The organism is Nitrospirillum goiasense, assembly GCF_034427435.1.
Taxonomy (GTDB): Bacteria; Pseudomonadota; Alphaproteobacteria; order Azospirillales; family Azospirillaceae; genus Nitrospirillum.
This window is the reverse complement of sequence record NZ_JAXQNP010000004.1, coordinates 1,025,228-1,140,570: the sequence shown is the minus strand read 5'-3', so window position 1 is coordinate 1,140,570 and position 115,343 is coordinate 1,025,228. Positions and strand designations below refer to the sequence as shown.

Genomic DNA, 115,343 nt, shown 5'->3' with positions numbered 1-115,343 from the left:
GAAGGGATTCCTGAGTTTCCCCTCTCCCCAGATGCTTTTCGCCAAGATGGAGCCGGTGCAAAAGGAAGCGCTGCGCACCCTGGTCGGCAAGGGTTTCGTGGCCCTTGAGGCGTTAAGAGCCGGTAAGGTCGTCGCTGACGAAAAACTCGCCCAAGTTGGTGATACGGTCGTCATGAGCTCGGACGAACGCCGCGTTGTCGGCTTCCTGACGAACGCCTTCGCGGGAATCGGCGCAGGCGTGCCTGGAGAGCTTCGCCTTGCCACTAGCTTGCGGAGACCAGGCACATGAGCTTCAGCCTTCTCACTCTCAAACGCCTGTGCATCTTTTCGCACGCCCGTCCGGTGTACGACCAGCAATTCCATCAGGGCGTGAACATCATCCGCGGCGATAATGGCTCTGGCAAGTCAACAATTGCTGATTTCATCTTTTACGTGCTCGGCGGCGAATTCGACGAGTGGAAGGAAAAGGCCAGTCTCTGCACCGAAGTTCGTGCGGAAGTCGCGACTACCTCAGGGCCCTTGACGCTGCGCCGGTTAATCGGAACCAAGCAGGAACCGATAACCGTATTTTTCGGCCCGATGGCAAACGCAATCAACAGCCCGATCGAAGGCTGGGAGCGTTATCCAATCCGACGCAATACCGACAAGCAACTCGGCTTCTCACAGGTGCTGTTCCGGGCCTGCGGCATTCCTGAGGCACCGACAATCGAAGGCGGCAACGTCACGGCGCATCAGATCCTGCGCTTGCTATATTCTGACCAGCGCACGCCCGCGCCCCGACTGTTCCGCTTCGAACGCTTCGACACAAGCAACATGCGGACCGCTGTCGGCGATTTGCTTTTGGGTGCTAATACCTATGACCTCTATGTTGCCCAGCTTGAGCTTCGCAACGCCAAAAAGGTTCTTGAAGACCGCCAAGCGAAGCTCACTTCGCTGCTCGCTGCCATCCCAGGTCAATATGGCTCGATGAACGCGGTTGAACTCGCCGGCCGCATCACCGCGCTCGAGCAAGAGCGTGATCGCGTCATCGAGCAGATCGCAGCAGTTGACGAAGCCGCTCCCGGCGATGTCGATAAGGAATTCGAAGATCGCCGCAACCAAGCCCTTCGAGACATTCGTCGTGCCCGAAGCGAAGTCCGGCAGCTCGAAGAAAGCGTCGAAAAGCTCGAACTCGAAATTTCCGATCTGAATACGTTTTTGGACTATCTTGAGCAGACTATGGAGAAGGTCAACGCCTCCTCGTCGATTGCCGGCGTCCTAGGATCAATCGACTTTGCATACTGCCCCGCGTGCCTGGAGCCACTCGAGGGTCATACCGGAACGTCGCAGTGCGTGTTGTGTTCGAAGCCTGTCGACCCCGAGCGCGAGGGCGCGCGCTACCTGGAGATCAAGCTCGACATCTCGATGCAGCTGCGCGAGTCCCGTCAAATTCTCGAAGCAAAAGAGGCGGAGCGCCAGAAAGACGGCGCGGAGCTAAAGAGCGCGCGACATGAACTGCGTAGGCGGAACCTCGAGTTCCGCTCCGCCTTCGAACTTGCCGGATCGCCAAGAGACGCCAAGCTCGCGGAGCTCAACAATCGAATTGGTCAAATCGGGCAGGAGATCACCTATCTAGGCTCCATCCGCGAACTTGCCGAGCGCGTCGCCAAGCTGATTGCGGAACGAGATGCGGCCAATAATGAAGTCGATCGTCTGAATACAGTGATTACGCGCCTCAGTTCTGCTAGCTACGGACGCATCAGCGAAGCGATGAGCATGGTTAGCGCCCGGGCCAAGTCACTTCTCAAGCAGGACCTGAAGCGGCAGGAGGAATTCACTGATCCAGGGATGGTGACGGTCGATTTTGCCGATGATGCGGTTCTGGTCGATGGCAAGATGAACTTCGCCGAGAGCAGCAATGTCGTCCTAAAGAATGCCGCGATTCTCGCACTGCTCGGCGCGGCTGCGGAGGACGAGAACTTCTGGCACCCACGCCTCGTGCTAATGGACAATGTCGAAGACAAAGGTATGGAACAGCAGCGCAGTCACAATTTTCAAAAGATCATCGTCAACCTATCCCAGAAAGCTCGGCTTCCCCATCAAATCATCTTCACTACTTCCATGCCAAATCCTGATCTTGATATGGAGAAATTCACAATTGGGCCGCGTTACACCGAACAGAATCGCACTCTTAATTTCGGGATCTAAATCTCGCTCAATTTTAATATCGGATATCATATAATTTCTGGTTTAGCGCCAGCAATGCGCTTTGGCCGTGGTGAACAGCGGCTTACCCCCACCCAACGCCCCTTCCCAACCCTCCGTCCGCCCGCTATAAGAGTTGCGAGTGATTTGCAATAGCGGGCGGTGGGACGTCGCCCGGGGGACGTGACCGTGACCAGCGTGACCAGAGACCAGGCCGGCGGCGATGCCGGGGCCAGCCAGAGCAGCCGCGCGGCCATCGAGGTGGGGCGATTGTTCGGCGGGGGCGCCAACCGGGCGGGCGGGATCACCGGGCGGTGGGTGGTCTATCAACTGCACTGGCTGCTGGGCATCACGCTGGGCTTCGTCCTGGCGCTCATGGGCATCACCGGCGCCACCATGAGCTTCGAGGACCAGATCATGCGGGCCTTGAGCCCCGGCGTGGTCACGGTGGCGCCGCGCGCGGCGCCGGTGCTGACGCCCGACGCGCTGCTGGCCCAGGTGCGGGCGCAGCGGCCGGAGACGCGGGTGGAGGCGGTGTTCCTGTCCGCCCGCACGGATGAGGCGGCGCGCGTGCTGTTCGCCGGCGGGATGGGTGGCAACCGGGGGGAGCGCGCCTATGTCGACCCCTATGACGGCACGGTGCTGGGCCGCGCCACGGGGGAGGAGTTCTTCGCCTTCGTCCGGCGGCTGCACCGCTGGCTGGCCCTGCCCGGCAACGGCGACGGCATGGGCCGGCAGATCACGGGGGCAGCGGTCATGGCCCTGCTGTTCTTCTGCGCCTCGGGCCTGTACCTGCGCTGGCCCCGCCGGCCGCTGGACGCGCGGGCCTGGCTGGCGCTGGACACGGGGGCCAAGGGCCGCGCCTTCCTGTGGTCACTGCATGCCGTCATCGGCACCTGGGTGCTGCTGGTCTATCTGGTCATCGGCCTGACCGGGCTGTGGTGGTCCTATGACTGGTATCGCGACGGCGCCACCCGCCTGCTGACCGGGCAGCCGCTGCCGGCGCGGGAGGAAGGCCCCCGGGGGGAAAAGGGCGGGGGCAAGCGGGGGGGTGGCGGCGCCATGGGGGGCACCGGCGAGGTGGCACCCGTTTCCATCGACACCGCCTGGGCCGCCTTCCTGGCGCGGGAGGGGGACCGGTACGCCACGGCGCTGGTGAGCGTGCCGGGCAAGCCGGGTGCCCCGGTGCGCGTGCGCTATCGCCCCGTGGGCGCGCCGGCGGACCAGCCGTTCGATGAAATGGCGCTGGACGGCGCCACCGGGGCGGTGACCTCGGAAAGCCATTTCGCCGACAAGGCGCTGGGCGCCCGGCTGCTGGCCGGGGTGCTGACCCTGCACCGGGGCACCTATTTCGGCACCGGGGGCGCCGTGGTGTTCATGGCGGCGGCGGCGGCCATGCCCCTGTTCGCCATCACCGGCCTGCTGATGTACCTGGACCGCCGCCGCAAGAAGAAGGCGGCGCGGGTAGCGCGCACCGGGATGCAGGTTGGGGCCCTGGATGGGACCGCAGGTCCGCTGGCGTTCGCCGCCGCCGACACCACCCTGACCATCGCCTATGCCAGCCAGACAGGCACGGCGGAGCAATTGGCCTGGCACACCGCCGGCGTGCTGCGCGATGGCGGCCGGACGCCCCAGGTGCTGCCCCTGGCCAAGCTGGACCTGACGGCCCTGCGCGGCCGCCTGCTGGTGGTGGCCAGCACCTATGGCGAGGGGGAGCCGCCGGACGACGCCCGCGCCTTCGCCAGGAAGCGCATGGCGGCCCCCGCCGATCTGGCCGGGGTGGACTTCGCCGTGCTGGCCCTGGGCGACCGGCAGTATGAGACCTTCTGCGGCTTTGGCCGCGCGGTGGACCGCTGGCTGGGCGAGAGCGGCGCCACCCGCCTGTTCGCCCCGGTGCTGGTGGACGACACCGACGCGGACGCCCTGCGCCAGTGGCAGGAGCAGCTGCGCGGCATTGGCGCCAGCATGGCACCCGACTGGACGCCGGAAGCCTATGGCCGCTGGCGCCTGGCGGAGCGCCGCCTGCTGAACCCCGGCAGCCCGGGCGGCCCCGCCTATCACCTGTCGCTGGAACCGCTGGACCATCCCATGCCCGTCTGGGCCGCCGGCGACATCGCGCAAATCCTGCCCGGCAACGACACCGGCGCCCACCACCGCGACTATTCCATCGCCAGCCTGCCGGCGGAGGGCCGCGTGGAATTGCTGGTGCGCCAGCAGACGCGCCCCGACGGCACGCTGGGCCTGGGTTCCGGCTGGCTGACGGCCGGCGCGGCGCTGGGGGGCGAGGTGCGGATGCGCCTGCGCGCCAACCCCGGCTTCCACGCCCCGGCCGGCCCGGTGCCCCATTCGGCGCCCCATTCGGCGCCCCATCCGACGCCAATGATCCTGATCGGCGCGGGCACCGGCCTGGCCGGCCTGCGCGGCCACCTGAAGCACCGCCGGGCCCTGGGCCTGGGCGACGCCTGGCTGCTGTTCGGGGAGCGGCATGCCGCCACCGACGCCTGGCATGCCGAAGAGATCGCGGCCTGGCAGGCGGACGGCACCCTGGCCCGCGTCGACCTGGTTTATTCCCGCGACGGCCAGGGTTATGTCCAGGATCGCCTGGCGGCCCAGGGCGACACGGTGCGGGCATGGGTGGACCGGGGCGCCGCCATCTATGTCTGCGGCAGCCTGGAAGGCATGGCGCCGGGCGTGGACCGCGCGCTGGAAGCCATCCTGGGCCGCGACCGCCTGGACGCCCTGGGGGCCGAGGGGCGGTATCGGCGGGATGTTTATTGAGGTCCTACGGTTCCCAAATAACGTTCCACAGGCGATGAACCACTCATCGCCTGTTAGGCCCCGACCGGGGCCGCCGGAGGTTTCCGGGGAGCGTCAGCGGACTGGAAACCGAGGACAGCCAATGGCGCGGACGCGCCTGCCGGCGCCTGAGGAACACGCGTCACGTCGCCCTGACCACCAGCCGCGTCGGCAGGATCAGCGACCCCGGCCGCTCCCCGTTGATGAGCGCCAGCACGCTCTGCGCCAGGCGCACCCCGCCCTCCGTCCAGTTCTGGTGGACCGAGGTCAGGGCCGGGGTGTTGAAGGCGGCCATGGGGGTGTCGTCATAGCCGATGACGGACACGTCGTCCGGCACGGTCAGCTTCGCCTCCGTCAGGGCACGCATGGCGCCCAGCGCGATGGCGTCGCTGCAGGCGAAGATGCCGTCGAAACCGCCCGGGGTAGTGGCCAGCAGGCCCCGCACCGCCGCCACGCCGGCGTTGAAGGTGAAGTCGCAGGGCGCCAGCGCCACCAGCGCCGCCCCGGCGGCGGCCAACGTCTGGGTGAAGCCGTGCAGGCGTTCCGCGTTCTCGCGGTGGTGGGTGTCACCCAGGAAGACCAGGCGGCGGCGTCCCGTCTCAAGCAAGCGGGCGGCGGCCAGCGCCCCGCCCTGGTGGTTGTCGCTGCCCACGAAGACGGGCGCCGTGGCCCCTGAACCCATGTCGGGCTGCGGCGCACCCCACACCACCAGCGGCACGCCCATAGGCAGCAGTTGGCGCACGGCGGTATCGTCCGCCCCCTGGCCCAGCAGGATGGCGCCATCGGCCGCCTGCACCGCCGCCGCCGGCTGTGACGGCCCGGTGGTCAGCAGCACGTTGTACCCCGCGACCGTCAGTTCCTGGCAGATGCCGCCCAGCAGGTCCAAGGGGAAGGGGCCGGACATGGGGCGCTCGGGCGACGGCGTCATGTCCACCACCACGGCGATGGTGTGGCTGCGCTGCAGGCGCAGGTTCCGCGCCGTGGCGTTGAAGCGATAGCCCATCTCACGCGCCAGTTCCTGGATGCGGCGGCGCGTATCCTCGCGCACGGCGGGGCTGTCGCGCAGGGCCCGCGACACGGTGATGATGGACACCTGCGCCTTGGCCGCCAGGTCGGCCATGGTCAGCCGACCGGCGTCCGCCTGCAGGCCACCGTCCGCGGCGTCCCCATCCGGCAGGGTTGGGGCCGGTGCCGGGGCCGGGGCCGGGGATGGGGATGGCGGCGCCGGGCGGGCTGATTTGGCGGGGCGCGGGCTCATAAGCGGTTCCGAAACCAGGAAAGACGGGAGGCCGGTGGAGGGGCACACCTGCGGAAGACTGTTCCATAGCCGGGCACCGCTTGCCAAGCCGGGGCTGCTGCGCGGGAACCCGAGTCGCGCCATCCCTTCCCCTGGGATGGACGTTCCAGCCCATAGAATCCCCTATACCGGGAAAGGGTTCTGGGACGCCGCACCGCACCAGTCGGCTGTGTCGCCACCGCTGTAGGCGTAGCAGGGAATGACATCGATAACAACACCAGCGGCGCATCTACCGCCCGATGTCCGGGTGCGAGGGCCTGAAATGCCAAGGATTTAAGATAGGGGTCGCCGTTCTCGGCCAGCTTGCTGCGCTTGCGAAGCGCAATCGCAGCAACGGATACAGACGTGCGGGACGGGTCCACACCCCCTTCCCGGCCGTCACCGGCAAAATGATATCGATGTCTTGTTATCGATGTCATCCGATGTTATCGAAGCGTCATTCAAGCAAGGGTGGCAGGCGATCCCTCAAGGACGCGCCATCCCGATAAGAAGCCTTGGGTCAGGGCGCGACGGGGCGAGCCAGTCCAAGTCACGGGTCACACCAAGACATAAGGGGAGGGAAGAATGTCATATCCTCACAGGATAGGTGCGTTGTTGGGCGGCGTCGCGTTGGCCGCCCTGCTGATGCCGGCCGTGGGCCTGGCGCAAACGGCGACCACCACAGCCGCGAACACCACACCGGCGCCGCAGGCGGCGGGCAACGGCGCCGTGGAGGAACTGCAGGAAATCATCGTCACCGGCACCGCGCGCAGCGACGGCATGAAAAAGCTGGACGCCAGCTTCGCCATCAGCACCATCAAGGCCGAGGACATCGTCGCCCAGCAGCCCAACGGCACCGCCGACCTGCTGAAGCTGACGCCCGGCCTGTGGGTGGAATCGACCAGCGGCACGGCCGGCCCCAACATCGACGTGCGCGGGTTCCCCGGCGGCGGCGACGCGCCCTTCATCACCATGCAGATCGACGGGTCGCCCATCTATCCGGCCCCCACCCTGTCCTTCATGGACAACTCCACCCTGATCCGCCTGGATGACACGGTGGAGCGGGTGGAGGTGCTGCGCGGCGGCCCGGCCACCGTCTTTTCCAACGCCCAGCCGGGCGCCACGGTGAACTTCATCCAGCGCAAGGGCACGGACACGCCGGAAGGCAGCATCCGCCTGACCGTGGGGGATGAGGGGCTGTACCGCGTCGACACCTATTACGGCGGCCCCATCACCAAGGACCTGAACTTCATGGTCGGCGGCTTCTACCGCTATAACGAGGGCATCCGCAGCACCCAGTTCCCCGCCGACGACGGCGGCCAGGTGGTGGCCAACATCACCAAGAAGTTCGACAATGGCGAGTTCACGTTCTACGGCCGCCGCACGGACGACAAGAACGCCTTCTACACCGCCATCCCGCTGGTCAGCAGCAACGGCGGCAAGGACATCTCCGCCTTCCCCGGCACCGATCCGGGCACCTTCAGCCTGTACAGCAACGACGTCCGCAACGTCACCATCGAGACCGGCCCCGGCCAGTCCAAGAACCTGGACATCGGCGACGGCCGCGGCATCCAGCTGACCACCCTGGGCAACACCCTGGATCTGGACCTGAAGGGCTGGCAGCTCAGCAACAAGATGAATTTCGTCACCGGCCGGGCCTTCACCCAGTCGGAATTCACAGGCTCGAACCCCGAGACGCTGGGCCAGTTCATCAGCGACACCGTGACCTCGGCCAACGCCAACGCCGCCGTGGTGGCGGCGGCCGGCGGCATCGCCACCGGCGGCTCGGCCAAGATCGTCGGGTCGGGTGCTGCCCTGACCAACATGAACCAGCAGGTCATCGCCGTGGGCATGTGGTCGGTGGACAAGCGCATCCAGTCCTTCACCGACGACGCGCGCCTCAGCCATGAGCTGTTCCCCGGCAACACCCTGACGGTGGGCGCCTATTTCGCCCAGTATTCGTCCAAGGACCAGTGGTACCTGGGCAACAACTACCTGCTGACCATGACCAACCACCCGCAGGCGGTGGACGTGGTGCTGAACAACGGCGCCAAGGCCTCACGCGGGGGGCTGACCTCCGGTTCCTTCTACGCGCTGGACGCCAGCTACGACGGCACCGCCGTGGCCGGCTTCATCTCCGACGAATGGAAGATCACGCCGGACCTGCGCCTGGACGCCGGTTTCCGCATGGAACACCAGAGCATCAACGGCACGATCAGCAACGACAGCACCGGCGATTTGGATAACAACCCGCTGACGCTGTACGACAACGCCGCCAGCTACACCAACGGAACCTATTACGGCGTCAGCTCGCACCGGACGGAGCCGTCGTGGACCGTGGGCGCCAACTATTACCTGACCGACGACCTCAGCGTGTACGCCCGCGTCAACAGCGGGCATGAGTTCCCGCAGTTCGACGCCCTGCGCGGCGGCGATTACCAGATGGTCAACATCCAGCAGCAGGAAGTGGGCCTGAAGACCTCGTCGCACTACTACAGCGCCTACGTCACCGGCTTCCACAACACCTTCTCCGGCCTGCTGTACCAGGCGGAGGTGGTGAATCCCGACGGCAGCGGCAGCCTGATCAACGAGATCTATGGGTCGGAAGCCTGGGGTGCGGAGTTTGAACTGGCGGTGCGGCCCGTCACCAACCTGACGGTCAGCTTCCGTGGCACCTATCTGGATGCCAAGTACCAGGACAACCCCAGCTTCAACGGCAACCAGGTGCTGCGCCAGCCCAAGTTCCAGTTCTCCATCGCGCCGTCGTACGAGATCCCGCTGGATTGGGCCAGCCTGCGCCTGTTCGGCACCTACACCCATGTGGGCGATCGCTATGGCGACCCGAACAACCAGCAGCCGCTGCCGGCCTACGACACCCTGGACCTGGGCGTCTCGGCCGAGTTCGACCGCTATACCGTGCAGTTGACCGGCACCAACCTGACGAACGAACTGGGCATCACCGAGGGCAACGCCCGCGTGGTCGGGTCCGGCACCAGCAGCGGCGGCGTCTTCCTGGGCCGCCCGCTGTTCGGCCGGTCCATCCACCTGAGCGCCGCGGCCAAATTCTGACCCCGTGACCAGCATGGGGCCGTCGCCCCGAAGACGGCCCCTGGGGATGGGCGGGCTTGGCCCCGATCCTCGCCCGTCCATCCTCCCTTTTCCTTCGGCCTGTAGTGAAGGTGACCTGCCCGTGTCCAACACCGCCGCCATCGCCACATCGTCCCCCGCCCTGACGGAAACCGACATCCCGGCCCGCCTGGACCGCCTGCCCTGGGGGCGGTTCCACAGCCTGGTGGTGGCCGCCCTGGGCATCACCTGGGTGCTGGACGGGCTGGAGGTGACGCTGGCCGGCGCCGTGGCCGGCGCCATGAAGGAAAGCCCGTCGCTGGCCCTGAACAACGCCCAGGTTTCGGCCGCCAGCAGCGCCTATCTCATCGGCTGCGTGCTGGGCGGCCTCTTCTTCGGCTGGCTGACCGACAAGCTGGGTCGCAAGAAGCTGTTCAGCATCACGCTGCTGGTCTACCTGACCGCCACCGCCGCCACCGCCTTCAGCTGGGATTTCACCAGCCTGCTGCTGTTCCGCTTCATCACCGGGGCCGGCATCGGCGGCGAATACGTGGCCATCAATTCCACCATCCAGGAGCTGATCCCCGCCCGCGCCCGCGGCTGGGTCACCCTGGTGATCAACGGCAGCTATTGGCTGGGCGCCGCCTTGGGCGCCGTCGGGTCCGTGGTGCTGCTGGACCCGCATCTGCTGGGGCCGGACATGGGCTGGCGCGCCAGCTTCTTCACCGGCGCCGTGCTGGGCCTGTTCATCCTGCTGCTGCGCCGCGCCATCCCGGAAAGCCCGCGCTGGCTGATGACCCATGGCCGCGTGCAGGAGGGGGAGGCGATCGTCGCCCGCATCGAGGCCGGCATCCGGGCGCGGGGCCACACCCTGCCCCCCGCCGGCCCGCCCGTGTGCCTGCGCGAGCTGCGCACCGTGTCGACCGCCGCCGTGGCCCGGTCGCTGCTGCGCGACTATGGCCGGCGCACGGTGCTGGGCCTGGCGCTGATGACGGCCCAGGCCTTCTTCTACAACGCCATCTTCTTCACCGAGGCCCTGGTCCTGACCTCATTCTTCGGCGTGCCGTCCAACGATGTCGGCTGGTACATCCTGCCCTTCGCGGCCGGCAACTTCCTGGGGCCCCTGATCATCGGCCGCTTCTTCGACACCATCGGCCGCGTGCCCATGATCGCCGGCACCTATGCCCTATCGGGCGTGCTGCTGATCGGCACCGGCATCCTGTTCCAGCAGGGCCTGCTGACCGCCACCACCATCACCCTGGCGTGGAGCGTCATCTTCTTCTTCGCCTCGGCCGCCGCCAGCTCAGCCTATCTGACGGTCAGCGAGTGCTTCCCGCTGGAAATCCGCGCCGTGGCCATCTCGCTGTTCTTCGCCTTCGGTACCGGCTTGGGCGGCGTCTGCGGCCCGCTGGTGTTCGGCGCCCTGATCGACACCGGTTCGCGCACCAACGTGCTGTGGGGCTACGTCCTGGGTGCCGGCCTGATGATCGCCGCCGCCATCACCGAACTAGTGCTGGGCGTCAAGGCGGAGGGCCGGTCGCTGGAAGACGTGGCCGCCCCGCTGTCCTCCACCCCCACCTCTTGAGCCGCCGACGGAACCAAAGGGCCAATGCCCGAGTTAACTCCATCCCCCGGCCGACCCAAACATCCCGACCCGAACTTCCCGATCAAAACCACGTGGATCAGCCCGTGACAGCCTCCCTCCCCCTCGTCCCCGTCGCCCCGTCCGCCACCGACCCCTGGGTGGTCATCGCCCGGGGCGACAGCCCGGCGGCGCTGAAATGCACCGAATCCCTGTTCACGCTGGGCAACGGCTTCATCGGCGTGCGCGGCGGCGTGGAGGAGGATGCGCGCTCCACCGCCCCGGTCGTGCATCTGAACGGCGTCTATGAAGTCACGCCCATCACCTATCATGAGAAGGCGCCGGGCTTCGCCGAAGCCAGCGACACCCGCATCCCGGTTCCGGATGGCACCCTGATCGGCCTGACCATCGAGGGCGAGCCGCTGGACCTGTCCACCGGCACCGTGCTGGCGCACCACCGCTGGCTGGATCTCCGCACCGGCGTCCTGCACCGCAGCTTACGCTGGCGCTCCCCCGCCGGCCGCACCGTGCGCCTGGCGACCGAGCGCCTGGTGGTGGAGGACCATCCCGGCCCCGTCGTCATCCAGTACCAGGTAACGGCGGAGGACTTCACGGCGGAGGTGGTGGTGGATTCCTGCCTGGCCCCGCACCAGCCGCCGGCGGCGGACGCGGGTGGCGTGCATGACCCCCGCGTCGGCCCGCAACTGGCGGCCTTGGCCTTCCGCCGCTGGATCATGGAGGACGGCGTCGACGGCATGGTGCTGCGCACCGGCCGCAGCCGCCAGGGGGTGGCCGTGGTCATGTCCCATGACGTGACCCTCACCGGCGACGGCCCCGTTCTGGTGAACAGCCTGCGCGACCAAGGCATCGTCAGCCATACCGTGCGCGCCACCCTGGCGCCCGGCTCTGTCCTGACATTGGTGAAGAGTGTCGCCTATGCCGCCGATAAGGGCGTGGACGGTAGCCCCGCCGATGACGACGCGCTGGCCGCCACCGCCGCCGCGGCGTTGCGCCAGGCGACCGCCATCGGCCTGCCCGGCCTGCGCCAAGCCCGGGCCCAGGCCCTGCAGGACTTCTGGCTGTCCTCCGACATCGCCATCGACGGCGCGCCGCAGCTTGAGCGCGCGGTGCGCTTCAACCTGTTCCAATTGCTGCAGGGCGCGGGGCGCGACGGCCTGACCTCCGTCGGCGCCAAGGGGCAGAGCGGCGAAGGCTATGAAGGCCATTACTTCTGGGACGCCGAGATCTTCGCCCTGCCGGTGCTGATCTACACCCGGCCGGCCGTGGCCCGCGCCATCCTGGAATACCGCCACCGCACCCTGGATGGCGCCCGCGCCCATGCGCGCGCCATGGGCCACCGCAGGGGCGCCCTGTACCCCTGGCGCACCATCGGCGGGGCGGAATGCTCAGCCTATTTCCCCGCCGGATCGGCGCAGTACCACATCAACGCCGACATCGCCCATGCCGTGCGCCAGTACATGGACGCCAGCGGCGACGACGATTTCCTGGTACGGCACGGCGCCGAAATCCTGTTCGAGACGGCGCGCCTGTGGCTGGACATGGGACACTACAATCCCCGCCGCGGCGGCCGGTTCTGCATCCATGAGGTGACGGGGCCGGACGAATACACGGCCATGGTGGACAACAACCTGTACACCAACGCCATGGCCCAGGCGCACCTGGAGTACGCGGCCGATGTGGCCGCACGCCTGGGCCGGGAGAAGCCGGAGGCGTTCGCCCGCATCGCCGCCGCCATCGGCCTGGGTGCCGAGGAGGCGGAGGGCTGGGGCCAAGCGGCGGCGGCCATGTACCTGCCTTATGACGAGGCCAGCGGCCTCTACCCCCAGGACGACAGCTTCCTGGACAAGAAGCCCTGGGATTTCGCCGGCACGCCCGCCAACCACCACCCGCTGCTGATGCACTATCACCCCCTGGTGCTGTATCGCCACCAGGTGTGCAAGCAGGCGGACGCCGTGCTGGCCTTCTGCCTGCTGCCCCATCGCTTCGAGCCGGAGGCCGTGCGCCGGTCCTTCGCCTTCTATGAGGCGGTGACGGTGCATGACAGCACCCTGTCGGCGGGGGTGTTCGCCCTGCTGGCGGCGCGGCTGGGCCAGATGGACAAGGCCCTGGCCTATTTCAAGGACACCGCCCTGGTCGACCTGGACGACCTGCACCACAACACCGGCCACGGCCTGCACATGGCGGCCATGGCCGGCAGCTGGATGGCCCTGGTCCAGGGCTTCGCCGGGCTGCACGCCCTGGGCGGCACCCTGCGCTTCACCCCCACCCTGCCCCCGGGCTGGACCGGCTATCGCTTCCGCCTGGAATTCCGGGGCAACCGCATCGAGGTCGCCGTCGGTTGCGACGCCGCAACCAGCTATCGCCTGCTCGCCGGCCCCGGCCTGGCGCTGAGCCACCATGGCCAGGTGGCCCACCTGACGCCGGCGGCCCCGGAACAGACCTTGCCGACGGAGGGCGCCCGCCATGCCACGCTTTGACGCCGTGCTGTTCGACCTGGACGGGGTTCTGGCCGACACCGCCCACATCCACTTCGCCGCCTGGCGCCGCCTGGGGGAGGAGCTGGGTATCCACCTGGAACCCGCGTTCGAGGAGAAGCTGAAGGGCGTCGACCGCATGGGGTCGCTTGAGCTGATTCTGGCCCACGGCGGCGTCAAGCGGACGGCGGAGGAGAAGCGGGTGCTGGCCGACCGCAAGAATGGCTATTACACTGCCGCCATCGCCGAGCAGACGCCCGACGACCTCCTGCCCGGCGCCCGCCGGGTGCTGGAGGAGGCGCGCGACGCCGGGCTGAAGATCGCGCTGGCCTCCGCCAGCCGCAACGCCCCGCCCCTGCTGGAACAGTTGGGCATCGCCCCCCTGTTCGACGCCATCGCCGACCCGGCGGCGGTCAAGGCGCCCAAGCCCGCGCCGGACCTGTTCCTGGAGGCGGCCCGCCTGGTGGGGGTGGCGCCGGAGCGCTGCCTGGGCATCGAGGATTCGGTGGCCGGCATCATCAGCATCAAGGATGCCGGCATGGTGGCGGTGGGCATCGGCGACCCCACCGTCCTGACCCGGGCCGATTACGTGGTGCCCACGACCGCGCAGCTCCACATCGGCGATTTCCTGTAGCGGGCCACCCTATCCTTACCGCGTGGGGGCACCACCTTGGGGGCGATCAGGCCACCGGCTCCGGCACGCGCGCCGCCGCCTGCTGGGCATGGTGGAAATAGGACCGCCCCCAGGAGGTGCGGATCTCCTCATGCCGGGGGGCGCGGGCGAAGCCCGGCTGGCGCAGCGGCAGGGCCAACAGCTCATCACCCTCGCGCAGCAGCAGGTCCAGCCGCTCCAGCCCGGCCACCGCCGCCGTGACGGCCTCCGCGCCGAAGCGGGGCGCCAGCAAGGTCAGCAGGGGCCCCGCCCCCTGGATTTCCGCGCAGGCCGCCAGCACCGCCGTGGCCACGGCATCCAGCTCATGGCGGCGGGGCGGGCCGGCGCGCCCATCCTCCACCACCGCCATTACACCGGGCGCCCCTCCATCGGACACCGGGGTCAGGGTCAGCGTCGCCTCCCCCGTGCGCCAGAGATCCAGTTGGGCCGCCAGGGCGGCGTGCGCCGCCGCCAGGTCTTCGTCCGGCCGCTCCGGCACCATGTCGAAATGATAGGCCAGGCGCGCCAAGCTGTCGGCGTCATGCGGGTAGATGTGGGCGTAGCCCGGCACCGGCTGGATGGTGACGCCGAAGGCCGCGGGATCGTTGAAGTACGGGCTGAACCGGTCGGCACGCACCCGGTGGAAACCGCCGGGCGGGTGCAGGTGGGTGATCTTGGGCACCACCGCGGCCGCCGCGCGATAGTGGTCCGCCGTCTCGCCCGGGAAGCCGTACAGGTGGGACCAGTCCACCAGCACGCCGGCCTCCGCCGCCAGGCGCAGGGTCTGGACGTTGCGCAGCAGGGTGGTGCCCTTGCGCATCAGGGCCAGCACGGGGGTGCTGAGGGATTCAACGCCCGGCTGGATCTTGCGCACGCCGGCCTGGCCCAGCAGGGCCAGTTGGCCCGCCCGCAGGTTGGCCTTGACCTCGTAATGCAGCAGCAGCGGCCGGTCCAGCGCCGCCAGGCGCGGCAGGAAGTCGCCGAAGTAGCGGCTGTCCAGGATGTTGTCGACCACCATGATCTCGCGCCCGAAGCGGTCGGCCACGGCGGTCAATTCGGCATAGGCGCGGTCCTGGCTTTTGCTGCGGTAGGCCATGCCCAGGCCGTTCAGGCCACAGAAGGTGCAATGGTGCTTCTGCCCCCACCAGCAGCCGCGCGCGCTCTCGAACAACGGGAAGGCGGGGAAGCGTTCCGCCACCGCCGGCAGGCGGGCGCGGTCGGCATAGAAATCGGCGTAGTCCAGGGCCGGCAGGCTGTCCATGTCGGTGATCATGCCGGCGGGCACGGTGGCGGGGACGGTGGCGCCGTCCGGCCCGCGCACCGTGGTGCCCGGCAAACCGTCCAGGGCCAGCCCAGCGGCGTGGCGCCGCAGCAGCTCGGGCAGCACCTCCTCCGCCTCACCCCCGACGACGACGTCGATGGAGGGATAGCGGCGGTGCAGTTCCACCCCCATCTCATCGCTGCAATTGGCGCCGCCGAAGACGATGAGGATATGGGGATACGCCGCCTTGATGCGCCGGGCCAGGGCCAGGGACGCCATGGTCTGCTGGAAGGAGGTGGAGAAGCCGACGACGGCATAGCGTGACCAGTCGACCAGGCCGAAGCAATGGTCGATGAAGCCGGGCGCCTTGGTGCGGGCCGTCAGGATGCCCATCAGGCGCGGCGCGCTGAAATAGCGGCCGTAATCCCCTGTCATGAGGCCGTTCAGGAAGGTGAAGGGCTCCGCCTGCGGCGTGTCATGGGCGGCCCCGGCAAACACCCAATCCCCCACCATGGCCAGGAAATAGCGGGCGTCCTCGACCGCGGCGTAGGCGTCGAACCCGATGTAGTCCGCGAAATCCAGATAGAAATGCCGGATATCCGCCGCCATGCCCTGCCGGGCCAGCGCGCCCTTCAACAGGGACAGGCCGATGACGGGATAATGCAGGGCGGCAACAGGCATGGCCACCAGCAAGGTGCGGCCGACACCGCGTTCAGTCGCCGCCGACGCAAACTTCATATTTGTCGGTTCCGGATAAAGCGGAAAACGCGCCCTTTCGGCTTTGGCGAAAGGGCGCGCTGACCTTAAATCTCACTGGTAACGTCCCATCGGACATCACAACTCTAGAGATATTTCAGAAATGGATACTTCTGATCAGTAATTAATACCAGACGTCCGGCAGCGGATTCGAGGCAATATGAGCGGCCAGATCATCAGCGGCATTGCCAAATGCTTGATCTCCAAGCTTGGCAAAAAACGCCAGAGCCTCTGCAGAGGCCTTGTAGCCCAGAATGGCCAGCGTCCCCTTGGGATCAGCCAACAATTGCTTACGGAAGCCCGGCTCCAGCAGGGCACGCCCCAGAACCTTCTGCACATCCTCGGGCGTCATTTCGGTCAGAAATTGAGTCATAAATCCCCCATTTTCTCGGTGTGAATACTAAACCTGCCGCGCCCAGGCGCTTAGCCTATTCCTGTGATGCGCAAATTTATAAGCGGAAAATATTATAAGTTTTATAGAATATCAACTATCGAGAGATGGGATGCGCAAGGTCACCCGTGTCCCTTGCCCCTGGGTACTTTCAACCACCAGGGAGCCATTCAGCCGCTGCGTCACTTGATTGAACGCCACATGCAGGCCCAAACCGGGATGTCCACTGCCCCGGGCGGTCGTGAAAAACGGGTCGCAAATATGCGGCAAAGCATCGGCAGGAATACCGACGCCATTATCCGCGATGGTGATGACCGCACCACCATCACTGGCGGCGGTGGCGGATAAAATGACGTGACCGCCCTGATCCGACGCGAAGGCGTGATCAATGGTGTTCGCCATGACGCGGGTCAGGGCGTCCGTCAGCGACTCCCCCACCGTCCTGACAACCAAGGCATCCGCCACCACGAAGTCCAAGCGTATCGCGGCCCTGTCCAGAGCCGGGCGGAATAGCGTCACCACATCGGAAAGCAAAACGGAAAGGTCCGTTTCCAGCGCCCGGCTGTCCACCTGGTCAACGGCGACGGCGGAAAAGCTTTTGACGAGCGCCGCTGTTCTCACGGCATTGCGCTCCACCACGGTGGCGAGGTCCGCCCATTCGGCGATTCCCTGTTCCAGGGCCGCCCGCGTCAGCCGCCCGCCCGCGATGGCATCGCGCAGATCCGTGACCCCACCGTACAGGCTGCCGGCTGCTGTCAACACCACCCCGAGGGGGGTGTTGATCTCATGGGCAACCCCGGCGACCAATCGGCCCAGGGACGCCATTTTTTCCTGCTGAACCAGCTTGTCCTGCGCGGTCCGCAGTTCAGATAAGGTGGCCTCCAAGTCACGGTATGATCGCGCATTGGCTATGGCTATGGCGGCGTAGGCGCACGCGGAGCGCAGGATTTCAAGTGTGCGCGGACCATAGGCGTCGACATCATGGCTTTGCACGGTGATCAGGCCCAGCACCTTGCCGGAAACCACCAGCGGGCGCCATACCGCCGCCCGCATCTGGGTACCATCGATGGTACCCACCACATCCGTTATCCAGGCCGCCACATCATCGCCGACCGTGACTACCTCAGTCGCCAGCTTCATGGCGCGGACCGCCGGTTCGGTGCCCCCCCGGGCGGACCGGGAAAAGGCAGGCAGCGCACGTCCGTTCAGGACAAAATGCTCGAACACGATGTCGCGACCATCGCCCGAAAGCCGCGCAACACCAAACGCATCCATGGGAATGAGACCGCATAGATGCTGATGTAGGGCCTCGTGCACCTCGGCCAGATCCAACGACGCGGTGAGCGCCAAGCCCGCGTCGCCCAATTGACGCAAGACATCGGCCGATGCCGCGAGGTCGTCGTTGGCTTGGCGCAGTTCCGCCGTACGCGCCTCAACCTGTTGACGCAACATTTCGGAACTGATGCGCAAATGCTGCTGATAACGACCGATCAACCACGCCAGCAAAGCGATGCCCAGCATCACCGCCACGGCGGAGTAAAGAAAGGTCCGGATCGTCCTTTCCGCTTGGCGCGTCGCCTCCGCCGCCTGGCCTTGGGCATCCTTGCTGGTTTCAGCGACGATGCTGGTCAATTCCCCTTGGACGCGGTTAAAAACTTCGCCGAAGGGTTCGATGAAACTGACCGTGCTGGCGAAATCAATCCCGAGCATGGACCCCACCCAGGCCACCGCGCTCTTGTAATCGGCAAGGTTGCGCAGAATTTCATCCAGGCGATCCCGTTGCGCGGGCGTGGCATAAACGTCCCGGTAAGACCTCAGATCACTGGTTAGATTGTCGACCTGTGCTGTAATTGCCGCTAATTCCGCGTCGACATCCACCCCTTGTCGTCCGGCAGACTTCACGGCAAGGAGGCGATTGAAGCGGGCATTGACGCTTTGGACGCGTGTGTTGATATCGGCCAGCTTGACGCTGCCGGCCAAGTTCCGATCAACAATCTGGTCAATGGCGCCGGTTAGACGGTGAAGTGTGCGCTCCCCGGTTCCGAACAGGGATATCATCAGAAGCCCAGCCGCCAGCACAGGCGCCAGAATCCTTAGCCCACTGCGTAAATATTCAATCAACCGCGGAGAGGACGCGACGGCAGCGTTACGCCCCCACCCCTTTATCCCGTCGTTCCGCACCAATTCTCCCAACCCGCCACCCGTAAGAAATGTATGACGTGCCCATTCCTAGCCAAGCAATGGTGATAACACCCGCAGGGGATGCATCACAGGGCAAATCGAGGCTACGGCCGTAGTCGCCAGTCTTCGACCGGTGCGGCGGAAAAAGTTCGTGGATTCACGGTGCCCTCAAGACGGTGGTCGGAAAGCGTGATCACGGTGCCGAACCACAGGGGCAGGGCTGGCAACCCTTCGGCGTAAGCTTTCTGCAAATCAACCAGTGCCTCACGGCGACGCTCAACCGCACAGCCCGCAGTGAGCAGGCGATCCATGGCCGCATCGAAGGCTGGCACCTTGATTCCGAAATAGTTGCTGCCCTGCCATCCATTGTCCGCGGTCGGAATCATCCCGGAATGGTACCAATAGCGCGCGACCTCGACGCCCCCAAGCAGCCATTCCGAAAATCCAACCAGGCCCGGGTAGCGCTGCCGGGAATCGACAGCCTCGCCCGTTAGCGAAGGATCCTCGACCAGATCCACCTGCGCGCCCAGGCTATTCCAAGCTTTGGCCAGTTGCGGGGCCAAGTCGATCCATGGCTGGGTCCGCCGGTACCGTATCTCGAACTTGAGGGGTTTGCCGGCAGAGTTGTGGCGATGGCCGTCTTTGCCCTTGATCCAGCCCGCTTCATCCAACAGGCCAGACGCCTTCTGTGGATTGTACGTGTAGCGATCGACGACGGCATAGCCAGGCATGAAGGGGCTAAGAAGACTTTGCGCCACCGTCCCCTTGTTGTCCAACAGCGCGGCGACAAGCGCCTCACGGTCAAGGCCGTACATCAGCGCTTTGCGGACACGCAGGTCGGACAGGATGGGATTGTCGAAATTCGGGCGCAGATGGACCAGGAAATCGCTGGGCGTATAGAAGGCCGTGTATTTGTCAGCCATGTCCTGCGCCAAGCGACGCCCAACATCAAATTCGAGGGTCGTGAAGGTGTCGATCTTGCGGCCACGAACCAAGCTCTCAAGATCAGACTTGTTGGCCGCCACCGTCACAATCACCCCGTCAAAGGCGGGCGACCGCCCGGCCCAGTAGGCGTTTCGGACCAGTCTCAAGGCTTTACCGGACATCCTGCTCAACCGGAAGGGGCCCGAGTAGAGCCCCGGGGTTTCTGGTTTCGTCCGATACAAGGAATGCTCGAAATAGCTCTTCGGATCGGCCTCCCAGATCGCCCCCTCCAGGTGGCTGGGCACGATGGGAGGGACTGTCAAGCGGGTGGCGCAGAGCATGCCGCTATAGACCACCTCAAATGTCCGCACGTCGACGATGCGAACGTCCTTTATATCGGTCGAGCGAGAATCAAGGGCCGCCAAAGCCTGCCCCGCATGATTGATGATTTTCCAAGTAAGGGCGATGTCAGCCGTGGTGATGGCAACGCCATCCGCCCACCTCGCATTCGGGCGAATGACATAGCGGGCGACCGTTTCGACTTTGCCATCAGCCGCCGGCTTGAAGCGCAAGGACCCGTCGACCTCGGTTGGAACGGATACGCAGTACAAGCAGACCGGTCCGCTGGAGCCCTGCTCCAATACCGGGCGATTTAGAAACCGCTTCACCGTGACGTGACCCAACTCGTCACTGGTGAGGGGATGCAGATCGACAGGCCAGCTGCCTATCACAGCGGTTGTTACGACATGCTCCACGTTTTCCGCCGCGTTGATCGGCGAAATGGCCCCGGCCCATGCCATTAAAAATAACAGCGGCGCGATGGCAAGGAGGAGGGGGCGATTCAGCCGCATCCGAAAAAAGCCGGTGTCGAACAATGAAGCGCCCCTGATCTGCGTTTAGGCCAATTTCGGCCACTATGATCCAATTCCCCGCCCGATTGCAAAGGTCCATTAACGTGCCATTGACATTGGACCATTGGCACCGTCGGGGGCCGTTAAACGTGCCGCGCGACACATTGGATCTACCCCATCGGACGGCAGACTGTTAGCTTATCTGCCCGCGTACAAACTCAACCGATGGGGGTATTGATGCCGGACACCAGAATTGCGGATGCACACGCGATCCTGTCTGAAACGAAAGCGAAACAATCCAGTGGCAGCCTGGCTATCGTAGGCACCGGCATTCAGGCGTTGGGGCACCTGACCCGGGAAGCCGAGGGCCATATCCGCCACGCGGACGTCGTGTTCCATTGCATCCGCGATCCGCTGACGCTGGCCGATCTTCATGCCCTGAATCCCAACGTCGTCGACCTCACCACCCTGTACGGCGCCGACAAGCGCCGCAGCCTGACCTATGTGCAAATGGCCGAGGTGATGGTGGCCGAGGTGCGGTCGGGCCGCCGGGTCACGGGCGTGTTCTATGGCCACCCCGGTTTCTACGTCGCGCCCGCCCGCCTGGCGCTGACCTCGGCCAAGGCCGAGGGCTATGACACCTGGCTGCTGCCGGGCGTGTCGTCGCTGGACTATCTGTTCGCCGACCTGCGCGTGGACCCCAGCCAGTCCGGCTACCAGGCCCTGGAGGCCACCGACTTCCTGCTGCGCAACCGGCCGCTGGTGACCAGCGGGCATGTGGTGCTGATGCAGGTGGGCCCCGTGGGCGACCTGTTCCGGCCGGTGACCGACAACCTGGAGCGCCGCGCCATCCTGTTCGAGCGCCTGATCGAGATTTACGGCGCGGATCACCCCTGCGTCGACTATGTCGGGGCCACCCGCCCCGGCCAGAAGCCGGTGCTGCGCCGCCTGAAGCTGGGCGCCTACCGGGACCCGGCCAACCTGAAGCGGCTGAGCAAGGCCAGCACGCTGTACATTCCGCCCAAGGACAGCCTGGACAACGACATGGCCATGGCGGACCGCCTGGGCATCGGTTCCGTGGTGGGCAAGCCCCTGCCCGCCCCGACCGAACCGCAGGCCCCCATCACCCTGGTGCCCTCCACGCCGCCCGCCATGTCCGCGGCCTATTTCAAGGCCATGCAGCAGATCGCCCTGGACCCGAAATCGGCCCAGGCCTTCCGCGCCGACCCAGTGCAGTATGTCACCAGCTTTGGCGCGCTGAACGCGGATGAACAGAGCTGGGTAGCAGCCCTGGCGAAGCCCACCGTGCCGGTCGTTCCCGTTGTGAAGCTCGCCGCCACGGTTGAGGACGTTCAGGAGCAGAACGTCTCTGTCGAGGACGTCCAGGAACAGAACGTCTCCGTCGAGGACGTCCAGGAGCAGAACGTCTCCGTCGAGGACGTCCAGGAGCAGAACGTCTCCGTCGAGGATGTCCAGGAGCAGAACGTCTCCGTCGAGGATGTCCAGGAGCAGAATGTCTCTGTCGAGGACGTCCAGGAGCAGAATGTCTCCGTCGAGGACGTCCAGGAGCAGAACGTCTCCGTCGAGGACGTCCAGGAGCAGAACGTCTCCGTCGAGGACGTCCAGGAGCAGAACGTCTCCGTCGAGGACGTCCAGGAGCAAAACGTCTCCGTCGAGGACGTCCAGGAGCAAAACGTCTCCGTCGAGGATGTCCAGGAGCAGAACGTCTCCGTCGAGGACGTCCAGGAGCAAAACGTCTCCGTCGAGGATGTCCAGGAGCAGAACGTTTCGGCTGAATAAAAGCTGGTGAAATTGCTGCGGGGTCTTGGCAAAAAGTCTGGATACGGCATCGTATCGGTCTAGCCAGCCAAGGCCCCGTCTTCACCGGGAGGCGCTCATCGCGATGAATGGATCAATGGTCACGCTGACACCATGGTTCGACGTGTAAGTGAGCCCCATGTACGACTTGTCAGGGAAAATTCGCCAAACACTCCGCAAAATCAGGCGCCTGGGCGCCCTGGTCCCTGCATGCTTGTCCGTGATCATCCCATCTTCGACCCACGCTGCGGAGACGTGGCATAATTCGATCATCGATCTGTTCACCCGGTACAACGAGGACAGGGGCAGCAGCATCGAATACATCACCGCTATCGAGCAGGACCGGGAAGGCTACCTCTGGATCGGCACCGCCAATAACTTGGCCAGGTTCGATGGATATCATTTCAAATCGTACGGCGGTGGGGCGACGGGGCCCTATGGCTTGCCCGACAGCAACATCCGCACATTGCATACCGACACCCAAGGGCGGCTGTGGGTAGGCACCAGCGCAGCGGGGCTGGTGCGCTATGACCCGGCGATCGACCGCTTCGTGCGGGTGCCGCTGGAAATCATGGGCCATATCGACGTCCGCAGCATCGAGGATGACGGCGAGGGCGGCCTGTGGGTGGGAACGGAAAGCGGCCTGGATCATCTACCCGCCAACCAGGCGACGGCCGATCACCTGCACGGCGTTGACAACCCGGCCGGGGGCGTCGTGGGCGACAAGGTCCAGGCGATGAAGCGCGACCACCGGGGCTATTTGTGGGTGGGTACGGCCAATGGCTTGGCCTACCTGCGACCCGGTCAAACGGACTTCCGCAGCATACCCCTGCCCCGGGCGGCCGCCATGGATAGCGTCACCGCCCTGTATGAGGATGGGCATGGTCGGCTGTGGGTGGGCACCAGCCGGCATGGCGTCCTTCTGGTGCAACTCGACAAGGACGGCGTGGCCGAGTTCCAACCCCTGCCGGCCCCTTTCACCAGCGTGGCGGGAGATTGGGTCAAGGCCATCCTGGAGGTGGCGCCGGACATCTTCTGGGTCGGCACCATGGGCAACGGTATCCTGGAAGTCGATCTGGCAGCCGGGACAGCCAAGACCATCAAGCGCAACCGCACCGTTCCCGACAGCCTGCTGAACGACAACATCCTGTCGCTGTACAAGGACAAGTCGGGGCTCATCTGGGTCGGCACCTATCCGGGGCTGTGCCGTTTCGACCCAACGGCGCAGGCCTTCCGCTTCCTGACGCCGATCTCGACCAATCCCCAGACGGAGGATCGCAGCGCCCATTCCCTGATGGTCACCCCCGATGGCAAGCTGTGGCTGGGCCGGGGCCGGGGCGGGGTCGACGTCCTGGATGCCACCGGCCAGCTTTTAGCCCATTTGGCTTCGGACCCTAACGACCCGAACCATGCCTTACCATCGAAGTCGGTCCGATCCTTCGCGGTCCAACAGAACGGCACTGTCTGGATCGGCACCCGCGATGGCCTGTACCGCACCGATCTGAACGCCAGTGCCGTACGGCTGGTGCATGTCCCTGGCCTGGATACCAGCCTTAACATCTCCAGCCTGCTGTGGGATGGCAGCCAGTTGTGGATTGGTGATGCCAACATCGGCGTCTGGTCTTACAACCCGTCCGCTGGAACCGTCCGCCCCCTGGGCCAGGGGGACGGCGGCCTGCGCGACCAGCGCATCACCGTGCTGGAACCGGCGGAAGACCACAGCCTTTGGATCGGCACCTACAGCGGCCTGTATCTGGCCCGCACCGATACCGGCCGGGTGCAGAAGATCGACCTGGACAGCGGCAATCCCACCACGCTGACCAGCCACAACATCGCCTCGCTGGCGACCGACCGCCAGGGCCGGTTGTGGGCCACCCTCTACGGCCAAGGTGTCGCCATGGTGGGCCGGCCGGACGCCAACGGTCGGCGGCCGGTGAAGTTCCTGGCCAGCGACGTCGAGCCCCTGCTGGCCACCGCCAACGCCGTGGCGCAGGACGAGGACGGGTTCATCTGGGTGTCCACCGACACCGGCGTGGTTCGCATCGACCCCATCACCATGGCCATACGGGCCTTTCAACGGTCCGATGGCGTTTGGCTGACCACGCATTGGTCCACCTCCGTCGCCACCGGACCCAACGGCGAGATCCTGTTCGGGGCGGAGGACGGCGTCACCCTGATCCATCCCCGCCTGCTGGCGGACTGGACCTATGTGCCGCCGGTGGTGGTGACCCAGGCCTATATCGGACGCCGACAGGTTCCGGGCTGGCAGGTGGCGCACACCACCACCCCCCTGACGGTGAATCCGGACGAACACGGCTTCCGCCTGGAGGTCGCGTCGCTGGACTTCTCCGCCCCGGAGCGCAACCGCTATGCCTATAAGCTGGAGGGCCTGGACCGGGACTGGCAGGAGATCGACGGCAACTGGCGGCAGATCGCCTACACCAACCTGCCGCCCGGCAATTACACCTTGCGGGCGCGGGGCAGCAACCGCAGCGGCCAATGGTCCAGCGCGGAAGTCACGGTGCCCCTGGCTATCCTGCCCGCCTGGTACCAGACGTGGTGGGCGCAAATCCTGGGCATCGCGGGCCTGGCCGGGGTCGTGGGCCTGGTGGTGCGCGGCCGCACCGCCATCCTGCGCCGCCGCCAGCGCGAGCTGGAGGCGGTGGTGGCCCAGCGCACGACGGAACTGACGGAGGCGAACGCGGCCTTGACCCAGTCCGCCGCCATCCTGCGGCGCCTGGGCGATGCCGGCCAGGACATCACCGCGACCCTGATCCTGGACGCCGTGCTGAGCACGCTGAAGCGCTATGTCGGTGAATTGCTGACCGGCCACCGCCTGGTGCTATATCGCCTGCAGGGATCCTACCTGGAGCCGGCGACGGCCGATGGCAGCGTGGTGGAGCCCGTCTACCTGGACGACCCACAGTCCCTGCCCGCCCGCGCCGCGCAAAGCCGGCAGGAGCTGACGGAGACGGTGGAGGACGGGGTGGCGCTGGCCTACCCGCTGGTGGTGGAGAACCGCGTGCTGGGCGTGCTGGTGGTGGTCGCCGACCATGCCTACGGCGACCGCGAGCAGATGATCTTCCGCACCTTGTGCGCCTACAGCGCCATCGCGCTGGAGAACGCCGAATCCTACCGCCGCGCCGAAACCGCCTGGATGGAGACGGCTCAGGCCCTGGCCGACCTGCGCACCACCCAGTCGAAGTTGGTCCAGCAGGAGAAGATGGCCTCCCTGGGCCGGCTGGTGGCCGGCGTGGCGCATGAGGTCAACACGCCCCTGGGCGTCGTGCTCACCGCCGCCGGCAGCCTGCGCGGCAGCCTGGAGGACGTGCGCGACAACATCGCCCAGGGTAAGCTGACCCGCAGCGCGCTGGAAACCGGGCTGGAGGAATGGTCCGACCTGGCCGACCTGGTCGAGCGCAACACCAAGCGCACGGCGGCCCTGGTCAAGAGCTTCACCGCCATCGCCGCCGAGGATGGCGAAAGCAAGGTGACGGAGGTCGACCTGTCCACCTTGCTGCCCGACGTCGCCGACGTGGCGCGCACCGCCCTGGCCCAGGGCGCCATCGAACTGACGGTGGACGTGCCGTATGGCCTGGTCGTTTCCACGGTGCCGGAATCCCTGGTCAACGCCCTGACACACATCCTGGCGAATACCGCCGATCACGCCTTCGACCCCGGGTCCCACGGTCATGTGACGGTGACGGCCTCGGCCGAAGGCGGCGTGGTCATGATCTCCATCGCGGACAATGGCCGGGGTATCCCGGCCGACGTGCTGCCCCACATCCTGGACCCCTTCTTCACCACCGCCCGCGGCCGCGGCCATCCCGGCCTGGGCCTGCATGTGGCCTACAACCACGTCACCCAGCGGCTGAAGGGCAATTTGACGGTGGATAGCGTGCCCGGGCAGGGGACCACGGTCACCCTGGTCATCCCGTCGATGATCGCCGCCAACCAGAGCGCCACGGCGGCTGACCGCCTGCGCGCCTTTCGTGCCTGAGCCCTGACACCCGGATTCCGCCTGGCGCACCGGCCGTCCGTTTCCACCGTCACCGCTTGCGACGTCGCAAACGGCAACGCCGCTCCTTGGCTGGCAGCGGGGGCGGCAAGAGCGGGAAGGGGAAGAGCGGCGGGCGTAAGATCGCCCGCGAGATCTATTGCGTCCATAATAGTTATCTTCTATAAGTTAATCGTCGTCCGGACATGAGGGCCCAGCGTCCGCGCACCGCCCGCCCGGAACGGCCGCCGGAGGAAATGCAGCCAAGGAGCCTAGAGGCCCATGTCCCAGTCTAAGTATGCGGATCGCTGGAAGACCGTCCTGGTCGATGTCGTGGATGGTATCGCCTGGGTCACCCTGAACCGTCCCGACAAGCGCAACGCCATGAGCCCCACCCTGAACCGGGACATGGTCAGCGTGCTGGAGACGCTGGAGCTGGACGCCGACGCGCAGGTTCTGGTGCTGACCGGCGCCGGTGACGCCTGGACCGCCGGCATGGACCTGAAGGAATATTTCCGTGAGACCGACGCCGGCCCGGAAATCCTGCAGGAAAAGGTGCGCCGCGACGCCTCGACCTGGCAGTGGCGGCTGCTGCGCATGTATTCCAAGCCGACCATCGCCATGGTCAACGGATGGTGCTTCGGCGGCGCGTTCTCGCCCCTGGTGGCGTGCGACCTGGCCATCTGCGCCGACGAGGCGGTGTTCGGCCTGTCGGAGATCAACTGGGGCATCCCGCCGGGCAATCTGGTGAGCAAGGCCCTGGCGGACACCATCGGCCACCGCGCCGCCCTGCACCTGATCATGACCGGTGAAACCTTCACCGGCCCGCAGGCGGCCCAGATGGGCCTGGTGAACAAGAGCGTGCCGCGCGACCAACTGCGTGACGAGGTCACCAAGCTGGCCCAGGTGCTGCTGGCCAAGAACCCCGTGGTGCTGCGCGCCGCCAAGCATGGCTTCAAGCGCTGCCGCGAACTGACCTGGGAGCAGAACGAGGATTACCTGTACGCCAAGCTGGATCAGGCCCAGTTGCGTGATCCGGAAAAGGGCCGGGAGCAGGGCCTGAAGCAGTTCCTGGACGACAAGGCCATCAAGCCGGGCCTGCAGACCTACAAGCGCGGTTGATCGACCGGTGGGGGCGGGAACGCCCCCAGGCGGTAAGGATATGAACCGCCACGCTTACGCCCCGGGGGCGCATCCTTACGCCCTGGGGGCAAGGATGCGCACGGGCGGCCGGAACGACGAATCCCCAAAACAATAAACCCAGGGAGGGTTGCCATGAGCACGACGACAGGCCTGCTGATCGGGGGGCGCGACGTACCCGCCGCCGACGGCGCCACCTTCACCCGGACCAACCCCGTCAGCGGCGAGGCGGTGACCATCGCCGCCGCCGCCACCCTGGCCGACGCCGACGCCGCCGTGGCTGCCGCCCAGGCCGCTTTCCCGGCCTGGTCCGCGCTGAGCCCGGGTGAGCGCCGCCAGCGCCTGATGAAGGCGGCGGACCTGATGGACGCCCGCACCAAGGACTTCATCGCCATCGGCGCGGCCGAGATCGGCGGCATGCCCAACTGGTACGGCTTCAACGCCATGCTGGCGGCCAACATGCTGCGCGAAGCGGCGGCCATGACCACGCAGATCAATGGCGAGGTCATCCCGACCAACGTGCCTGGCAACATGGCCCTGGCCCTGCGCCAGCCCTGCGGCGTGGTGCTGGGAATCGCCCCCTGGAACGCCCCCGTCATCCTGGGCACCCGCGCCATCGCGACCCCGCTGGCCTGCGGCAACACCGTGGTGCTGAAGGCCAGTGAGCAGTGCCCCGCCACCCACCGCCTGATCGGCCAGATCCTGCACGAGGCGGGCCTGGGCGATGGCGTGGTCAACGTCATCACCAACGCCCCCGCCGACGCGGCGGCCATCGTGGAACGCCTGATCGCCAACCCCGCCGTGCGCCGGGTGAACTTCACCGGTTCCACCGGCGTGGGCCGCATCGTCGCCCAGTTGGCGGCCAAGCACCTGAAGCCCGCCCTGCTGGAACTGGGCGGCAAGGCGCCGCTGCTGGTGCTGCACGACGCCGACCTGGACGCGGCGGTGGATGCCGCCGCCTTCGGCGGTTTCTTCAACCAGGGCCAGATCTGCATGTCGACCGAACGTCTGGTGGTGGATGCGCGCGTCGCCGACGCCTTCGTGGACAAGCTGGCAGCCAAGGCGCGCACCTTGACGGCCGGCGATCCCTCCGCCCCCGGCTCGATCCTGGGCGCGCTGGTCAACGTCCAGGCCGGCCAGCGCATCAAGACCCTGCTGGACGATGCCGTGGCCAAGGGCGCCCGCATCGCCGCCGGTGGCGGGATCGAGGGCGCCATCATGCAGGCGACGGTGGTGGACGGCGTGACGCCGGAAATGAAGCTGTACGCCGAGGAATCCTTCGGGCCCGTCGTCGCCGTCATGCGCGTGGACGGGGACGAGGACGCCATCCGCGTGGCCAATGACAGCGAGTACGGCCTGTCAGCCGCCGTGTTCAGCCGGGACGTCGCCCGTGCCCTGACCCTGGCCCAACGCATCGAGTCCGGTATTTGCCATATCAACGGCCCTACCGTGCACGATGAGGCGCAAATGCCTTTCGGCGGCGTGAAAAGCAGTGGCTATGGCCGCTTCGGCGGCAAATGGGGCGTGGCCGAATTCACCGAGCTGCGCTGGGTCACCATCCAGACGGGCCCGCGCCACTACCCCATCTGACCTTCAACCGGCCATCCTTACCGCTTGGGGGATGGCCGGCCCCGTATCGCTTGCGTCCTTCCCCTCCCCATCTCTTCATCGGAGATCAGGCAAAGTGACCCGTGCGGCCTCCCCTTCTTCCGCCGATGCGCGCTACCGGGCGGTATCGGTGAACCCCCTGCCGGTAAGGCTGCGTCCGGAACCCGGCGGCGTCTGGCACCTGCTTTGCGCCGAGGACCTAGCCCCCTACCCCCGGCATCTGCTGGAGCGGCTGGAAGCCGTGGCGGCCACCGATCCCGACCGCACCCTGGTGGCCCAACGGGGGCCGGACGGCGACTGGTGGCGCATCAGCTACGCCGGCATGCTGGCTGACGCCCGCGCCATCGGCCAAGCCCTGCTGGATCGCGGCCTGACGGCGGACCGGCCGGTGGTCATCCTGTCCGGCAACAGCGTCGACCATCTGCGCGTCGCCGCCGGGGCGCTGTACGCCGGCGTGCCCCATTGCCCCGTCTCCACCGGCTATTCCCTACTGTCCCGCGACTTCCAGAAGCTGCGGCTGGTCATGGAAACGGTGACGCCGGGCTTGGTTTTCGTCGACAAGGCCCCGGCGTACGCCGCCGCCATCGCCGCGGTCGTCCCGGCGGATGTGGAGATCGTGGCCTCATCCGGGTCCCTGCCCGACCGGGCCGTCACGCCGCTGGCGGACCTGCTGGCGACCACGCCCACCACCGTGGATGCCATCTATCAGGCCCTGACGCCGGACACGGTGGCGAAATTCCTGTTCACCTCCGGCTCCGCCAGCACCCCCAAGGCCGTCACCACCACCCAGCGCATGCTGTGCGCCAACCAGCAGATGCTGCTGCAAAGCTTCCCCGTCTTCGGGGAAGAGCCGCCGGTGATCGTGGATTGGCTGCCGTGGAACCACACCTATGGCGGCAGCCACAATGTCGGCATCGCCCTTTACAACGGCGGCAGCTACTACATCGACGACGGCAAGCCGACGCAGCAGCACTTCGCCGAAACCCTGCGCAACCTGCGTGACATCTCGCCCACGGTCCATTTCAACGTGCCCAAGGGCTGGGAGGATCTGACGGCGGCGCTGGAGGAGGACGCGGAACTGCGCCACTCCTTCTATGCCCGCATGCGCATGTTCTTCTTCGGCGGCGCTGGCCTGTCCCAAGCGGCCTGGGACAGGCTGGACCGGGTGACGGAGGCGCACTGCGGCGCCCGCATTCCCGTCTTCGCCGGCCTGGGCATGACGGAAACCTCCCCCTCTTGCCTGTTCACCACCAGCGGCTTTTCCCTGGGCGGTAGCGCCGGCGCCTTGCTGCAGGCGGGCTATGTCGGCCTGCCCGCCCCCGGCTGCGCCGTTAAGCTGGTGCCCGTTGGGGACAAGCTCGAGGCGCGCTTCGCCGGGCCCCACGTCATGCCCGGCTATTGGCGGGCGGCGGATCGCACGGCGGCAGCGTTCGATGAGGATGGCTATTACCGCACCGGTGACGGCGTGCGCTGGCTGGACCCGGCGCGGCCGGAGTTGGGCCTGGTGTTCGACGGCCGCCTGACGGAGGACTTCAAGCTGTCTTCCGGCACCTTCGTCAATGTCGGCCCCCTGCGCGCCCGGGTGATCACGGAGGGCGCCCCCTATGTCCAGGACGTGGTGATCGCCGCGCCCGAACGCGACGACCTGGGCTTCCTGATCTTCCCCAACGTGGAGGCCTGCGCCGATTTGGCCGCCCTGCCTGCCGGCGCGCCCATTGGCGATATCCTCGCCGCCCCCCCGGTCCGCCGGCAGTTCCAGGCCTTGGTCGACCGCTTGGCGGCCACCGCCACCGGCAGCGCCAACCGCGTGGCCCGCGCTGTGGTCCTCGCCGACCCGCCTTCACTGGACAAGGGTGAGGTTACGGACAAGCGGTCCATCAACCAGCGCATGGTGCTGACCCAACGCACGGCCCTGGTGGAGGCCTTGTACCAAGGCACCGCGCCCGGAATGTACCGCCCGGCCCCACGCTCATGACGTACCTCGCGGACGGCACGACGAATGGTGGTTTCTCTGGACGGCAACGACAATTAACAGGATAGTTTAACCAATACTATCGGCTGCGCCGTCGCGGCTGATATAAGGGCCTGGAACCGATCATCCGCGCCACGCCGCGACGCCCGCACCGCTTTTTGAGACCGCACCCATGCCGGCCCTTAAGAACCATAAACCCGCCTCCGATGACCTGACCCTTGACGCCTCCGCGGTGGCCGAGGATGGCCTGGACGAGGTCTCGCCCGCCGGGGGCAAGGCCGAAACGACGCTGGATTGCTCCAAGCTGGAGCGGTTCGTGGGGTTCAACCTGTCACGGGCGGAAACCCTGGTCCGGCGCCTGGTGCTGGAGCATCTGGCCCCCTGCCAGCTCACCCTGGCGGAATTCTCGCTGCTGAGCCTGGTCAGCGTGAACAAGGGCGTCAATCAACGTCAGGCGGGCGACGTGCTGGAAATCGCCCCACCCAACATGGCGCACCTGGTGGACCGCTTGGCCAACCGCGGCCTGCTCAAGCGCGTGCGTGGCCGCCAGGACCGCCGCGTGCAGATGCTGAGCCTGTCAGAGGCTGGGCAGGAGTTGCTGGCCCATGCCGAAAGCCTGGTGGAAGAGCAGGAGGCCAAGGTGTCCTCCGTGCTGACGGCGGAGGAACAGAGCCAATTGCTGGCGCTGCTGAACAAGGTGCGCCTGCTGTAAGGACCAGAGACTCGGGCAGTGACGCAAGTTAAGGCTCGTTTAGTTTTCGCCTCAAGCTGAAAATATCAGCGAATCGGGTGGGGACGGCCGATTCGATACCGCCTGAGCATAAGCGAATCGGAACACCCCCGCCCCATCATCGCGGTTGACAGGCGACACCGCTGCCCGTAATAGCTGGCATCGGCAATGGATTTCTGCCTGGCCACGTCCCGTGGCCGAACCGCCCCGCCCCGGGGCTGATGATTCCTACCTTCGGTGTTTGTCACCTGACGGTCGGAGTCCATCTGCAGTGTCCACGCCCCATCCTTACATCACCAAATCCCGGGTTTCCTCGATGCTTCCCCGCCGCCTGTTGGCTTCGTGGGCCGCGCAAACGCGCGCCTTGATGAAATGGCTCTGCCTGATCGGCCCGATCGCCGCCGCGATCGGCAGCGCCTGCGCCCTTTTCCTGTGGAGCCTGGACCGGGCGACGCGGCTGCGTTTCGATCATCCCGCCTTGCTCTACGCCCTGCCCCTGGCCGGCGTCGCCATCGTCTGGGTTTATGGCCGCTTCGGCGGGCGGGCCGATGGCGGCAACAACCTCATCGTCGACCAGATCCACCAGCCCGGGGCCGGCGTGCCGTTGCGCATGGCGCCGCTGATCCTGGTCGCCACCGTGGTCACCCATCTGTTCGGCGGCTCCGCCGGGCGCGAAGGCACGGCGGTGCAACTGGGCGGCAGCCTGGCCAGTGGCTTCAGCCGGTTGATGCGGCTCTCCGCGACAGAAGGCCGGTTGGTCCTGATGGCCGGCGTGGCCGCGGGTTTTGGCGCGGTCTTTGGCACACCCATCGCCGGCGCCATCTTCGCGCTGGAGGTGCTGAGCCTGGGTCAGGTCCGGTATGAGGCGCTGCTGCCCTGTCTCATCGCCGCCCTGGTGGGCGACTGGACCTGCCACGCGTGGGGCATCGAACACACCTCCTACGCCATCGCCGCCGGCGACGCCGGCTTTCACATCCAGGGCTGGCTTCTGGCCAAGGTGACGGCGGCGGCGGTGATTTTCGGATTGGCCGGCCTGGCCTTCTCCGAAACCCTGCACGCTGCCGCCGCCCTGGTCCGGCGCCTTTGCCCGCACCCGCTGCTGCGCCCGGTGCTGGGCGGCCTGCTGCTGATCGCCTTGGTCCAGGTGCTGGGCACCCGGGACTATCTGGGCCTGGGCGTGTGGTCCGCCGATCCGGGCGCGGTCACCCTGCCCGGCCTGTTCCAGCCGCCTTATCATCCCTTCAGTTGGCTGTGGAAGGCCTTGTTCACCATCATCACCCTGGCGACCGGCTTCAAAGGGGGTGAAGTGACACCGCTGTTCTTCATCGGCGCGGCCCTGGGCCATGCGCTGGCCGGCGTGCTGAATGCCCCGTTGGACCTGATGGCCGGCCTGGGCTTCGTCGGCCTGTTCGCGGCCGCGGCCAACACGCCGCTGGCCTGCACCCTGATGGGGATAGAGCTGTTCGGCGCGGCCCACACCCCCTATATCGCCGTTGCCTGCTTCGTGGCCTACGCCTTCAGCGGCCATTCCGGCATCTATCTCTCGCAGCGCGTGGCCGTCCCCAAGGTCGGCTTGGCGGCATCCTTACCGCTTGGGGGCACGCTGCGGCAGGCGCGGGAATTGTCCCCGGCCCCGACCACCTTGGGCCGGCGCCTTCGCGTTCTGCTGAAGCGGCAATTGCGACGTCGCAATCATGGGAAGGCGGGGTCCGGGATCATGACCTGACCGCACTCCGGCTTAGAGCGAGATGCGATCATGTCTGATCGCATCTCGCTCTTAACCTGTTCATGATAGAGCGGATTTACACGATCAGGTGACTACACCTGATCGCGTTCCGCTCTAACGGAGGAGTTCGTCCAAGCGAAGGCGCAACCGCTCCAGCCGCTGACGATCCTCCGGCGCCAACCCGGATGGCCCGACCGCCATCTGCGCCAAATCCCGCTCCATGCGTGTGATGAGCCGGCCCGCCGGCGGCACCGCCTTGGGGGATACCGCCTGCGGCTCGGTCGGCTTGTTGGCGGCGCGCAAGGCCTTGATGGTGGCGCCGCCCTTGATCAGCGCCCACAGCCGGTGGCGCGCAGCGTCATCCTCGGCATCCGCCAGGATGAACAGGTGGCTCTTGGTCACCTGGTCGCGATACTCGGGATATTCGGCCAGAATATCCTCCGGCAGGCGCATCAGGGCCAACAGGCGCGACACCTCGGACTTGCTCAGGCCGACGGCGCCGGCCAACTGGTCCTGGGTGTAGCGGTGCGTCTCACCCAGCCGACTCAGGCCACGCGCCACCTCCAGCGTGTCCAGATCCTGGCGCTGGAGATTCTCGATCAGGGCGATCTCGTCCACCCCGCCTTGGGTGACGATGGCGAATATGGTGGCCTTGCCCAACAGGCGATGGGCCCGCCACCGGCGCTCACCCGCGGCGATGAGATAGCCGCCTTCCGCCCGCTTGCGCACGACGATGGGCTGGATCAGGCCCTGGACGGCGATGCTGTCCGCCAGCTCGCGCAAGGCGGTCTCATCAAAGTGACGGCGCGGCTGGTCCGGATTGGGGAACACCTGGTCCAGGTCCAGTTCCACCAACTCCGGAAAATCTTCCGACGTGCCGTACAGCTTGTTCAGCGGCTTGGCCGTGGCGGGCAATAGGCTGGCCGCCGTCGCCGCCAGGGCGGGATTGCTGCGGGCCAGTTTACGCGACATGGGCAACGTCCTCTCCATCCGCCTCAAGCAAGGCTTGGGCAACCTCGCGGAAAGGTGCCACGGTTGCGGGGTCGGATGCCACATCGATGGTGGGCTGCCCGGCGGCCACGGATTGGGGGAAAATGGTGGCGCGCGGCACAGGCGTGAAGATGCGGATGGCGCCGCCGAACCGTGCCTCCAGATCGGCCAGCGTGGCGCGGTCCTGGGTGTGGCGGGCGGTGTACATGGTGGGCAGGATACCGATGACACTGAGGTCGGGATTGCCGCGGCGGCGCACCTTGCTGATGGTGTCCAGCAGCAGGGGCACGCCCATCAGGGCCAGCATCTCCGTCTGCACGGGGATCAGCACGCCGTCGGCCGCCGCCAGGGCGTTCAGCGTCAGCATGCCCAGATGGGGCGGGCAGTCGATCAGAATATAGTCATAGGCCCGCCGCACCATGGCCAGCCGTTCCCGCAGCACCAGCGTGCCCATGGGCTCGGCGATCAGCTCCGTCTCCGCCGCCGACAACAGGATGGTGCTGGGCAGCAGGTGGAAACGGCCATCGCACACCGGTACGGCCGCCTGGCCCGTGGCCTGGTCCTTCAGCATGACGTGATAGGTGGTCTTGCCCGCCTCCGACATGTCGGCCTGGCTGATGCCCAGGTGCACCGTGGCGCTGGCCTGGGGATCGGCATCCACCAGCAACACGCGTTGGCCCATGGCGGCCAGGGCGGCACAGATGTTGACCGAGGCGCTGGTCTTGCCCACGCCGCCCTTCTGGTTGGATAGGGCGATGATGGTGGCCGTCTGGCGGGCGCGGCGGCGGGGGGTCAACAGGTCGATGACGGCCTGGGGGATCTTCTCCCCACCGGTTTCCCAACGGCTGATGCGGCCTTTGTCATACTTCCGGCCCAGGCTGGCGTTAAGCCAATCGGCGAAGGTCTGCTGGGTTTCGCCCCGCGCTTCCCGCGCGCTGCGCAATGCGGCGCCATCCATGGCATATCCTTCCCGTGTCGAGGCCAATTCAGGTGCCGCAGCATACGAAGGTCGGCCAAATCATGTCAACATAGGGCGTTGTGTTACGTCAACGTCACGACACAGGTTGCGACGTCGCAACTCCCTCACCCTTACGCCATGGGGGCGGGGTCGGCGGCTTTGTCCTTACGGCGTGGGGGCGCCTTTATGTCGACGCCGTTGATGGTGCCGGATGTCAGCGATATCAGCACACTGCGGATACTGGCCTCATGGTTCATGCGCGCGGTCTGCGCCGTGGCGGGGTGACCGGCCAGCAGCACCAGGCGGCGCTCGCCCCGCGCGGTCTCCTCGATACGCTCCACCTCCAGGTCGCGCAGCAGGGGCGCCGGGACGTTCTTGGCCAAGAGGGCGTGCCGTGCCGCGGCCCACAGGGCGTTGGCGTCGTCAGCGTCGGGCAGGGGGGAGGCGCCTCGATCGCCGCCGGCTCCAGCTTCTCCACCTTGCCGGTGCGCCGGGCGCGGCGGCCCACGCTGTGACGTTCGCGTTCCAGGAAGGTGTCGGCCACCTCATCCTCATCCTTGGCGAAGAAGTCGAGCGTGACCTCCTCCACCTTGCGGCCGCGGCGCACCATCTTGGCTTCCGGCATTTCCACGCGGAAGGGGGCCAACTGGTTCACCTCGGCGATGGCGCGGTCGATGGTGCGGGTGCGCAGGATGCCGAAATCCTTGTAGGCGCCCTCGGGCACGTTCAGCAGGCGCCGCAGCGTGTCGATATCCAGCGCCAGGGACGGGAAATCCATCTGATAGCGCTGCATCCCGATCTCATAGAGCTTCAGGGCGTAGGTGCTGGTGACCTTCACCATGGCCGGGCCCGACAGCCGCGCCCACAGCTTGGAGGCGCGCTGCAGTTCCAGGAAGGCGTCGGTGAACTGGAAGTGGATGTCCGCGCTATCGCTCTCGATCTCCTCCTCCGGTCGGACATAGCTGCTGAGGATGCGCAGCTCGGCACGGGACCGACGCCCCCGGAAGGGACCGATGACCACCAGGCTGAACTCGTAGATTTCCTTCACGGCATCGAAAATGCGCTCGTTGCCCTTGTGGTTGCCGCGCACCACCTTCTTGGGCAGGCGATAGAGCTTGTTGGCGAAGTTCTGGCTGCCGGCCAGGTGGATCATGAAGTTCAGCATCTTCTGCGCCGGCAGGGACAGCCGCGACCCATTGGCGGGGTAGGAATAGACCGCCTCCGCCGCCTTGATCAGATGCTTGTAGCCGTCCCGCTCGAACGTGGTCGCCGCCACCTTGGCCGTCAGGCCCAGCGCGTTCTCCTCCGCCAGCGCCGGCACAGAGGTATCCAGCCCACCATCGGGGTCCATGTCGATGACGATGCCCGGTCCCGCGACATCCTGGGGCCGATAGGGCATAAGGGCATCCCTGGTCCCGACCGTTGCGGGCGACACCAAGCGGTCAGCCATCGGTACTGACGGCCTCAAGACCGGTTTATCGCTTTTGCGCGGCATGCCATCATCCCGTGAACGAATGGCCGCACTTTAGGAGCTTCCTTACATGGGCCGCAAGTAAGGAAAGGGTGGAAACGCCTTATTTCCCAGATCCTTACTTCCCGGGGGCACTATCAACGCCGCCCCTTACGCCCTGGGGCGGCAGGCGACTCGCCCCCGCCGGTAGGGATGGCGCCCCCGGCTGGTAAGCATAAGGTCGCAAAACCCCAGGGTTTGCCAGGGCTTGGGCGCCCTAGAATCTTTTTTGAAAAGGAACACCCTTAAAAGCAGGGCCTTTTGGGGGATAACAAGGCAGGATCAAGCCTCATCCGGACAGCAAAAACCACCGCCACGGCGACTCGCGATATGAGTGCCAACCGTCACCATTCCCCGAATCATGGGCTGCCGGGACGGGTGGGGCATGACATACGCCCAGCGGACAGTGGATAGGGTGGATGGATTTCGTCCTTACCCCGCGGGGCAATCCTTACCGCTCGGGGGCAAGGGGCTTGGTCAACCTTACTGGCGGGGGGAACAGAGGTGCCATCCTTACCGCTTGGGGGCGGAGTTTGTTCGCGTCCGTCGTGATATGGTTCCTTAACTCTCTGGAATCGTTCACAGGATTCACCACACGGCATCCATCTTGGGGCGATAGGGCGTTTCCAAGGGGGACATCGCCCCCAAGCGGTAAGGGTGTGGTTCACAATCTCGACAAATCCAGGGAGTCGCATGCCCCCGGCCGGTAAGGGAACGCATCCGTGACACCGGGGTGTCACTGAAACCCGGGCCAAGTCGCAACTCACCCCCAAGCGGTGAGGACATGGGGCGGATCCCCAAGTCTCTTATTCCCCCAAACAGTAAGGATGCGCCCCCAAGCTGTAAGGAAAGGGTCTGCTCGTGACTGTCCACGGTGCTTTCCCAGCCGGGTGGCAACGCCGGCCCCATGGCCTTACGGTGGTTCGGAGAGGGGGGAAGCCATTCAGCGGGGATAATCCCGGTAGCCCCGCGCCTTGAACTTTGGGGCCGCGTGTTGGATAACTTGGCGGCATTAACCGATTTAGACCGGACGGGATTAATATGTCAGTTGGAATGGGCGGCCTACGCAAAAGATATTCCACTGGAATAATAAGTATTGAGTCTATTTCTCGGATTCTTATTGTCGCATCTCTTTTGGTTTTGAGTGTTTTGGTCGTTTCGACGACGGTTGTCGCATTGCTGCGTTTCGGCAGCTCCGCGCCTCTTTCGGACCAGTGGACGGACTTGGATTACACCCGTCGGCTGGCTGAAGGCGGCCTGCGGTTCGGCGACCTGTTCGACCAGCACAATGAGCATCGCATATTCTTCCCCGGCTGATTTTCTTCCTCGACTATCTCGCCGCGAATAGCACGAACGCCGTTGATTTGGCCTGCAACGTACTGATCGTGGCCATCACGTTGTTTTCCATTTTGGCGCTCTTCCGGAAACTGGAAAAAGATCGGGGTGTTTATCTAGGCCTTGCGGCCATAGGCGCCGCCATTTTGTTCTCGCTGTCACAGCGTGAGAATTTCCTTTGGGGTTTCCAGGTCCAATTCTTCGGCGCGGTGGCGGCCGCGGCCGCCGCCTTCCTGGCGTTCACCATTTCCATCGAGCGGACGCGGCGGGGTGAGCGCGCGATCGGCCACCTCTGCTTGGCTTACGTCCTTGTCCTGGTTGGTACTTATACGCTGTCCAACGGTATCCTGGCGTCCTTCCTTCTTATTCCCATGGCTTTGGCGCTGCGGGCGGGACGCGCGACCGTGTTTGCGACCGTTGGGTGGGCGCTATTGCTGACGGCGACCTATTTCTTCGACTTCCATCCGGTACAGGGACATTCACCTTACCTTTATTCGTTGACGCACCCTCTCCCCTATCTCGGCTACGTCAGCGCTTACCTGGGGAATCTGGTGACATGCCTGGGGTTGGCTGAGCCGGTCCGCACCCAGGCCGCTATATTCTTCGGTGCGATCGGACTGCTGCTGACCCTAGCCGCCCTGGCGCGTTCATGCCGGACTTGGGATGAGGCGCCGGCTCGGATCGCCCTGCTGGCCTTGATCCTTTTCGTGTTGGGCACGGCCATGCTGACGGCATTGGGCCGCGTGACCTTCGGGCTGGACCAAGCCTTCTCTGGCCGCTATGTGACCCCGGTGTCGGCCTTCTGGGTGGCACACATCTGTTATTGGGCTCCCTTGCGACGACTGCGGGACGGTGTGGGGGTGGGCTTGACCCTGGTCGGTTCGGCGATGGTGGCCGGCCTGCTGTTCTGCGCCATGAAAGGCCATCTCCAGGGCTGGCAGGAAGCGGCCAACCAGGCGCTGACCAACGCCCGGGCACGTGACGCCCTGCTCAGCGGTGTTCATGATGACGCGGCATATCGGGCCTTGTTCCCGGTGGCGGAAGTCATCGATCGGCATGTGCCGTTCCTGCGGGATCATCATTTGTCGGTTTTCGCCGACCCGGACAGTCGGCTTCTGGGGCAAAAGCCGAACTGGCTCGGCGGCACATTGGCCAACCGGTGCATCGGCAACTTCGACGCCGTCGGCATGCTGTCTTCGAGCGCCGGGGAGCTAAGCCTCGCGGCGACGGGTTGGGCGTGGGATCAGGGGAGCAGGAAGCCGGTGACGCGCCTGCTTTTCACCGACGCGGAGGGCACGGTCGTCGGCTATGCGGGTGGCGGATGGCCCCGCCCGGATGTGCGTTTGACCGTACAAGCGGTACGCAGCAGAGTTGTGGGATGGAACGGGTTTCTGAAGGCGTCGCCGTCGACGCTGGTCCGAGCCTATGGGCTGCTTCCGGGCCATCACACCTGTGTCGTCGGGGAAAAGATCACCCCGTCAAACAACGCCCGCCTGGTTCCTCTATCATCTCTAGGCGCCGCCATTCCTGTCACCTCAGCGCCTGTTTTATCGGGCGGTTGGTCTAAAGACGGGCAGAACGCCGCCGCCGGGCCGCTGCCCTTGGATGAAAGTGCGTACGGTTCGTGGAGTGGTGCTGATGGCAATGTCGGTGAGATGCGGGTTGGTCCTTTCATCGCCAGCCAGTCGCGCATTGCGTTCCCCCTGGTCACCGGCCCGCACGCGGAGAACCAGGTCGCCGTGTTGCTGGACGCGGAGACCGGTGTTGAATTGGGACGCTACCCTCTGATTAATTCGCCCACCTGGACCGGGCTCGAGATCCAGGTGCCTGAAGCGGTGGTGGGCAAGGCGATGGTCCTGGTATTCCGGGACCAGGGCGCCGGTTGGGGTGAGTGGTTCGCTGTGGGGGGGCTGCATGAGGTCGCCCCCAACAAGCCAATCCAATAGAAGAGCATAGGTAAGGGTGCAGCTATAAATCGCTGCCATTACCTTGCGGATCTATGACATATTCATTCGAAGTGATGGGCGGTTAATATGGATGATATGCATAACGGCTTTATCTTATTCTTTATAGTATTCTTCACGCCCCTGGTTTTTATTTTAACGTATCTCCCCGTAACGGTGGTCCTCACAGACTTTAGCGTCAGGTGGTTCAGGGCGCCCGCTGAACGGATCATTCTAGCCGGCGTCGGCTACGGCCTGGTGGGGTATATCGCCTTTGGCGCCTATTTCCTGTCCAGTCAGATTGGGCGCGTCGTCACGCTGACGGTGGCTTTGGCCTTACTGGTCACCAGTTGGCGAAGCGGTTGGTGGAAGGGGGGCGCGGCGCGCAGGGACCCCTTGGTCAGCGTGTTACTGTTGATGGTCACCTTTACCATCGCTCTCGCCGCCACAGGACTGGCCTATGGCGGTTTCGTCGATGTCCTGGCCGAAGCGGCTGTCCGTTTCACCCATCATTTGCCGATCGATAACGAATTGCCCCGTATGTTCGGCGATGGCCTTTACGGAAACCACGTTCCCCGGCCTTTGGCCGGTGACTGGCTGAGCAGTGACCGCCCTCCCTTGCAAACGGGGCTGGAACTGGAGGTGGCGCTGCTTGCGCCCAAGCTCGGATGGCGGCACAACCTGATCTATCAATTGGCATCGATGGGTGGGCAGTCATTGTTTTTGGCTGGACTGGCGGCCTACCTATCCGCATGGCGTCTCAAAGGTGGGGCCATTGCCGTGGCCCTGGTCGCCTGCGGCTTTTCCGCCATCGCCGTCATTCACGGCTACTTCGTCTGGCCGAAGCTGATGGCCGCCGGTTTCATCCTGATGACGGCGGCGCTGCTGCTGTCCCCCAAATACCATGAGATACGGGAAAGCGCCCCCCATGGCGGTCTGGTGGGAGCCACGGCCGCGCTGGCCATGTTGAGCCACGGTGGCGCGGCTTTCCTGCTCATCGCCCTTACACTCACTTTCCTGGCGCTGGGCCGCCTGCCGCATTGGCGCTTCATCCTGGCGGGCTTGGCTTGTTTTGTGGCCCTGATGCTGCCCTGGTCGCTTTACCAAGCCCTGATCGATCCACCGGGTAATCGCCTGCTGAAGTTCCAATTGGCCGATGTGGTCCCGGTTGACCCCCGGGGAACTTGGACGACGCTTCGGGACGCCTACGGCGCCTTGTCCTGGCAGGAGATCATCCAGACCAAATGGTCTAATTTTCTTCAGATTTTCAGCGCGGGGCTGGAGATGCCGCGATGGCTCTGGTCCGCGGGCGCGGCCCTTCTGTCCGGTGACACCGCCCGCTATCAGGCCCTTTCGGAATCGCTGCGCGGCCAGCTGTTCTTCCTCACTTCCGCCCCCATCAGCGCCTTTTACCTCGGCTTGCCGGCGGTCCTGCTGGTCGTCCGGCGCGAAGCGGCCGCCGCCCGGTTCGTGCTGGTCACCGGGGCGGCTTTCCTGATGACCGCGGTGGTGTGGAGCTTGGCGATGTTCAAGGCGGGCTCCACTATCACCCACCAGGGCACGCTGGCCATGCCACTCATGGCCATAGCGGCCGGTGCGGTGGGGCTGTATGCCCTGTCGCCGTGGCTGGCCATCGCTGTGACGGCAGTTGAGGTCCTGATCAGCGTGTTGCTCTACGGGGTCGGGCTGCCCGGCGACTTTGTGCAAGTGATCCAGCACCCCACGCTGAATCCGGGATTGGCGTTGATCGCCATCCTGGGGGCCGCCGGTGTGATCCTGGGATGCCGGCGGGTGGGGATGCAATTGGGCGGCTGAGCAGGCTGCGTGGGCCGCCGTGGTTACTTGCGAAACGAGAAGTGCCGGTGGCCGAAATAGCTGGTCACGACCGGCGACAGCACGCCGATGACATGGGCGATGTCCTCGGCGTGCCAGGTCAAGCCGGCCGCTGGGAAGGCCACGCGGGCCAGACCTTCGCTGACCAGCCAGACTTGCGCCGCCGCCACGGCGTTGACCAGGCAGAAACGGATGAATTCCTCATGCGCCTTGCGCCCCGACGCCTCGAACACGAAGCGGCGGGACAGCAGGTAGGCGGTGACCATGCCGAACAGGTAGGCCACCAGCACCGCGACCTCGAACGGCATGACCCGGTTCAGCAGATAGCGGGAGACGACATTGACGCCGGCGGAAAAGCCACCGACCAGCAGGAAGCGGGCGAACTCGCTGGCCAGCAGGCGGTCCAGCGGCGATTGGGGCTTGGTCACGGCCTTGTCCATCACAATGCGTCGACCATGCGCTTGGCGAAGCGGATGCTTTCCGCGATGCCCCGATCCTCCGGATAGTAGTAGCAGGTGTCCGCCACCTGCAGGCCGGCGATCTCGGTCTTGACCGGCGGCAGCTTGTCCAGGAAATCGGGCTCGCACACCGGCTGGGCGTAGCGCAGGCGCCCGACGTGGGTGTCGATCAGGTCCGCGTCGGTGATGGCCGGATTCAGGCGGCGCATGCAGGCCATGGTTTCCGCCACGAAGTCGGCGTCCGTCCAACCCCACTTGGGATGGCTATGGGGCATGTAGTAGGGGATGTAGACCACGGTATCGGGCAGGGGCCGCAGGTTGGAGAACTCGATGATGCCGGGGATCTCCATGGTCGGGTCGTTCACGTTCAGCCAGAAGTGCCGGGTGACCGGGCGCTTCAGCTTCAGCATGACGCAGACCACGCCGATGTTCTTGATGGCGTCGTACTTGTCCTTGGTGGACTGGGTGAAGGCAGGGACCAGACCCGCCACGTAGGGCGTGGGCACGGTGCAGATGACGGCGTCGGCGGGGAAGACGCCTTGCGCCGTGCGTACGGCCGTCACCCGGCCGCCCTCGGCCACGATCTCCTCCACCTTGGCGCCCAGATGCAGGGCGCCGCCGCGTCGCGTGATGTCGGCGGCCAGGGCCTGGACCAGGGTTTCGGATCCGCCCTCCAGATACCCCAGTTGTTCCTTCATCAGGGACTGGCGGGAATTGCCGATGCGGCGGATGCGGGTGGCGATCCAACTGGCGGAGACGTTGTCGGCGTATTCGAAGAACTTCAGGTCCAGCAACCGCTTCCACAGCACATTGAACGGCTTCTCGCCGGCACCGCGCTTGAACCAGGTGGCGGCGTCCAGGTGCTCGATCGATTGGAAGTCGCGGGCCTTGGTGGTCAGGAACATCTGCAGGCCCAGGCGCAGCTTGTCGATCAGTCCCAGCAGGGGGAAGGACAGCAGGGCCAGTGGGTCGCCCCAGCGGTAGTGCTTGCCATCGATGAAATAGCCCATGGAGGTGGTGCGCCATTTCAGCGTGTCGGCGATGCCCAACTCCGCCAGCAGGTCGAAGGTCGGCTGGTCCGACTTGCAGATGAAATGGTAATAGCGCTCGATGCTGAGGCCGCCGAAATCGAAGTGCGCCGCCATGCCGCCGGGCTGGGTGTCGACCTCGTAGACCGCCACCTCGTGGCCGGCCTTCAGGGCATAATAAGCGGCGGCCAGGCCCATGGCGCCGGCGCCGATGACGGCAAGTTTAGCCATTGCGGGAAAACCCTTCGAAAATCAGAAGTCGAGGACGACGCCGGCGTAGCGCGGGTCGTTGAAGGTGACGGACAGGGCCTCGTCCAGCGGGGTGGAGCGCACGCCGAAGATGCCGGGCCAGTCGATGACGATGAATTCGTCGGGCGTCACCAAGGCCTTCAGCTGCTTGGTGGTGAAGGGCGGGTTGCGATCGACCAGGGCGTAGATCGACAGCAGCGCGTGAAACAGGCCATAGGGGATGCGCAGCAAGGGCGTCTTGGCGCCCACCGCCTTGCGCAGGGCGCGGATCAGCTCGATGTAGGTGATCTTTTGCTGGCCCGAAATGTCATAGGTGCCGGTGCGGCGACCTTCTAGGCAGGCGATGATGATGGCGCTGAAATCCCCCACATACAGCGGCTGGCGGATGTAGCGGCCGGAACCGGGGATGGGGAAGACCGGCACCTTCTGCATGAAGCGGGCAAGCCAGCCCAGATGCTTGCGGTCGAACCAGCCGAACATCAGGGTGGGGCGCAGGGTGACGTGGGGGATGGGACAGGCATCCACCAGCTTTTCCTGGGCCTTCTTGCTCTCGGTGTAGAAATCCACCGCCATGGAATTCACGACGGAGGAACTGGCGTGGACCAGGTAGGGGACCTCGGCCGCCTGCATGGCGGCCAGCACCCGCTCCGTCGCCGTGATGTTGTTGTCCTGGAACTCCGCCCAATCCAGGCCGCCGATTTGGGCGTGCATCTGGATCAGGGCGGCGGCCCCCTTCAAACTGTCCTGCCAGCCGTCGTCATGGGCCAAGTCGGCCTGGATGACGGTCAGATCCGGGTGCATGCGGGCCAGCGCCGGGGTGTTCGCCGGATGCTTGTCGATGCAGACGATGTTGGTGTAGCCAGCGTCTTTCAAGCGGACCACCAGGTTCTGGCCCACCAGGCCGGCGGCGCCGGTGATGACGATCTTACCCGTGAGCTTGTCGGTGCGGCTGGGCATCAAATTTTCATCCGCCATTAGATTTTCATCCGGTTGAAGATGGCACCGGGCAGGTTGCGGATGATCATCATGATGCCCATCCAAAACCAAGGGGTGTAGAGGGTGGTGGCGCCTTTGGTGGCCGCCTTGTCGATGTCGGCCGCGACCTTCTCCGGCGTGGCCCACAGCGGTCCGCCCTTGGCTAGGCCATCGGTCATGGGCGTGTCGATGAAGCCGGGCTTCACCGTCAGCACCGTCACCTTCGTGCCGGCGAAACGGTGGGCCATGCCTTGCGCGAACAGGGCCAAACCGCCCTTGGCGGCCCCATAGACATAGTTGGATTGGCGGCCACGATCACCGGCGACGGACGCTATGGCGATCAGCGTACCCTGGCCCTGACGCTCCAGCTGGTTGGCCGCCACCGTCAGCCAGGCGCAGGCGCTGGTCATGTTGGTGGTCAGTTGGCGGGTCATCTCGGCGGTGTCCGCCTCGGCCGCCTTCTGCTCGCCCAGGATGCCATAGGCCAGCAGAACGGTATCCACCCGGCCGTCCAGTTTGGCGGCCATCTCGGTCCAGGCGGCGTCGAAGCCAGCCGCCGGTGCCGCCAAATCCACCACGGCCACCTCGGCACCCGCGGCGCCGCGTGCCATCAGATCGGCGGCGATGGCCTCAAGCCGCTTGGCGTCGCGGCCGGCCAGCACCAGGCGGGCGCCCCGCGCGGCTTGCAGCCGGGCATAGCGCTCGGCCACGGCGGAGGTCGCCCCCAGGATCACCACGTTCTGTCCGGTCATCTCATTCACGCCTGTTCGCTCATTGGGTTCGGGAGCCCTGGTCCATCCGCCGCCAGAAGTCGGACATGAAGGCCGGATCGAGGTGTCGCTTGAATTCCGCCAAGTCGGGATATCCTGACGCGAACAGGCTCGCCGGCATGCGGGCGTCCTTGGCCGGATAAAGGCGGCCGCCGGCGGATGCCACGATGCGATCCAGGTCGGCCATCAGCGCCAGGGTGCGCGCGCCCTGGTTGGGGAAGTCCAGGGCCAGCGTGGTGCCGGCCATGGGGAAGGACATCAGGCCGGCTGGGGCGATGTCGCCGAAATTCTTCAGCACCACCAGGCAGGACCCCGTGCCAGACGCGGCGATGCGGGCCAGCAGTTCCGTCACGGCCTCGCGCGCCACGGCTGGCGGCACCACGCACTGGTATTGATAAAAGCCCTTGGGGCCATAGACCCTATTCCAGTGATGCACGCCATCCAGGGGATAGAAGAACCCGTCGAAATGGCAACGGCCGGCGAAGGTGGCGCCCGACCGGTTGTAATAGGCGGCGTTGAAGGCCCGCAAGCTAAGCCCATTGATCAGGCTGAGGGGTGGGGTCAGGGGAACCGCCAGCTTGGCGCGGGCCGGCTGGGCCAGGCGCGGGCCGTCCGCCGCGTGGCGCCCGCGTGAGAAAATGCCCCGCCCCAGGGTCGCACCTTGGCTCAGGCAATCGACCCAGGCCACGCTGTAGGGCCAGTCCAGGCTGTCCGCCGCCAACTCGAAGAACCGGTCGACATGGTCGAAGCGGATGTTCTCCACCTCCATGTCCGAGGAGGCGACGGCCTGCAACTGGATTTCCACCCACTCGATCAGGCCCGTCAGGCCCAGACCGCCGATGGTGGCGCGAAACAGATCGGCATTCCGGTCGGGTCCGCATTCGACCAACCCGCCATCGGAGCGCCGCAGGCCCAGGGCGCGGACATGGTGGCCGAAGCTCCCCGCCACATGGTGGTTCTTGCCATGCACGTCGTTGGCGACCGCGCCGCCCAAGGTCACGAACTTGGTGCCCGGTGTCACGGCCACGAACCAGCCACGCGGTATGGTGATGGTGTGCAGGTCTGCCAGGCTCAGCCCTGCGTCCGCGCGCAGGACCCCGCTGCTTGCATCGAAGGAATGGCACCGGTCCATGCGGCGGGTGACCAGCAGGCCACCTCCGCCGTTCAGCGGGCTATCCCCGTAGGACCGTCCCAGACCGTGCGCCAGGACGCTATCCGTCTTTTCCAGGAGCCAGGAAAGGACGGACCCCGCCTCCTCGCGGAAGGCGGGCGTCGCCACCTCATGCTCGACAGCGGCCAGATTGCCCCAGGATGTGATCGACTGGCGCATGGGTCACACCGCCGCCAGGACGATGGCGAGCATGATGGCGCCCGTGATCAGGCTGGTCCGGTCGGTGGCGGCAAAGACCACCGGGTCATCGTGCAATTCGCCGCGATGGGCCAGCAGCAGAAGACGGCTGATCCAGTAGAGCAGGGGCGCGCAGGCCAACCAGAGCAGCGAGGGGTTGCTGTACAGGGCATGGACCTCAGGGCTATTGAAATAGAGGGCCAGCACCAGGACGGAGCAATAGCCGCTGGCGCTGGCCAGGCCGGATAGGATGCTGAGATCCTCAAGCCGATAACCGCGGCCCTTGGGATTGCCCTTGTTGGCCTTCAGGCTGCCGACCAGCTCGATATAGCGTTTGATCAGCGCCAGGCAGAGGAAGACGAAAACGGAAAAGCCGAGCAGCCAGGCGGACGAAGGCCGTTCGATGGCGGCGCTGCCCGCCAGAATGCGGAGTGTATAGAGTCCCGCCAGCGTCAGCACATCGATCAACATGTGTCGCTTCAGATACAACGAGTAGGCGAGGGTGATCACATAATAGGTGGCCAGCACCGCCAGAAAATTGACGGACACCATCAGACCGCACAGGGCCGATGCGGCCAGCAACAAGGGCACCAGGGCCGCGCCTTGGATCAGTGGTAACCGGCCGCTGGCCAGTGGCCGGTTACGTTTGGTGGGATGGGCCCGGTCATTGGGCAGGTCCAGCAGGTCGTTCAGCAGATAGGCGCTGCTGGCGGCCAAGCTGTAGGCCAGGGCGGCCAGCAGGCTGTCGATGATGGTCACGCCGGTCAAGTCATGACTGGCCAGAAGCGGCACGAACACCAGCAGATTTTTCAGCCACTGATGGACCCGGATCGCCTTCAGGTAGACTTTGATTCCGGCTTGGGGCACCGGCAGTTCCACCGCGTCATGGCGCTCCGCCTTCAGCTTTCGCACCAGGCGGGCGGGGGCGTTGGTGACGATGGCCACGCGGCAGTGACGCCACACCGGCATATCGACCCAGTCGTTGCCGATGTAATCGAATCCCCTGTCGCCAAACTCCCGGCACAGCAGTTCCGCCTTGGCCGAGCCCGAGAGGTTGATATTCTCGTCGGAGCCGAACACCCCGTCCACGAACCCCAGGTGCTGGGCGAGCGCCTTCACCAGCTTGTGGTTCGAGGCGGAGGCCAAGTAGATTCGCCGGCCTTTGGCCTTCTCGGATAAGAGATAATCAATAACCTGCTGGTTAAGTGGCACCGTCGTCACATCAAGATGGCTTTTATTAGATAAATAGTCCTTCAGCCATGCTTTGCTGCGTAGCGCTAGACGCCAAAGACCCAGTGCTCCGAGAGGGCTGCTGGAGAGCAAGGTAAAGAAATTCTCAAGCAGAAGGTCAGAGCGTATAAGCGTGCCGTCGATGTCGACCACCAAAGGCGCCATTGTGATTTGCGCCGCAGGTTGGTTCTCCGCACCGTTCATTGAATGCCTGGCCTCTATAATTCAAGGATCAATATGTTGAATATATTATGGAGCCCTATCTTTCCGGTGATAAAGCTATGAAGGGGTTCGTCGGACAAGAGCCATAGGCTCGCTTTGTGCGTCAATCCTTAAATGGCCCGCCCTCGGTTCAGTTGCGCTAGAAGGCGACCGGGCAGGTCCGTTAACCTTCTGGCGGTGCCGCGTTCCGCGAGAGCCGAACGCGAATCGCTGCACTCGCGAAGGCGAAGAATAAGCGGCCAAGCCCAGTCGCGCACCATCTAGAGGCCACTTTCCACGAAGGTAATAGGCCTAACGATATAAGAACATGGGCGATTTGCCATGCCCCCTACCGTCAAGCAGGCGTCGAGCGCTTAAACCTAAAATTAAAGCGACAGTTTTCCTGAATCCGACTTGTGTGGCGCGAGCCGCGTGAATTATACCTACATCCACGCGGGGCTGGCGGAACGCGTTAATAAATTCGCCACGGGGTTTTAACGTATACGTCAGCGCCGCAGTGGGCTGCGGTTCAATAGCGATCGAAGTGACGTTTTAGCGGGGATATAACCATGGCAGTCACTCTCACCGGTGGTGTAAGCGTCACGACGGCGCCAACCATTTCTCAGGCCAGTCAGACGGCTTTGGCCAACGCCCTGAACAGCGTCATTGCGACCAGCGGGACGCTGAGCATCACGAGCACCACGCCGACGGCGTCCACCACGCCGACCGCGACGCTTTCCTCTGCCATCACGTTTGGCACGACCAGCGTCTCGTCGGTGAGCAGTGTGGTTGTCAGTGGTGGGTCGTCCACCACCCCGACGCTGGCCGCTGTGGACCTGTCCCAGACGGCCGCCGGGTCGAGCACTGGCTCCACCGTCGTGACCAACGTTTCCGTCGACCCCACCTTGACCTCCGTGGTTCTGACGGGCACCGCCGCCGGCAACACGACGGCCCTGTTCCTGGATGGCAACAGCGGCGGCAAGGTCGTGGTCGGCGACGCCGGCAACAACTTCCTGGTGCTGAGCGGCGGTTCCAGCATCGTTGGCTCCAGCACGAACACCATCATCACCGGCACCGGTAACGACAGCGTCATCGGGTCCTCCACCAACGACGTGATCACGTCCAGCGCCGGCAACGACATCATCAACGGTGGCGCCGGCAACGACGTGATCGATGGTCGCACCAGCAACGGCGCCGACACGTTGGGCGGTGGCTCGGGCAACGACACCATTTACGCCAGTGGTGGTGGCAGCTACATCATCGGTGGTGCGGGCAACGACTCCCTGGTTGGCAACGCGGGTGGCAAAGATGTCTTCATCTTCAGCCCGGGCGATGGCAACGACACGGTGTCCGGCTTCAACCCGTCGCAGGATACGCTGGCCTTTGCCTCGACCAGCTATACGGGCGGCACGCTGAACTTGGCGTCGCTCATCAGCAATGCGACCGTGAGCAATGGCAACACCGTCCTGACCCTGCCGGATGGTTCGACCATCACTGTCCAGGGCGCGACGGGTGTGAACCTCAACTGGTTCACCGTCAAGTAATTGGTGGTTTATAGAGTGATATTAAGCTATGGCGGGCCATTGGTCCGCCATAGTCTTTCTTGCATTACGGGCTCTTAGCGGGCAGGCTTCGGCAACTCTCCACCTTATCAATTGGTAGACGATGCAGCCAAACACTCTGGCGCCAGCCGAAACATCGGCGGTCGTGACGTCATCCCCCGACAGTGATCCGGTTCGGGCCACGCCTAAGGTCATGGCCCTGCCAGAAGGTACTTATTACATAACCGCCCGTTTGAGTGAGGCGGGGCGGCAGCAGATCAAGGGGGTCAACTTCCCCTCGGTTCAGGTTTCCTCGCTCTCCCAGGCCGGTTGTGCGCCGCTGCAGTTCCTGACCGCCGGCGGGCTCAACACCTCAGCGTGGCTCAGCGGCTCGGAAGGGGTGGCGGTTGTTGTCACCGCGCAGTCTGCGCCCCTGTTGCTGACCACCTTCACCCTGAACGGTCAGCTTTCTTCATCCATATCCGTCGGTGTTCAGCGCTTGGGGGACGAGACGATCCCCGCGACCCTGGATGTCCGTCTGGTTGCGCATATTCAGCGGATGGGGGATCGCGCCTTCGCTGGTGGCGAATGGGCATCAGCGGGGGACCATCTGTTTTGGATCGAAGCCTTCACGGTCGGTGGTTCACCAGAGTTGGCTGAAGGCCTGGAGTATTGCGCCGCCAATCCGGTCGATCCAGGTGGTACTTGGGTCAAGGCTGGCACCCAGGCGGGAATTCCCGCCCGTGGCCTGCCATTGCTGGGTGCCGGTTTCCGCTTGGTCGGGCGGCTGGCAAAGACCCACCGGGTGGACTATGCCGTGCGGTTCCTGCGCCAGGGTGACGTGGCGGGTCAGGACGGCGTCTTATGCCGCTCGCAGCAGCCGCAAGATCCGCTTATGGCCCTGAAGGTCGCGGTCCTGCCCCGTTAAGGCGATTCGCCAGATGTCCGACACTGTGCTTGCGCGCCAGCGCCAAATACTGGCGGACATCGACGCGGCATTAGCCCGCCAGGCTTATGAAGCGGCAACCGCGTTGAGCCTGGAAGCCTTGTTGTGGCCAGACGCAAGGCTTGAGGGATTGCGCCACCTGGTTCAGGCGGCCCTCGGCGCGGGACGCCTGGATGACGCGGCGCGGCACGCGGCCCAATTGGTCAAGTCCAGCGACGTTGCCGCTGATATCGTTCTTGAAGGGGTTGTCGCCTTAGGCCGTGGACGTGCGGAACAAGCCGTCTTTTGCTTTGGACGTGCCCTCGACATGGACGCGACCCATCCCCTGGCGGCGGTGGGCCTGTATCAGGCGGCATCCCTTTTCTCGCCGGCCCTCATCGATATTCTCGACCGCGTCATACCCGCGCTTTGCTGGAACGCGGAAACGAACGAAACCTGTTTGGGTGTGCTGCGTGGCTTAGTGGCATCCGGTGCCATTCCCGCCGTGGCTTACCCCTGTGGCGGCCGGATCGACGGCATCGCCGGGGCTTCGGCTCAACGGGCTGAACTGCGCTGGAACGATCTGGTGGTGGCGCAGATGCCTCTGTCCGCGACACTGGCTGATGCGCGCCTGTGTCCGTTCAGCTTTACCGTACCGACGGACCTCGCCGGACGAGCCAGATTCGACATCATCGTTGACGGCGGGCGGGTACTGGGAGCGCCCTTGGAGCCCGCCGCCACCCAGCCTCCTCGCCTCATGGCGCGCGCTATGCGGATTGCTGAGGGGGAGGGGGGGCTGATCGTACGGGCTTGGGACGCCGCCTGCCCAGCGCGGCCCGTTGCCCTAGACCTGCTGGGGCCTGACGGCCAAGCGCATCGTTTGGTATTCCGGCCCGAGCCGGGCGCCAAGCTGGCGGACGCACAAACCGTGCCTATATTGGCCCCAGAAGAAGGTGTGCGGGGGATTTTCCCGTCAACACAGGAGCCCGTGTATTGGCCTGCAAGCGCCCCCCGGCACCGTCCGGGTAGCGGAGTCCTGAGTCGTGACCAGGCGCCGCCGCGGCCTATCGATGTCATCGTTCCGATCTATGGCGACGAGGCTGTAACGCGAGCCTGTTTATCGGCGTTGCGAGACAGCCTGGTCGGCGCCTACGCCCGTCCCTGGGTCCATGTCATTCTGATCGCTGACGCCCCTGCGGATGCGGCCGTGGTGGCGCTGGTGGCCGAGGTTGAGGCTCAGGGCTGGGCCACCGTGTTGCGCAATGCCTGCAACCTCGGCTTCGTGCGGACGGTCAATCGGGGCATGGCCCTGCATTCCGATCGGGATGTGGTTCTGCTGAATGCCGATGCCATGGTTCACGGCGATTGGTTGCACCGGCTGACCGTGGCCGCTTATCAGGACGCCGCCATTGGCACGGTGACCCCGTTGTCCAATGACGCCACCATCCTCAGTTATCCTGACATCGGTGGCACGCCCTTGGCCAACACCCCGATACCGTTTCTGGATGACCTGGCCGCGGCGACACTGGCCGGCCAAATCGCCGATGTCCCCACTGGCGTGGGCTTCTGTTTTTATATACGGCGGGATTGCCTGGACGACGTTGGTTATTTCGACGCCGAAATGTTCGGCCAGGGCTATGGTGAGGAGAATGATTTCTGCTGGCGGGCGCGGGCGCGGGGCTGGCGCAATGTCGCCGCCTTGGACATCGTCGTCGGCCATGTCGGGGGCTCGTCCTTCGGGGCGGAGAAATTGGACCGCATCGCCACGGCCATGGGGACTCTGAACCGGCTTCATCCCGATTACGAGCCTGCGGTGCATGCGTTCATCGCTGCGGATCCGCTATTGCCGGCGCGGCGCGCCTTGGACCTGGCTTGGGCTCAAAGCCAGGGTCCCCGCAATTGCCTAGTGGTTTGCCCGGTCTTGGGCGGCGGAACGGATCGCTTTGTCGATGACCAAGTGGCGACCTTGACCGCGGAGGGAGTCGGCGTCGTTTTGCTGCGCGCTGAGGGCTGGCAGCAGCCAGCCCCTGAGGGGGAGGAGAGAAGGCCGGCCAAGCCGCCTCGGGTGTTCCTGGAAATCCCGGGCATGCCGCAACTCCGATCTTTGGTTTACGAAGGCACGGCCGGGCTGCCACAGCTGATGCTCGATTTGCGCGCCCTGGGGGTGGAGCGCATGGTTGTGCACCACGTCATGGGCGTTCCATCCATATTGTTGGACATGCTGGCCGCCCAGTGGCCTTACGAGGTCCATGCGCATGACTATGTATGGATCTGCCCCCGCATCAATCTTGTCGATGGCAGTGACCGCTATTGCCGCGAGCCGTCGGTGTCCGTGTGCGAGACCTGCGTTCTGGGCAACGGGCATAGGCTCCACCCATCGGATTTGTCCGTCACGACGTGGCGCCGGTCCATGGCGGCTTTTCTGGTCAAGGCGCGACGGGTCATCTGTCCGACGCAGGATACCGCGCGCCGTTTGGCGGCCCATCTGGCCCCTCTTGTCATGGCGCAATCGCCGGGGACGGCCCTTCCCTTGGTGGTGCGGCCCCACCCCGATCTGGAGATGCCCGCGACCCCGCTGCTGACCGTCCCCGCCCATCCGTCCATGGTCAGGGTGGCCGTCGTCGGCGCCATCGGTGTGGTCAAGGGCTATGACGTGCTGCTGGACTGCGCCCGGGATGCCCAGGCGCGGAACCTGCCCCTGGAATTCCTGGTGGTGGGCTATACTAAGAATGACACGCTCTTGTTCGAAACCGGCCGGGTTCGGGTCACAGGGGCCTATACCCGGGACGAGACGCTGGATCTGTTACGCGCCGGTCAATCCCATCTGGGTTTCCTGCCCTCGATATGGCCGGAAACCTGGTCTTACACCCTGACCGAGATGCTGGCCGCCGGCCTGACCGTTGCCGCATTCGATCTTGGCGCCCAGGCGGAGCGCCTGCGCCACCATGGGCGTGGCATGCTGATGCCGCTGGGTGCGACGTCGCCGCGCATCAATGATGCCCTGTTGGAATTGGCGCGTCGCCAGGGGATAGTACCGGCAGGCAGCGGGGGCTCGGCTTCCCCGTGAGTTCGGAAGTGAGCATGACATTGGAATCCGGCGTTTCCCGCACCGTCCTGCACGTCGGATCCGGCGTTTACAGGCCGGATAAGCTGCACAGTCTGTTTTCAAGCAGCGAATGGCGCGAGGTGCGGGTCGATATCGATCCCGCGGTGCGGCCCGACATCGTCACGTCGATCACCGATATGTCGATGGTGGCCGATGCCAGCGTGGACGCCATCTGGTCATCCCACAACATTGAGCATCTGCACGCCCACGAGGTATCGGTGGCGCTGGCCGAGTTTCGGCGGGTGCTGAAAGCGGATGGGTTTGCCTTGATAACCTTGCCGGACCTGCAGGCCATCGCCCGCCTGGTGCTCGAGGACAAGCTGGACGAACCCGCCTATATGTCCCCGGCCGGCCCGGTAGCCCCGCTCGACATGCTGTTCGGATTGCGCACTTCCATCGCGCACGGCAATCACTACATGGCGCACCACACCGGCTTTACCGCGCGCACCCTGGGCAAGGCGCTGCTGGGCGCCGGGTTCGGCCATGTTAAGGTCACCCGGGATGAGGCCAGCTTCAATCTCTGGGCCATTGCTTACATCACCCCGCCGGCGGGTGTTGACACCGCATCATGAAGCTGTTGTTCGTTCACCAGAATTTCCCCGGTCAATATCGCCACCTTGCTGTTCACATGGCGGCGGCCGGGCATGAGGTCGTTTGTATGGGCGACCAGGCGAATTGTTCCGACCAGCCCCTGCCGCATGGCATGGTCATGGTTCGCTACCCATCGCCGGCCGGCGCCACCCAAGGCGTCCACCATTATGTCGCGTCCTTCGAAGCGGCGGTGCGGCGGGGACAAGCCGTCCTGCGGGCCTGCCTGCAGTTGGCCCAACAAGGCTTCGTTCCCGATGTCATCTGCGCCCACCCCGGCTGGGGGAGGCCCTGTTTCTGAAGGATGTGTTTCCAAAGGCCAAGCTGCTGGCCTACTTGGAATTCTTCTACAATGCCCACGGCGCGGATGTCGGCTTCGATCCCGAGTTTCCGCCGGTCTTGGATGATGTCTTCCGCATCCGCATCAAGAACAGTGTGCTGTTGCACGGACTGCAGGCCATGGACGCGGGCATCACGCCCACGCGGTGGCAGGCGAAGTGCCTACCACCCGACTTCAGACGCCGCGTCGCCATCGTGCATGATGGCGTGGATACCCACCTGGTTTGTCCTGATCCGGCGGCGACACTGACGGTCACGCCGGAAGGAGCCTCCACCCCCTTGGTCTTGCGGGCGGGGGATGAGGTGATCACCTTCGTCAATCGCAACCTGGAACCCTATCGCGGCTTCCATACCTTCCTGCGCGCCCTGCCGGAATTGATGCGGCGGCGGCCCAATGCCCAGGTGGTGATCGTGGGGGGGACGACGTCAGCTATGGCACGCGGCCGCAAGACCACCCCCATTATCGTGCCCAGTACATGGCGGAGGTGGGGGACCAACTCGACCTCGCGCGCATCCACTTCCTGGGCAAGGTGCCCTACGACACCTTCCTGTCGGTGCTGCGCGTGTCGGCCGTCCATGTGTACCTGACCTATCCCTTCGTGCTGTCGTGGTCCTTGATGGAGGCCCTGGCCAGCGCCTGTCTGGTGGTCGCGTCGGACACGGCGCCGGTGCGTGAGGTCATCAAGCATGGTCAAAATGGCCTGCTGGTCGATTTCTTCTCCCCCAGGAGTTGGCGCGGACCGTCGCTGCCGCCTTGGCGGATCGCGAACGGCTGGGTCGCCTGCGCCGCCGCGCGCGGGAGATGATCGTGCAGCGATATGACCTGGAAGCGGTATGCTTGCCGGCGCAAATGCGCCTGATCGACGACTTGGCGGCGGGGCGCTGGCCGGTGCAGCGGGGGCCGCGGCGCCCCGGCCTGCCGGAGGGTCCCGCCCCCAGCGCGTAAGCAAAGCGTTTTATCGACAGGTTCCTGTCAGGAAAGGCGTGGAAACTGGGGTGGTCCGCGCCATATTGGAAACGGGCACCCGTCCAGACAGGATCGGGGTGGCGCGTTCCCGGCGCCGTTCCTGGAGTTGATATACATGCCTGCCGCCTCGTCGTCGAAATTCCCGGCCAGATCCTTGGCATCCGCCTTGGCCTTGGTCGTGGCTTGTATCGCCGTGGGCGCCCGCGCCCAAACCCAGGCGGAGGCGACACCCGCCGGTGCGGCCAGCGCCCCGGTTAATGCCGCCCCAGTCAATGCCATTGACGAGGGGCCCACGCGGCCGCCGGTCCTTGACGGTCCCGGTGTCGCCACCGCCGATGGACGGGACGATGGTGTCGTGGCCGCCCGGCCGCCGGAGGATGATGGCTGGAAATCCAAGGACACCAACTGCCGTGCCGGGGGCAGTGTCACCATGGGCATCGGCTTCGGCGGTGGGATGATCGAGCGCGGGGCCGGCGCCACGTTGAACTACGGCGAAGATGGCAATCCGCTGCGCCCCTGCCAGGATACGGGCATTGCTTTCTCCCTGTCGGTATCCCAAGGCAACGTCACCGGCCACCCGCGCAATGGCGCCTGGGGTGGGCCATGGGGTGGCCCCTGGGGTGGGGTGCCCGGTGGATGGGCGGATGGTGGCCTGGACGGCGCCTATCCTTACTATGGATCACCCTATTCTTACGGCGGCGCCTATGCGGCCCCCTACGCCTACGGCCGATGGCTGGACCGCGGCAGCATGGACAGCTGGTTTCCAAGCCGCATCCACCCCTGACGGCCACCCTTGAGGGGCAGCGCTCAGCATGGGCAGCGCTCAGCGGCGCGTGTCGTACAACGCGTCCAGCCGGTCCATCAGGGCCTTTACCGACAGGGGCTTGATGAAAAACGCGTCGGCCCCGCCGGCGCGTGCGGCGGCCTCGTCCACGTTGGCGCTATAGCCGGTGCATAGCACGCAAATCAGCCCGGGATGGCGACCCTTGGCGGCGTGGATCAGGCTCATGCCCGTCATGCCGGGCATAACCTGGTCGGTGATCAAGGCGTTGAAGCCTGGTGTCTTGTCAGACAGCAACTCCAGCGCCGCCCGGGGGTCGCCGCACACGGTGACCTCGTGGCCCCGACGGCTCAGCCCCTCCCGCAGCAGTTCGCCCATGGCTTCGGTATCGTCCACCACCAGGACCCGCAGAATGGCGGGGGAACGGGATGGGCCGTTTCGCGCTGTCCGTCATTGGACTCAGTCGCCCCGGCGATCGCCGCCGGTCCGGAGAAGCAGGGCAGGGTGATACGAATGACGGTGCCGGCGCCCAGCTTGCTGGCCACGGCCAGGCCGCCGCCGTGCGCTTTCACGATGCTGAGGACGTTGGCCAGGCCCAGCCCGGTGCCCTTGTCCTGCCCCTTGGTGGTGAAGAAGGGCTCGAACATGCGGGCCAAGTGGTCCGGGGGCAGGCCGCTGCCCTGGTCGGCGACCTCCAGCACCACGTGCGGCACCCCTGCCGGTGCCGGGACGATTTCCGCCGTCGCCCAATCCGATGGGAAAGCGAAGGGAAGGGGCCCGCGGCTCAGGCGGATGGTGATGTCGCCGGCGTCGCCCCGGCGGGCGTCGTGCGCGTTGATCACCAGGTTCATCAGAACCTGCATCATTTGGGTCGGGTTGGCGCGCAGGGGGGGCAGGCCCTCCTCCGACGTGCAGGTCAGGCGGGTGGTGGCCGGCACGGTCGACCGCAGCACCACCTGCGCGTCCTCTATGATGGTTCGGGCTGGCACCACCTCCTGCACCCCGGCGTCGGTGCGGGCGAAGCCCAGGATTTGCCGCACCAGATCCTTGGCGCGGGCGCCGACCTCCAGGATGCGCTCGGCATAGCCCCACGCCGCCGACCCCGCCGCCAGGTCGGTGGACAGGAAGCCGGCGTAGCCCAGGATGGCGCCCAGCAGGTTGTTGAAGTCATGGGCAACGCCGCTTGCCAGTTGGCCGACCGTTTCCAGCTTGTCCTGCTGCAGGATTTGCCGTTGCAGCACTTGGCGCTCCCGTTCCACACGGTCACGTTCCGAAACGTCGCGAACCACCACCAGGATGTCGCCGCTGGGGTCTATGCTGGCCGTGAACTCCAACGCGTCCACCGTGTAGCCCGTCAGGCTGGCCCAGTTGTCGACGCGCCCCGTCCACACGCCCCTGTGGGCCAGGCTGACGCCAATCTGCTGGCGCAAGGCCGCCAGCGCCGCTGCCGTTTCCGGCGTGACGAACTGCGAAATACGCCGGCCCAGCAGATCCTTCGCGTCGGTGACGCCCACCAGGGTCAGCGCCTGGTCGTTGGCATAGAGCACGTCATAATCCCGGCTCATCATATAGATGGCGTCATGCGCCACGGCGATGCAGGCCGCCACCCGTTGCAGGTCGCGACGCAGGTCATCGCGCTCCACCAATGTGCGGCGGAAATCCTCCAGGCCGCGGGCCAGGTCGCCGATGACGTCGGGGCGGTCCTGGTCGGGCAGCGTCCGGTCGTAATCCCCCCGGCTCAGGCCGTCCACCCCGGCCTGCAGACGCTTCAAGGGTCTGGCCACGATTAGGCGCACGGCCGCCACCATCAGGCCGGTCAGCAGCAGGGCGCACAGCACGCCCGCCACCAGGATGGCGGTGCGGATGCCGGCGAACGGCCCCACCAGCCGGTCCAGCGGCACGTCCATGACCAGCAAACGCCGCCCTTCCCCCGGGAAGAGGTCCACGGGCCAGGTGAAGCGCCGCTCGCGCGTCCCATCGGCCAGGCGGCGTTCCAGGCTATAAGGTTGCGCCTGGTCGACGAACACCTGCTCCCCAACTGAAAACGGGTCACCCGGCCCGTTGCCGAAGGTGACGGTGCTGCCCACCAGGGCGTGGTCGGAGTGATAGACCCAAACCTCCGAGGTGTTGATGATGGCGACGGGCGCGCCAAAGGGGCGGTGGCCATCATAAATGCGGGCGCGGGCCTTCTGGTCCAGGTCGATGCCGGCCACGCCGATGACCCGGTCGCCCATCATGACCGGATAGGCATGCGACACCACGATGGTCGGCACACCCAGGATGGGGAATTCATGGGGGGCAGGACGGCCAGGCGGTGGCGCCGTGCGGCGCGGGCATAATAATCCTGGCCATCGAAATCCGCCGGCGGCGGGACCAGGCGCACCGTGCCTTCCTGGCTGCTGGCGTGCAGGGCGTAGCGGCCGGTGCCTGGCATCCCCACCTGGGCGTCATTGGCCGCCAGTGCCGCGGCGTCGGGGCCCAACGCGTCCGGCTCGGCATAGAACCAGATGCCCGCGACCTCGGGGTGCAGGGCGGCGGCCTGGCGCAGATATTCCGTCACCTGCCGGCGGTCAGCCACCGTCAGGCGCCCGCCTTCCATTTCGCGCGCCGCCGCCAGCGCGGAAACCATGCGGGCGGCCCCCTCCGCCAGGGTCATCGCCTCCTTCACGCTGGCGCTGATGGCCAGGGCTTCGCGCTGGGCGGTGTCACGGCCATAATCGTTGACGAAGCGCTCCACCACCTGCTGGCTCAGGTGCACCGTCACCAGGATCATCCCCCCCAGCATGATGCCGGCGGCTGGCAGGATGGCCAGCAACAGGCGCATGGGGAGGGAGAGGCGGATCATCCGCAGTTCCATGGTTTGCGCCGCCGCCGGCAGGCGATCACGCGGGGGCGCTCGCGTGGCGGACGGCAAGGGGAGCTGAAGGCACGGAAAAAGCGTAACGCAATCAAAGCCGATTTACGCCTTACCAAGAAGGTCAGGGTTGCTGGGCACCCGTCAGGTCGACGGGGGCCAGGTCCATCACCATCATGTCCGGCACCATCATGTCCGGCGCCAGGACGTCGGGCAGGACAAGGTCCGCGCCGGCCCCCACCGCCGGCAGCGCCACCCCCCGCGCCAGCCGGCGACGCAGCCGGATCACCGGGCTCACCGCGTACGGCGCCGGGGGCATCGCCGCGGCCTCTTGCGCGCTGTCCACTTGGCGCAGGCGCCGGTCGATGGCCAGGGCGAAGACGGGCACCAGCCACACCAGGCGGTTCTGGTATCGGTCGTGTGGGTTGGACAGGGCCCCGCAGATGAGGGCGTTGCCGGCCAGCGCCGCCCACAGGAAGACCAGCGCCCCCAGTGCCACGCCATCCCGACGCCTTACCGCTTGGGGGACCAGCGCGGCCAGCGCCGCCAGGGCCAGAAAGGCCAACGGCACCGTCAGATAATTGGAAAGGTCGGCCATGCCGGGGGCCGGCCCCTCGCTCTGCTGGTCGGCCTTGAGGAAGGTGGCTTCGGACGCCGGAAGCACGCGATGCATGACGGCCCGGGTGCTGTCATGAAACTCACCCAGCCCATCCCCTGATTGGACGCGGAAGAACTGCTCCACCCCAGCCTGAAGGGATGACAGGGCCAGGGCCAGGGGGTAGGTCCGCACCACCGCCATGTTGACCCGGCCGGCCTCCGCCGCCATCCCTTGCCAGCCGCCCAGCGTCGCCAGGGGTGAGTCCTCGCCCCACAGGAATTCGTCCGCCGTGGCGGGCAGGCGGTGGCGATACCGGCACAGGGTGTAGGCGTGCGGGTCTTCGGCGCACCGCTCGTCCAGCAGGCGGCGCACCTGGCCCTGTTGCAGCAGGCTGCCGAACAGGAACAGGGGACCCCCAGGGGTCAGGCGGGCCTGGCCGGTGACGGCGCCATTCAACAGCGGCAGGGCCAGCATGCTGCCCACCACCATGGCCGCGGCGGGCAGCAGGCGCAGGCTTCGCCAGGACTGTGGAACCCGTGTCAGCATGCCGACAGCCTTCATCGCGGCCAGCACCACGATCAGGCCCCCGCCAAGGGCCATGCCGGACATGTGCGACATGAGCCCGACCACGCCCACCAGGGCGATGCCCATCCGTTGGCCCCAGGACAGCCAGGCCCAGCGGAAGGCCAGCAGCCACAGGCTGCCCACCACCAGGGGAATGGCCAGGTCCGGCATCAGCTGGGCGGTGTACCAGGCCATGCCGGTGCCCAGCGACAGCACCGCCACCAGGCCCAGCAGGGCGGCGCCGTCGCGCGCCGCGTCCGTCCGTCCCCCATTCGGTATCAGGCCGGCGCGCAGGTGGCCCACCATCCATAAGGTCAGCAGACTTTGCGCCAGCACGGGCCCCCACAGGGTGCGCCAGTTCAGGGACGTCGCTTGCAGGAACAGGCCATAAACCAGGGACCGCCCCTCGACCAGCTTGTGGTCCGCCGCCGCTTCGATGTAGCCGCCGGTATCGAAAAAAACGATGGGGAAGCCGTTGAGCAGCGCCGGCCATAGCATCAACGCCAGCGCGCCGGCCATGGCCAGCACGGACATGAAGGACGGCGGCGCCCGGTTCGGGCGGGCACGCGCAAGCAAGCGCGCACACAGGTGACGCACAAAAGACGACCCAGGCATGGCGGATGGGTCCCCCAAACCGAAAATTCCCCGGAATTCTTATGGTTAACGCCCTAATAGCGCCGCTGGCGCCCGGGACTGTCAAGGACAAAGGGGGCTATGATTGCAAATCTGCGGACGGGGTGGCTTTGTCGCCACGGGCGCGGCTTACAGCCCGCCACCGATCCAGGCCGCGTTGGCCTGGCAGGGGGCTGTCGGGCGGTTGGCGAATTCCGCCGCCAGGGCGTCGATGAAGCCGCGCACCGCGGGAACCAACCCCCGGCGGGACGGGAACACGGCATGCACCACCCCCGCCGGCAGGGTCCAGCCCGGCAGCAACGCCTCCAGCGCGCCTTGGGCCAGATAGGACTCGACGACGAAATGGGGCAGTTGGGCCACGGCGATGCCCGCCAGCGCGGCGTCGCGCAGAAGGCCCATATCCTCGGTGATCAGGCGCGGCTGGTGGGGGATGACGCGCAGGATGCCGTCCGGCCCGTATAGCCGCCAGACATACTCGCCACCGGTGCGCGGCATGTCCGCGGCCGGCAGGGCCGACAGTTCCTCCGGGGTGGCGGGCCGGCCGTGACGGTCCAGGAAGGCCGGGCTGGCCACCAGGGCCGATCCATGGCTTTCCAGCACCTTGACGATCAGGTCGCTGTCCTCCAGCGGCGGCATGCGCACACGGATCGCCAGATCATAGCCTTCCTCGATCACGTCGACCCGGCGGTTGCTGGCCTCCAACCGGATGGTCACGCGCGGGTGCTGGGCCATATACCGGGTGACGACGGCGCCGACCCGGCTGGGCACCAGCGCCGTGGGACAACTGACGCGGATCGTGCCTTGTGGTTCCGCCCGGGTGCGGTCCACCGCCTCCTGGGCCGCCTCCGCCTCCGCGATCATGGCCAGGCAGTGGGCGTGATAGGTGCGGCCCACATCGGTGATGGCGAAGCGGCGGGTGGACCGCTGCAACAGCCGCACGCCCAACTGTTCCTCCAGCATCGACACGCGACGGCTGAGGGTGGACTTGGGCACGCCCAAGGCCCGCTCCGCGGCGGCGAAACCGCCATGATCCACCACCTGGGCGAAGTAATAGAGGTCATTCAGGTCGCGCATCGTCGGCCCCATCATCCCGCCGGACTGGCGGGATTTATTGTTCCAGTCGTGGAACATAGAGTGCGAAATCCGCCCCCTGATGGCAAGGGCGTTCCAGTGGCATTCTTATCGGGTCTTTGGCGGCCGGTGATCCCCGGCGCCCCAATCGGAAAGCCAGCTGCCAGAACGTCGGCTGCCAGAACGAAAGCATTGATCATGAAGCTCCTGCACATCGATTCCAGCCCCTTGGCCCAGGCCTCCGTTTCGCGCGAGCTGACCGCCGCCGTGGTCCAGGCCTGGCAGCAGGCCAACCCGTCGGGTGAGGTGGTGTATCGTGACGTTGCCGCCGACGCCCCCGCCCATCTGGACGGTGAGTTGCTGGCCGTCGCCAAGTTCGGCGCGGAGCAGAACCTGACCCCCGCCCAGCAGGCGGAGCGCGCCCTGGTCGACACCCTGGTGGATGAGCTGCTGTCGGCCGATGTCGTGGTCATCGGCGCGCCCATGTACAATTTCTCCGTCCCCAGCCAGTTGAAGGCCTATCTGGACCGCCTGGCCCAGCCCGGCCGCACCTTCCGCTACACCGAGGCCGGCCCGCAGGGCTTGGCCGGTGGCCGCAAGGTCATCGTCGTCTCCACCCGGGGGGCAAGTATGCCGGCACGCCGTATGAGGTGGCGCTGGACCACCAGGAAGCTTATCTGAAGGGCTTCCTGGGCTTCCTGGGCATCACGGACGTCACCATCGTCCGCGCCGAGGGCGTGTCCATGGGCCCCGATGCCAAGGCTGGCGCGCTGGCGGCCGCGAACACCCAGATCGGCGGCCTGTTCCTGGCTGACGCGGCGTAAGGCGTCGGCGGTTTCTGAACAGAACCCTTCTCGATGATGGATGGCCGGCGCCCCTATACCCAAGGGGCGCCGGTTTTCTTTTGGGCGTTGGGATAGGCTGTCCCGTCCGTCCGCAAGGGCTCCGTCACATCACGGGAAGGAAACCATGGACCATCACCAACCCCCCGACCTGCAGCGCTTCGTCGATGCCCAGAATCCCCAGCTGGATACGGTGATCCAGGAACTGACGACCGGGCATAAGCGCAGCCACTGGATGTGGTATTTCTTCCCGCAGTTGGCCGGCCTGGGACGAAGTGCGACGTCGCAACATTACGCCCTGGCCTCCCTCGATGAGGCGCGGGCCTATCTGGAGCACACCATCCTGGGCGGTCGGTTGCGCCAGTTGACCGCCATGGTCAACGACTTGCCCGGCCAGGACCCGGTGGCGGTGTTCGGTCCGGTGGACGCGCTCAAGTTCCACTCCTGCATGACCCTGTTCCACTTGGCGGCGGGTGATTACGACAGCCTGTTCCAGGACGCGCTGGACAAGTATTTCGCCGGGGTGCCGGACCAAAGGACGCTAGCGCTGGCGCACCACCCGGCCAGCCTGGATGCATGAGTGGCCAATACGGCTTCGGTGAGACGGGGCGGAAGGCGGCACGGGTAGCCGCAGCCGGATACCCGACGCCCAATAAAGCCATACGGCTTCTTTCAGGGCGCGCCCGCGATGTTGGCATCCTCCTGTGACGAGGGGCCAGCCAGCCACTCGTATCCTCTCAGCAGCCAATCGGCCAGTTCTTCCGGCTTTTGCTGAAGGGTTGCCGGCTGGCGGATGACGGTGTCGATAAAGGCCTGGAACAGGCTGCGCAAACGCAGGCGGTCAAGGGGGGGCGGCGTCGCCGGCATGGGCGATGATGTCCCCTCCAGCAGGGGCAGCCGCATTTCCCCCGTCCCCGATATCAGCCAATCCAGGGAAACACCATAGACCTCCCGCATGGCGATCAGGACCTCCACGGTCGGCAGGGCGACGCCACGCTCGTAAGAGCCCAGGGTGACGGGATGGGTCTTCAGCCGTGACGCGGCTTCGTTCCGCCCCATGGCGCCCCGGGCGCGGATCAGCCGTTCGGCGAAAGGGGTCTTCGGTTTCAGCGGACGGGCCATGGCATCTGCACCGGCTCATATCCGATGGGGCGGCATCACGCCGCCACGCGGCGGCCGACTCCCGCAGGCTAGGCTTGTTTGAAGCCATATAATTCCATTAGACCGATAAAACGGCTTGCAATGCAGCATAAACGCTGTAAACGTGGCAGGCATTAAAGCTTTCTCCAAGGTCGGTGGCCTGTCACGGCGGCACCTCGCCGTGGCCAGAAACGGACAAACATGTGACCTGCCTGACAATGCCGGCTGTGACATGCGAGGAAACAGCAGCCGGACTGATGCCGCTGGCGCCATCGTGCCAAGCATCGGCTTCAGCTTGATTGTTCAGGATAAAGAAAAAACTAAATACGGTCGGCGTTGGAAACGGCAGTCATCAAAAATAATCTCCGTTCACGCCCATTCAGTTGTGTGTGGCCCGCGATCTGATCCGGCTGCTCACGAATATGCGTGAGGCTGTCTTATGGAACCTTCTGTGCCTGTCGTTTCCCATCCCAAGCTTCCACCCGGCGGCGCGATTGCCCAGGCCGCATCCCACGGCCCCGCCCCGCCCCCGGGTCTGTACCCGACGCCAGCGCGACGACTGGAAAGTATAGCGCGACCTTCCGGCGATCAGGCAAGCGAAGTGCCCTGACATCGCCACCTACACGGAAGAACCGGCCGCGCCCATCACCATCGTGGCGCCGCACCTCGATTTGCGAACCTCTGCGATTCACGGGAAGGTGGCTTACCCATGCTTCGAAATATGCGTTTGGTATATAAAATCCTGATGTTGGTCGGCGCGCTGGCGCTGGTTGTCGGGGGCCTGGGCTATACCGGCTACAGCAATGTCCGGCGTCTGGGCGTCGCGGGCACGGAAATCGACGCCGCGGATGGGCTGGCGTTGCGCGCCGCCCGGGTCAACCAGGCGCTGGTCGCCCTCAGCCGCTCGGAATATCGGGTGGGCATGAATGCCAGCCCGGCCAACGTCGCCGAGGCCCAGAGACTGGTGGATGCCAACCGCGCCGCGTTCGAAAAGGGCCTGGACGACCTGCGGCGCAGCGTGGACAGCGACCGTGAACGCCGCCTGGTGGCGGAAATCGAGGATCACTACCGCACGTATCTCAAAGGCATGGACCAGACCTTCGCCCGGGCGCGGGAGCGGGGGCGCGACATCACCCTGGGCGACGCCCAGAAGGACGTCATGCAGGCGGTTGAGGAAAACCGGCCCGTCGCCGATCGCCTGCAAGCCGCGGTCAAGGCGGCGGCGGACTATTTCGACGAGCAGGGCACGCGGACCGCGGAGGCTGGTGTGCGCACGGCGACGACCGCGCAGACCGTCATGCTGGTCGGCTCCGCCCTGGGCATCATCATCGGCCTGGGGCTGGGCCTGCTCATCGGCCATACCGGCATCGCCCAGCCCATCGGCCGCATGGTCGTCTGCCTGCGGCGCCTGGCCGAGGGCGACGTGAACCTGGCGATCTATGGCATCGGCCGGCGGGATGAGTTGGGCGAGGTCGCCGAGGCCATGCAGGTCTTCAAGGACAACATCATCCGCAACCGGGAGATGGAGGCGGAGGCCAAGGCCATGGAACAGCGCGCCGCGGAGGAAAAGCGGCGGGCGATGAACGAATTAGCCGACCTGTTCACCGCCAGCGTCGGCGGGGTGGTCGATTCCGTTTCCTCCGCCGCGGTGGAACTGACATCCACCGCCGCCGCCATGTCCTCCATCTCCGAGGAAACCAGCCGTCAGGCCACGGCCGTGGCCGCCGCCGCCGACCAGACGACGGCGAACGTGCAGACCGTTTCCACAGCGGCCGAACAGCTTTCCGCCTCGGTGGGGGAGATCAGCGGCCAGGTCAACCAATCGGCGCGCATCTCCACGGCGGCGGTTGATCGCGCGCGTGCGGCCAATGAACAGATCAAGGGCCTGGCCGGCGCCGCCGACCGCATCGGCCAGGTGATCGGCCTGATCAACGACATCGCCAGCCAGACGAACCTGCTGGCTTTGAACGCCACCATCGAAGCCGCGCGCGCCGGCGAGGCGGGGCGTGGTTTCGCCGTCGTCGCCGGGGAGGTGAAGTCGCTGGCCAACCAGACGGCGCGGGCCACCGACGACATCGCCGCCCAGGTCGTCGCGGTCCAAACCTCCACCCGCCAGGCGGTGGACGCCATCGAAGGCATCGCCGGGGTGATCGACGATCTGAACCAGATCGCCGCCGGCATCTCCTCGGCGGTGGAGGAGCAGAGTGCGGCGACGCGTGAGATCGCGCGGAACGTGGATGAGGCGGCCAAGGGCACCCAGGATGTCTCACGCAGCATCTCGGGCGTGACCGTGGCGTCGGAGGAGGCGGGCCAGTCGGCCACGCAGGTGCTGGAGGCGGCCAACGCCCTCAGCCGCGATTCCGAAACCCTGCGCACCCAGGTCAACGACTTCATCGCCAAGATCCGGGCGGCATGAGGACAGGGCCGGTGCCGCACCGGCCCTGTTGAACCCCGGCCGACGTCACCCAGCGCCGTCTTACTTCATCTCCCACACGTCGTTGGCCCGGTTGGTGTCGGGCAGGGCGTGGTCGGGGTCGATGGTGACGCGGGTGATGGCGGGGCCGCCGTCCAGGCGCACCGTGGCCTCCGCCGCGCCGCGCCAGGTTTCCACCGGAATGCGCAGGGTGCGCTGGCTGCCGTCGGCGTAGTCCACCCGCAGGGTCGCCGGCAGGACCAGGCGGTCCAGGGCCGCCAGCCTCACCAGGGCGCCCTTGTCCGGGCCGCCATCGGCATAGGCCACCTTGCGCACGGCGAAATCCACCGCCCAGTTGTTGAGGTACCAGCCGCGCCAGAACCACGTCAGATCCTCGCCCGCCCCGGATTCCATGGCGCGGAAGAAATCGGATGGCGACGGGTGCTTGTACGCCCAGGCGCGGATGTAGCGGCGCAGGGCGGCGTCGAACCGCTCCGGCCCCAGGATCTGTTCCCGCAGCAGCACCAGGCCCAGGGCCGGTTTGAAATAGCTGACGGGGTGGCGGTACTTCTCCGACACGCCATCGGGGGCGTTGATAATGTTGGGGGCGGCGGCGTCGGTCAGAAGCGGCAGGATCTCGTCCACCGGGTTGCCGCCGCCGGGCGCATATTCGCCATCGCGCTTGGGCGCGTATTCGCCGTGGTTGAAAGCGTCCTGGGCATAGATGTCGATGAAGGTGTTGGACCCCTCATCCATCCAGGCGTCGCGCCGCTCGTTCGATCCCACGATCATGGGGAACCATGTGTGGCCGATCTCGTGCGTGGTGATCCAGTACAGCTTCTTGCCCTCATCCTGGAAGCCGTCGAACACCATGCCCGGATATTCCATGCCGGCGCCATGGCCGCCCAGGTTCACCGCCACCGGCCAGGGATAGGGGAACCATTGGCTGGAGAAATGCTCGATGGAGGCCTTCAGGTATTCCGTCGACCGGTTCCACTTGTCCGGCCCCACGCCCTCCACCGGATAGACCGACATGGCCAGGGCGTGCTTGCCCTCCGGCAGGTTCACGCGCGCCGCATCCCACACGAAGGCGTTGGAGGCGGCGAACACCACGTCGCGGGTGTTCTTCATCCGGAAATGCCAGGTCATCTCCCCGGTGGTGCGGGGACGGCTTTGCGGGTCCGTCACCTCCTCCGGCGTGCGGATCAGGACCGTGGCGTCGCTGGCGCGGGCCTGGTCCAGGCGCTTCACTTGCGTCGGCGTCAGCACCTCCGCCCCGTTCACCAGTTCACCCGAGCCTGCCACCAGCATGGTGGCCGGGACGGTGACGGTGTAGTCGAAGTCGCCATACTCCAGGTAAAACTCCGCCCCGAGATAGGGCAGGGTGTCCCAGCCGCGCAGGTCGTCATAAACGGCCATGCGCGGATACCACTGGGCGATCTCATAGATCTCGCCGTTCTTGGTCGGCGTGTGGGCGGTGCGCCCGCCCCAGGTGCCCGGGATGGTGTAGGCGTAGTCGATGTGCAGCGCCAGCTTGCCGCCCTTGGCCGCCAGCGGCTTGGGCAGGTCCACCCACAGGCGCGTGTCGTCGACATGGAAGGGCAGGGCGATCACCGGGCCGTCGCCAAAGGAAACGGCGACCGCCTTGATGAGGAAGCCGTCGGTGTTGCCCCGGCTGGGCCGGCCGCCGCTGGCCACCGCCGCGCGCGCGTCCTTGCGGTAGATGTTCTGGTCCAGTTGCAGCCACAACCGGTCCAGCGCGTCGGGGCTGTTGTTGGTGTATCGGATGACGGCGTTGCCGCTGATGGACGGCGCCTCGGGCTTGGACAGATCCAGTCGGGCATGCAGTTCGTAATCAGCCCGGTTTTGCCAGTAGGCGGGGCCCGGCAGCCCGCTGCCCGAGCGGTATTGGTTCACCGCCTGCGGCAGGGTCAGGGGGGCGAAGGCATCGAAGGGGCGATAGGCGGTGACCAGGGGCGGCTCTGTTTCCGGCGGCTTTTCCAGTTGTTTCGTGGCCTGCGATGGCCCCGGGCCCGCGTGTCCCCCCTGGCCGTCCTGTCCCAGGCTTGGAACCGGCGCCGCCAAAACCGGGAGGAGGGCAAGCGTCGCGGCACGACGGATCCAAGGTTTGGTCATGGGTGATGCGGCCTTTACTCATGGGTTTCGGGGCGGGTTTGGTTAACCGCACGGGCGACCGTCCCCTGCCAAGAACGGTCATGATCATTAAGTGCCTGGCATCATGATGTATTTTGGTGATTGGTGGAAGCCCGGCCTGACGGTGTCTTGATGCTGGTGTATACGCCGCCAGGCTTGGCCAAGCTAACCGAATGGATAATATGCACTTAGTTATATAAAGAAACGCGACTGGACATAGCCCAGTATTCACAGTACGTTCACGGCAACCAGATCCGAAAATAATTCTCTAATTCAGCCGCTTGTCTTTTGGCGCGGATATCGATGATTTTAGAGATTTGAGGATTTAACCAATTTTAGTGGCAGGAGTTTAACCATTTTTTAAATGGTTGGTCCTGGCGTGTGGAGTTGCTTGATGTTCTGGTCATTCCTGACACGGCGCGCCGATGAGACGAAGGCGACGCTGGCGGCGCTTGCCAAGTCCCAAGCCGTGATCGAGTTCGCGCTGGACGGCACCATTCTCGACGCCAATGAGAAATTCCTGAAAACCATGGGCTACACCCTGGCGGAGGTGAAGGGCCGGCATCACAGCCTGTTCCTGGAACCGTGCCAGAAGGACAGCGCGGAGTACCGCCAGTTCTGGGAATCGCTGCGCCGGGGCGAATATCAGGCCGCCCAGTTCAAACGCCGGGGCAAGGGTGGGCGCGAGGTGTGGATCGAGGCCAGCTACAATCCCGTGCTAGGCCGTGACGGCCGGCCCTACAAGGTGGTGAAGTACGCCACCGACGTGACGGCGGCGAAGCGGGAGCAGGCCGACCTGCTGGGCCAGGTGACCGCCATCAACAAATCCCAGGCGGTGATCGAATTCACCCTGGACGGCATCATCCTGCGCGCCAACGACAACTTCCTGAACGCCATGGGATATACCCTGGCGGAGGTCGAGGGCCGGCACCACAGCCTGTTCGTTGAGACGGGCCAGAAGGACAGCGCGGAATACCGCCAGTTCTGGGAGGCCCTGCGCCGCGGCGATTATCAGGCGGCGCAGTTCAAGCGCGTGGGCAAGGGCGGGCGCGAGGTGTGGATCGAGGCCACCTACAACCCCATCCTGGACCCCGATGGAAAGCCCTACAAGGTGGTCAAGTACGCCACCGACATCACCCGCCAGGTGCGCATGCTGGGCGACCTCAAGCGCCTGATCGACAGCAACTTCACAGAGATCGACGCCGCCGTCGAGCAATCGGTCAGCCGGTCCGAGGGTGCCGTGGCGGCGGCCGACCAGACCGCCGGCGCCGTCCAGGGCATTTCCGCCGGTGCCGAGCAGTTGGCCGCCTCCACCCATGAGTTGACGGCCAACATGACCCAATCGCAGCGGGCGGTGGACAGCGTGGCGGCGGAGGCGGCGTCCGCGGGTGCCGCGACCCAGCGCCTCAACGCCGTCGCCCAGGCCATGGAACGGGTGGTGGATGTGATCCGGGCCATCGCCGGCCAGATCAACCTGCTGGCCCTGAACGCCACCATCGAGGCGGCCCGGGCAGGCGAGGCCGGAAAGGGCTTCGCCGTCGTGGCGACGGAGGTGAAGAACCTAGCTAACCAGGCGGCGTCCGCGACCTTGGAAATCTCTGGTGAGATCGCGGGCATGCAGTCCGTGGCCAGCGAGGTGGTGGGCGCGTTGGACAGCATCCGCGGCTCCATCGACACCGTCCGGGAACTCGTCACCACCGCGGCCTCCGCCGCCGCGGAGCAGGGGGCCGTCACGCTGGAAATGTCGCGGTCCATGCAGCGGACCGCCAGTGTCGCGGAGACCATGACCCAGGACATCACCGCCATCGGGCGCGCCATCCGCCAGGTGGAAAGCATGGTGGACAAGACCCGCGAGGCGGCGCGCGTCCTGGTCCAATAACCTGGCTTACCGGCAGCCGCGGCACAGACCCGGCCAAGGCATGAAACGGCGTAGGTGATCCGGCGGGCGCTCCTTCCCCGTAGAACAGCCGCCGGGTCTTGTGCCGGCCCGGTGGGAAAGGGGGAAGGGTGCCATGACCTACAGCGTCGTCTGGTTCAAACGCGACCTGCGCTTGGAGGATCATGCCGCCCTGCATCAGGCGGTGCGGCGGGGGCCGGTGCTGTGCCTCTATGTGATCGAGCCCAGCCTCTGGCGGCAGCCCGACGCCGCCAACCTGCACTATCAGTTCATCCTGGAATGCCTGGCCGACCTGGCGGAAGACCTGCGCCAGCGGGGTGGCGCCCTGCATGTGGCGACGGGCGAGGTGGTGGAGGTGCTGGGGCGCCTCTACCGTCAAGCCCCCTTCACGGCCCTGCATTCGCATGAGGAAACCGGCAACGACCTGAGCTATCGGCGGGACCGGGCCGTGGCCCGCTGGTGCCGTGAGCAGGGCGTCGCCTGGCACGAGGTGCCGCAGTTCGGCGTCGTCCGCCGCCTGGCCGACCGGGATGGATGGCAGGCCGCGTGGGAAAAGCGCATGGCGGCGCCCCGCCTGCCGCTGCCGGCGGCCCATTTCCTGCCGCCACCCTGGGCGGAAGGCCCTCCGCCCCCGCCATCGGCCCTGGGGCTGGAGGCGGTGGACGCTCCGCTGCGCCAGGCTGGCGGCCGACGCCGGGGCCTGGCCGTCCTGGACAGTTTCCTGGACGATCGCAGCGGCCGCTATCGCGGCGGCCTGTCCTCCCCGCTGTCGGCGCCCACCGCCTGCTCCCGCCTGTCGCCTTACCTGGCCCAGGGCGCGCTGAGCGTGCGCGAGGTGGTCCAGGCCACCCGTGACCGCCTGGCCGGCCTGCCCGATGGGCCCGATCCCCGGCGGCAGGGCCTGGCCGCCTTCCTCAGCCGTCTGCACTGGCACTGCCATTTCATCCAGAAGCTGGAAAGCGAACCGCCGCTGGAATGGCGCAACCTGCACCCCGGCTATGACGGCCTGCGCGAAGGGGAATGGAACGAGGCCCATTTCCAGGCGCTGGTGGCGGGACGCACCGGCTGGCCCCTGGTCGATGCCTGCGTCGCCATGCTGCGCGAGACCGGCTGGATCAACTTCCGCATGCGGGCGATGCTGGTGTCCGTCGCCGCCTATCCCCTGTGGCTGCACTGGCGCCCCGTGGGCCTGTGGTTGGCCCGCCAATTCCTGGATTACGAACCCGGCATCCACTGGAGCCAGATGCAGATGCAATCGGGCACCACGGGCATGAACACCACCCGCGTCTACAACCCCTTGAAGCAGGCCCGCGACCACGATCCCCAAGGCCGCTTCGTGCGCCGCTGGCTGCCCGCCCTGCGCCGCGTGCCGGACAGCTGGTTGTTCGAGCCATGGCGCATGCCGGCCGATGTGCAGGCCCGTTGTGGGGTGCGGGTGGGGCGGGACATTCCCATCCCCCTGGTGGACTTGGAGGGGGCGACCCGGGCGGCGAAGGCGCGCGTACATGGCCTGCGGGCCCAGCCGGCGGTGAGGGCCGTGGTCCCGGCGCTGGTCGACCGCCATGGCTCGCGCAAGCCCGCGCCGTCCCGGCCCCGGCCGCGCCCCGCCCCGCGCGGGCAACTCAGTCTCGACCTGTGATCGCGGGACCCCTGATTGCGGGAAACAACACCATGCGCATGCGGCGGAAATCCGACCTGCCCACCAAGATCTGCGTCCAGTGCGGCCGCCCCTTCGCCTGGCGGCGCAAATGGTCGCGGGTGTGGGAGGAGGTGAAATATTGTTCCGACCGCTGCCGCCGCGCGGCGCGGGGCCAGCCATGACGACCTTGCGCCTGATCCTGGGGGATCAGCTCAACCCCCGCCACCGCTGGTTCGACCAGGTGGACGACGGCGTGGTGTACGCCTTGATGGAGGTGCGGCAGGAAACGGACTACGTCCGCCATCACGCGCAGAAGATCCTGGCCATCTTCGCCGCCATGCGGGACTTCGCCCGCCACCTGCGGGCGGCCGGGCACCGGGTCCACTACCTGGCCATCGACGATCCGGCCAACCGCCAGGGTCTGCCCGCCAACCTGGACCTGCTGCGCGAGCGGCACGGCGCCACGGCCTTCGAATACCAGGCGCCGGACGAATGGCGGCTGGACCGCCAGTTGGCGGACTACGCCCAGCGCCTGGGCCCCTCGGCCCGCATGGTGGACACCGACCATTTCCTCAGCGCCCGGGACACCGCTGCCGGTCTGTTCCAGGGGCGGCGGCGGTGGCTGATGGAGCATTTCTACCGCCATATGCGCCGCGTCCACGGCGTGCTGCTGGAACCGGATAGCGGACAACCGGTGGGCGGGCAGTGGAATTTCGACCACGACAATCGCAAGCCTTGGCCGGGCCTGCCGGCCGAGCCCGAAGACAGCCGCCCGCGCCACGACCACGCCGCCCTGTGGCGCGCCATCACCGCCGCCGGGGTGGACAGCTTCGGCGATCCGATGGCGGATCGGCTGCCCTGGCCGCTGAATAGGGCCGAGGCGCTGGCCCAGCTCGACGCCTTCCTGGCGCGGGGACTGCCGCACTTCGGCGATTATCAGGACGCCATGAGCACGCGCGGCTGGCGCCTGTTCCATTCCCTGCTGTCCTTCGCCCTCAACACCAAGATGCTGTCGCCGGCCGAGGTGGTGGCCGGGGCGGAACAGGCGTGGCGGCGCGGGGCCGCCCCCCTGGCGGCGGTGGAAGGGTTCATCCGCCAGATCCTGGGGTGGCGGGAATATGTGCGCGGCGTCTACTGGGCCCACATGCCGGGGTACGACCAGCGCAACGCCCTGGGTCATGACCTGCCCCTGCCATCCTGGTTCTGGACCGGCGATGTGTCCATGCGCTGCCTGGCGCACGCGGTGGGGCAATCGCTGCGCCACGCCTATGCCCACCACATCCAGCGCCTGATGGTCATCGGCAACTTCGCCCTGCTGGCCGGCCTGGACCCGGCGGCGGTGCATCGCTGGTACCTGGGCGTCTACATCGACGCCTTCGAATGGGTGGAACTGCCCAACACCCTGGGCATGAGCCAGTTCGCCGATGGTGGGCTGATGGCCACCAAACCTTACGTCTCGGGGGCGGCCTATATTGACCGCATGGGCGACTATTGCCGGGGCTGCCGCTATGACCGCAAGGCGCGGGTGGGGCCGCGCGCCTGCCCCTTCAACGCCCTGTACTGGGATTTCATGGACCGCCATGCGGCGACGCTGTCCGCCAACCCCCGCCTGGCCTTGCCCTACCGCCAGTTGGCGCGCATGGATCCCGCCGACCGGTCGGCGCTGCGCTCCCAGGCGGCGGAGACGCGCCGCCGCCTGGAAACGCTGTGACCTTTACGCCGGGAAGTCGGTGCCCAGGGTGACCGTCCGCCACTCCGCCAGATTGGCGGCGAAGGCCTGCTGCCGGGCCTGTACCCGGTTCCAGGCGTCGGTGCCCAGCACCAGGTGCCGGGGCGGGTTGGGGGACAGCACCGCGGCCACGATGGCCTGCGCGCCCCGCGCGGGATCGCCCGGCTGCTGGCCGTTCTGCGCCTGCAGGCGGGCCACCGCCGCGCCGGCCGTCGCGGCATAGTCCGCGATGGGGGCGCCGGTCAGGCGCAGCGATTGTTCGGTCAGGAAGTCGGTACGGAAGGCGCCCGGCTCCACCAGTGTGACGCCGATGCCCAGGGGCGCCACCTCCTGCGCCAGGCTGAGCGACACGCCCTCCAGCGCGAACTTGGAGGCGGCGTAAAGGCCGGACCCCACGCCCGGCGCCAGGCCGGCGATGGAGGTGATGTTGACGATGTGGCCGGATCGCCGGGCGCGCATCAGCGGCAGGGCCGCCTGCATCACCGCCAACGCGCCGAAGAAGTTGACCTCGAACATCTGCCGCGTGGCGGTGGTGTCGGCATCCTCCACCGCGCCCAGCAGGCCATAGCCGGCGTTGTTCACCACCACGTCCAGCCGCCCGTGCAGGGCATGCGCCCGGGTCACCGCGTCCCGGACCTGCGCCGCCTCGGTCACGTCCAGCGGCAGGACGTGCAGGCGTTCGTGGGGCGGCAGATCGCTCTGGCCGTCCCGGGTGGTGCCGATGACCACCTGCCCCTGGTCCAGCACGGCCCGCGCCAGTTCCCGGCCGAAGCCGCGCGAGATGCCGGTGATGAACCAAACCTTGGGCGCATCGGTCGTCGGGGTATCGCTTGCCATGATCCGCATCCTTCCTGAAAGCCGGCCCGCCAAGGGGGCGGGGCCGGGGATGCGCCTGAAGATGGGAACCCGCCGCCCTGCGCGGAATGCATCACAATCGAAACGGCCTATGAAGCGGTGATGATATAATCAGCCGCCGTAGGTGGCGCGGATGAAGTCGGTGAAGACGCGCAGCGGCAGGGGCGTATGCCGCTGCTTGGGATAGCACAGGAAGAATCCGGGGAAGGTGCCGGACCATTCCTCCAGCAGGGGGACCAGGCTGCCCTCCTGGATATAGGGCTGGATGCGGTCCTCCAGCCACAGCGCGATGCCCATGCCCTGCAGGGCCGCCGCCAGCACCAGGCTCTTGTCGGTGACGATGATGGGGCCCTTCACGGCGACGGAAAACCAATCCCCCTCCGGTTCCTGGAATTCCCAGTGGTAGATGCGGCCCGTCTCCGCCCAGCGCCAGTTGATGCAGGCATGGTCCAGCAGGTCGCGCGGGTGGCCCGGCACGCCATGGCGGGCCAGATAGTCCGGCGCGGCGATGGCCACCTGGCGCAGGCTGCCGCCCAGCTTGATGGCCACCATGTCGTCGGAGATCATTTCGCCCAGGCGGATGCCGGCGTCATAGCCCTCGGCCACGATGTCGTGCACCACGTCGTCCACCGTGACGTCCAGGATGATGTCGGGATAGGCCTGGTGGAACTGGCCCAGGATGGGGGCCAGGAACCGCTCCGCCCCCACGCGGGAAGAGGTCAGGCGCAGGGTCCCGGCCGGCCGTTCACGCAGGTCGTTCACATCGGCGACCGCGGCCTGCAACTCCTCCAGCACCGGCTTCAGGCGGGCATAGAGACGCGAGCCCGCGTCGGTGACGGACACGCTGCGGGTGGTGCGGTTCAACAGGCGCACCCCCAGCCGCGCCTCCAACCCCCGGATGGTCTGGCTGAGGGCGGAGGGGGAAACGTGCAGCTCCGTCGCCGCGCGGGCGAAGTTGCCCTGCGCCACGATGGTGGCGAAGGCGCGCAAATCGGCGAACTCACTGCCCCGCATTCTTCCATTCCCGACAGGATGATCCCCTTGTGGGGTAACACGGGCGGCCCGCCACGGGCTGTGTCAGCCGACACTCCCCATTTTGGGGCCCCTTCGGCGGCCGCTTGATGGAAATCATGGCATACGGCGATTGCAGGGCTTCCTAATACGAATGTCCGCATACATATAATCCATGCAATCCATTTTGGGGCACATCATGTCGGGCGCATTCAGGGGCAGGGGCAACGCGATGACGGAAGATGAGGTATGGTTACCCCGCTTGAGCGGCCGGGGCGGGCCGGTCTACCTGGCCATCGCCGACGCCATGGCGGCCGACATCGGCGCCGGCCGGCTGGTGCCGGGCGAGCGCCTACCCACCCAGCGCGCCCTGGCGGAGGCGCTGGGCATCGACCTCACCACCGTCACCCGCGCCTATGCCGAGGCGCGGCACCGCGGCCTGTTGTCGGGCGTGGTGGGGCGGGGCACGTTCATTTCCGACCGCGCGGCGGCGGACATGGCGCCCCTGGCCCAGGGCGACATCGACATGTCCATGAACGTGCCGCCGCAGCCCCTGCCCCTGCTGCGTGGCCATCTGGCGCAGGGGATGGAACGCTTGGCGCGGGCGCCGGACCTGGGGCGCCGCCTGGGCTATCGCGCCGCCGGTGGCGGGGCGCAGGAACGCACCGCCGGTGCCGCCTGGCTGCGCCGCCGCTACACCGCCGGCGGGGCGGCGGCCGGCGCCAGCCCCCACGCCGACCGCGTGCTGGTGGCGCCGGGCGCCCAGGCGACGCTGCACGCGCTGCTGTCCCTGTTGGCGCAGCGGGCCGACGTGGTGCTGGCGGAAACGCTCAGCTATCCCGGCTTCACCGCCATCGCGGCGCGCCTGGGCCTGCGCGTGGTGGCGGTGGACTGCGATGACGAAGGGCTGTTGCCCGACGCGGTGGCGGCCGCGTGCCGTGGCATGGGCGCCCGCCTGCTGTACTGCACCCCCACCCACCACAACCCCACCACCGCGACCATGTCGGCGGACCGGCGCCGGGCCCTGGCGGCCGTCATCCAGGCCCAGGGCCTGACGGTGATCGAGGATGACGCCTACGGCGCCCTGGCGGGCGATCCCGGCACGCCCCTGTCGGCACTGGCACCCGACCAGGCCTGGCATGTGTCCACCCTGTCCAAATGCCTGACGCCGGCCCTGCGCACCGCCTATGTCGCGGCCCCGGACGCGATCCAGGCCGAACGGCTTGAGGCGGTGCTGCGCACGCAGATGCAGATGTCCTCCCCCCTGGCCGGGGGCCTGGCGGCGGATTGGGTGCTGAACGGCACCGCCGCCACCCTGGCCGATGCCGTTCGGGCCGAGGCCGCCGCCCGCCAGCGTCTGGCGGCGGAGCTGCTGCCCCCGGGCAGCTACCGGGCCCAGCCGGACAGCCTGCACCTGTGGCTCAGCCTGCCGCCCGACTGGACGCCCCACGCCTTCGTCCAGCGCGCCGCCCGCACCGGCCTGACCCTGGTGCCGGGCGACGCCTTCCTGTCATCCGACACCCCCGTGCCCAAGGCCGTGCGCCTGGCCCTGGGTGCCGCCCCCGACGCGGCCGCGCTAAAGGGCGCGCTGATCCGCGTGGCCGGCCTGCTGGAGGGGCCGAAGGGCGGCGCCATGGGGGTAGTGTAGCCGACATAAATGGGCGGCTTTGGATTGGAGATATCCAAATTGCGACGTATCATAAAATATCTGGAAATAACGCGTCAAATAGTAATATATAATTATATACTGTATAAGAACCTTATCTATTCTGCCAGTACTGGGCTATCAGCTCCATATTTCAGCCATAGAACAGTGCGGGACTCGAAAAAATTCGGTTCGTCGTACCTCCCCCGGAAAGACGCGATGAATCCTAATTTTACCCGCAGGGCCTCAAGGACCCTGCGGGATGTCGCCGTGGACAGCGATACTTCTAGCCAAGCGAGACAACGCCGGTGGTGACTGGCAGCGTGTTGAAAATCAGCCCAAAATAGGCCGAGACATGCTGATAGAGGATCTGCTCTTCCCAGTTCAGGAACCCGGCGAAATTGGGGGCAGTGCTAGTGAGGGAAAAGCCCAATTCCGTGGCCTGAGTGCCATTTAGCACGGGAATACGGCCGATCAGAGCTGCATAGCCGGGATTACCCCAGCCGAAGGCATTTTTCGCCGTCACACCATTGTTCAGCATGCCAGAACCATTAGCCGCAAGCAGGTGGCCGAACGGACCGTTGGCCTTGACAAAGTTGCTTCCCAACGTTGCTGCGGCGCCAACCGCCGTTGTGACGGCTAGGACATCGCTGGCGGAATAGCCAGCCAACGTGAAGTCGACCGGAAACAGCGACAGGTTTGGGGGCGCAGCTGTTACGTACTGCACGGTCCAGGCGTTCGGGACGACGTCGTACTTGTTCCAGACGACGGCATTCCAGACCTGCCACGGCTGCGCATTGGAGGTGGGCGTATTCGGAACCAGGATGCTCAAGTAATAATTGGCAAGGGCCTGGTTGCCCGGCGTCGGGCCCGCCGTAGGATAGCTAATGGTGTTGCTGGCTGTCCATTGGGTCTGGAGAGGATTCGTCGAGTCAACCAGGGCCAGGGCCAGGGTTGGTGCCAAGGCTCCCCCCAAGGAGTGCCCGGTCACGGTCAGGGATTGCTTGTTTGTTGCATTGTTGGCGACGACAGAGGTTGGGAGAGAGCTCAGGAAGTCCACCAAGCCCTGACTGGTGCTGCCAACCTGCGCTTTCATGCCCAGCAAGATGTTCAAACCGGTGAACGTGCCATCGGTCAGCACCGGGACCGAACTGGAGCCGGCCTCGTTGCTACCGGCCAGGAAGCTCTCCCAGGCCACGCCGTTGCCGGGATCAAAATCCTCCTGCAGCCAGTCGAACAGCGACGTGCCGTTGGTGCCCGCAATGGCAACGACATAGCGACCCGTGAAAGTGGTGCTGCCCACGGTCTGCGTTGCTGTGGGGCTGTAGGCGACATACATGGCGTTTGTTGCCGTGAACTGCTCTGTCGTACCTGTTTCCGGTGCAGCGACATAAACGCTCGGGCCCCAGACTACGCTCCAGTCCGTGCCAATCAATTGCTGGACCGCCTGGTCGGCGAATGCCGCGTTCACGGCCGTACTCAGGTTGGTCGACAGGATCTGCTCAGCCTGGGCCGCGCTGCTAGCGGTGATAGTCGTTGATGAAACGGCATTCGACAGCACTGACAGGAAGAAGGTGGTTTGCCAGGCGTCAAGGGTCTGTGCCATTTGAAATTCTCCCAATCCTACAGGTTTGGTTACATGTTCGTTGGTTCGGTATTGATCGCTCATACGTGGCGCACCGATCTCTACCGACCAGGGCCCGAAAGCACGGGCCGTGCCAACATGAAAGTCCTTGTTTTGTTTTGAATTTTGTCGGCACCGCGATGAAATGACCTGTGCCCGGACATGTCGGACACGGGCGGACACAAAGGTCACGGCCGTTGGAGAATTATGCGGAGTACGTTACTCGACCCGGGTCCGCGCTTTCCGGCCATTCACTTTGCCCCTGCCGGGACGTGCCACCATCAATCCGCGCGTCGGAAAAAGGGGGAAATACGCCACGGGCACGCTTAGGACCATCTTCATCAGATATAATCGCTAGGCCGAGGCCGCCGCCCGCCAGCGTCTGGCGGCGGAGCTGCTGCCCCCCGGCAGCTACCGGGCCCAGCCGGACAGCCTGCACCTGTGGCTCACCCTGCCGCCCGACTGGACGCCCCACGCCTTCGTCCAGCGCGCCGCCCGCACCGGCCTGACACTGGTGGCGGGCGACGCCTTCTTGTCATCCGACACCCCCGTGCCCAAGGCCGTGCGCCTGGCCCTGGGTGCCGCCCCCGACGCGGCGTCGCTGAAGGGCGCGCTGATCAGGGTGGCCGGCCTGCTGGAGGGGCCGAAGGGCGGGGCCATGGGGGTGGTCTGACGCCGGCGCCCCTAGCTGAAGCTCCGCCCCCCATCCACCACCAGCGACTGCCCCGTCATCATGGCCGATGCGCGGGAGGCCAGGAACAGCACCGCGCTGGCGATGTCCTCGCCCGACAGGGCGCGTTTCAGGCATTGGGCGGCCAGGGTTTCGGCCAGGGCTTCCGGAGTCACCCATAGGCGCTGCTGCCGCTCCGTCATGACCCAGCCGGGCACCACGGTGTTGACGCGGATGCCATCGGGGCCGAATTCGCGGGCCAGGGCCCGGGTCAGGCCGGTGATGCCGGCCTTGGCCGCGACGTAGGCCGGATAACCGGCCAAACCCAGGTTATGGGCGGTGGAGCCTAGGTTGACGATGGCGCCGCCGCCGGCGGCCTTCATGCCCGGCGCCACCGCCTGGGCCAGGAAGAACTGCGGGCGCAGGTTGATGGACAGATTGTCGTCCCACTCCGCCACCGTCATGTCGGCGGTGGCGTGGCGGTCGTCGCGGGCGGCGTTGTTGACCAGCACGTCGAAGGCGCCCATCTGCGCCTCCGCCTCGCGCACCTTGCCCTGCAAGGTTTCCACGTCGCGCAGGTCGCAGCGCAGGAACAGGGGGCGCTGGCCGGTCGCCGCCTCCACCGCCTGCACCAGGGCCATCGCCGATTCCTCGCGCAGCGCGATGAAGGCGACGCGGCAGCCCTGGGCGGCGAAGGCGTGGGTGAGATAGGCGCCGATTCCCGATCCGCCACCGCTGATCAGCACGGCCTTGCCCGCCAGGTCGCCATACACCGGGTACAGGTGCTGGGTGATGCCCTCCGGGGTGGCGGGTGGCGGCTCCGCCGGCGTCTCGATGGGGCCGGTGGCGGGCGGGTTGCTGTCGGGCATGGCGGCCCCCTTTTCCAGGATGGGCCCGTGGGGCCCGGATGATGAAGGATAGTTAGGACGCGGCCGCCGGTGCCGCAATCGCCCCCAAGCGCCAAAGTCACCAAATCCCCTTTACAGGCGGCGTTTTTGTCCGATAAATCATATTAAGAACCGGAGGGTGAACGCCGGGTCGTCGGTCCATGGCGTCGCCATTTTGGGCGCCATGATGCCGAAGGCCGGGCGCCAGACCTCCTATCATAACGGCATTGGGGTAGGAAAACGGCGGGGGTGCGGGCGGTTGTGTTCCGTCCCACATCGGAAACGCCACGGGCGACCGGTCACAGGCCATCCAGGCCTGCGCCAGGCCTTGGGCGCTGGCCCAGGCCCGTGGGCGTTCCGGCCCCTCTTCCTACCCTGGCAAGCGACGCGGGCCGGCGGCCCCGAGGTGGACGGTAGACGATGACCGACGACGGCAAGCGGAAGTTACGCAGCGCGCACAGCTATGGGAAACTGGACCGCGACGGGTTCATCCACCGCAGCTGGATGAAGAACCAGGGCCTGCCCGGCGACGTGTTCGACGGCCGCCCCGTCATCGGCATCTGCAACACCTGGTCGGAACTGACCCCCTGCAATTCCCACCTGCGCGAGGTGGCGGAGCATGTGAAGCGCGGCGTGTGGGAAGCCGGCGGCCTGCCGGTGGAATTCCCCGCCATGTCGCTGGGCGAGACGCAGATGCGCCCCACCGCCATGCTGTTCCGCAACCTGCTGGCCATGGAGGTCGAGGAATCGATCCGCGGCAACCCCATCGACGGCGTGGTGCTGCTGGGCGGCTGCGACAAGACCACTCCGGGCCAGATCATGGGGGCGGCAAGCGTCGATCTGCCCACCATGGTCATCTCCTCCGGTCCCATGCTGAACGGCAAGTATCGCGGCAAGGACATCGGCTCCGGCACCGACGTGTGGAAGTTCAGCGAGGCGGTGCGCGCCGGCGAGATGACGCTGAAGGACTTCATGGGGGCCGAGGCCGGCATGTCGCGCTCGCCCGGCACCTGCATGACCATGGGCACCGCCTCCACCATGGCCTGCCTGATCGAGGCCATGGGCCTGTCGCTGCCCTTCAACGGCACGCTGCCGGCCATGGACGCCCGCCGCCGCGCCATGGCGCATGAGACGGGCCGCCGCATCGTCGCCATGGTGAAGGACGATGTGAAGCCGTCGCACATCCTGACCCGCGCCGCGTTCGAGAACGCCATCCGCGTGCACGCCGCCATCGGCGGTTCCACCAACGCCGTGATCCACCTGCTGGCCCTGGCCGGCCGGCTGGGCGTGGCATTGTCGCTGGAGGACTTCGACGCCTTGAGCGCCGACATCCCCCTGCTGGTGGACCTGCAACCGTCGGGCCAATATCTGATGGAGGATTTCCACTACGCCGGCGCGCTGCCGGGCCTGATGACCAAGATCAAGGACAAGCTGAACCTGGACGCGGTCACCGTCGGCGGCATGACCATCGGCGATATCGTGGCCGAGGGCGAGGTCTACAACGACGAGGTCATCCGCCCCATGACCAACCCGGTGAAGCCCGTGTCCGGCATCTGGGTGCTGCGCGGCAACCTGGCGCCCGATGGCGCGGTGATGAAGCCCAACGCCGCCTCGCCCGAGCTGCTGACCCATCGCGGCCGTGCCGTGGTGTTCGACACCATCGAGGACTTCAAGGCCCGCATCGACGATCCGGCGCTGGAGGTGGACGAAACCTCCATGCTGGTGTTGCGCGGCTGTGGTCCGAAGGGGTATCCCGGCATGCCGGAAGTGGGCAACATGCCCCTGCCGCCCAAGCTGCTGGCCAAGGGGGTCAAGGACATGGTGCGCATCTCCGACGCCCGCATGAGCGGCACGGCCTTCGGCACCGTGGTGCTGCACGTCGCCCCCGAATCCACCGCCGGTGGCCCGCTGGCCCTGGTGCGCACGGGCGATGAGATCGAGCTGAACGGCCCCGGTCGCAGCCTATCCCTGCTGGTGGATGAGGCCGAACTGGCCCGCCGCCGGGCCGAGCTGGCGGCCCAGCCCGCCGCCCCCATCCCGGCGCGCGGCTACTACCGCCTGCATGTCGAGCATGTGATGCAGGCCGACAAGGGCTGCGACCTGGACTTCCTGGTGGGCGCCAGCGGCGACCGCGTCACGCGGGAATCGCATTGATGAGCCGGCCCGTCTTCATCGCCGGCGATTGGGGCACCAGCAACCTGCGCCTGTCGCTGGTTGATGCGGACGGCGCCGTGCTGGACACGCGCACCGGCCCCGGCGCCGCCGCCGTGCCGGCGGGCGGCTTCCCCGACACGGTGCGGGGCCTGTTGGCCGACTGGGACGCCGCGTATGGCCGCCTGCCCCTGCTGCTCTGTGGTATGGTGGGTTCCACCCTCGGCTGGGTGGAGGTGCCCTACGCCGCCGCCCCGGCGGGGGCGGCGGAGATCGCGGACCATCTCCATGAGATCGACCTGGACGGCCGCGCGGTCTACATCGCGCCGGGCGTGAAGGGCACCAACCTGCAAGGGGCCCCCGACGTCATGCGGGGGGAGGAGACCCAGGTGCTGGGCGCCCTCATCACCCATCCGGATCTCGCCACGGGGAACCACCTGCTGTGCCTGCCCGGCACCCATTCCAAGTGGGTGGACCTGAGGGACGGCCGCATCACCGGCTTCACCACCGCCATGTCGGGCGAGATCTACGCCCTGCTGTCCAAGCACAGCACCCTGGCGCGCGGCGCGGCCGACTGGGACGGCACCCCGGACGCCGGCTTCCGCCTGGGCCTGGCCCGGGTGGCGGAGGCGGGCGCCGACGTCCTGCACCTGCTGTTCGAAACCCGCGCCCGGCAGATGGCGGGCGTGCTGTCGGCCAAGGATGCCTTGGGCTTCCTGTCCGGCCTGGTCATCGGCGGCGATGTCGCCGCCACCCTGGCCCGGCACCGGGCGCTGGGCAGGCCGGCGCCCGCGCGGGCCGTGCTGGTCGGCGCCCCGGCGCTGAACACCCTATATACCCTGGCATTGGCCAGCCACGGCGTGGCCGCTCTGGCGCTGAACGGCGCCGAGCAGTCCACCGCCGGCCTGCTGGCCTATTTCCGCCGCCTGTGAAGGGCCGCCTGTGAAGGAAAGCGTCATGACCGAAGCCTGGTTGAAGCATATGCCCGTGGTCGCCATCCTGCGCGGGGTGACGCCCGATGAGGTGGTGGCCGTGGCCCGCACCCTGCACGACGCGGGCATCCGCGCCATCGAGGTGCCGCTGAACTCGCCAGAGCCGCTGCGCAGCATCGAACTGCTGGTGAAGACCTTCGGTGACGACTGCCTGGTGGGGGCCGGCACCGTGCTGTCGCCGGACAAGGTGGACGCGGTGCGCGCCGTGGGTGGTCAGCTGATCGTCTCGCCCAACGTCGACGTCTCCGTCATCGCCCGCACCGTGTCGCTGGACATGGTGTCCATGCCCGGCTTCTCCACCGGGACCGAGGCTTTCGCCGCCATTGGCGCCGGGGCCCGGTATCTGAAGCTGTTCCCGGCCAGCAGCCATGCGCCCGGCCATGTGAAGGCGCTGAAGGCCGTGCTGCCGGCCGACGTCGCCGTCTACGCCGTGGGTGGCGTCACGGCCGCCAACCTGCAGCCCTGGGTGGACGCCGGCGTCACCGGCTTCGGGTCCGGCGGCGACCTGTACAAGCCGGGCGTGGATTTGGGCCAGATGGCGGAGCGCGCCGCCGGCCTGGTGGCGGCGGTCCGCGCCGCGCTGAAGCTTTCGTAAAGTCTGGTACAAGGACCCGCCACCAGGGACCCGCCCCAGGGCGTTTCCCGGTGGCGGCTGAGTGCGTCCAATATAAACAGGGGGGTACGCCGATGGGTTTGGCGACGATCGATATCGCGGTGCTGGGCGTCTACGCCGTGTTCATCTTTTTCCTGGCCCAGTGGGTGTCGCGGGAAAAGGCCGGGCATGAGAAGAACGCCAAGGACTATTTCCTGGCCGGCCGCTCGCTGCCCTGGTGGGCCATCGGCGCCTCGCTCATCGCCGCCAACATCTCCGCCGAACAGATCATCGGCATGGCCGGTTCCGGCTACAAGGTCGGCTTGGCCATCGCCTGCTATGAATGGATGGCGGCGCTGACCCTGATCCTGGTGGGCAAGTTCTTTCTGCCCATCTTCCTGGAAAACCAGATCTACACCATGCCCCAGTTCCTGGAGCAGCGGTACGGTTCCAGCGTGCGCCTGACGCTGGCGGTGTTCTGGCTGGGCGTCTACGTCTTCGTCAACCTGGCCTCCATCCTGTGGCTGGGTTCCATCGCCGTGAACGCGGTGGCGGGCGTGGACCAGATGACGGCGCTGGTGGTGCTGGGCCTGTTCTCCTGCGCCTATTCCCTGTTCGGCGGGCTGAAGGCCGTGGCGCTGACCGACATCGTGCAGGTCACCCTGCTGGTGCTGGGCGGCCTGATCATCGGCTACCTGGCGCTGAACCAGATCTCCGGCGGGCAGGGTGTGCTGGCGGGCTTCCATCAGCTGACGCTGGCGGTGCCGGAAAAGTTCCAGCTGATCCTGACGCGCGACAACCCGAACTATAAGGACCTGCCCGGCATCTCCGTCCTGGTGGGCGGCTTGTGGGTCATGAACGTGTCCTACTGGGGCTTCAACCAGTACATCATCCAGCGGGCGCTGGCCGCCAAGTCGGTGCGTGAGGCACAGAAGGGCGTGGTGTTCGCCGCCTTCCTGAAGCTGCTGATGCCGGTCATCATCGTGCTGCCGGGCTTGGCCGCCCTGCTGCTGGTCCCCAACCTGGCGACCCCGGACCAGGCCTATCCGGAGGTGATGAAGATGCTGCCGGCGGGCCTGAAGGGCCTGGTGTTCGCGGCCCTGGTCGCGGCCATCGTCGCGTCGCTGGCGTCCAAGATCAACAGCGTCGCCACCATCTTCACCCTGGACCTCTATGCCCATGTGAAGAAGGAGGCGAGCCAGCATCACCTGGTGGCCGTGGGCCGCATCGTCAGCGTGGTGGCCGTGATCATCGGCATCGTGGTGGCCAAGCCCCTGCTGGGCAACTTCGACCAGGCCTTCCAGTACATCCAGGAATTCACCGGCTTCTTCACGCCGGGCATCTGCGTCATCTTCCTGTTGGGCATGTTCTGGCCGCGCGCCAATGCCGCCGGTGCCCTGACGGCCGCCATCGGCTCCGCCGTGCTGTCGCTGGCCCTGAAGGTCTGGCTGCCCGAACTGCCGTTCATCGACCGTGTCGGCGTCACCTTCCTGGCCTGCCTGGCCGCGGCGGTGGTGGTGTCCCTGGTCGCCCCCGCCCAGCAGGTAAGCCAGATCAAGGTCAAGCTGAAGGGCATCGACTATTCCACCAGCACAAGCTTCAACCTTGCGGCCCTGGTGGTTCTGGTGATCGTCTCCGCGCTCTACATCACCTGGTGGTAACATGACGAAGGCCAGTCCTCAGCTTCATGCACCGCTGATCGCCAGCTTCGCCCTGGGCAACACCCTGGGCGAAGGGGTCACCTGGGATGAGCGCGATCAATCGCTGTGGTGGACGGACATCCACGAGCGGCGCCTGCACCGGCTGGACTGGGCCAGCCGCGCGGTGGAAACCTTCACGGTACCGGAACGCGTCTGCTCCTTCGGCCTGGTCGAGGGCGATTCTGACCGCCTGGTGGTGGCGTTCGAAAGCGGTTTCGCCTTCTTCACGCCACGCAGCGGGGCGGTCGAGTGGCTGGCGCGGCAGGACCTGCCCGCCGGCGTCCGCTTCAACGACGGCCGGGTGGACCGCCAGGGCCGCTTCTGGGCCGGCACGATGGTGGAGGATGAGCATGCGCGGGCGGCGGGCACGCTGGCCGGCGCGCTCTACCGCCTGGACGGGCGGGACCGGGCGACGCCCCTGGTGCACGGCGCCCTCATCTCCAACAGCCTGTGCTGGAGCCCGGACGGCACGCGCATGTACTACACCGACGGTCCCACCCGCCGCATCCGCGCCTTCGACTACGACCCGGCCACGGGCACGCCGTCGAATGAAAGCGTTTTCGTCACGACGGAAGAGGGGGCCTACCCCGACGGCGCCAATGTCGACGCCGCCGGCCACCTGTGGAGCGCCCAGTGGGGGGCGTCGCAGGTGGTGCGCTATGCCCCGGATGGAAGCGTTTCCGGCGTCATTCCCGTGCCCACGGCCCGCGTCAGCTGCGTGGCGTTCGGCGGGCCGGACCTTTCCCTGCTGTTCGTCACCACGGCGCGGGAAGGCATGACCGGTGCCGAGATCGCGGCCGATCCCAATGCCGGCACCCTGTTCGTGTATGATATCGCTAACATCGGCGTGCGCGGTCTGGTGGATAGTGGGTTCAAATTGGCTTCGGCAGGGATATAAGCTGTTGTGTGAAATCATGTGGGGGAAGGGATGATTGCCAAGTTTCGCGGCCAAAACCTGACATTCGCCATCGTCCAGGACCTGGGGGCCGCGATCGTTACCGGGACCTACAGTTCCGATAAGCCCTTCCCCATCGAGGCCGACCTCTGCAAGCATTACGGCGCCAGCCGTAGCGTGCTGCGGGAGGCGGTGAAGATGCTGACGGCCAAGGGGCTGCTGCGCGCCCGCCCCCGCCAGGGCACCTGGGTCGAGCCCGAGGAAAGCTGGAGCCTGCTTGACCCCGACGTGCTGCGCTGGATCCTGGAACGCAAGTTCTCCCTGCCGCTGCTGGCCGAGTTCACCGAGATCCGCTTGGCCGTGGAACCGCTTGCGGCCCAGTTGGCCGCCGCCCGCGCCACCCCGGCGGAGAAGGCGGCCATCAAGGTCGCCATCGAGCGCATGTACGCGGCGGAACGGGGGAGGATGACCCCCTGATCACCGACATCAATTTTCACGTCGCCATCCTGAAGGCCAGCGGCAACCGCTTTTACCTGCAGTTGCGGGAACTGATCGACACGGCCCTGCGGTTCAGCATCCGGCGCACCAACCAGTACAAGGGCGTGCGCCTGGCCAGCGTCGCCGACCACAACGCCGTGGCCGAGGCCATCCTGGCCGGCGATCCCCCCCGGGCCGAGGCGGCCATGCGCTACCTGATGCAAGAGGCGCTGGACCTGCTGGCCCGTGGGGAGGAGGCCGAGGGCCAGGCCGTCGCCTCCTGACCCCGCCGTCTTTCACAGCCGCCCTTCATCTTTCCGGAGACTGGACCCATGCGTGAGGACGGACGCCGCGCCATCGGCCTGATCGCCCATGACGGCAAGAAGCAGGCCATGGTGGACTGGGCCCTGGCCCATGCCGACTTCCTGCGGGGGGCCAAGATTTACGCCACCTCCTCCACCGGCACCCGCGTGGCGGAGGCCATCGACGGCCTGGACATGACCCGCCTGCGCAGCGGTCCCCTGGGTGGCGACCAGCAGATCGGCGCCATGATCGTCGAGGGCAAGCTGGACATCATGATCTTCTTCGTCGATCCGCTGGGCACCCTGCCGCACGACGTGGATGTGAAGGCCCTGATCCGCCTGGCCACCCTGGCCGACCTGCCCTTCGCTTGCAACCCGGCCACCGCCAGCCTGCTGGTGGCCGGGTTGGCGCGCCCGGCCGTCTAACGACGCCCGAAGAAAAAGGGCGGCCGCGATGGGCCGCCCTTTCACGCGCCGTTGCGGGCCGCCCTTACTTCGTCTTGTCCAGCGTTTTGGCCATTTCCAGGTGGTGGGCGATGGCGGGTTCGGTCTTGGCGGCCCAGTCCTTCAGGGCCGGGTTGTCGCCGCCCTTGGCATAGCGCTGGAAGGCCGAGTCCGCGTCCTTGTGGGCGCTCACCTGGTCCTCGCGGTATTGCTTAACGAAGTCGGCACCGCTCAGGCCCTTCAGCTTGTCCAGCTTCTTCTGGTGGGTGTTGTCCAGGGCGGTGGGGACGGTCGCCTGCACCGTTTCGCCGGTGACGATGGCCTTCAGTTCGGTCGATGTCTTCTGGTGCGCCTGGATCATCTGGTTGGCGAAGGACTTGGTGGCCTCGTCCCCCTTCTGCAGCGCCAGTTCGCTGGACTGGATTTCGAACATGTCGCTGATGGCGACCTCCTTCACGAAGTCCTCAGTGCGCGGGGTGACGCCCAGCACGGAATTGGCGCCGGTCTTTTCACCCATGGACTTGGCCTTGTCGCCCACGGAGTCCTGCGCCGCCGCCGGGGTGGCGAGGGCGGGCGCGAACAGCATCAGGCATAGGGCGGAGGCGGCGGCCGCCTTGCCGGTCAGGGTCCTCATGGTGGCAACTCCTCAGGATGGGGATACGCGGGATGGAGATGACGGCCCGGCTGGGCCGCCCGTGACCCGACCACAAGCGCCGACCGGGTCATCTGGTTCCGCCTCGCCCCTGTTGCGCGGGCACGGGCCACCCCCCTATGGTGGCCATCCGCCGGGGTCTGCGGCGGTATCAACGCGATGGTCGGGGGTGGATTTGGCCCAGGTGGTCATTCTTACGGGCGACGGGGACTTCCCCGCCTTGGCGGATGTGAACGGCACGGCCCTGCTGGGCCGGCAGTTGGCGATGATCGCGCGGTCCACCCTGCGGGACGTGGTGGTGGTCACCCCCTCCGCCGCCATCGCCCACCAGTGCGGTGACGGCGCCCACTGGGGCCTGGCGCTGCGGGCCGTCGCGCCCGACCAGCTGGGGGCCCTGCTGGCCGACACCGTCGTGGTCCTGCCCGGTGACGCCCTGATGGAGGTCGACCTGGACCGTTTCCTGGATCACCACCGTCGGCACGTCGCCGACGCCACCCTGTTGGTCCAGCCCAGCGACCATCCCCACCAAGCCGACCTGGTGGTGGGGGCGGAAGATGGTCGGATCCTGGGTTTCAGCCCCCCGCCGCAGGTTGGCGACTTCCATAATCTGGTCTGGCCCGGCCCCGCCGTGGTCGCGCGGCGGGCGCTGGACGGCGGCCTGTTCATCCGGGCCGAGGTGGAGCGGCTGCTTTCGGCCAGCCGGCCGGTGCAGGGGTATCGCAGCCCCGAATATGTCCACCGCGTCGTGTCGACCGATGACCTGGCGCGTGTCCGGGCGGATGTGGCCAGCGGCCTGGTCGATCGCCTGTCATTGCGCCGGCCGCAGCCGGCCGTCTTCCTGGACCGTGACGGCGTGCTGAACGTCGAACGGAGTCACATCCGGACGGTGGAGGCGCTTGAGCTGATCCCCACCGCCGGGCCGGCGCTGGCCCGGCTGAACCGGGTGGGCTTCCGCACGCCGGTGGTCACCAACCAGGCGGCGGTGGCCCGGGGGCTGTGCAGCCTGGAAACGCTGGACGCCATCCACGCCCGGCTGGAAACGGGGCTGGCCGCCCAGCATGCCCATGTCGACCGGATTTACTTCTGCCCACACCATCCCGATCCCACCCTGCCCGGCGGGGTGCCGTCGCTGCTGATCCGGTGCGAGTGCCGCAAGCCCAAGCCGGGCATGGTCCACGCCGCGACGGCGGACCTGAACATCGATCTAGCCCGCTCCTGGGTGGTGGGCGACAGTTCCAGTGACATGGGCCTGGCGCGCGCCTGTGGCATGGGCGGCATCCTGGTGCGTGACGGCCATGGCGGGCGAGACGGCAAAAGCCCGGCCCACCCCCATGTCGTCGTCGATGACCTGGCCGACGCCGTACGCTTCATCCTGGATGTCTGGCCGGGCCTGTCGGCCGAACTCGACCGCCTGGCGGCCGGCATCAAGGCGGGGGACGTGGTGCTGATCGGCGGTCTGGCGCGGGCGGGCAAGAGCCTGCTGGCGCAGTGCCTGTCGTTGCGGCTGGGCCAATCGGGCCGCGCCAGCGTGGTCGTCGGGCTGGACAGCTGGCTGAAATCCCGCGACCAGCGCGGTGTGGGCGTCCTGGGCCGGTATGACATGGACGCCGCGCACCAGGCGCTGATGGCGCTGGCCCGGCGCGCGGCGCCGGTGACCCCGCCGCGCTATGACGTCTGGACCCAGACCAGCCATCCCGGCCGTGAGGCGGTGACGCTGGCGCCGGACGACATCCTGATCGTCGAGGGCGTGCCGGCGCTGACCCAGCCGGCGTGGCGCGCCCTGGCCACCCGCCGCCTCTACGTCGCCACGGACGAGGCGGGGCGGCGCCGGCGCTTCCATGCCGAATACCGGCGCCGGGGCTGGTCGGAGGAGGCCATCGAGTCGACCTACGAGGACCGGTTGCGGGATGAGCGGCCCCTCGTCCTGGCCAGCCGGGCCCACGCCGACGCTGAGATCACCCTGGACGGGCTCTTGGGGTGAGGCAAGCCCCGTTCCCTGCGGCGGGCGAAGCGGATCAAAAATTCCGCCATTCAAATTATTAAGGAAACAAGACAAGATTTTTACACATGATTTGAAGGACTAAGCTAACATTTGGTCCATGCCAACATGCCTGCGCGGGGCGGGCCTACAAGATGGGGTTTTAAGTCCGTGAAGTCTGCCGTCCTGTCCCTGGCCGCCGTGTTGGCGGCCGGTACCGCCCTGATGAGCCCGCTGTCGGCCGTGCCGGTCCGGGCCGATGAGGTCCTGCCGCAGCCCTATCCCGCCGCGGCCCCCATTCCCGAACCGCAGGACGTGGCCTATCCCGGCACCATCCGTCTGCAGGTCGACGCCACCGATACCGAACGGCGCATTTTCTGGGTGAAGGAAACGGTGCCAGTGGCGGGCCCTGGCCCGATGACCCTGCTGTATCCCAAGTGGCTGCCCGGCAACCATTCCCCGACCGGCGCCATCGACAAGCTGGCCGGCCTGATCATCCATGCCAAGGGCGGTGCCGCCGACGGGCAGCGGGTGGAATGGCAGCGCGACCCGGTGGAGGTCTTCGGCTTCCACGTCGACGTGCCCAAGGGCGCCACGGCGCTGGAGATGGAGTTCCAGTTCGTGTCCCCCACGGCGGACAACCAGGGCCGCATCGTCATGACGCCCGACATGACGAACGTGCAGTGGAACGCGGTGGCGCTCTATCCCGCCGGCTATTTCACCCGCCGCATTCCCGTCGAGGCCAGCATCAAGCTGCCGGACGGCTGGGGCTTCGGCACGGCGCTGGACGTGGCCAAGCCGGCGGGCAAGGACGGCGTGACCACCTTCAAGACCGTCCCGTTCGAAACCCTGGTGGACAGCCCCATGTTCGCCGGCCGCTACTACCGCCGGCTGGACCTGGACCCGGGTGGGCGCTCGCCCATGCACCTGAACATCGTGGCCGACCGGCCGGAACTGCTGGACGCGACGCCCGACCAGATCGCCGCCCATCGGGCCCTGGTGGTCCAGGCGGACAAGCTGTTCGGCGCCCGCCACTATGACCATTATGAGATGCTGCTGGCCCTCAGCGACAAGCTGGGCCACATCGGGCTGGAGCATCACCGCTCCAGCGAGAACGGCACCACGCCGACATACTTCACCGACTGGAACAAGTCGGCGGGGCATGAACTGCTGTCCCATGAATACACCCATTCCTGGAACGGCAAGTTCCGCCGCCCGGCCGATCTGTGGACGCCCAACTTCAACGTGCCCATGCGCGACAGCGGCCTGTGGGTCTATGAGGGGCAGACCCAGTTCTGGGGCTGGGTGCTGGCCGCCCGCGCCGGGCTGACCACCAAGCAGCAGGCGCTGGACAATCTGGCCGGCGTCGCCGCCACGCTGGACACCCGCGTCGGCCGCGCCTGGCGCGACCTGGCCGACACCACCAATGGCCCCATTGTGGCCATGCGGCGTCCGGCCCCGTGGATCAGCTGGCAGCGTGCCGAGGATTACTACATCGAAGGCCAGATGGTGTGGCTGGACGCCGACAGCCTGATCCGCGAACGGTCTGGCGGCAAGCGCTCGCTGGATGATTTCGCCAAGGCCTTTTTCGGCATCAACGACGGCAGCTACGTGCCGGTGACCTACACCTTCGACGATGTGGTCAAGACGCTGAACCAAGTGGAACCCTATGACTGGGCGACCTTCCTGCGCACGCGCCTGGAAACCCACCAGTCGGCCCCGCTGGATGGCCTGGCCCGTGGCGGCTACAAGCTGGTCTACACCGACCAGCCCCTGTCCGAGGCCAGCCGCGCCAATGAGGCGCCGGGTTCCCTGAACCTGACCTATTCGCTGGGCCTGGCCCTGGACAAGGGCGGCGTGCTCACCTCGGTGCAATGGAACGGTCCCGCCTTCAAGGCTGGCCTGATCATCGGCACGCAGGTGGTGGCGGTCAACGGCACCGCCTATGACGCGGAGCGTATGAAGGCGGCGGTGACCGCGGCCAAGGGCCAAGGGCCGGCGGTGGAGCTGATCGTCAAGAACGGTGACCGCTACCGCATCGTGCGCATCGATTATCACGACGGCCTGCGCTACCCGCACCTGGAGCGGGTGGAGGGCACGCCGGCGCGTCTGGATGACTTGCTGACCCCCAAGGCCTGATGACGGCGTTCACCCCCGGCCAGGTATGGGTCGGGGGTGAACGACATAAAATGTCGCCAACACTGACTTTCGCGCAATGCAGGTCCCAGGTTCCGGGGGTGGACACGGAAGAAAATTATCATATGGTGTCGGCGCTAAATTCTTTACGTCAAATATTTTGACCCCCCACACCTGTTTGGTGTCGGGGCGGATGAATGAAAAACAGGACCGGGGCCGAGCCAACGGCCTTGGGCAGGGGCCTGAGCGTTTCAGATGGGGGTGGGCTGGCCGGGGCGTCCCGGCATCGGCCCGTTGAGGAAGGTCGAGGATTCCCGATGCAGATTTTAAGTGCCCGGGCGAAAAAGCCGTCGATGCCCATAGGGGAGCAAATCCGCAAGCGCCGCAAGGACATGGGCCTGACGCTGCAGCAGTTGGCCGACCGCTCCGGCCTGTCGGCGCCGTTCATCAGCCAGGCCGAGCGTAACCTCAGCGTCCCGTCGCTGGTGTCCCTGCTGGCGCTGGCCGAGGCGCTGGAGGTCGATATCTCCTTCTTCATGCAGGTTCCCAACACCGGCACCATCGTCCACCGCGCGGCCAAGCCCAACATCATCGAGGTGGACAGCCCCGTCCAGTACATCGACATGGCCTCGGACCTGGATGACCGGAAGCTGGACATCATCATGATGAAAATCCCGCCGGGCCATGCCTTTCCGGTGGATACCCGCAATGGCGAGCATTTCCGCTACGTCCTGTCGGGGGAGCTGTACGCCACCGCAGGCAACACCCGCACCACCTTGAAGGCCGGCGACAGCATGCATTTCGATGCGCGCATGAAGCATACGGTGGAAAACCGCACCGAGGAGGAGGCCGTGTTGCTGTACGTCGGCACGCCCAGCGTCTTCAAGAAGGCGCAGCGCGCCAAGTAAGGGGTGGGCGGACGAAGCGGAAAATTCCGTTCTTTCCGCCACCGTCAGAATTTTCGGAACGATGGCGGCGCTCTTTCGGTTATTTTCACTAACGATCCCGCCTTGGTTCCGAACCGGAGCGCGGGGTAGGGTGGGCCCGTCAGCATCAGGCGTCCCACGGGGTGACAACACTTCCCCGCGGTACAAGAAGAAAGACGGGACATGGCGTCAGGGCATCCGGAAGCGGGCGGATCGGGCTGGGAATTTTGGGTTGATCGCGGCGGCACCTTCACGGACATCGTCGCCCGCCGGCCGGATGGCCGGTTGCTGACCGCCAAGCTGCTCTCGGAAAATCCTGAACAATATCAGGACGCCGCCGTGGCCGGCATCCGGTCCCTGCTGGCCGCCCACGCCGATTTCCCCGCCACCATCGACGCAGTGAAGATCGGCACCACCGTCGCCACCAATGCGCTGTTGGAACGCAAGGGCGAGCCGCTGGTGCTGGCCATCACCCGGGGCCATGCCGATGCCTTGCGCATCGGCTATCAGGCGCGGCCCCGCCTGTTCGACCGCCATATCCGGCTGGCCGACAGCCTCTACACCCGCGTGGTCGAGGTGGCGGAGCGGGTGGACGCGGACGGCGCCGTCCTGACGCCCCTGGATGAGGCGGCGACCCGTCGTGACCTTCAGGCCGCGTATGACGCCGGTTATCGCGCCGTGGCCGTGGTGCTGATGCACGGCTACCGCTTCGACGCCCATGAGGGGCGGGTGGCCGCCATCGCACGGGACATCGGCTATACCCAGGTGTCGGTCAGCCATGAGACCAGCCGCCTGATCAAGCTGGTGCGGCGGGGCGACACCACGGTGGTGGACGCCTATCTGTCACCGGTGCTGCGCCGTTATGTCGATCAGGTGTCGGGCGCCTTGCAGGATGGCGGGGCCGCCGAAGGGGACGGGGCCGAAGGGAACGGGGCCCGCCTGCTGTTCATGCAGTCGAACGGCGGCCTGGTCAATGCCCGCGCTTTCCAGGGCCGCGACGCGGTCCTGTCCGGCCCTGCCGGCGGCATCGTCGGCATGGTCGCCACGGCGGTGGAGGCCGGGTTCGACAAGGTCATCGGCTTCGACATGGGCGGCACCTCCACCGATGTCTCGCACTACGCCGGCACGTATGAGCGCACCTACGAGACCATGGTGGCCGGCGTGCGCCTGTGCGCCCCCATGATGAACATCCACACCGTGGCCGCCGGTGGGGGCAGCGTCTGTTCCTTCGACGGCTCGCGCTTCCGCGTCGGCCCGGAATCGGCGGGGGCGGTGCCCGGCCCCGTCTGCTACCGCCGGGGTGGGCCCCTGGCGGTCACCGACTGCAACCTGATGCTGGGCAAGATCCAGCCGGCCTTCTTTCCCCAGGTTTTCGGGGTGGGGGCCGACCAGCCGCTGGACCTCGCCGCCGTCGAGGCCCGCTTCCAGGCCCTGGCCGCAGAGGTCCAGGCGGCGACGGGCGAGGAACGCACGCCGCACCAGTTGGCGGAGGGTTTCATCACCATCGCGGTGGAGAAGATGGCCAAGGCCATCAAGGAAATCTCCGTCCAGCGCGGCTATGACGTGGCCCAGTACACCCTGGCCTGCTTTGGCGGCGCCGGGGGGCAGCACGCCTGCCTGGTGGCCGATGCCCTGGGCATGACGCGGGTGATGATCCATCCCTTCGCCGGGGTTCTGTCGGCCTATGGCATGGGCCTGGCCGATTTGCGCGTCATCCGCGACCGGACCATCGAACAGCCGCTGTCGCCCGACCTGGACCTTTCCACCCCGGCCCAGGCCTTGGCGCGGGAGGCGAGGGCCGATCTGGCCGCCCAGGACGTGCCAGTGGCGGATGTCGAGGTGGAACTGACCGCCCGCCTGAAATACGCCGGCACGGACACCGGCCTGACCGTGCCGTTCGGCGATGCCGGCGCCCTGGCCGATGCCTTCGCCGAGGCGCACCGCCGCCGCTTCGGCTTCGTCGCCCCCGGCAAGACCGTGGTGGTGGAGGCCCTGGCGGCCGAGGCCATCGGTCACCCCGGCCGGGGGCGCATCGCCGCCCCGCCGGTCGCCGCCGACGGTGACCTGGCGCCCCTGGCCACCGTCCGCACCTATATGGCGGGAGCCGAGGCCGACACCCCCGTCTATGATCGCGCCCACCTGGCGCCCGGCAATCAGGTCGACGGCCCCGCCCTGATCCGCGAGGCCACGGCCACCACGGTGATCGAGCCCGGCTGGCGCGCCCGGGTGGACGACCATGCCAACCTGATCCTGGAACGGGTGGTGGCCCTGGCGCCCCGCACCGCCATCGGCACCACCGTCGACCCGGTGATGCTGGAGGTGTTCAACAACCTGTTCATGGCGGTGGCGGAGCAGATGGGCTACGCCCTGCAGAACACCGCCTATTCGGTCAACATCAAGGAGCGGCTGGATTTTTCCTGCGCGCTGTTCGACCGCGGCGGCGGGCTGATCGCCAACGCGCCGCACATGCCGGTGCACCTGGGGTCCATGGGTGACAGCGTGCGCGCCATCGTCGAGGCGCGGTCCCGGGACGGCCGGGGCCTGCGGCCCGGCGACGTCTACATGCTGAACGCGCCCTATAACGGCGGCACCCACCTGCCCGACGTCACCGTGGTCATGCCGGTGTTCGATGCCGACGGCCGCCTGCTGGTATTCGTGGCGGCGCGCGGCCACCAGGGCGACATCGGCGGCATCACCCCCGGCTCCATGCCACCCAACAGCCGCACCGTGGAAGACGAGGGCGTGCTGATCGACAACTTCCTGCTGGTGGAAGGCGGCCGCTTCCGGGAGGAGGAGACGCGGGCGCTGCTGGCCGGCGGCCGCTATCCCGCCCGCAATCCCGACCAGAACATCGGTGACCTGCGCGCCCAGGTGGCGGCCTGCGCCAAGGGGGCGGAGGAAATGGCCGCCATGGTGGCGCAGTTCGGCCGCGACGTGGTCGAGGCCTACATGGCGCACATGCAGGACAATGCGGAGGAGGCGGTGCGCCGTGTCATCGGCGTGCTGAAGGACGGCACCTTCCGCTACGAAATGGACAATGGCGCCGTCATCCAGGTGGCCGTCACCGTGGATCGCCAGGCACGCCAGGCGGTGGTGGATTTCACCGGCACCAGTGCCCAGCTTGAAACCAACTTCAACGCGCCGCTCAGCGTCTGCCGCGCCGCCGTGCTCTACGTCTTCCGTACCCTGGTGGATGACGAGATCCCCATGAACGAGGGGTGCCTGAAGCCCATCGTGCTGAAGGTGCCGGCCGGTTGCCTGTTGAACCCCGCCTATCCGGCGGCGGTGGTGGCCGGGAACGTGGAAACCAGCCAAGTGGTGGTGGACGCGCTCTACGGCGCCCTGGGTGTCATGGCCGGGGCCCAGGGCACCATGAACAACTTCACCTTCGGTGACGATGCCCGCCAGTATTACGAAACCATCTGCGGCGGCTCCGGCGCCGGCGCCGATTTCGACGGCACCAGTGCCGTGCAGACGCACATGACCAACAGCCGCCTGACGGACCCCGAGGTGATGGAGGTGCGCTACCCCGTGTTGGTGGAGCGCTTCGCCATCCGCCGTGGCTCCGGCGGGGCCGGGCGGCATCGCGGCGGTGATGGGGTGGAGCGGTTGATCCGCTTCCGCGCGCCCATGACCGCCGCCATCCTGTCCAACCGCCGCCGCGTGCCGCCGTTCGGCCTGGAGGGCGGTGGGTCCGGCGCCCCGGGCGTGACGGAGGTGCATCGCGCCGATGGCACGGTGAGCGTGCTGGCCGCCACCGACACCGTGGCCATGAACCCGGGCGACGCCATCCTGGTGAAGACGCCAGGGGGAGGCGGCTTCGGTGGCGGTTATGGCAAGACGGGTGAGGGCGACGCCTGATGCTCAGCCTGGTCGGCATCGCCATCGTCGCCGCCGGCTTCGCCGTCCGGCTGAATCCGCTGCTGGTGGCGGTGGCGGCGGCCTTCGGCACCGGCCTGGCCGCCGGCATGGGCGTGGTGGAGATCACGTCGGCCTTCGGCCGCCTGTTCAACGCCAACCGCTACATCTGCCTGGTCTACCTGTTCCTGCCCCTGATCGGCCTCCTGGAGCGGTTGGGCATTCAGGTGCAGGCGCAGCGCCTGATCGGAGGCTTGAAGGCCGCCACGGTGGGCCGAACCTACCTGGTGTTCTTCGTCCTGCGCCAGGCGCTGGCGGCGCTGGGGGCCAAGGATCTCAGCGGCCATGCGCAGATGGTGCGCCCCGTGCTGGCCCCCATGGGCGAGGCGGTGGCGGAGGAAAATCTGCGCCGCCCCCTGGCGCCGCCGGAACGGTCCCTGGTGCGCGCCCACGCGGCCGCGGCCGAGAACATCGCCCTGTTCTTCAGCGAGGACATCTTCGTCGCCATCGGCTCCGTCATCCTGATCAAGGGCTATCTGGCCGCCAATGGCATTGAGGTCAGCCCCCTGGACGTCTCCGTCTGGGCCATTCCCACCGCCCTGGTGGCGGTGGTGGTGCATGGCGCCCGCCTGCTGCTGTTGGACCGTCGCCTTAAGGCCGGAAAGGGAGCCGCGGCGCCATGATTGGCATCAGCGTCGCCTATGATCTGGCCGGCCTGATGTTTGCCGCCATCGCCTGGCGCGCGGCGCGCGATGCCGGCAACCCCCGGCGCCTGGGTGCCGGCCTGTTCTGGGCCCTGCTGGCGCTCAGCTTCCTGGCTGGCGACCATCTGGGCGACCTGGGCAATGGCATCCTCGTCCTGGCGCTGGCGGTGCTGGGCGGCTTCGGCCTCATCGGCCGGGGAACGGAGGCGGAGGCGCCACGGGCGGCGCGCGAGGTCCAGGCCAAGCGCTGGGGCTATGGCCTGTTCCCGCTGCTGTTCCTGCCGCCGGTGGTGGCGCTGCTGGGGACCGTGTGGGGCCCCGCGTTGACCTGGAACGGTCAGCCGCTGGTGGACCCACGGCAGGGCACGCTGATCTGGCTGGCGCTGGGCATCGTCGCCGTGGTCGCGGCCACCCTGGTCATCACCCGCCAGCGGCCGGGCACGCCCCTGCGTGACGCGCGGCGCCTGGCGGAGCTGGTGGGCTGGGCCATCATCCTGCCCCAGGTGCTGGCGGCCCTGGGCGGCATCTTCGCGCTCGCCAAGGTGGGGGACGCCGTGGCCGTGCTGGTGGGCCAATACCTGACCCTGGACCACCGTTTCCCCCTGGTGTGCGCCTACACCGGGGGCATGGCCCTGCTGACCATCTTGATGGGCAACGCCTTCGCCGCCTTCCCGGTCATGACCTCGGGCATCGCCCTGCCGCTGCTGGTGGGCCGGTTCGGCGGCGACCCGGCCGTCATTTCCGCCATCGGCATGCTGTCGGGCTTCTGCGGCACGCTGATGACGCCCATGGCCGCCAATTTCAATATCGTTCCGGCCGCCCTGTTGGAACTGCCGGACCGCAACGCCGTCATCCGGGCGCAGGTGCCGACCGCCCTGCTGGTCCTGGTGGCCAACACCCTGCTGATCCAAATCCTGGGCTTTCCCAAATGACCGACTCCGTCTTCCCAGGCCTCGATGAGGCCCGTGCCGTCCAGTTCGCCGAAATCGCGCTGGGCCACGTCACGCGGGAATATCCCAACGTCATCACCCATATGCTGAACGGACCGGAGGACGCTCGGACGCCGCGCGCCCTGCATCCCATCTTCTTCGGCAGCCTGGACTGGCACTCCTGCGTCCACGGCCATTGGCTGCTGGCGCGTGTCTTGCGGCTGTATCCCGACAGCCCGGTGGCGGAGCGCATCCGCGCCCTGTTCGCCGACAGCTACACGCCCGAAAAGGTCGCGGGCGAACTGGCCTACTTCCAGCGGCCCAACACCGGCACGTTCGAGCGGCCCTACGGCTGGGCCTGGTATCTGCTGCTGGCGGCGGAGCTGCGCCGCACCGGCATGGGGGCGGTGGGCACCGCCTGGGCCACCGCGCTGGCGCCCTTGACGGCGGAGATCGTGGGACGGCTGAAGGCCTACCTGCCCAAGGCGACATATCCGGTGCGCACGGGCCTGCACATCAACACGGCCTTCGCCCTTGTCCTGTCCATGGCCTATGCCCGCCGCCGGGGGGACGACGGCCTGGCCGACCTGATCACCCGCACGGCCCAGGCCTGGTATGGCGATGATGCCGATGCCCAGGTGTGGGAGCCGTCGGGCACCGACTTCCTCTCTCCCGTGTTGACCGCCGCCGTCGCCATGGCCGCAGTACTGCCGCGCCAGGACTTCCGCGCCTGGTTCGCCCGCCTGCTGCCCGGCGTGGCGGCGGGCCAGCCGGCGGCGCTGTTCACCCCGGCCACGGTCAGCGACCGCAGCGACGGCACCATCGCCCACCTGGACGGCCTGAACCTCAGCCGCGCCTGGTGCTGGCGCGCCATCGCCGCCCAACTCGATCCGGCGGATCCGGTCGCGGTGCAAGCCCGGGCGGCGGCCGACACGCATCTGGCCGATGCCCTGCCGCATCTGGAGTCCGATTACATGGGCGAGCACTGGCTGGCCAGCTTCGCCGTGCTGGCCCTGGATGGGGTATGACAGGCCGGCGTGTGGCAGTATGACATGGGGACAGGGGCGAACGGGGGAGGGTGAGATGGGACGGGGTACTATCCTGCTGGACGGCGGTATGGGGCGGGAGTTGCAGCGCATGGGGGCGCCCTTCCGTCAGCCGGAATGGTCGGCGCTGGCGCTGATCGAGGCGCCGGACTACGTGCGCCGCGCCCACGACGCCTTCCTGGAGGCCGGCGCCGACATCATCACCAGCAACAGCTATGCCCTGGTGCCCTTCCATATCGGGGAGGAGAGGTTCGCCGCGCAGGGCGGGGCCCTGGCCTCCCTGGCCGGGCGGCTGGCACGGCAGGCGGCGGACACCAAGCCCGGTGCCCGCGTCGCCGGGTCCCTGCCGCCACTGTTCGGCTCCTACCGCGCCGACCTGTTCGATGCCGCCCGCGCGGCGGATCTGCTGGCCCCGCTGGTGGGGGGCCTGGCGCCCCACGTCGACCTTTGGCTGGCGGAAACGCAAAGCGCGGTGGCGGAGGTGCGGGCGGTGCGCGCGGCTTTGGCGGACGCCTTGGGGAAGGACGCCCAGCCGCTGTGGCTGTCCTTCACGCTGGAGGATGAGGCGACCGACGCCGCCACCCATCCCCGCCTGCGCGGGGGCGAGACGGTGGCCCAGGGCACCGAGGCGGCGCTGGCCCTGGGCGCCGCCGCCCTGCTGTTCAATTGCAGCCAGCCCGAGGTCATGGGCCCGGCGCTGGCCGCGGCCCAGGCCGCCGCCGCCGGCGCGGCGCTGCCCCTGGGCGTGTACGCCAACGCCTTCCCGCCACAGCCCAAGGACGCGACCGCCAACGATGGCTTGGATGAGTTGCGCGGCGACCTGACGCCCGCCAGTTACCTGGACTGGGCACGGCGCTGGGTGGATGCCGGCGCCGCCATCGTCGGCGGGTGTTGCGGCATCGGGCCCGACCATATCCGGGCCTTGGCGGCGGCTTTGCCGTGAGGGGTGCGGAGGCCGCCGCCCTTCGGGCCCGCCTGCTGGGTTGGGGCGCCCCGTGGCTGTTCATCCTCATCTGGTCCACCGGCTTCCTGGTGGCCCGCGCCGTGCTGCCCTATGCCGATGTCCAGCTGTTCCTGCTGGTGCGGTTCGGGCTGACGGCGCTGGTCTTCGCCGCCGCCACGCTCTCGCTGCGCATCGCCTGGCCCCGGGGCCGGCGGGTGGGGCTGCACCTGCTGGCCGGCGCGCTGATGCAGGGCGTCTATCTCGGGTTTTCCTACTGGGCCATCGCCCAGGGCCTGGCCGCCGGCGTCATGGCCTTGCTGGGCGCGTTGCAGCCTCTGTTCACCGCGCTCATCACCACCCTGGTGTTCGGCCAGCGGCAGGGCGCCCGCGCCTGGGCCGGCCTTGGCATCGGGTTCGCCGGCGTCGCCTGCGTGCTGGCGCCCAAGCTGGCCCTGCACGGCGCGACGGGCGGCGGGGGGCTGTCGCCGTTGGGGGCCGGTCTGGCGCTGCTCAGCGTGCTGGGTGTGACCATCGGCACCCTGTTGCAGAAGTCCTCCCTGGCGGGGGATGATCTGCGGCCCGCCGGGGTGTTGCAAAACCTGGGCGCCGCCGCCGTGGTGTCGGTCCTGTTCCTGACGGTGGGCGCCCCGCATTGGGATGCGCACCCGGTGCTGTGGGCCGGCTTGCTCTGGTCCATCCTGGGCCCCTCGGTCATCGGCATCTCGCTTCTGGTGTGGATGGTGCGGCACGGGGGCGCCACCCGGGCCACGGCCTTGATCCTGCTGGTCCCTCCGCTGGCGGCGGTGGAGGCGTTCCTGCTGTTCCATGAGACGCTGACGCCCCTGCAACTGGTCGGTTTCGCCCTGGCCCTGGCCGGTGTCGGCTTGGCGCGCCGGTGATGCAGGGGGAGCGCGATGCGGGGCCTTCACCCGCGCGCGCGGTGTGATACGGTGCGGCCCAGGGGCCGTCGCGGCCCGTCGTTCTGATCTGGGAATGGGAATACCATGAGCCGCTTTGCCGGTTTGAGTTCCACGGTCGAGGCCCTTGCGGGGGGCCGGGTCATGGTTATCGGCGATGTCATGCTGGATCGCTTCGTGCGCGGCAAGGTGGGACGCATCTCGCCGGAGGCGCCGGTGCCCGTGCTGCGCAACGCGCAAGAGGATGTGATGCTGGGCGGCGCCGGCAACGTGGTGCGCAACCTCACGGCGCTGGGCGGCCAGGTGGTCTTCGGTGGCGTCCTCGGCGGGGATGCCGCCGGCGTGCGGGTAAGCCAACTGGTGGCGGCCGACGATCAGGTCACCTCCATCCTGCAGGTGGACACCCAGCGCCGCACCTCGGAAAAGACCCGTTTCGTCGCCGACGGCCACCATTTGCTGCGCTCCGACTGGGATAGTGAACTGGCGGTGGCGGCGGACGTGCATGCGGCCTTGCTCACGGCCGTGGCGGCCCATGTCGCCGATGTCGACGTCGTCATTCTGTCCGACTATGGCAAGGGCGTGTTCACCCCGTCGGTGCTGCGGCAGTTGATCGAGCTGGCGCGCGGGGCGGGCAAGCCGGTGATCGTCGATCCCAAGAGTGCCGACTATTCCATTTATCGCGGGGCCACGCTCGTGACCCCCAACCGCGCCGAGCTGGCCCTGGCCGTGGGCCACAGCCCCAGCACGACGGACGGCATCGTGGCGGCGGCCACCACCCTCATGCGCGACCATGGCATCGGGGGCATGCTGGTCACCCGCAGTGAGGAGGGCATGACCCTGGTGCGGGGGGACGGCACCTCCCTCAATGTCCAGGCGGAGGCCAAGGAGGTCTTTGACGTTTCCGGCGCCGGCGACACGGTGGTGTCGGTCATCGCCGCGGCGTTGGCGACCGGGGCGGACATCGCCGATGCGGTGCGCTTGGCCAACGTCGCCGCCGGGTTGGTGGTAGCCAAGGTGGGCACGGCCGTGGTCACGCCGGCCGAGTTGCTGCACGCCCTGGCCGAACAGGACGACCGCCAGAACCTGTCCAAGCTGCTGGGCGGCGCGGAGCTGCGGGAGCAGATCGCGCGCTGGCGCCGCCTGGGGCTGAAGGTCGGCTTCACCAATGGCTGTTTCGACCTGATCCATCCCGGGCATGTCCAGTTGCTGGCCGCCGCACGGGCGACCTGCGACCGCCTGATCGTCGGCCTCAATTCCGACGCCTCGGTGCGCCGCCTGAAGGGGCCGGAGCGCCCCATCCAGGACGAACGGTCGCGCGCCATCGTGTTGGCCGCCTTCGGCTCGGTCGACGCCGTGGCCCTGTTCGAGGACGATACCCCCCTGGCCCTGATCACCGAGATCCTGCCCGACGTGCTGATCAAGGGGGCGGACTACACCATCGACCAGGTGGTGGGTGCCGACGTGGTCCAGGCCAACGGCGGCCGCGTGGCCCTGGTGGAATTGGTGCCCAACCAGAGCACCACGGGCATCGCCAAGCGCATCCGGGTGACTGGCTGACCTGTCCCCCGGATGGCTTGCCCCGGCCGGCCCGGTCCCCTATCAAGACCGTGCCGGCCCCAGGGCTGGCGCGGATTTTATGGGAAGTGGCAGTCCATGATCATCGTGACCGGCGGCGCCGGCTTCATCGGGTCCAATCTTGTCGCCGGCCTGGAACAGCGGGGCCTGGGCCCGATCGTCGTGGTCGACCGGCTGCGCCAGGGCGACAAGTGGCGCAACATCGCCAAGCGCAACCTGCACGATATCGTGACGCCGGAACAGTTGCCGGAATTCCTGGATCGCCATGGCGATGCGGTGGAGGTCATCTTCCACATGGGTGCCATTTCGGCGACCACGGAAACCGACGCCGACCGGGTGGTGGAGAACAACTTCCGCCTGACGCTGGACCTGTGGTCGTGGTGCGCCGCCACGGGCGTGCGCCTGATCTACGCGTCCTCCGCCGCGACCTATGGCGACGGCGCCCAGGGCTTCGACGATGATTCCTCGGCCGAGGCGCTGGCCCGCTTGCGCCCGCTGAACCCCTATGGCTGGTCCAAGCATCTGCTGGACCGCCGCGTGCGTGCCGCGATTGATCAGCGGGCCCCCACGCCGCCGCAGCATGTGGGCCTGAAGTTCTTCAACGTTTATGGCCCCAATGAGTATCACAAGGGCGCGATGCGCTCCGTCCCGGCCAAGCTTTATCCCCAGGTCATGGCTGGGGAGCCGGCTCGGCTGTTCGCGTCCGACCGGCCGGACTACGCCGACGGCGGCCAGTTGCGCGACTTCGTTTGGGTGGGTGACACGGTCGACGTCATGCTGTGGTTCTACGACAACCCGGGCGTCAGCGGCCTGTTCAACCTGGGCACCGGCAAGGCGCGCAGCTGGAACGACCTGGCCCGCGCCCTGTTCGCCGCGGCGGACCGGGAGCCGCGCATCGACTACATCCCCATGCCGGACAACCTGAAGGGCAAGTACCAGTATTACACCCAGGCGGATATGGGCCGCCTGCGCGCCGCCGGCTACGACCGCCCCTTCACCGAGCTGGAGGAGGGCATCCGCCGCTACGTCCAGGACCACATGGGATCGCCGGATCCGTATGTGTGACGGCTCCGGTCACCGTTCGTTCAGTTCCCCAGCTTCTGCAGCCAGTTGATCACCGCCGCCTCCAGCGCGATGCGGTGATCGGACCAGCCGTGGTCGGTGGCGGCGTGGCCGGTGGTGATGCGGCTGCCGCCATGGGCGCGGATGCCGGCCACCAGGGCATCGGTATGGCTGGCCAGCCCATCGTTGGAGGTCAGCGCCAGCAGGGGCGTGCCCGTCAGGCGGGCGGTCAGGGGGGCGGTGGCGAAGGCGTCGGCATGGCTTTCCATTTCCTTGGCCATGCTTTCCGGCGTCACGCCGGCCAGCGATTCCCGGTTGTCGGCGGCCAGCGCCACCAGCTTGTCATGGGGCAGATGGGCGACGATGCCGATATCGCCCATGGAAATCAGGATCAGGCCGGCCAGCGCGCCATCCTTGGCCGCCGTGTGGACGGCGGTCCAGGCCCCCATGCTGTGCCCGGCGATGACCAGGCGCCCGGTGTCGATCCCCAACTCCTGCGCATGGGCCGGGTCGCGCAGATAGGCCAGGGCCGCGGCCGCGTCCTCGGGGTTGTTGGCGAAGCGGAAGCTGCCGGGGCTGCCCCAGGATCCGCGATAATTCAGGGTGACCACGTTCCAGCCGGCCCGGCGCACCGCCTGGGCCAGATCCAGGTTCTTCTCATTGCCGGGCAGGCCGTGCAGCAGCAACAGGGTGGGGTGGGGGCCGGCGCCGGACGCCAAATAGGCCACGCCGTTGATCTCCACCGGGTGGCCCGTGCGGCCGCCGGTGGGGATGTGCAGCACCGCCATGCGGGCGGGGTGCTGGGAATCGGGGGCGGGGTCCGCGCCAATGGCGGCCGGGATGGTCTGGGCCGCCAGGTTGATGTCGCCGGCCGGGGCCTTGGCGCTCGCGGTGGTGCCCATCGCGACGGACAGCGTGTAAAGGGCCACGGCCAGGGCGGCGGTGGCAAGCGGATGCCTACGCATGATTGTCGAAGTCCCCCAGGTTTTCCCCGCTCGCATCCTGGCGCATGACATGCGTCCGGGGAATCAGGAACTTCGCGCCGATCCGGGATGTGGACAAAAAAGAAGCCGGGGCGACGCGCGCCCCGGCTTGGGGAGATAAGACCCTGGGAACGGGAGGGTTCTCTCAGGGCCATCGGGTAACCCCTGCCGGACCATGAGCGGGCCTCTGCAGGACTTGCCAGATGCGATATGCCGGCGGGGCCGGCGAAACTCGGGCGATGGGGGGAAGACAAACGGCGGCACCAGGGCCAGCCCGTCATGCGCCGGGACGGCGGCATGACATCGTCGGGTGCTTCTCCCCATCATGGTCGATCGATCCCGCAGGACCGTTCGCTTGGGATAAATAATATTTATATCGCTGCTTGTCGTCAAGCGACTTTTGTTAGCGGTAACAAATTTAAATGGCGTTACATAGGCAGGCCATTGGCGCTACCCCCGTAATCCAGCGGCGGCGGCGCCCGCATCGCCCTGCTCGGCGGGCCGTCCTTGCGCCGCGATCCTGTGCCGATTTTCCCCAAGGCGACAGGACACGTCCGCGTATTTCCGCACAACGGTTTCGCGCACTTGCCCCTATAACGCCCGCGTCACCACCTGGATACTGGCGCCCTTCGCCATCGCGCGCCATGTCTTGACCTGAAGGGGCCGGTGCCCCTGGCTGGGGCTCCGGCATTCGGCGCGGCCCCGCCGAAGCGGAATAAGGCAGCAGAATAAACAGGAGTGAACCCCCATGAGCATCCCCACTCCCACCCAGGGCTTGGCCCCGCAGCTGGATCCCTACGCCCTGGCCGCCGACCTGTCGGGTAAGCACCTGATCGGCGGGCGCCTGGTGGCGTCGGCCTCGGGCAAGACCTTCGATGTCATCAATCCCGCGAAGGGTGAGGTCATGGGCCGGGCCGCCTTTGGCGAGGCGGCGGACGTGGATGCCGCGGTGGCCGCCGCCGTCGAGGCCGGCATGATGTGGAAGGCCCTGCCCGCGCGTGAGCGGGGCCGGCTGGTGGCGGAATGCGGCCGCCTGCTGACCGCGCATACCGAGGAACTGGCCCGACTGGTGGCGCTGGAGACGGGCAAGGCTCTGCGCACGGAAAGCCGGGTCGAGGCCGGCGTCCTGGCCGACGCCTTCACCTTCTATGGCGGCCTGGGCGGTGAGCTGAAGGGCGAGACCGTGCCCTTCAATCCCAAGATGCTGACCCTGACGGTGCGGGAGCCCCTGGGCGTGGTGGGCGCCATCATCCCGTGGAACGTGCCCATGATGCTGATGGCGCTGAAGATCGCGCCGGCGCTGGTGGCGGGCAACACCGTGGTGGTGAAGTCAGCCGAGGAGGCGCCCTTCGCCGTGCTGCGCGCCTGCCAGATCATGGCCCAGGTGTTGCCGGCCGGCGTGCTGAACATCCTGTCCGGCTTCGGGCCTGAGTGCGGCGCGCCGCTGGTGGCGCACCCCAAGGTGGCCAAGGTCACCTTCACCGGCTCGGTCGAGACCGGCCGCATCGTCAGCCGCACGGCGGCCGACAAGCTGATCCCCGTCACCCTGGAACTGGGCGGCAAGAGCCCCATGATCGTCATGGGCGATGCGGATTTGAACCAGGCGGTGGCGGGCGCCATCACCGGCATGCGCTTCACCCGCCAGGGGCAGAGCTGCACCGCCGCCAGCCGTATCTTTGTGCATGACAGCCTGCACGACGCCTTTGTCACGGCGTTGAAGGCCAAGGTGGACGCCATGGTCATGGGCGACCCGCTGGATGAGACGACGGACATCGGCACCATCGTCTCGCCGCAGCAGTTCGACCGGGTGCAGGGCTATATCGCCGAGGGCAAGCGCACGCCCGGCGCCACCGCGCATGAATGCTCCGCCCTGCCTACCGAAGCCGGCCTGGCCAAGGGTCTCTACGTCCGCCCGGTGATCTTCACCGGCATGACCAACGACAGCCGCCTGGCGCGGGAGGAGATTTTCGGGCCGGTCACCTGCGTCATCCGCTTCACGGACTATGAGGACGTGATCAACCAGGCCAACGACAGCGAATTCGGCCTGGCCGCCACCATCTGGACGCGCGATCTGAAGACGGCGCTGGACGCGACGCAGCGCCTGCAGGCCGGTTTGGTGCAGGTGAACCAGAACCTGGTGGTGCAGCCCAACCTGTCCTACGGCGGCGTGAAGTCTTCCGGCCTGGGCAAGGAAGCGACGCTGGAGGCCATGCTGGAACACTTCACCCACAAGAAGACCATCATGCTGAACATGGCCTGACGTCGGGCCGCCTCAGAAGAAGAACAGGGAGGATAAGGCCATGGACTTCCGCATGACGGAGGAGCAGTCGGCGTTCCGTGACATGGCGCGGGACTTCGCCGCCGAGCATCTGGCGCCGCACGCCGCCGAGTGGGACGAAAAGGAAATCTTTCCCCTCGACGCCCTGCGCGCCGCTGCGGCCCTGGGCATGGGCGGGCTGTATTGCGGGGAGGAGCATGGCGGCTCCGGCCTCACCCGCCTGGATGCGGCCTTGTTGTTCGAGGAGCTGTCCGCTGGCTGTGTCGCCACCGCCGCCTTCCTGTCCATCCACAACATGGCCGCGTGGATGATCGATCGTTTCGGAAACGACACGATCAGGGCGCGATACTTGCCGGGCCTTATGACCATGGACCAGGTGGCCAGCTATTGTCTGACGGAGCCTGGCTCCGGCTCCGACGCCGCGGCCTTGCGCACCAAGGCGGTACGGGATGGCGATCATTACGTGCTGAACGGGTCCAAGGCCTTCATCTCGGGTGCTGGCGTCTCCGACCTCTATGTCGTCATGGTACGCACCGGTGGTCCAGGCCCCAAGGGCATCTCCGCCGTGGTGGTGGAGAAGGGCACGCCCGGCCTCAGCTTCGGCAAGAAGGAGAGGAAGATGGGCTGGAACTGCCAGCCCACCGCCCAGGTGATCTTCGAAGACTGCCGCGTGCCGGTGGAAAACCGGCTGGGCGAGGAAGGGGCGGGCTTCGGCATCGCTATGAAGGGCCTGGACGGCGGCCGCATCAACATCGCCTCCTGCTCCCTGGGTGGGGCGCGGGCTTGCCTGGACCTCGCCACCCGCTACATGGGCGAGCGCGAGGCCTTCGGCCGCAAGCTGGCGGATTTCCAGGCCCTGCAGTTCCGTCTGGCCGACATGGCGACTGAGCTGGAGGCCGCGCGCCTGATGGTGCATCGCGCGGCGGCCGCCCTGGACGCTGGCGATCCGGAGGCCACCACCTGGTGCGCCATGGCCAAGCGCTTCGCCACCGACGTGGGCTTCCAGGTGTGCAATGAGGCGCTGCAACTGCACGGGGGCTACGGCTACATCCGCGAATACCCGTTGGAACGCTACGTCCGCGACGTCCGGGTCCACCAGATCCTGGAGGGCACCAATGAGATCATGCGCCTGATCATCGCCCGCCGCCTGTTGGCCAAGGGTTGAAGACTAATCATTACGGGAGAGAAACGATCATGAGCCGCATCGCGTTCATCGGCCTGGGCAACATGGGCCTGCCCATGGCCCGCAATCTGCTGAAGGCCGGGCACACCGTCGTGGGCTTCGACCTGGCGCCCCAGTCGCTGGCCGCCTTGGCCGAGGCGGGCGGTGTCATCGCCGGGTCCGTCGGCGATGCCGCCTCGGGTGCCGAGGTGGTGGTGACCATGCTGCCCGCCGGGCGCCATGTGCGCGGCGTCTATGAGGACGCCGGCAACGTCTTCGACACCGCGGCGCCGGGCGCCTTGCTGATCGACAGTTCCACCATCGACGTCGACAGCGCCCGCGCCGTGGCCGCCACCGCCGCCGCCCGGGGCTTCGCCATGGTGGACGCCCCCGTTTCCGGCGGCACGGGCGGGGCCGCCGCCGGCACGCTGACCTTCATGGTGGGCGGCAGTGACGAGGCGATGGAGCGGGCGCGACCCTATCTGGCGCAGATGGGCAAGACAGTGGTGCACACCGGCGCCCCCGGCACCGGTCAGGCGGCCAAGATCTGCAACAACATGATCCTGGGCATTTCCATGATCGCCGTGTCCGAGGCCTTCGCCCTGGCCGACAAGCTGGGCCTGGATCGGCAGAAGCTGTTCGACGTCAGCTCCACCTCCTCCGGGCAATGCTGGTCGCTGACGAGCTATTGCCCGGTGCCCGGCCCCGTTCCCACGTCGCCCGCCAATCGCGACTACGCCCCGGGCTTCGCGGTCGACATGATGCTGAAGGACCTGAAGCTGGCCCAGGCGGCGGCGGCCTCCAGCGGCGCCGCCACCCCCCTGGGCGCCAACGCCGCGGCGCTCTACGCCCTGTTCGCCGCTGCCGGCAACGGCCACCTGGATTTCTCGGCCATCGTGAAGATGCTGGGCGGAAGCTGATGTCAAGCTGACGGCGCCGCCCTCAGCGAGCGGCGGTGCCGTCGCCATCCGGCTTGGCGCCGCCCCCAATACCCAGCTTGAGATTCGATAGGCTCAACGCGCGGTTCATTCCGAGGCGGCATCGGTATTCCGATATTGCCGCAAGGTCTTCAGTTCGGGGATGCGCTTCTGGGAATAGGCGTAATCCTCGGGAATACCGATATCGATGAAATCGCCCCGAACCGGAACGGCAGCGACGCTCAAGTCAGATAGATGGGGCTGTAGAAAATCGGTTTCGATGGAGAATCGCTCCGGCAAGGTCCAGCGATCCATTAGGGATCGTCGGAATAGATAGGCTCCCGCGTTGACGGCGCCCGGTTGGCCGGGCGCTTTCTCACGAAAGCCCGCCAATCGCCCATCGACGATGCTGACCAGCCCATAGCGTCCGCAGTCGGCGACATGGCACACGGCCATCGCCATGTCGGTTTCCTGATCCTGTAGCGCCGCTTCCATCTCATCGGCCGGCAGGTCGAAATAGGTGTCGCCATTCAGCGTGAAAAAAACGTCCCCCTTCACCAGGCGGGCGGCCTGCCAAATGGCACCACCCGTCCCCAGTGCAGTCTCTTCCACCGCATAGTGGATCGCCATGCCGGCGAACGTATCGCCATAGGTCGCCATGACCTTGTCGTGCATGTAGCCGACGGCCAGGACGACATGGCTGAAGCCTTGGTCGGCCAGCTGTTCCAGCTGCCAATTCAGGAAGGGGCGACCCGCCACCGTGGCCAGCGACTTTGGCACGTCACTGACCACGGTGCGCAAACGGGTTCCCAGCCCCCCAGCCAGAATGATCGCCTCGCGCATTACGCCGCTTTCGGGAAGATGCGTTGTTCGATCAGGCCGCAAATCATGTGGCCCAGGGCCTCATGGCCTTCCTGGATCCGCGGCGTATGGGTCGAGGGGATGCGCAGGCAATGGTCGCACAGGGCAAGCATGTCGCCGCCGGTGGCACCGGTGAAGCCCACGGTCTTAACCCCCCGTTCCTGGCACGCGGTCAGGGCACGGAGAATGTTCTTCGACCGGCCCGAGGTTGAGAGCGCGAAAAACACGTCACCTTCTCTGCCCAGCGCCTCAATCTGTCGAGCGAAGCTGTAATCGTAACCGTAGTCGTTGCCGATCGCCGTCAGAATGGAGGTATCAGTGGTCAGGGCGATGGCAGCCAGGCCGGGGCGGTCGTAGTTGAACCGGCTGACCAACTCGCCGGCCCAATGCTGGGCGTCGGCGGCGCTGCCGCCGTTGCCGGCGAACAGGATTTTGTTACCCGCCTGCAAGGCGGCGACGCTCAAATCCACCACATCGGCGACGCGCTGACACAGATCCCGGTCAGCTTGCATGGCTTGCAAGACTTGGATGGTGGCGGCCAGTTCGCCTTTGATCGTGTCAATCATCGCACTCTCCACGCTTTTGCTCCTTCCGAAGTGAAATAGCAGGCCGAAGCGGTGCCTCCAAATTCCTCCAAGGCCTTAATGACCTTCTGCCGGCACTCTGGGGGGGCCAGGAAGAACATGAAGCCGCCGCCGCCGGCGCCCGACATCTTGCCAGCGAAGGCGCCCGCATCTCTGGCCGCTTGGTCGATGGCGTCAATGTTGGAATTGGAAATCGACCTGGCGCTCCGCTTCTTGGCTTCCCAGCCGGCCTGCAGAGCCCGGCCCAGCGCTGGAATGTCGCCGCGCAGGAGGTATTCCTTCATCGCCACCGCTTCACGCCGCAGGGCATGCATCGCCTCGATCGATGTTTGGTTGCCGCTCTGCACATTGCTGACCTGCTCGGCGATGATGTTGGCCGACTCACGGGAAACCCCCGTAAAGTACAGGACAAGGGATGATTCAAGCTCGCAGGTGATCCAATCCTTGATTCGCAGAGGATTAACTATGACCCGGTCGTTGTCGTAAAACTCCATGAAATTGAAGCCGCCGAAGGTGGCGGCGTACTGGTCCTGCTTTCCACCCTTTAGTCCCAGGTCCTTGCGCTCAATGATGTAGGCAAGATGCGAGACGTCATATTCGCCGAGCGGCAGCGCGAAGGCCTCGACGAAGGCCTGCACCATTGTCACCACGAGGGTGGATGAGGACCCCAGGCCCGACCCGGCAACCGCGTCCGAGCTGGTCCTGAGCCTCAGCGAGACCGGTTGGCCCCCCAGGTAGTCGGCCACGATGCGGTTATAGACGGCCTTGTGAAGGTCCAGGCAGCCGTCCGGCTGCAGCATCGCTGCCACGTCATAGGTGGTCTTCTCGTTACGATCCAGGGCCTCAAACACAATCAGGCCGTCGTCGGTGATTTCCAGTGTCGCGTAGGAGAACTTGGAAATGGTGACGTTCAGGATGGCGCCCGTATGGATGTCGCAATAAGGCGAAACATCGGTGCCGCCACCGGCCAGCCCCAGCCTGAGGGGCGCGCGTGCACGAATCAAAGTACCCGCTTTGGGATTAAGGGCGACGGTCACCATAAATCTCCTCAATATCATCAGGTAACAAGACGCTTAGCGAATAAAAAGATAAATTCAAGTATTGACCTGCGTAACGGGGTCACGGGGGGCAGGCAGTGAACACCCTAAAGGACCTTTTGCTGATACCCCATGGCTTTGATAAAAGCATCTGAATTTATAATCACTTCAGACGTGTCGATGTACCGGTGCAAAAAATCACAATCGCATGCGGTGCGCCCAAGTGCTTAACACACCTTGTATGACATTTACGTGGCGTCCGCACCTACCCCAGATGACAGCAATAGCATGGCCGTGATGCTCACAGAAATGGCTGGTGTGCGACGACGCTTGACTCCATGATGCGCCGCGTTGGTAGGGTCCATCATACAGATTCTTGCCAGCCAGCGCTCTCGTGGAAGCCGTCCCTGATGTAAGGGAGGAGCGGCCACAAGTTTGGCGCTTGGAGGAATGAGGTGTGAAGGGATTTGAGGCTTGGGATACACAGATTGAAACTCAATCGAGCAAGCCCCTAAGCCAATGCACTTTGGTGAAGTGATCGGGGCAAGCGATGTCAATGAGAAGGTTCGCTTACCGCTAGACGTTGCCGAGCCCCCGAACTGAAATTAATGGATGTAGAGTAAACCTTATGTCTGATGCGCCAACGGTAAACGCCAATAGGATTGCCTTTAAGTTCCCCGAGCCCAAGAAGGCGATGGAATTTACAGGGGAACGGTATGTCTCCGGTTTGGTTGGCGATATACAGCACGAGCATTATCATCGCTATTTGTTTTCCTTGCGTTACTGTGCCGGAAAAGACGTATTGGATGTCGCGAGTGGCGAGGGATATGGCAGCTTCCTGATCGGCCAGGCGGCGCGGTCGGTCATTGGTGTCGACATCGATCCGGTGACGGTTGATTTCGCCAACCGAAATTACATGAGTGAAAGGGTGTCCTATCGCCAAGGCGATGCGGCCGCTTTGCCGATCGCCAGCCAGTCCGTCGACGTGGTCGTCAGCTTCGAGACCCTGGAGCATTTCACCGCGCAAGAGGCGTTCATCTCGGAAATCGCCCGTGTGCTGCGGCCCGGTGGCATATTGGTGATTTCGTCCCCCAACCGTGATGTCTACAGCGACCAGCACGACCACCATAATCCCTACCATCACCGCGAACTGAACAAGCAGGAACTGCTGGACCTGTTGCATATCCATTTCCCCCAGGTCGCGCTGTTCGAACAGCGGGCCCTTTGGGGGTCTGTCATCATTGGCGAGGGTGAAACGAGACCTAGGCAGGTTGAAGGCTTTGAGACGCGGGATGGCACGCTGTTCCAGCGCTCCGCCTCCGTGCCCAGCGCCCCCTACTACATTGCCGTGGCGACATTAGGCGAATTGCCGTCGTTGGCGGACAGCGTGCTCCACTCACCCACGCATTTTTTTGCGCTGGATCGCGCTCGCATGGACGCCGAGGAAACGCTGGCTGATGCCCGGCGGGAGATCGAGCGTCTGAACACGGAGAACGTCGAGGTCCAACGTGTGGGGCACGCCGAAATCATCCGCCTGAACGCCGAGATATCGCGTAACAATCAGTTGGCCCAGGCTGAGGTCGACCGGCTCAACGCTGCGATATCGCACAACAGTGAAGTCGCGCAGGCTGAAATCGACCGGCTCAACGCTGCGATATCGCACAACAGTGAAGTCGCGCAGGCTGAAATCGACCGTCTCAACGCCGTGATCCAGGCTGATCAAGAAAGAGCGCAGGCCCTCATTAGTGGGCTGAACGCGGAAATCGAAGCGGAAAGGAATCGCGGCCAGGCCGAGATGGCAAGCCTCAAGACCGAACATCTGTCGGAGCTTGAGCGGATCACGTCCCAAATCAACAGCTCCCGTGATGGTCATCTCCTGGAAGTTGATCGTCTAAAAACAGAAATAGCTAACATTCGTGATGAATTTCTGTCCCAGATCAATCATCTGGAGGCTGAGGCGAAGAATCTGAAGTTTGACGGTGAACATTGGAAGACAGAAACCCAGGGTTTGCTTGCCGAGACCAACAGCTGGAAGGAAAGAACCGAAAGCTTGCGGGCCGAGACGGTCGACTTGCGGTCGCAATTGGCAGCGGCTCGGAAACAAGTCGATCAGATGTACCATTCTACTTCATGGCGGTTGACCCTGCCGTTGCGCCTCCTGGGGCGTCTGGCCAAGGGTGATATCGCTGGTTTGAAGCAGCTCATCAGGGCCAAGCGGGGGGAGACGTCTGCGGTTGCAATGGCTTTAAAGGCCATTGAAGCCAATTTTGCCGCGCCTTTGGAGGGGCTGCAGGCTGAATTGGGGCAACGCCAGGCGAAGGGCGAGGTCCAGCTTTCAACCATCGCCGCCGAACTGCGCTTGCCGACTGTCGCGCAGCCGCTGGTTTCTATCATTATCCCGACCTACGGCAAGGTCGATTACACGTTGCGCTGTCTGTCATCGGTCATGCGGTTTCCGTCGGTCGCCTCCTATGAGGTGATCGTGATCGACGACGCCTCGAACGATGCGGACCTGTCTTATCTGCGCAACATTCC

Annotated in this window: 85 protein-coding genes, 2 pseudogenes and 1 riboswitch (2 of these 88 running past the window's edge); of the genes and pseudogenes, 56 read left to right on the top strand and 31 right to left on the bottom strand. The window is 66.5% G+C overall.

Features of this window, described 5'->3' with window-relative positions; all coding sequences use genetic code 11:
- From ULB03_RS26700 to ULB03_RS26690, 3 genes are all read left to right on the top strand, one after another.
- A protein-coding gene (locus ULB03_RS26700; protein WP_322486113.1) for an ABC-three component system middle component 5 crosses the window boundary here: on the top strand, window positions 1–289 show its 3' portion. 212 nt of this gene lie to the left of the window's left edge; only the last 289 of its 501 coding nucleotides appear in the window; its start codon lies beyond the left edge, outside the window; it ends in the stop codon at window positions 287–289.
- Window positions 286–2,187 carry an AAA family ATPase gene (locus ULB03_RS26695; RefSeq protein ID WP_322486112.1) on the top strand — a complete coding sequence of 634 codons (1,902 nt, stop codon included), beginning with the start codon at window positions 286–288 and terminating at the stop codon, window positions 2,185–2,187. The genes ULB03_RS26700 and ULB03_RS26695 overlap by 4 nt, the downstream gene beginning before the upstream one ends.
- Window positions 2,188–2,373: 186 nt before the next feature.
- Window positions 2,374–4,962, top strand: coding sequence for a sulfite reductase flavoprotein subunit alpha (locus tag ULB03_RS26690; protein ID WP_322486111.1), 2,589 nt, complete (start codon window positions 2,374–2,376; stop codon window positions 4,960–4,962).
- Window positions 4,963–5,122: 160 nt separating this feature from the next.
- Here the strand turns inward: ULB03_RS26690 and ULB03_RS26685 are convergent, their stop codons facing one another.
- Window positions 5,123–6,238 (bottom strand): LacI family DNA-binding transcriptional regulator, encoded by a 1,116-nt coding sequence (locus ULB03_RS26685; RefSeq protein ID WP_322486110.1) that lies wholly within the window; start codon window positions 6,236–6,238, stop codon window positions 5,123–5,125.
- Window positions 6,239–6,868: 630 nt separating this feature from the next.
- Between ULB03_RS26685 and ULB03_RS26680 the strand changes: the two genes are divergently transcribed.
- The 4 genes from ULB03_RS26680 to pgmB all read left to right on the top strand — a co-directional run bounded on the left by ULB03_RS26680 (window position 6,869) and on the right by pgmB (window position 14,033).
- Complete coding sequence (locus ULB03_RS26680; RefSeq protein ID WP_322486109.1) at window positions 6,869–9,325, top strand: TonB-dependent receptor; 2,457 nt, start codon at window positions 6,869–6,871, stop codon at window positions 9,323–9,325.
- A 121-nt stretch (window positions 9,326–9,446) separates the two neighbouring features.
- The gene (locus ULB03_RS26675; RefSeq protein WP_416211196.1) at window positions 9,447–10,907 is read left to right on the top strand and encodes an MFS transporter; all 1,461 of its coding nucleotides are present in this window, start codon (window positions 9,447–9,449) and stop codon (window positions 10,905–10,907) included.
- Between the two features lie 104 nt (window positions 10,908–11,011).
- Entirely contained in the window at window positions 11,012–13,402 is a 2,391-nt protein-coding gene (locus ULB03_RS26670; RefSeq protein ID WP_322486108.1) for a glycoside hydrolase family 65 protein, read from the top strand.
- Window positions 13,389–14,033, top strand: a complete 645-nt coding sequence (pgmB, locus tag ULB03_RS26665) for a beta-phosphoglucomutase (protein ID WP_322486107.1) — start codon at window positions 13,389–13,391, stop codon at window positions 14,031–14,033. Before ULB03_RS26670 ends, pgmB begins: the two co-directional genes overlap by 14 nt.
- Window positions 14,034–14,079: 46 nt before the next feature.
- Here the strand turns inward: pgmB and ULB03_RS26660 are convergent, their stop codons facing one another.
- The 4 genes from ULB03_RS26660 to ULB03_RS26645 all read right to left on the bottom strand — a co-directional run bounded on the left by ULB03_RS26660 (window position 14,080) and on the right by ULB03_RS26645 (window position 20,439).
- Complete coding sequence (locus ULB03_RS26660) at window positions 14,080–16,050, bottom strand: RiPP maturation radical SAM C-methyltransferase (RefSeq protein WP_322486106.1); 1,971 nt, start codon at window positions 16,048–16,050, stop codon at window positions 14,080–14,082.
- Window positions 16,051–16,192: 142 nt separating this feature from the next.
- The gene (locus ULB03_RS26655; protein ID WP_145731909.1) at window positions 16,193–16,441 is read right to left on the bottom strand and encodes an Os1348 family NHLP clan protein; all 249 of its coding nucleotides are present in this window, start codon (window positions 16,439–16,441) and stop codon (window positions 16,193–16,195) included.
- 111 nt (window positions 16,442–16,552) lie between these two features.
- The gene (locus ULB03_RS26650; RefSeq protein ID WP_322486105.1) at window positions 16,553–18,517 is read right to left on the bottom strand and encodes a sensor histidine kinase; all 1,965 of its coding nucleotides are present in this window, start codon (window positions 18,515–18,517) and stop codon (window positions 16,553–16,555) included.
- Between the two features lie 227 nt (window positions 18,518–18,744).
- Window positions 18,745–20,439 (bottom strand): ABC transporter substrate-binding protein, encoded by a 1,695-nt coding sequence (locus ULB03_RS26645; protein WP_322486104.1) that lies wholly within the window; start codon window positions 20,437–20,439, stop codon window positions 18,745–18,747.
- A 201-nt stretch (window positions 20,440–20,640) separates the two neighbouring features.
- On the opposite strand from ULB03_RS26645, the gene ULB03_RS26640 reads away from it, so the two are divergent.
- From ULB03_RS26640 to ULB03_RS26610, 7 genes are all read left to right on the top strand, one after another.
- On the top strand, window positions 20,641–22,215 hold the full coding sequence (locus ULB03_RS26640) for an SAM-dependent methyltransferase (protein ID WP_322486103.1): 1,575 nt from the start codon (window positions 20,641–20,643) through the stop codon (window positions 22,213–22,215).
- Between the two features lie 238 nt (window positions 22,216–22,453).
- Complete coding sequence (locus ULB03_RS26635; protein WP_322486247.1) at window positions 22,454–26,233, top strand: two-component regulator propeller domain-containing protein; 3,780 nt, start codon at window positions 22,454–22,456, stop codon at window positions 26,231–26,233.
- A gap of 279 nt (window positions 26,234–26,512) precedes the next feature.
- Window positions 26,513–27,352 carry a p-hydroxycinnamoyl CoA hydratase/lyase gene (locus tag ULB03_RS26630; RefSeq protein ID WP_322486102.1) on the top strand — a complete coding sequence of 280 codons (840 nt, stop codon included), beginning with the start codon at window positions 26,513–26,515 and terminating at the stop codon, window positions 27,350–27,352.
- 153 nt (window positions 27,353–27,505) lie between these two features.
- Entirely contained in the window at window positions 27,506–28,960 is a 1,455-nt protein-coding gene (locus ULB03_RS26625) for an aldehyde dehydrogenase (protein WP_322486101.1), read from the top strand.
- Between the two features lie 94 nt (window positions 28,961–29,054).
- Entirely contained in the window at window positions 29,055–30,953 is a 1,899-nt protein-coding gene (locus tag ULB03_RS26620; protein WP_322486100.1) for a feruloyl-CoA synthase, read from the top strand.
- Window positions 30,954–31,122: 169 nt separating this feature from the next.
- Window positions 31,123–31,662 (top strand): MarR family winged helix-turn-helix transcriptional regulator, encoded by a 540-nt coding sequence (locus ULB03_RS26615; protein WP_322486099.1) that lies wholly within the window; start codon window positions 31,123–31,125, stop codon window positions 31,660–31,662.
- A gap of 173 nt (window positions 31,663–31,835) precedes the next feature.
- Window positions 31,836–31,918: riboswitch (Fluoride riboswitch) on the top strand.
- Window positions 31,919–32,047: 129 nt separating this feature from the next.
- Window positions 32,048–33,406 carry a voltage-gated chloride channel family protein gene (locus tag ULB03_RS26610; protein WP_322486098.1) on the top strand — a complete coding sequence of 453 codons (1,359 nt, stop codon included), beginning with the start codon at window positions 32,048–32,050 and terminating at the stop codon, window positions 33,404–33,406.
- 114 nt (window positions 33,407–33,520) lie between these two features.
- On the opposite strand, the gene ULB03_RS26605 is transcribed toward ULB03_RS26610, so the two are convergent.
- The 3 genes from ULB03_RS26605 to ULB03_RS26595 form a co-directional block, all read right to left on the bottom strand.
- The gene (locus tag ULB03_RS26605) at window positions 33,521–34,378 is read right to left on the bottom strand and encodes a ParB/RepB/Spo0J family partition protein (RefSeq protein WP_322486097.1); all 858 of its coding nucleotides are present in this window, start codon (window positions 34,376–34,378) and stop codon (window positions 33,521–33,523) included.
- Window positions 34,368–35,354: an AAA family ATPase gene (locus ULB03_RS26600; RefSeq protein ID WP_322486096.1), complete on the bottom strand. Its 987-nt coding sequence runs from the start codon at window positions 35,352–35,354 to the stop codon at window positions 34,368–34,370. The genes ULB03_RS26605 and ULB03_RS26600 overlap by 11 nt, the downstream gene beginning before the upstream one ends.
- 253 nt (window positions 35,355–35,607) lie before the next feature.
- Complete coding sequence (locus ULB03_RS26595; protein WP_322486095.1) at window positions 35,608–36,753, bottom strand: replication initiation protein; 1,146 nt, start codon at window positions 36,751–36,753, stop codon at window positions 35,608–35,610.
- Window positions 36,754–38,249: 1,496 nt separating this feature from the next.
- Here ULB03_RS26595 and ULB03_RS26590 point away from each other — a divergent pair.
- Both ULB03_RS26590 and ULB03_RS26585 read left to right on the top strand, forming a co-directional pair.
- Window positions 38,250–40,145, top strand: a complete 1,896-nt coding sequence (locus tag ULB03_RS26590) for a hypothetical protein (protein WP_322486094.1) — start codon at window positions 38,250–38,252, stop codon at window positions 40,143–40,145.
- An 87-nt stretch (window positions 40,146–40,232) separates the two neighbouring features.
- Window positions 40,233–41,957, top strand: coding sequence for a hypothetical protein (locus tag ULB03_RS26585; RefSeq protein ID WP_322486093.1), 1,725 nt, complete (start codon window positions 40,233–40,235; stop codon window positions 41,955–41,957).
- A gap of 23 nt (window positions 41,958–41,980) precedes the next feature.
- Here ULB03_RS26585 and ULB03_RS26580 read toward each other — a convergent pair whose 3' ends face one another.
- The 7 genes from ULB03_RS26580 to ULB03_RS26550 all read right to left on the bottom strand — a co-directional run bounded on the left by ULB03_RS26580 (window position 41,981) and on the right by ULB03_RS26550 (window position 49,120).
- Window positions 41,981–42,403 (bottom strand): GtrA family protein, encoded by a 423-nt coding sequence (locus ULB03_RS26580; RefSeq protein WP_322486092.1) that lies wholly within the window; start codon window positions 42,401–42,403, stop codon window positions 41,981–41,983.
- A gap of 11 nt (window positions 42,404–42,414) precedes the next feature.
- On the bottom strand, window positions 42,415–43,692 hold the full coding sequence (locus ULB03_RS26575) for an NAD(P)/FAD-dependent oxidoreductase (RefSeq protein ID WP_322486091.1): 1,278 nt from the start codon (window positions 43,690–43,692) through the stop codon (window positions 42,415–42,417).
- 21 nt (window positions 43,693–43,713) lie between these two features.
- On the bottom strand, window positions 43,714–44,667 hold the full coding sequence (locus ULB03_RS26570) for an NAD-dependent epimerase/dehydratase family protein (RefSeq protein WP_322486090.1): 954 nt from the start codon (window positions 44,665–44,667) through the stop codon (window positions 43,714–43,716).
- Between the two features lie 17 nt (window positions 44,668–44,684).
- Window positions 44,685–45,437 carry an SDR family oxidoreductase gene (locus ULB03_RS26565; RefSeq protein WP_322486089.1) on the bottom strand — a complete coding sequence of 251 codons (753 nt, stop codon included), beginning with the start codon at window positions 45,435–45,437 and terminating at the stop codon, window positions 44,685–44,687.
- Window positions 45,438–45,456: 19 nt separating this feature from the next.
- On the bottom strand, window positions 45,457–46,785 hold the full coding sequence (locus ULB03_RS26560) for an FAD-binding oxidoreductase (RefSeq protein ID WP_322486088.1): 1,329 nt from the start codon (window positions 46,783–46,785) through the stop codon (window positions 45,457–45,459).
- 3 nt (window positions 46,786–46,788) lie between these two features.
- Entirely contained in the window at window positions 46,789–48,237 is a 1,449-nt protein-coding gene (locus ULB03_RS26555) for a UbiA family prenyltransferase (protein ID WP_322486087.1), read from the bottom strand.
- Between the two features lie 628 nt (window positions 48,238–48,865).
- Window positions 48,866–49,120, bottom strand: a complete 255-nt coding sequence (locus ULB03_RS26550) for a hypothetical protein (RefSeq protein ID WP_322486086.1) — start codon at window positions 49,118–49,120, stop codon at window positions 48,866–48,868.
- On the opposite strand from ULB03_RS26550, the gene ULB03_RS26545 reads away from it, so the two are divergent.
- The 8 genes and pseudogenes from ULB03_RS26545 (at window position 49,113) to ULB03_RS26505 (ending at window position 56,484) form a co-directional block, all read left to right on the top strand.
- Window positions 49,113–49,778, top strand: coding sequence for a calcium-binding protein (locus ULB03_RS26545; protein WP_322486085.1), 666 nt, complete (start codon window positions 49,113–49,115; stop codon window positions 49,776–49,778). The genes ULB03_RS26550 and ULB03_RS26545 overlap by 8 nt on opposite strands.
- A 211-nt stretch (window positions 49,779–49,989) precedes the next feature.
- On the top strand, window positions 49,990–50,703 hold the full coding sequence (locus tag ULB03_RS26540) for a hypothetical protein (RefSeq protein ID WP_322486084.1): 714 nt from the start codon (window positions 49,990–49,992) through the stop codon (window positions 50,701–50,703).
- A 13-nt stretch (window positions 50,704–50,716) separates the two neighbouring features.
- On the top strand, window positions 50,717–53,767 hold the full coding sequence (locus ULB03_RS26535) for a glycosyltransferase (protein ID WP_322486083.1): 3,051 nt from the start codon (window positions 50,717–50,719) through the stop codon (window positions 53,765–53,767).
- 14 nt (window positions 53,768–53,781) lie between these two features.
- Window positions 53,782–54,378: a class I SAM-dependent methyltransferase gene (locus ULB03_RS26530; RefSeq protein ID WP_322486082.1), complete on the top strand. Its 597-nt coding sequence runs from the start codon at window positions 53,782–53,784 to the stop codon at window positions 54,376–54,378.
- Window positions 54,375–55,321, top strand: a pseudogene (locus tag ULB03_RS26520) (glycosyltransferase family protein). The gene ULB03_RS26530 and the pseudogene ULB03_RS26520 overlap by 4 nt, the downstream one beginning before the upstream one ends.
- Entirely contained in the window at window positions 55,210–55,539 is a 330-nt protein-coding gene (locus ULB03_RS26515; protein ID WP_322486079.1) for a glycosyltransferase, read from the top strand. Before ULB03_RS26520 ends, ULB03_RS26515 begins: the two are co-directional and overlap by 112 nt.
- Window positions 55,540–55,541: 2 nt before the next feature.
- Window positions 55,542–55,679 (top strand): hypothetical protein, encoded by a 138-nt coding sequence (locus ULB03_RS26510; protein ID WP_322486078.1) that lies wholly within the window; start codon window positions 55,542–55,544, stop codon window positions 55,677–55,679.
- Window positions 55,680–55,815: 136 nt separating this feature from the next.
- The gene (locus ULB03_RS26505; protein ID WP_322486077.1) at window positions 55,816–56,484 is read left to right on the top strand and encodes a hypothetical protein; all 669 of its coding nucleotides are present in this window, start codon (window positions 55,816–55,818) and stop codon (window positions 56,482–56,484) included.
- A 39-nt stretch (window positions 56,485–56,523) separates the two neighbouring features.
- Here the strand turns inward: ULB03_RS26505 and ULB03_RS26500 are convergent, their stop codons facing one another.
- The 5 genes from ULB03_RS26500 to ULB03_RS26480 form a co-directional block, all read right to left on the bottom strand.
- Entirely contained in the window at window positions 56,524–56,877 is a 354-nt protein-coding gene (locus ULB03_RS26500; RefSeq protein WP_322486076.1) for a response regulator, read from the bottom strand.
- On the bottom strand, window positions 56,832–58,754 hold the full coding sequence (locus ULB03_RS26495) for an ATP-binding protein (protein WP_322486075.1): 1,923 nt from the start codon (window positions 58,752–58,754) through the stop codon (window positions 56,832–56,834). The genes ULB03_RS26500 and ULB03_RS26495 overlap by 46 nt, the downstream gene beginning before the upstream one ends.
- Window positions 58,715–59,326, bottom strand: coding sequence for a PDC sensor domain-containing protein (locus ULB03_RS26490; RefSeq protein WP_322486074.1), 612 nt, complete (start codon window positions 59,324–59,326; stop codon window positions 58,715–58,717). The genes ULB03_RS26495 and ULB03_RS26490 overlap by 40 nt, the downstream gene beginning before the upstream one ends.
- Before the next feature lie 133 nt (window positions 59,327–59,459).
- Window positions 59,460–61,031, bottom strand: a complete 1,572-nt coding sequence (locus ULB03_RS26485; RefSeq protein ID WP_322486073.1) for a hypothetical protein — start codon at window positions 61,029–61,031, stop codon at window positions 59,460–59,462.
- A 228-nt stretch (window positions 61,032–61,259) separates the two neighbouring features.
- Entirely contained in the window at window positions 61,260–62,204 is a 945-nt protein-coding gene (locus ULB03_RS26480) for a LysR substrate-binding domain-containing protein (RefSeq protein ID WP_322486072.1), read from the bottom strand.
- Between ULB03_RS26480 and ULB03_RS26475 the strand changes: the two are divergent.
- A pseudogene (locus tag ULB03_RS26475) lies at window positions 62,157–63,025 on the top strand (FMN-dependent NADH-azoreductase). The gene ULB03_RS26480 and the pseudogene ULB03_RS26475 overlap by 48 nt on opposite strands.
- 145 nt (window positions 63,026–63,170) lie before the next feature.
- Window positions 63,171–63,623, top strand: coding sequence for a DUF1810 domain-containing protein (locus ULB03_RS26470; protein ID WP_322486071.1), 453 nt, complete (start codon window positions 63,171–63,173; stop codon window positions 63,621–63,623).
- Between the two features lie 92 nt (window positions 63,624–63,715).
- On the opposite strand, the gene ULB03_RS26465 is transcribed toward ULB03_RS26470, so the two are convergent.
- Window positions 63,716–64,165, bottom strand: coding sequence for a helix-turn-helix domain-containing protein (locus ULB03_RS26465; RefSeq protein ID WP_322486070.1), 450 nt, complete (start codon window positions 64,163–64,165; stop codon window positions 63,716–63,718).
- Window positions 64,166–64,904: 739 nt separating this feature from the next.
- Here ULB03_RS26465 and ULB03_RS26460 point away from each other — a divergent pair.
- The gene (locus ULB03_RS26460; RefSeq protein WP_322486069.1) at window positions 64,905–66,599 is read left to right on the top strand and encodes a methyl-accepting chemotaxis protein; all 1,695 of its coding nucleotides are present in this window, start codon (window positions 64,905–64,907) and stop codon (window positions 66,597–66,599) included.
- Between the two features lie 60 nt (window positions 66,600–66,659).
- Here ULB03_RS26460 and ULB03_RS26455 read toward each other — a convergent pair whose 3' ends face one another.
- Window positions 66,660–68,732, bottom strand: a complete 2,073-nt coding sequence (locus ULB03_RS26455; protein ID WP_322486068.1) for a M1 family metallopeptidase — start codon at window positions 68,730–68,732, stop codon at window positions 66,660–66,662.
- 412 nt (window positions 68,733–69,144) lie between these two features.
- Between ULB03_RS26455 and ULB03_RS26450 the strand changes: the two genes are divergently transcribed.
- The 4 genes from ULB03_RS26450 to ULB03_RS26435 all read left to right on the top strand — a co-directional run bounded on the left by ULB03_RS26450 (window position 69,145) and on the right by ULB03_RS26435 (window position 73,997).
- Window positions 69,145–70,629, top strand: a complete 1,485-nt coding sequence (locus ULB03_RS26450) for a methyl-accepting chemotaxis protein (RefSeq protein WP_322486067.1) — start codon at window positions 69,145–69,147, stop codon at window positions 70,627–70,629.
- 133 nt (window positions 70,630–70,762) lie between these two features.
- Window positions 70,763–72,286, top strand: a complete 1,524-nt coding sequence (locus tag ULB03_RS26445) for a deoxyribodipyrimidine photo-lyase (RefSeq protein WP_322486066.1) — start codon at window positions 70,763–70,765, stop codon at window positions 72,284–72,286.
- Between the two features lie 32 nt (window positions 72,287–72,318).
- On the top strand, window positions 72,319–72,468 hold the full coding sequence (locus ULB03_RS26440; protein WP_322486065.1) for a DUF2256 domain-containing protein: 150 nt from the start codon (window positions 72,319–72,321) through the stop codon (window positions 72,466–72,468).
- Window positions 72,465–73,997, top strand: coding sequence for a cryptochrome/photolyase family protein (locus tag ULB03_RS26435; protein ID WP_322486064.1), 1,533 nt, complete (start codon window positions 72,465–72,467; stop codon window positions 73,995–73,997). Before ULB03_RS26440 ends, ULB03_RS26435 begins: the two co-directional genes overlap by 4 nt.
- A gap of 3 nt (window positions 73,998–74,000) precedes the next feature.
- Here ULB03_RS26435 and ULB03_RS26430 read toward each other — a convergent pair whose 3' ends face one another.
- Window positions 74,001–74,852 (bottom strand): oxidoreductase, encoded by an 852-nt coding sequence (locus ULB03_RS26430; RefSeq protein ID WP_322486063.1) that lies wholly within the window; start codon window positions 74,850–74,852, stop codon window positions 74,001–74,003.
- Between the two features lie 129 nt (window positions 74,853–74,981).
- Window positions 74,982–75,884 carry a LysR family transcriptional regulator gene (locus tag ULB03_RS26425; RefSeq protein WP_322486062.1) on the bottom strand — a complete coding sequence of 301 codons (903 nt, stop codon included), beginning with the start codon at window positions 75,882–75,884 and terminating at the stop codon, window positions 74,982–74,984.
- A gap of 229 nt (window positions 75,885–76,113) precedes the next feature.
- On the opposite strand from ULB03_RS26425, the gene ULB03_RS26420 reads away from it, so the two are divergent.
- Window positions 76,114–77,529: an aminotransferase-like domain-containing protein gene (locus ULB03_RS26420; protein ID WP_322486061.1), complete on the top strand. Its 1,416-nt coding sequence runs from the start codon at window positions 76,114–76,116 to the stop codon at window positions 77,527–77,529.
- Window positions 77,530–77,812: 283 nt separating this feature from the next.
- Here ULB03_RS26420 and ULB03_RS26415 read toward each other — a convergent pair whose 3' ends face one another.
- Entirely contained in the window at window positions 77,813–79,132 is a 1,320-nt protein-coding gene (locus tag ULB03_RS26415) for a lipase family protein (RefSeq protein ID WP_322486060.1), read from the bottom strand.
- 550 nt (window positions 79,133–79,682) lie between these two features.
- Between ULB03_RS26415 and ULB03_RS26410 the strand changes: the two genes are divergently transcribed.
- Window positions 79,683–79,823 carry a hypothetical protein gene (locus ULB03_RS26410; RefSeq protein WP_322486059.1) on the top strand — a complete coding sequence of 47 codons (141 nt, stop codon included), beginning with the start codon at window positions 79,683–79,685 and terminating at the stop codon, window positions 79,821–79,823.
- Window positions 79,824–79,834: 11 nt separating this feature from the next.
- Here the strand turns inward: ULB03_RS26410 and ULB03_RS26405 are convergent, their stop codons facing one another.
- Window positions 79,835–80,689, bottom strand: a complete 855-nt coding sequence (locus tag ULB03_RS26405; RefSeq protein WP_322486058.1) for an SDR family NAD(P)-dependent oxidoreductase — start codon at window positions 80,687–80,689, stop codon at window positions 79,835–79,837.
- 438 nt (window positions 80,690–81,127) lie between these two features.
- Here ULB03_RS26405 and ULB03_RS26400 point away from each other — a divergent pair, with 438 nt between their 5' ends.
- From ULB03_RS26400 to ULB03_RS26365, 8 genes are all read left to right on the top strand, one after another.
- On the top strand, window positions 81,128–82,861 hold the full coding sequence (locus ULB03_RS26400) for an IlvD/Edd family dehydratase (protein ID WP_322486057.1): 1,734 nt from the start codon (window positions 81,128–81,130) through the stop codon (window positions 82,859–82,861).
- Window positions 82,861–83,790: a 2-dehydro-3-deoxygalactonokinase gene (locus ULB03_RS26395; RefSeq protein ID WP_322486056.1), complete on the top strand. Its 930-nt coding sequence runs from the start codon at window positions 82,861–82,863 to the stop codon at window positions 83,788–83,790. The genes ULB03_RS26400 and ULB03_RS26395 overlap by 1 nt, the downstream gene beginning before the upstream one ends.
- Before the next feature lie 25 nt (window positions 83,791–83,815).
- The gene (locus ULB03_RS26390) at window positions 83,816–84,445 is read left to right on the top strand and encodes a 2-dehydro-3-deoxy-6-phosphogalactonate aldolase (RefSeq protein WP_322486055.1); all 630 of its coding nucleotides are present in this window, start codon (window positions 83,816–83,818) and stop codon (window positions 84,443–84,445) included.
- A gap of 92 nt (window positions 84,446–84,537) precedes the next feature.
- Window positions 84,538–86,103 carry a sodium/sugar symporter gene (locus tag ULB03_RS26385; protein WP_322486054.1) on the top strand — a complete coding sequence of 522 codons (1,566 nt, stop codon included), beginning with the start codon at window positions 84,538–84,540 and terminating at the stop codon, window positions 86,101–86,103.
- 1 nt (window position 86,104) lies between these two features.
- The gene (locus ULB03_RS26380; protein WP_322486053.1) at window positions 86,105–87,040 is read left to right on the top strand and encodes an SMP-30/gluconolactonase/LRE family protein; all 936 of its coding nucleotides are present in this window, start codon (window positions 86,105–86,107) and stop codon (window positions 87,038–87,040) included.
- Window positions 87,041–87,070: 30 nt separating this feature from the next.
- Entirely contained in the window at window positions 87,071–87,514 is a 444-nt protein-coding gene (locus ULB03_RS26375) for a FadR/GntR family transcriptional regulator (RefSeq protein WP_322486052.1), read from the top strand.
- The gene (locus tag ULB03_RS26370; RefSeq protein ID WP_322486246.1) at window positions 87,511–87,798 is read left to right on the top strand and encodes a FadR/GntR family transcriptional regulator; all 288 of its coding nucleotides are present in this window, start codon (window positions 87,511–87,513) and stop codon (window positions 87,796–87,798) included. Before ULB03_RS26375 ends, ULB03_RS26370 begins: the two co-directional genes overlap by 4 nt.
- 48 nt (window positions 87,799–87,846) lie before the next feature.
- Complete coding sequence (locus ULB03_RS26365) at window positions 87,847–88,242, top strand: methylglyoxal synthase (RefSeq protein ID WP_322486051.1); 396 nt, start codon at window positions 87,847–87,849, stop codon at window positions 88,240–88,242.
- Between the two features lie 64 nt (window positions 88,243–88,306).
- Here ULB03_RS26365 and ULB03_RS26360 read toward each other — a convergent pair whose 3' ends face one another.
- Window positions 88,307–88,894, bottom strand: a complete 588-nt coding sequence (locus tag ULB03_RS26360) for a DUF4142 domain-containing protein (protein WP_322486050.1) — start codon at window positions 88,892–88,894, stop codon at window positions 88,307–88,309.
- A 202-nt stretch (window positions 88,895–89,096) separates the two neighbouring features.
- Between ULB03_RS26360 and ULB03_RS26355 the strand changes: the two genes are divergently transcribed.
- From ULB03_RS26355 to rfaD, 11 genes are all read left to right on the top strand, one after another.
- Entirely contained in the window at window positions 89,097–90,893 is a 1,797-nt protein-coding gene (locus ULB03_RS26355; RefSeq protein ID WP_322486049.1) for an HAD-IIIA family hydrolase, read from the top strand.
- 168 nt (window positions 90,894–91,061) lie between these two features.
- The gene (locus ULB03_RS26350) at window positions 91,062–93,029 is read left to right on the top strand and encodes a M61 family metallopeptidase (protein WP_322486048.1); all 1,968 of its coding nucleotides are present in this window, start codon (window positions 91,062–91,064) and stop codon (window positions 93,027–93,029) included.
- 350 nt (window positions 93,030–93,379) lie between these two features.
- Window positions 93,380–93,934: a helix-turn-helix domain-containing protein gene (locus ULB03_RS26345; protein WP_322486047.1), complete on the top strand. Its 555-nt coding sequence runs from the start codon at window positions 93,380–93,382 to the stop codon at window positions 93,932–93,934.
- Window positions 93,935–94,135: 201 nt separating this feature from the next.
- Window positions 94,136–97,813: a hydantoinase B/oxoprolinase family protein gene (locus ULB03_RS26340; RefSeq protein ID WP_322486046.1), complete on the top strand. Its 3,678-nt coding sequence runs from the start codon at window positions 94,136–94,138 to the stop codon at window positions 97,811–97,813.
- Window positions 97,813–98,493: a DUF969 domain-containing protein gene (locus ULB03_RS26335; protein WP_322486045.1), complete on the top strand. Its 681-nt coding sequence runs from the start codon at window positions 97,813–97,815 to the stop codon at window positions 98,491–98,493. Before ULB03_RS26340 ends, ULB03_RS26335 begins: the two co-directional genes overlap by 1 nt.
- The gene (locus ULB03_RS26330; RefSeq protein WP_322486044.1) at window positions 98,490–99,446 is read left to right on the top strand and encodes a DUF979 domain-containing protein; all 957 of its coding nucleotides are present in this window, start codon (window positions 98,490–98,492) and stop codon (window positions 99,444–99,446) included. The genes ULB03_RS26335 and ULB03_RS26330 overlap by 4 nt, the downstream gene beginning before the upstream one ends.
- Window positions 99,443–100,471 carry a DUF2891 domain-containing protein gene (locus ULB03_RS26325; RefSeq protein WP_322486043.1) on the top strand — a complete coding sequence of 343 codons (1,029 nt, stop codon included), beginning with the start codon at window positions 99,443–99,445 and terminating at the stop codon, window positions 100,469–100,471. The genes ULB03_RS26330 and ULB03_RS26325 overlap by 4 nt, the downstream gene beginning before the upstream one ends.
- A 55-nt stretch (window positions 100,472–100,526) precedes the next feature.
- The gene (locus ULB03_RS26320) at window positions 100,527–101,432 is read left to right on the top strand and encodes a homocysteine S-methyltransferase family protein (RefSeq protein WP_322486042.1); all 906 of its coding nucleotides are present in this window, start codon (window positions 100,527–100,529) and stop codon (window positions 101,430–101,432) included.
- Window positions 101,429–102,331, top strand: a complete 903-nt coding sequence (locus ULB03_RS26315; RefSeq protein ID WP_322486041.1) for a DMT family transporter — start codon at window positions 101,429–101,431, stop codon at window positions 102,329–102,331. Before ULB03_RS26320 ends, ULB03_RS26315 begins: the two co-directional genes overlap by 4 nt.
- 105 nt (window positions 102,332–102,436) lie before the next feature.
- On the top strand, window positions 102,437–103,906 hold the full coding sequence (gene rfaE1, locus ULB03_RS26310; protein ID WP_322486040.1) for a D-glycero-beta-D-manno-heptose-7-phosphate kinase: 1,470 nt from the start codon (window positions 102,437–102,439) through the stop codon (window positions 103,904–103,906).
- 96 nt (window positions 103,907–104,002) lie between these two features.
- Entirely contained in the window at window positions 104,003–104,989 is a 987-nt protein-coding gene (gene rfaD, locus ULB03_RS26305; protein WP_322486039.1) for an ADP-glyceromanno-heptose 6-epimerase, read from the top strand.
- Between the two features lie 20 nt (window positions 104,990–105,009).
- Here the strand turns inward: rfaD and ULB03_RS26300 are convergent, their stop codons facing one another.
- The gene (locus tag ULB03_RS26300) at window positions 105,010–105,951 is read right to left on the bottom strand and encodes an alpha/beta hydrolase family protein (protein ID WP_322486038.1); all 942 of its coding nucleotides are present in this window, start codon (window positions 105,949–105,951) and stop codon (window positions 105,010–105,012) included.
- Between the two features lie 766 nt (window positions 105,952–106,717).
- On the opposite strand from ULB03_RS26300, the gene ULB03_RS26295 reads away from it, so the two are divergent.
- From ULB03_RS26295 to mmsB, 3 genes are read left to right on the top strand one after another with little or no spacing between them, the layout of a single operon-like run.
- Complete coding sequence (locus ULB03_RS26295) at window positions 106,718–108,229, top strand: aldehyde dehydrogenase family protein (protein ID WP_322486037.1); 1,512 nt, start codon at window positions 106,718–106,720, stop codon at window positions 108,227–108,229.
- Window positions 108,230–108,269: 40 nt separating this feature from the next.
- Window positions 108,270–109,412: an isobutyryl-CoA dehydrogenase gene (locus ULB03_RS26290; RefSeq protein ID WP_322486036.1), complete on the top strand. Its 1,143-nt coding sequence runs from the start codon at window positions 108,270–108,272 to the stop codon at window positions 109,410–109,412.
- A gap of 29 nt (window positions 109,413–109,441) precedes the next feature.
- Entirely contained in the window at window positions 109,442–110,329 is an 888-nt protein-coding gene (gene mmsB, locus ULB03_RS26285) for a 3-hydroxyisobutyrate dehydrogenase (RefSeq protein ID WP_322486035.1), read from the top strand.
- Between the two features lie 105 nt (window positions 110,330–110,434).
- Here mmsB and ULB03_RS26280 read toward each other — a convergent pair whose 3' ends face one another.
- From ULB03_RS26280 to ULB03_RS26270, 3 genes are read right to left on the bottom strand one after another with little or no spacing between them, the layout of a single operon-like run.
- A complete protein-coding gene (locus tag ULB03_RS26280) occupies window positions 110,435–111,211 on the bottom strand; it encodes a nucleotidyltransferase family protein (RefSeq protein WP_322486034.1) in 777 nt (258 codons plus the stop codon).
- Entirely contained in the window at window positions 111,169–111,753 is a 585-nt protein-coding gene (locus tag ULB03_RS26275) for a D-sedoheptulose-7-phosphate isomerase (RefSeq protein WP_322486033.1), read from the bottom strand. The genes ULB03_RS26280 and ULB03_RS26275 overlap by 43 nt, the downstream gene beginning before the upstream one ends.
- Window positions 111,750–112,811, bottom strand: coding sequence for a GHMP family kinase ATP-binding protein (locus tag ULB03_RS26270; RefSeq protein ID WP_322486032.1), 1,062 nt, complete (start codon window positions 112,809–112,811; stop codon window positions 111,750–111,752). Before ULB03_RS26270 ends, ULB03_RS26275 begins: the two co-directional genes overlap by 4 nt.
- A 625-nt stretch (window positions 112,812–113,436) precedes the next feature.
- Between ULB03_RS26270 and ULB03_RS26265 the strand changes: the two genes are divergently transcribed.
- Window positions 113,437–115,343: the 5' portion of a glycosyltransferase gene (locus tag ULB03_RS26265; protein WP_322486031.1), read on the top strand. It continues 1,741 nt past the right edge of the window; only the first 1,907 of its 3,648 coding nucleotides appear in the window; it begins with the start codon at window positions 113,437–113,439; its stop codon lies off the right edge, out of view.

Coding starts and splice junctions, on each gene's coding strand:
- ULB03_RS26695 (WP_322486112.1), top strand. CDS start 286: ATGAGCTTCAGCCTTCTCACTCTCAAACGCCTGTGCATCTTTTCGCAC.
- ULB03_RS26685 (WP_322486110.1), bottom strand. CDS start 6,238: ATGAGCCCGCGCCCCGCCAAATCAGCCCGCCCGGCGCCGCCATCCCCA.
- pgmB (WP_322486107.1), top strand. CDS start 13,389: ATGCCACGCTTTGACGCCGTGCTGTTCGACCTGGACGGGGTTCTGGCC.
- ULB03_RS26660 (WP_322486106.1), bottom strand. CDS start 16,050: ATGAAGTTTGCGTCGGCGGCGACTGAACGCGGTGTCGGCCGCACCTTG.
- ULB03_RS26655 (WP_145731909.1), bottom strand. CDS start 16,441: ATGACTCAATTTCTGACCGAAATGACGCCCGAGGATGTGCAGAAGGTT.
- ULB03_RS26650 (WP_322486105.1), bottom strand. CDS start 18,517: ATGATATCCCTGTTCGGAACCGGGGAGCGCACACTTCACCGTCTAACC.
- ULB03_RS26640 (WP_322486103.1), top strand. CDS start 20,641: ATGGGGGTATTGATGCCGGACACCAGAATTGCGGATGCACACGCGATC.
- ULB03_RS26630 (WP_322486102.1), top strand. CDS start 26,513: ATGTCCCAGTCTAAGTATGCGGATCGCTGGAAGACCGTCCTGGTCGAT.
- ULB03_RS26625 (WP_322486101.1), top strand. CDS start 27,506: ATGAGCACGACGACAGGCCTGCTGATCGGGGGGCGCGACGTACCCGCC.
- ULB03_RS26615 (WP_322486099.1), top strand. CDS start 31,123: ATGCCGGCCCTTAAGAACCATAAACCCGCCTCCGATGACCTGACCCTT.
- ULB03_RS26610 (WP_322486098.1), top strand. CDS start 32,048: ATGAAATGGCTCTGCCTGATCGGCCCGATCGCCGCCGCGATCGGCAGC.
- ULB03_RS26605 (WP_322486097.1), bottom strand. CDS start 34,378: ATGTCGCGTAAACTGGCCCGCAGCAATCCCGCCCTGGCGGCGACGGCG.
- ULB03_RS26600 (WP_322486096.1), bottom strand. CDS start 35,354: ATGGATGGCGCCGCATTGCGCAGCGCGCGGGAAGCGCGGGGCGAAACC.
- ULB03_RS26595 (WP_322486095.1), bottom strand. CDS start 36,753: ATGCCCTATCGGCCCCAGGATGTCGCGGGACCGGGCATCGTCATCGAC.
- ULB03_RS26585 (WP_322486093.1), top strand. CDS start 40,233: ATGGATGATATGCATAACGGCTTTATCTTATTCTTTATAGTATTCTTC.
- ULB03_RS26575 (WP_322486091.1), bottom strand. CDS start 43,692: ATGGCTAAACTTGCCGTCATCGGCGCCGGCGCCATGGGCCTGGCCGCC.
- ULB03_RS26570 (WP_322486090.1), bottom strand. CDS start 44,667: ATGCCCAGCCGCACCGACAAGCTCACGGGTAAGATCGTCATCACCGGC.
- ULB03_RS26565 (WP_322486089.1), bottom strand. CDS start 45,437: ATGACCGGACAGAACGTGGTGATCCTGGGGGCGACCTCCGCCGTGGCC.
- ULB03_RS26560 (WP_322486088.1), bottom strand. CDS start 46,785: ATGCGCCAGTCGATCACATCCTGGGGCAATCTGGCCGCTGTCGAGCAT.
- ULB03_RS26555 (WP_322486087.1), bottom strand. CDS start 48,237: ATGAACGGTGCGGAGAACCAACCTGCGGCGCAAATCACAATGGCGCCT.
- ULB03_RS26540 (WP_322486084.1), top strand. CDS start 49,990: ATGGCCCTGCCAGAAGGTACTTATTACATAACCGCCCGTTTGAGTGAG.
- ULB03_RS26535 (WP_322486083.1), top strand. CDS start 50,717: ATGTCCGACACTGTGCTTGCGCGCCAGCGCCAAATACTGGCGGACATC.
- ULB03_RS26530 (WP_322486082.1), top strand. CDS start 53,782: ATGACATTGGAATCCGGCGTTTCCCGCACCGTCCTGCACGTCGGATCC.
- ULB03_RS26515 (WP_322486079.1), top strand. CDS start 55,210: ATGGCGGAGGTGGGGGACCAACTCGACCTCGCGCGCATCCACTTCCTG.
- ULB03_RS26505 (WP_322486077.1), top strand. CDS start 55,816: ATGCCTGCCGCCTCGTCGTCGAAATTCCCGGCCAGATCCTTGGCATCC.
- ULB03_RS26490 (WP_322486074.1), bottom strand. CDS start 59,326: ATGATCCGCCTCTCCCTCCCCATGCGCCTGTTGCTGGCCATCCTGCCA.
- ULB03_RS26485 (WP_322486073.1), bottom strand. CDS start 61,031: ATGTCCGTGCTGGCCATGGCCGGCGCGCTGGCGTTGATGCTATGGCCG.
- ULB03_RS26480 (WP_322486072.1), bottom strand. CDS start 62,204: ATGCGCGACCTGAATGACCTCTATTACTTCGCCCAGGTGGTGGATCAT.
- ULB03_RS26470 (WP_322486071.1), top strand. CDS start 63,171: ATGGACCATCACCAACCCCCCGACCTGCAGCGCTTCGTCGATGCCCAG.
- ULB03_RS26465 (WP_322486070.1), bottom strand. CDS start 64,165: ATGGCCCGTCCGCTGAAACCGAAGACCCCTTTCGCCGAACGGCTGATC.
- ULB03_RS26460 (WP_322486069.1), top strand. CDS start 64,905: ATGCGTTTGGTATATAAAATCCTGATGTTGGTCGGCGCGCTGGCGCTG.
- ULB03_RS26455 (WP_322486068.1), bottom strand. CDS start 68,732: ATGACCAAACCTTGGATCCGTCGTGCCGCGACGCTTGCCCTCCTCCCG.
- ULB03_RS26450 (WP_322486067.1), top strand. CDS start 69,145: ATGTTCTGGTCATTCCTGACACGGCGCGCCGATGAGACGAAGGCGACG.
- ULB03_RS26445 (WP_322486066.1), top strand. CDS start 70,763: ATGACCTACAGCGTCGTCTGGTTCAAACGCGACCTGCGCTTGGAGGAT.
- ULB03_RS26440 (WP_322486065.1), top strand. CDS start 72,319: ATGCGCATGCGGCGGAAATCCGACCTGCCCACCAAGATCTGCGTCCAG.
- ULB03_RS26435 (WP_322486064.1), top strand. CDS start 72,465: ATGACGACCTTGCGCCTGATCCTGGGGGATCAGCTCAACCCCCGCCAC.
- ULB03_RS26430 (WP_322486063.1), bottom strand. CDS start 74,852: ATGGCAAGCGATACCCCGACGACCGATGCGCCCAAGGTTTGGTTCATC.
- ULB03_RS26425 (WP_322486062.1), bottom strand. CDS start 75,884: ATGCGGGGCAGTGAGTTCGCCGATTTGCGCGCCTTCGCCACCATCGTG.
- ULB03_RS26420 (WP_322486061.1), top strand. CDS start 76,114: ATGACGGAAGATGAGGTATGGTTACCCCGCTTGAGCGGCCGGGGCGGG.
- ULB03_RS26415 (WP_322486060.1), bottom strand. CDS start 79,132: ATGGCACAGACCCTTGACGCCTGGCAAACCACCTTCTTCCTGTCAGTG.
- ULB03_RS26405 (WP_322486058.1), bottom strand. CDS start 80,689: ATGCCCGACAGCAACCCGCCCGCCACCGGCCCCATCGAGACGCCGGCG.
- ULB03_RS26400 (WP_322486057.1), top strand. CDS start 81,128: ATGACCGACGACGGCAAGCGGAAGTTACGCAGCGCGCACAGCTATGGG.
- ULB03_RS26395 (WP_322486056.1), top strand. CDS start 82,861: ATGAGCCGGCCCGTCTTCATCGCCGGCGATTGGGGCACCAGCAACCTG.
- ULB03_RS26390 (WP_322486055.1), top strand. CDS start 83,816: ATGACCGAAGCCTGGTTGAAGCATATGCCCGTGGTCGCCATCCTGCGC.
- ULB03_RS26385 (WP_322486054.1), top strand. CDS start 84,538: ATGGGTTTGGCGACGATCGATATCGCGGTGCTGGGCGTCTACGCCGTG.
- ULB03_RS26380 (WP_322486053.1), top strand. CDS start 86,105: ATGACGAAGGCCAGTCCTCAGCTTCATGCACCGCTGATCGCCAGCTTC.
- ULB03_RS26375 (WP_322486052.1), top strand. CDS start 87,071: ATGATTGCCAAGTTTCGCGGCCAAAACCTGACATTCGCCATCGTCCAG.
- ULB03_RS26365 (WP_322486051.1), top strand. CDS start 87,847: ATGCGTGAGGACGGACGCCGCGCCATCGGCCTGATCGCCCATGACGGC.
- ULB03_RS26360 (WP_322486050.1), bottom strand. CDS start 88,894: ATGAGGACCCTGACCGGCAAGGCGGCCGCCGCCTCCGCCCTATGCCTG.
- ULB03_RS26345 (WP_322486047.1), top strand. CDS start 93,380: ATGCCCATAGGGGAGCAAATCCGCAAGCGCCGCAAGGACATGGGCCTG.
- ULB03_RS26340 (WP_322486046.1), top strand. CDS start 94,136: ATGGCGTCAGGGCATCCGGAAGCGGGCGGATCGGGCTGGGAATTTTGG.
- ULB03_RS26335 (WP_322486045.1), top strand. CDS start 97,813: ATGCTCAGCCTGGTCGGCATCGCCATCGTCGCCGCCGGCTTCGCCGTC.
- ULB03_RS26330 (WP_322486044.1), top strand. CDS start 98,490: ATGATTGGCATCAGCGTCGCCTATGATCTGGCCGGCCTGATGTTTGCC.
- ULB03_RS26325 (WP_322486043.1), top strand. CDS start 99,443: ATGACCGACTCCGTCTTCCCAGGCCTCGATGAGGCCCGTGCCGTCCAG.
- ULB03_RS26320 (WP_322486042.1), top strand. CDS start 100,527: ATGGGACGGGGTACTATCCTGCTGGACGGCGGTATGGGGCGGGAGTTG.
- rfaE1 (WP_322486040.1), top strand. CDS start 102,437: ATGAGCCGCTTTGCCGGTTTGAGTTCCACGGTCGAGGCCCTTGCGGGG.
- rfaD (WP_322486039.1), top strand. CDS start 104,003: ATGATCATCGTGACCGGCGGCGCCGGCTTCATCGGGTCCAATCTTGTC.
- ULB03_RS26300 (WP_322486038.1), bottom strand. CDS start 105,951: ATGCGTAGGCATCCGCTTGCCACCGCCGCCCTGGCCGTGGCCCTTTAC.
- ULB03_RS26295 (WP_322486037.1), top strand. CDS start 106,718: ATGAGCATCCCCACTCCCACCCAGGGCTTGGCCCCGCAGCTGGATCCC.
- ULB03_RS26290 (WP_322486036.1), top strand. CDS start 108,270: ATGGACTTCCGCATGACGGAGGAGCAGTCGGCGTTCCGTGACATGGCG.
- mmsB (WP_322486035.1), top strand. CDS start 109,442: ATGAGCCGCATCGCGTTCATCGGCCTGGGCAACATGGGCCTGCCCATG.
- ULB03_RS26275 (WP_322486033.1), bottom strand. CDS start 111,753: ATGATTGACACGATCAAAGGCGAACTGGCCGCCACCATCCAAGTCTTG.
- ULB03_RS26270 (WP_322486032.1), bottom strand. CDS start 112,811: ATGGTGACCGTCGCCCTTAATCCCAAAGCGGGTACTTTGATTCGTGCA.